The 113,464-nt window shown below is 60.0% G+C and carries 107 protein-coding genes, 1 tRNA gene and 2 other RNA genes (2 of these 110 cut by a window edge); 73 read left to right on the top strand and 37 right to left on the bottom strand.

All coding sequences use genetic code 11. From position 1 onward, the window contains the following. The 16 genes from DA915_RS10525 to DA915_RS10450 all read left to right on the top strand — a co-directional run. Positions 1–1,110: the 3' portion of an FAD-dependent oxidoreductase gene (locus DA915_RS10525; protein WP_107675784.1), read on the top strand. It extends 78 nt beyond the left edge of the window; only the last 1,110 of its 1,188 coding nucleotides appear in the window; the start codon falls outside the window, past its left edge; its stop codon occupies positions 1,108–1,110. Between the two features lie 59 nt (positions 1,111–1,169). Further along, entirely contained in the window at positions 1,170–2,360 is a 1,191-nt protein-coding gene (locus tag DA915_RS10520; RefSeq protein WP_107675783.1) for an FAD-dependent oxidoreductase, read from the top strand. Positions 2,361–2,416: 56 nt separating this feature from the next. Beyond that, positions 2,417–2,818: RNase P RNA component class A (rnpB, locus tag DA915_RS10515), an RNA gene on the top strand. A 401-nt stretch (positions 2,819–3,219) separates the two neighbouring features. Beyond that, positions 3,220–3,660: a division/cell wall cluster transcriptional repressor MraZ gene (gene mraZ / locus DA915_RS10510; RefSeq protein ID WP_107675782.1), complete on the top strand. Its 441-nt coding sequence runs from the start codon at positions 3,220–3,222 to the stop codon at positions 3,658–3,660. A gap of 14 nt (positions 3,661–3,674) precedes the next feature. Beyond that, on the top strand, positions 3,675–4,700 hold the full coding sequence (gene rsmH, locus DA915_RS10505) for a 16S rRNA (cytosine(1402)-N(4))-methyltransferase RsmH (RefSeq protein WP_107675781.1): 1,026 nt from the start codon (positions 3,675–3,677) through the stop codon (positions 4,698–4,700). Position 4,701: 1 nt separating this feature from the next. Beyond that, a complete protein-coding gene (locus DA915_RS10500) occupies positions 4,702–5,262 on the top strand; it encodes a hypothetical protein (RefSeq protein ID WP_004430738.1) in 561 nt (186 codons plus the stop codon). Next, complete coding sequence (locus DA915_RS10495; protein ID WP_107675780.1) at positions 5,262–7,004, top strand: penicillin-binding protein 2; 1,743 nt, start codon at positions 5,262–5,264, stop codon at positions 7,002–7,004. The genes DA915_RS10500 and DA915_RS10495 overlap by 1 nt, the downstream gene beginning before the upstream one ends. A 57-nt stretch (positions 7,005–7,061) precedes the next feature. Continuing rightward, positions 7,062–8,531: a UDP-N-acetylmuramoyl-L-alanyl-D-glutamate--2,6-diaminopimelate ligase gene (locus tag DA915_RS10490; RefSeq protein ID WP_107675779.1), complete on the top strand. Its 1,470-nt coding sequence runs from the start codon at positions 7,062–7,064 to the stop codon at positions 8,529–8,531. Beyond that, a complete protein-coding gene (locus DA915_RS10485) occupies positions 8,528–9,961 on the top strand; it encodes a UDP-N-acetylmuramoylalanyl-D-glutamyl-2,6-diaminopimelate--D-alanyl-D-alanine ligase (RefSeq protein WP_004430744.1) in 1,434 nt (477 codons plus the stop codon). Before DA915_RS10490 ends, DA915_RS10485 begins: the two co-directional genes overlap by 4 nt. A 23-nt stretch (positions 9,962–9,984) precedes the next feature. Continuing rightward, the gene (gene mraY / locus DA915_RS10480) at positions 9,985–11,085 is read left to right on the top strand and encodes a phospho-N-acetylmuramoyl-pentapeptide-transferase (protein WP_004430746.1); all 1,101 of its coding nucleotides are present in this window, start codon (positions 9,985–9,987) and stop codon (positions 11,083–11,085) included. Positions 11,086–11,088: 3 nt separating this feature from the next. Further along, positions 11,089–12,498, top strand: a complete 1,410-nt coding sequence (gene murD / locus DA915_RS10475) for a UDP-N-acetylmuramoyl-L-alanine--D-glutamate ligase (RefSeq protein ID WP_107675778.1) — start codon at positions 11,089–11,091, stop codon at positions 12,496–12,498. 5 nt (positions 12,499–12,503) lie between these two features. Continuing rightward, positions 12,504–13,658 (top strand): putative lipid II flippase FtsW, encoded by a 1,155-nt coding sequence (ftsW, locus tag DA915_RS10470; RefSeq protein ID WP_004430748.1) that lies wholly within the window; start codon positions 12,504–12,506, stop codon positions 13,656–13,658. Between the two features lie 6 nt (positions 13,659–13,664). Further along, positions 13,665–14,801, top strand: a complete 1,137-nt coding sequence (gene murG, locus DA915_RS10465; protein ID WP_107675777.1) for an undecaprenyldiphospho-muramoylpentapeptide beta-N-acetylglucosaminyltransferase — start codon at positions 13,665–13,667, stop codon at positions 14,799–14,801. Next, entirely contained in the window at positions 14,798–16,213 is a 1,416-nt protein-coding gene (gene murC, locus DA915_RS10460) for a UDP-N-acetylmuramate--L-alanine ligase (RefSeq protein WP_020810683.1), read from the top strand. Before murG ends, murC begins: the two co-directional genes overlap by 4 nt. Next, entirely contained in the window at positions 16,210–17,175 is a 966-nt protein-coding gene (murB, locus tag DA915_RS10455; RefSeq protein WP_004430753.1) for a UDP-N-acetylmuramate dehydrogenase, read from the top strand. Before murC ends, murB begins: the two co-directional genes overlap by 4 nt. 206 nt (positions 17,176–17,381) lie before the next feature. Then, on the top strand, positions 17,382–18,185 hold the full coding sequence (locus tag DA915_RS10450; RefSeq protein ID WP_031233978.1) for a GGDEF domain-containing protein: 804 nt from the start codon (positions 17,382–17,384) through the stop codon (positions 18,183–18,185). A gap of 89 nt (positions 18,186–18,274) precedes the next feature. Here DA915_RS10450 and DA915_RS10445 read toward each other — a convergent pair whose 3' ends face one another. Continuing rightward, on the bottom strand, positions 18,275–19,579 hold the full coding sequence (locus DA915_RS10445) for an MFS transporter (protein ID WP_107675776.1): 1,305 nt from the start codon (positions 19,577–19,579) through the stop codon (positions 18,275–18,277). Positions 19,580–20,123: 544 nt separating this feature from the next. Between DA915_RS10445 and DA915_RS10440 the strand changes: the two genes are divergently transcribed. From DA915_RS10440 to DA915_RS10400, 9 genes are all read left to right on the top strand, one after another. Beyond that, the gene (locus DA915_RS10440; protein WP_107675775.1) at positions 20,124–21,050 is read left to right on the top strand and encodes a D-alanine--D-alanine ligase; all 927 of its coding nucleotides are present in this window, start codon (positions 20,124–20,126) and stop codon (positions 21,048–21,050) included. After that, entirely contained in the window at positions 21,038–21,970 is a 933-nt protein-coding gene (locus tag DA915_RS10435; RefSeq protein ID WP_004430763.1) for a cell division protein FtsQ/DivIB, read from the top strand. The genes DA915_RS10440 and DA915_RS10435 overlap by 13 nt, the downstream gene beginning before the upstream one ends. Next, on the top strand, positions 21,967–23,298 hold the full coding sequence (ftsA, locus tag DA915_RS10430; protein WP_004442783.1) for a cell division protein FtsA: 1,332 nt from the start codon (positions 21,967–21,969) through the stop codon (positions 23,296–23,298). Before DA915_RS10435 ends, ftsA begins: the two co-directional genes overlap by 4 nt. A gap of 91 nt (positions 23,299–23,389) precedes the next feature. After that, positions 23,390–25,147: a cell division protein FtsZ gene (ftsZ, locus tag DA915_RS10425; protein WP_080866288.1), complete on the top strand. Its 1,758-nt coding sequence runs from the start codon at positions 23,390–23,392 to the stop codon at positions 25,145–25,147. 272 nt (positions 25,148–25,419) lie between these two features. Beyond that, on the top strand, positions 25,420–26,379 hold the full coding sequence (gene lpxC / locus DA915_RS10420; RefSeq protein ID WP_004430769.1) for a UDP-3-O-acyl-N-acetylglucosamine deacetylase: 960 nt from the start codon (positions 25,420–25,422) through the stop codon (positions 26,377–26,379). A gap of 233 nt (positions 26,380–26,612) precedes the next feature. Next, on the top strand, positions 26,613–27,479 hold the full coding sequence (locus DA915_RS10415) for an outer membrane protein assembly factor BamD (protein ID WP_020809661.1): 867 nt from the start codon (positions 26,613–26,615) through the stop codon (positions 27,477–27,479). 16 nt (positions 27,480–27,495) lie between these two features. Then, a complete protein-coding gene (recN, locus tag DA915_RS10410; protein WP_107675774.1) occupies positions 27,496–29,169 on the top strand; it encodes a DNA repair protein RecN in 1,674 nt (557 codons plus the stop codon). A gap of 116 nt (positions 29,170–29,285) precedes the next feature. Then, positions 29,286–31,460, top strand: coding sequence for an NAD-dependent DNA ligase LigA (ligA, locus tag DA915_RS10405; protein WP_107675773.1), 2,175 nt, complete (start codon positions 29,286–29,288; stop codon positions 31,458–31,460). A gap of 64 nt (positions 31,461–31,524) precedes the next feature. Beyond that, positions 31,525–32,418, top strand: coding sequence for an aminoglycoside phosphotransferase family protein (locus tag DA915_RS10400; RefSeq protein ID WP_107675772.1), 894 nt, complete (start codon positions 31,525–31,527; stop codon positions 32,416–32,418). Positions 32,419–32,424: 6 nt separating this feature from the next. Here DA915_RS10400 and DA915_RS10395 read toward each other — a convergent pair whose 3' ends face one another. Both DA915_RS10395 and DA915_RS10390 read right to left on the bottom strand, forming a co-directional pair. Continuing rightward, complete coding sequence (locus DA915_RS10395) at positions 32,425–32,958, bottom strand: GNAT family N-acetyltransferase (protein WP_107675771.1); 534 nt, start codon at positions 32,956–32,958, stop codon at positions 32,425–32,427. Positions 32,959–33,138: 180 nt separating this feature from the next. Next, positions 33,139–34,068, bottom strand: a complete 930-nt coding sequence (locus DA915_RS10390; protein WP_192886459.1) for a DMT family transporter — start codon at positions 34,066–34,068, stop codon at positions 33,139–33,141. Between the two features lie 197 nt (positions 34,069–34,265). Between DA915_RS10390 and gcvA the strand changes: the two genes are divergently transcribed. Genes gcvA through DA915_RS10375 form a run of 3 tightly spaced genes read left to right on the top strand, consistent with a single transcriptional unit; the run spans position 34,266 to position 36,358 of the window. After that, entirely contained in the window at positions 34,266–35,168 is a 903-nt protein-coding gene (gene gcvA, locus DA915_RS10385) for a transcriptional regulator GcvA (protein WP_107675770.1), read from the top strand. A 43-nt stretch (positions 35,169–35,211) separates the two neighbouring features. Then, positions 35,212–35,820, top strand: coding sequence for a 3'-5' exonuclease (locus DA915_RS10380; protein WP_004430786.1), 609 nt, complete (start codon positions 35,212–35,214; stop codon positions 35,818–35,820). A 46-nt stretch (positions 35,821–35,866) separates the two neighbouring features. Further along, complete coding sequence (locus DA915_RS10375) at positions 35,867–36,358, top strand: CreA family protein (protein ID WP_099086063.1); 492 nt, start codon at positions 35,867–35,869, stop codon at positions 36,356–36,358. 36 nt (positions 36,359–36,394) lie between these two features. On the opposite strand, the gene DA915_RS10370 is transcribed toward DA915_RS10375, so the two are convergent. Beyond that, the gene (locus tag DA915_RS10370; RefSeq protein WP_004430791.1) at positions 36,395–36,862 is read right to left on the bottom strand and encodes a chemotaxis protein CheW; all 468 of its coding nucleotides are present in this window, start codon (positions 36,860–36,862) and stop codon (positions 36,395–36,397) included. 87 nt (positions 36,863–36,949) lie between these two features. Here DA915_RS10370 and DA915_RS10365 point away from each other — a divergent pair, with 87 nt between their 5' ends. From DA915_RS10365 to DA915_RS10355, 3 genes are all read left to right on the top strand, one after another. Then, on the top strand, positions 36,950–37,246 hold the full coding sequence (locus DA915_RS10365; RefSeq protein WP_223568009.1) for a hypothetical protein: 297 nt from the start codon (positions 36,950–36,952) through the stop codon (positions 37,244–37,246). A 140-nt stretch (positions 37,247–37,386) separates the two neighbouring features. Next, positions 37,387–37,995 (top strand): cytochrome oxidase assembly protein Sco, encoded by a 609-nt coding sequence (gene sco / locus DA915_RS10360; RefSeq protein ID WP_004430794.1) that lies wholly within the window; start codon positions 37,387–37,389, stop codon positions 37,993–37,995. A gap of 80 nt (positions 37,996–38,075) precedes the next feature. Next, positions 38,076–38,954, top strand: coding sequence for a 50S ribosomal protein L11 methyltransferase (locus DA915_RS10355; protein ID WP_107675769.1), 879 nt, complete (start codon positions 38,076–38,078; stop codon positions 38,952–38,954). A 149-nt stretch (positions 38,955–39,103) separates the two neighbouring features. Here DA915_RS10355 and DA915_RS28875 read toward each other — a convergent pair whose 3' ends face one another. Next, the gene (locus DA915_RS28875; protein ID WP_003522343.1) at positions 39,104–39,277 is read right to left on the bottom strand and encodes a hypothetical protein; all 174 of its coding nucleotides are present in this window, start codon (positions 39,275–39,277) and stop codon (positions 39,104–39,106) included. A 293-nt stretch (positions 39,278–39,570) separates the two neighbouring features. Here DA915_RS28875 and DA915_RS10345 point away from each other — a divergent pair, with 293 nt between their 5' ends. Next, a complete protein-coding gene (locus tag DA915_RS10345) occupies positions 39,571–41,412 on the top strand; it encodes an aminopeptidase P family protein (protein WP_107675768.1) in 1,842 nt (613 codons plus the stop codon). Here DA915_RS10345 and DA915_RS10340 read toward each other — a convergent pair. Then, a complete protein-coding gene (locus DA915_RS10340; RefSeq protein ID WP_004430802.1) occupies positions 41,409–41,723 on the bottom strand; it encodes an AzlD family protein in 315 nt (104 codons plus the stop codon). The two genes, DA915_RS10345 and DA915_RS10340, sit on opposite strands and share 4 nt — an antisense overlap. Beyond that, positions 41,720–42,439, bottom strand: coding sequence for an AzlC family ABC transporter permease (locus DA915_RS10335; protein ID WP_060725086.1), 720 nt, complete (start codon positions 42,437–42,439; stop codon positions 41,720–41,722). The genes DA915_RS10340 and DA915_RS10335 overlap by 4 nt, the downstream gene beginning before the upstream one ends. Positions 42,440–42,618: 179 nt before the next feature. Between DA915_RS10335 and DA915_RS10330 the strand changes: the two genes are divergently transcribed. Next, entirely contained in the window at positions 42,619–42,855 is a 237-nt protein-coding gene (locus DA915_RS10330; protein ID WP_107675767.1) for a DUF2164 domain-containing protein, read from the top strand. 152 nt (positions 42,856–43,007) lie between these two features. Here the strand turns inward: DA915_RS10330 and pncA are convergent, their stop codons facing one another. Next, a complete protein-coding gene (pncA, locus tag DA915_RS10320; protein WP_107675766.1) occupies positions 43,008–43,634 on the bottom strand; it encodes a bifunctional nicotinamidase/pyrazinamidase in 627 nt (208 codons plus the stop codon). Positions 43,635–44,091: 457 nt separating this feature from the next. Here pncA and DA915_RS10315 point away from each other — a divergent pair, with 457 nt between their 5' ends. Beyond that, positions 44,092–45,363, top strand: coding sequence for a DUF2778 domain-containing protein (locus DA915_RS10315; protein ID WP_099086068.1), 1,272 nt, complete (start codon positions 44,092–44,094; stop codon positions 45,361–45,363). A 63-nt stretch (positions 45,364–45,426) separates the two neighbouring features. Here DA915_RS10315 and DA915_RS10310 read toward each other — a convergent pair whose 3' ends face one another. From DA915_RS10310 to DA915_RS10290, 5 genes are all read right to left on the bottom strand, one after another. Next, complete coding sequence (locus DA915_RS10310) at positions 45,427–45,852, bottom strand: DMT family transporter (RefSeq protein ID WP_060727403.1); 426 nt, start codon at positions 45,850–45,852, stop codon at positions 45,427–45,429. Then, complete coding sequence (locus tag DA915_RS10305; protein WP_020009321.1) at positions 45,849–46,331, bottom strand: DMT family transporter; 483 nt, start codon at positions 46,329–46,331, stop codon at positions 45,849–45,851. The genes DA915_RS10310 and DA915_RS10305 overlap by 4 nt, the downstream gene beginning before the upstream one ends. Positions 46,332–46,602: 271 nt before the next feature. After that, complete coding sequence (locus DA915_RS10300) at positions 46,603–47,415, bottom strand: glycosyltransferase family 25 protein (RefSeq protein ID WP_004430821.1); 813 nt, start codon at positions 47,413–47,415, stop codon at positions 46,603–46,605. A gap of 104 nt (positions 47,416–47,519) precedes the next feature. Continuing rightward, positions 47,520–49,994 carry an ATP-dependent helicase gene (locus DA915_RS10295; RefSeq protein WP_107675916.1) on the bottom strand — a complete coding sequence of 825 codons (2,475 nt, stop codon included), beginning with the start codon at positions 49,992–49,994 and terminating at the stop codon, positions 47,520–47,522. A 100-nt stretch (positions 49,995–50,094) separates the two neighbouring features. Further along, positions 50,095–50,505 carry a carboxymuconolactone decarboxylase family protein gene (locus tag DA915_RS10290; RefSeq protein WP_107675765.1) on the bottom strand — a complete coding sequence of 137 codons (411 nt, stop codon included), beginning with the start codon at positions 50,503–50,505 and terminating at the stop codon, positions 50,095–50,097. 224 nt (positions 50,506–50,729) lie between these two features. On the opposite strand from DA915_RS10290, the gene DA915_RS10285 reads away from it, so the two are divergent. The 4 genes from DA915_RS10285 (at position 50,730) to DA915_RS10270 (ending at position 60,373) form a co-directional block, all read left to right on the top strand. Continuing rightward, positions 50,730–51,878 carry an efflux RND transporter periplasmic adaptor subunit gene (locus DA915_RS10285; protein ID WP_003507520.1) on the top strand — a complete coding sequence of 383 codons (1,149 nt, stop codon included), beginning with the start codon at positions 50,730–50,732 and terminating at the stop codon, positions 51,876–51,878. Continuing rightward, the gene (locus DA915_RS10280; RefSeq protein ID WP_107675764.1) at positions 51,875–55,021 is read left to right on the top strand and encodes an efflux RND transporter permease subunit; all 3,147 of its coding nucleotides are present in this window, start codon (positions 51,875–51,877) and stop codon (positions 55,019–55,021) included. Before DA915_RS10285 ends, DA915_RS10280 begins: the two co-directional genes overlap by 4 nt. A gap of 134 nt (positions 55,022–55,155) precedes the next feature. Further along, entirely contained in the window at positions 55,156–56,568 is a 1,413-nt protein-coding gene (locus DA915_RS10275; RefSeq protein ID WP_107675763.1) for an FAD-binding oxidoreductase, read from the top strand. Between the two features lie 91 nt (positions 56,569–56,659). Next, positions 56,660–60,373 (top strand): AsmA-like C-terminal region-containing protein, encoded by a 3,714-nt coding sequence (locus tag DA915_RS10270; protein WP_107675762.1) that lies wholly within the window; start codon positions 56,660–56,662, stop codon positions 60,371–60,373. A gap of 358 nt (positions 60,374–60,731) precedes the next feature. On the opposite strand, the gene DA915_RS10265 is transcribed toward DA915_RS10270, so the two are convergent. From DA915_RS10265 to ssrA, 4 genes are all read right to left on the bottom strand, one after another. Next, positions 60,732–60,941, bottom strand: coding sequence for a ribbon-helix-helix domain-containing protein (locus tag DA915_RS10265; RefSeq protein WP_107675761.1), 210 nt, complete (start codon positions 60,939–60,941; stop codon positions 60,732–60,734). 112 nt (positions 60,942–61,053) lie between these two features. After that, positions 61,054–61,257, bottom strand: a complete 204-nt coding sequence (locus DA915_RS10260; protein WP_107675760.1) for a DUF4169 family protein — start codon at positions 61,255–61,257, stop codon at positions 61,054–61,056. A gap of 42 nt (positions 61,258–61,299) precedes the next feature. Continuing rightward, a complete protein-coding gene (locus tag DA915_RS10255) occupies positions 61,300–61,812 on the bottom strand; it encodes an SspB family protein (protein WP_020009331.1) in 513 nt (170 codons plus the stop codon). Positions 61,813–62,041: 229 nt separating this feature from the next. Then, positions 62,042–62,414, bottom strand: a transfer-messenger RNA (tmRNA) gene (gene ssrA, locus DA915_RS10250). Positions 62,415–62,556: 142 nt separating this feature from the next. On the opposite strand from ssrA, the gene DA915_RS10245 reads away from it, so the two are divergent. The 7 genes from DA915_RS10245 to DA915_RS10215 all read left to right on the top strand — a co-directional run bounded on the left by DA915_RS10245 (position 62,557) and on the right by DA915_RS10215 (position 69,039). Continuing rightward, positions 62,557–62,865, top strand: coding sequence for a DUF2853 family protein (locus DA915_RS10245; RefSeq protein WP_060727396.1), 309 nt, complete (start codon positions 62,557–62,559; stop codon positions 62,863–62,865). Positions 62,866–62,957: 92 nt separating this feature from the next. Beyond that, complete coding sequence (locus DA915_RS10240) at positions 62,958–63,752, top strand: thymidylate synthase (RefSeq protein ID WP_003507534.1); 795 nt, start codon at positions 62,958–62,960, stop codon at positions 63,750–63,752. Beyond that, on the top strand, positions 63,749–64,276 hold the full coding sequence (locus DA915_RS10235) for a dihydrofolate reductase (RefSeq protein WP_107675759.1): 528 nt from the start codon (positions 63,749–63,751) through the stop codon (positions 64,274–64,276). The genes DA915_RS10240 and DA915_RS10235 overlap by 4 nt, the downstream gene beginning before the upstream one ends. 143 nt (positions 64,277–64,419) lie before the next feature. Then, positions 64,420–65,538: an FtsH protease activity modulator HflK gene (gene hflK, locus DA915_RS10230; RefSeq protein ID WP_003507538.1), complete on the top strand. Its 1,119-nt coding sequence runs from the start codon at positions 64,420–64,422 to the stop codon at positions 65,536–65,538. Between the two features lies 1 nt (position 65,539). Beyond that, positions 65,540–66,463, top strand: a complete 924-nt coding sequence (gene hflC, locus DA915_RS10225) for a protease modulator HflC (RefSeq protein ID WP_060727395.1) — start codon at positions 65,540–65,542, stop codon at positions 66,461–66,463. Between the two features lie 192 nt (positions 66,464–66,655). After that, positions 66,656–68,200 (top strand): Do family serine endopeptidase, encoded by a 1,545-nt coding sequence (locus tag DA915_RS10220; RefSeq protein WP_003507542.1) that lies wholly within the window; start codon positions 66,656–66,658, stop codon positions 68,198–68,200. Between the two features lie 89 nt (positions 68,201–68,289). Beyond that, complete coding sequence (locus DA915_RS10215; protein WP_107675758.1) at positions 68,290–69,039, top strand: SDR family oxidoreductase; 750 nt, start codon at positions 68,290–68,292, stop codon at positions 69,037–69,039. A 25-nt stretch (positions 69,040–69,064) separates the two neighbouring features. On the opposite strand, the gene DA915_RS10210 is transcribed toward DA915_RS10215, so the two are convergent. Next, entirely contained in the window at positions 69,065–69,628 is a 564-nt protein-coding gene (locus DA915_RS10210) for a GNAT family N-acetyltransferase (RefSeq protein WP_003507545.1), read from the bottom strand. Continuing rightward, complete coding sequence (gene serB / locus DA915_RS10205) at positions 69,625–70,515, bottom strand: phosphoserine phosphatase SerB (protein ID WP_107675757.1); 891 nt, start codon at positions 70,513–70,515, stop codon at positions 69,625–69,627. The genes DA915_RS10210 and serB overlap by 4 nt, the downstream gene beginning before the upstream one ends. On the opposite strand from serB, the gene miaA reads away from it, so the two are divergent. Continuing rightward, positions 70,514–71,410, top strand: a complete 897-nt coding sequence (gene miaA / locus DA915_RS10200; RefSeq protein ID WP_107675756.1) for a tRNA (adenosine(37)-N6)-dimethylallyltransferase MiaA — start codon at positions 70,514–70,516, stop codon at positions 71,408–71,410. The two genes, serB and miaA, sit on opposite strands and share 2 nt — an antisense overlap. Before the next feature lie 6 nt (positions 71,411–71,416). On the opposite strand, the gene DA915_RS10195 is transcribed toward miaA, so the two are convergent. After that, the gene (locus DA915_RS10195; protein WP_107675755.1) at positions 71,417–73,426 is read right to left on the bottom strand and encodes an ATP-binding protein; all 2,010 of its coding nucleotides are present in this window, start codon (positions 73,424–73,426) and stop codon (positions 71,417–71,419) included. Between DA915_RS10195 and DA915_RS28655 the strand changes: the two genes are divergently transcribed. From DA915_RS28655 to DA915_RS10175, 5 genes are all read left to right on the top strand, one after another. Further along, positions 73,406–73,645, top strand: coding sequence for a hypothetical protein (locus DA915_RS28655; protein WP_153064533.1), 240 nt, complete (start codon positions 73,406–73,408; stop codon positions 73,643–73,645). The two genes, DA915_RS10195 and DA915_RS28655, sit on opposite strands and share 21 nt — an antisense overlap. Before the next feature lie 161 nt (positions 73,646–73,806). Next, positions 73,807–75,600 (top strand): acetolactate synthase 3 large subunit, encoded by a 1,794-nt coding sequence (locus tag DA915_RS10190; RefSeq protein WP_107675754.1) that lies wholly within the window; start codon positions 73,807–73,809, stop codon positions 75,598–75,600. A gap of 19 nt (positions 75,601–75,619) precedes the next feature. After that, the gene (gene ilvN / locus DA915_RS10185) at positions 75,620–76,192 is read left to right on the top strand and encodes an acetolactate synthase small subunit (protein WP_003507555.1); all 573 of its coding nucleotides are present in this window, start codon (positions 75,620–75,622) and stop codon (positions 76,190–76,192) included. A 132-nt stretch (positions 76,193–76,324) separates the two neighbouring features. Further along, complete coding sequence (locus tag DA915_RS10180) at positions 76,325–76,693, top strand: helix-turn-helix transcriptional regulator (RefSeq protein ID WP_026363425.1); 369 nt, start codon at positions 76,325–76,327, stop codon at positions 76,691–76,693. Further along, positions 76,686–77,216 (top strand): SRPBCC family protein, encoded by a 531-nt coding sequence (locus tag DA915_RS10175; RefSeq protein WP_003507564.1) that lies wholly within the window; start codon positions 76,686–76,688, stop codon positions 77,214–77,216. The genes DA915_RS10180 and DA915_RS10175 overlap by 8 nt, the downstream gene beginning before the upstream one ends. A gap of 151 nt (positions 77,217–77,367) precedes the next feature. On the opposite strand, the gene DA915_RS10170 is transcribed toward DA915_RS10175, so the two are convergent. Beyond that, positions 77,368–78,213, bottom strand: a complete 846-nt coding sequence (locus DA915_RS10170; protein ID WP_107675753.1) for an aldo/keto reductase — start codon at positions 78,211–78,213, stop codon at positions 77,368–77,370. Between the two features lie 164 nt (positions 78,214–78,377). Here DA915_RS10170 and DA915_RS10165 point away from each other — a divergent pair, with 164 nt between their 5' ends. Next, complete coding sequence (locus DA915_RS10165) at positions 78,378–78,971, top strand: LysE family translocator (protein ID WP_026363426.1); 594 nt, start codon at positions 78,378–78,380, stop codon at positions 78,969–78,971. A 6-nt stretch (positions 78,972–78,977) separates the two neighbouring features. Here the strand turns inward: DA915_RS10165 and DA915_RS10160 are convergent, their stop codons facing one another. Genes DA915_RS10160 through DA915_RS10150 form a run of 3 tightly spaced genes read right to left on the bottom strand, consistent with a single transcriptional unit; the run spans position 78,978 to position 80,684 of the window. After that, complete coding sequence (locus DA915_RS10160; protein WP_107675752.1) at positions 78,978–79,766, bottom strand: anti-sigma factor; 789 nt, start codon at positions 79,764–79,766, stop codon at positions 78,978–78,980. After that, positions 79,763–80,320: an RNA polymerase sigma factor gene (locus DA915_RS10155; protein WP_035213146.1), complete on the bottom strand. Its 558-nt coding sequence runs from the start codon at positions 80,318–80,320 to the stop codon at positions 79,763–79,765. The genes DA915_RS10160 and DA915_RS10155 overlap by 4 nt, the downstream gene beginning before the upstream one ends. Next, the gene (locus tag DA915_RS10150; protein WP_077998921.1) at positions 80,304–80,684 is read right to left on the bottom strand and encodes a hypothetical protein; all 381 of its coding nucleotides are present in this window, start codon (positions 80,682–80,684) and stop codon (positions 80,304–80,306) included. Before DA915_RS10150 ends, DA915_RS10155 begins: the two co-directional genes overlap by 17 nt. 132 nt (positions 80,685–80,816) lie before the next feature. Between DA915_RS10150 and DA915_RS10145 the strand changes: the two genes are divergently transcribed. The 3 genes from DA915_RS10145 to DA915_RS10135 all read left to right on the top strand — a co-directional run bounded on the left by DA915_RS10145 (position 80,817) and on the right by DA915_RS10135 (position 82,862). Next, positions 80,817–81,176: a helix-turn-helix transcriptional regulator gene (locus DA915_RS10145; protein WP_192886458.1), complete on the top strand. Its 360-nt coding sequence runs from the start codon at positions 80,817–80,819 to the stop codon at positions 81,174–81,176. After that, entirely contained in the window at positions 81,173–81,655 is a 483-nt protein-coding gene (locus DA915_RS10140; protein ID WP_107675750.1) for an SRPBCC family protein, read from the top strand. Before DA915_RS10145 ends, DA915_RS10140 begins: the two co-directional genes overlap by 4 nt. 79 nt (positions 81,656–81,734) lie before the next feature. Beyond that, positions 81,735–82,862: an ATP-dependent RecD-like DNA helicase gene (locus DA915_RS10135; RefSeq protein WP_003507572.1), complete on the top strand. Its 1,128-nt coding sequence runs from the start codon at positions 81,735–81,737 to the stop codon at positions 82,860–82,862. A 6-nt stretch (positions 82,863–82,868) separates the two neighbouring features. On the opposite strand, the gene DA915_RS10130 is transcribed toward DA915_RS10135, so the two are convergent. Continuing rightward, complete coding sequence (locus DA915_RS10130; protein ID WP_107675915.1) at positions 82,869–83,567, bottom strand: MerR family transcriptional regulator; 699 nt, start codon at positions 83,565–83,567, stop codon at positions 82,869–82,871. A gap of 236 nt (positions 83,568–83,803) precedes the next feature. On the opposite strand from DA915_RS10130, the gene DA915_RS10125 reads away from it, so the two are divergent. After that, entirely contained in the window at positions 83,804–84,559 is a 756-nt protein-coding gene (locus tag DA915_RS10125; RefSeq protein WP_107675914.1) for a pyridoxine 5'-phosphate synthase, read from the top strand. 71 nt (positions 84,560–84,630) lie between these two features. Next, complete coding sequence (locus DA915_RS10120; protein WP_107675749.1) at positions 84,631–85,896, top strand: NAD(P)/FAD-dependent oxidoreductase; 1,266 nt, start codon at positions 84,631–84,633, stop codon at positions 85,894–85,896. Between the two features lie 220 nt (positions 85,897–86,116). Here DA915_RS10120 and DA915_RS10115 read toward each other — a convergent pair whose 3' ends face one another. Then, entirely contained in the window at positions 86,117–87,163 is a 1,047-nt protein-coding gene (locus DA915_RS10115; protein WP_107675748.1) for an NAD(P)-dependent alcohol dehydrogenase, read from the bottom strand. A 189-nt stretch (positions 87,164–87,352) separates the two neighbouring features. On the opposite strand from DA915_RS10115, the gene DA915_RS10110 reads away from it, so the two are divergent. The 3 genes from DA915_RS10110 (at position 87,353) to ilvC (ending at position 90,374) form a co-directional block, all read left to right on the top strand. Further along, entirely contained in the window at positions 87,353–88,258 is a 906-nt protein-coding gene (locus DA915_RS10110; protein ID WP_107675747.1) for an AraC family transcriptional regulator, read from the top strand. Positions 88,259–88,651: 393 nt separating this feature from the next. Continuing rightward, entirely contained in the window at positions 88,652–89,305 is a 654-nt protein-coding gene (locus DA915_RS10105) for a TetR/AcrR family transcriptional regulator (RefSeq protein WP_003507581.1), read from the top strand. A gap of 49 nt (positions 89,306–89,354) precedes the next feature. After that, a complete protein-coding gene (gene ilvC, locus DA915_RS10100; protein ID WP_046798127.1) occupies positions 89,355–90,374 on the top strand; it encodes a ketol-acid reductoisomerase in 1,020 nt (339 codons plus the stop codon). A gap of 81 nt (positions 90,375–90,455) precedes the next feature. Here the strand turns inward: ilvC and DA915_RS10095 are convergent, their stop codons facing one another. Both DA915_RS10095 and DA915_RS10090 read right to left on the bottom strand, forming a co-directional pair. Further along, positions 90,456–91,487, bottom strand: coding sequence for an endonuclease/exonuclease/phosphatase family protein (locus tag DA915_RS10095; protein WP_107675746.1), 1,032 nt, complete (start codon positions 91,485–91,487; stop codon positions 90,456–90,458). Between the two features lie 107 nt (positions 91,488–91,594). Then, a complete protein-coding gene (locus DA915_RS10090; protein WP_107675745.1) occupies positions 91,595–92,047 on the bottom strand; it encodes an RbsD/FucU family protein in 453 nt (150 codons plus the stop codon). A 273-nt stretch (positions 92,048–92,320) separates the two neighbouring features. Between DA915_RS10090 and DA915_RS10085 the strand changes: the two genes are divergently transcribed. From DA915_RS10085 to DA915_RS10060, 5 genes are all read left to right on the top strand, one after another. Further along, entirely contained in the window at positions 92,321–93,565 is a 1,245-nt protein-coding gene (locus tag DA915_RS10085) for a PLP-dependent aminotransferase family protein (RefSeq protein WP_107675744.1), read from the top strand. A 328-nt stretch (positions 93,566–93,893) separates the two neighbouring features. Further along, positions 93,894–94,877, top strand: a complete 984-nt coding sequence (locus DA915_RS10075) for an ABC transporter substrate-binding protein (protein ID WP_060723369.1) — start codon at positions 93,894–93,896, stop codon at positions 94,875–94,877. A 9-nt stretch (positions 94,878–94,886) separates the two neighbouring features. Then, a complete protein-coding gene (locus DA915_RS10070) occupies positions 94,887–96,581 on the top strand; it encodes an iron ABC transporter permease (protein WP_107675743.1) in 1,695 nt (564 codons plus the stop codon). Further along, complete coding sequence (locus DA915_RS10065) at positions 96,569–97,594, top strand: ABC transporter ATP-binding protein (protein ID WP_107675742.1); 1,026 nt, start codon at positions 96,569–96,571, stop codon at positions 97,592–97,594. The genes DA915_RS10070 and DA915_RS10065 overlap by 13 nt, the downstream gene beginning before the upstream one ends. Before the next feature lie 267 nt (positions 97,595–97,861). Beyond that, complete coding sequence (locus DA915_RS10060) at positions 97,862–98,971, top strand: endonuclease/exonuclease/phosphatase family protein (RefSeq protein ID WP_107675741.1); 1,110 nt, start codon at positions 97,862–97,864, stop codon at positions 98,969–98,971. A gap of 31 nt (positions 98,972–99,002) precedes the next feature. Here the strand turns inward: DA915_RS10060 and DA915_RS10055 are convergent, their stop codons facing one another. Beyond that, on the bottom strand, positions 99,003–100,742 hold the full coding sequence (locus DA915_RS10055; RefSeq protein WP_003507597.1) for a GGDEF domain-containing protein: 1,740 nt from the start codon (positions 100,740–100,742) through the stop codon (positions 99,003–99,005). Positions 100,743–100,954: 212 nt separating this feature from the next. Between DA915_RS10055 and DA915_RS10050 the strand changes: the two genes are divergently transcribed. Beyond that, positions 100,955–101,030 (top strand) — tRNA-Thr (locus DA915_RS10050). Positions 101,031–101,049: 19 nt separating this feature from the next. Next, positions 101,050–101,295 (top strand): hypothetical protein, encoded by a 246-nt coding sequence (locus DA915_RS28870; RefSeq protein ID WP_192886457.1) that lies wholly within the window; start codon positions 101,050–101,052, stop codon positions 101,293–101,295. A 220-nt stretch (positions 101,296–101,515) separates the two neighbouring features. On the opposite strand, the gene DA915_RS28865 is transcribed toward DA915_RS28870, so the two are convergent. After that, positions 101,516–102,343: a hypothetical protein gene (locus DA915_RS28865; protein ID WP_192886456.1), complete on the bottom strand. Its 828-nt coding sequence runs from the start codon at positions 102,341–102,343 to the stop codon at positions 101,516–101,518. A 90-nt stretch (positions 102,344–102,433) separates the two neighbouring features. After that, positions 102,434–102,787, bottom strand: coding sequence for a nuclear transport factor 2 family protein (locus DA915_RS10035; RefSeq protein WP_003507612.1), 354 nt, complete (start codon positions 102,785–102,787; stop codon positions 102,434–102,436). Positions 102,788–103,182: 395 nt separating this feature from the next. Here DA915_RS10035 and DA915_RS10030 point away from each other — a divergent pair, with 395 nt between their 5' ends. Beyond that, positions 103,183–103,785, top strand: coding sequence for a J domain-containing protein (locus DA915_RS10030; protein WP_003507613.1), 603 nt, complete (start codon positions 103,183–103,185; stop codon positions 103,783–103,785). A 7-nt stretch (positions 103,786–103,792) separates the two neighbouring features. Here DA915_RS10030 and DA915_RS10025 read toward each other — a convergent pair whose 3' ends face one another. Further along, entirely contained in the window at positions 103,793–104,401 is a 609-nt protein-coding gene (locus DA915_RS10025) for a DUF922 domain-containing Zn-dependent protease (RefSeq protein WP_060726377.1), read from the bottom strand. A 158-nt stretch (positions 104,402–104,559) separates the two neighbouring features. Beyond that, positions 104,560–105,015 (bottom strand): PRC-barrel domain-containing protein, encoded by a 456-nt coding sequence (locus DA915_RS10020; protein ID WP_060723339.1) that lies wholly within the window; start codon positions 105,013–105,015, stop codon positions 104,560–104,562. A gap of 163 nt (positions 105,016–105,178) precedes the next feature. Between DA915_RS10020 and DA915_RS10015 the strand changes: the two genes are divergently transcribed. Continuing rightward, positions 105,179–105,604, top strand: coding sequence for a DUF1801 domain-containing protein (locus DA915_RS10015; protein ID WP_107675740.1), 426 nt, complete (start codon positions 105,179–105,181; stop codon positions 105,602–105,604). Positions 105,605–105,632: 28 nt separating this feature from the next. Here DA915_RS10015 and DA915_RS10010 read toward each other — a convergent pair whose 3' ends face one another. Both DA915_RS10010 and uvrB read right to left on the bottom strand, forming a co-directional pair. Beyond that, on the bottom strand, positions 105,633–106,601 hold the full coding sequence (locus DA915_RS10010; protein WP_107675739.1) for an alpha/beta hydrolase family protein: 969 nt from the start codon (positions 106,599–106,601) through the stop codon (positions 105,633–105,635). A 32-nt stretch (positions 106,602–106,633) separates the two neighbouring features. Next, positions 106,634–109,600 (bottom strand): excinuclease ABC subunit UvrB, encoded by a 2,967-nt coding sequence (uvrB, locus tag DA915_RS10005; RefSeq protein ID WP_107675913.1) that lies wholly within the window; start codon positions 109,598–109,600, stop codon positions 106,634–106,636. A gap of 266 nt (positions 109,601–109,866) precedes the next feature. On the opposite strand from uvrB, the gene DA915_RS10000 reads away from it, so the two are divergent. Both DA915_RS10000 and DA915_RS09995 read left to right on the top strand, forming a co-directional pair. Next, positions 109,867–110,220 carry a DMT family protein gene (locus DA915_RS10000; RefSeq protein ID WP_020009373.1) on the top strand — a complete coding sequence of 118 codons (354 nt, stop codon included), beginning with the start codon at positions 109,867–109,869 and terminating at the stop codon, positions 110,218–110,220. Positions 110,221–110,326: 106 nt separating this feature from the next. Beyond that, a complete protein-coding gene (locus tag DA915_RS09995; RefSeq protein ID WP_003507621.1) occupies positions 110,327–110,749 on the top strand; it encodes a GNAT family N-acetyltransferase in 423 nt (140 codons plus the stop codon). Positions 110,750–110,867: 118 nt separating this feature from the next. On the opposite strand, the gene DA915_RS09990 is transcribed toward DA915_RS09995, so the two are convergent. Further along, the gene (locus DA915_RS09990) at positions 110,868–111,251 is read right to left on the bottom strand and encodes a helix-turn-helix domain-containing protein (RefSeq protein ID WP_003507622.1); all 384 of its coding nucleotides are present in this window, start codon (positions 111,249–111,251) and stop codon (positions 110,868–110,870) included. A gap of 154 nt (positions 111,252–111,405) precedes the next feature. Between DA915_RS09990 and DA915_RS09985 the strand changes: the two genes are divergently transcribed. Next, complete coding sequence (locus tag DA915_RS09985; protein ID WP_107675738.1) at positions 111,406–112,017, top strand: NAD(P)-dependent oxidoreductase; 612 nt, start codon at positions 111,406–111,408, stop codon at positions 112,015–112,017. A gap of 12 nt (positions 112,018–112,029) precedes the next feature. Next, on the top strand, positions 112,030–112,506 hold the full coding sequence (locus DA915_RS09980; RefSeq protein ID WP_003507634.1) for a nuclear transport factor 2 family protein: 477 nt from the start codon (positions 112,030–112,032) through the stop codon (positions 112,504–112,506). Positions 112,507–112,574: 68 nt separating this feature from the next. Here DA915_RS09980 and DA915_RS09975 read toward each other — a convergent pair whose 3' ends face one another. Beyond that, positions 112,575–113,464, bottom strand: the 3' portion of a protein-coding gene (locus DA915_RS09975) for a PepSY domain-containing protein (protein WP_107675737.1). The gene runs 475 nt beyond the window's last position; only the last 890 of its 1,365 coding nucleotides appear in the window; its start codon lies beyond the right edge, outside the window; it ends in the stop codon at positions 112,575–112,577.

The following is a 113,464-nucleotide window of genomic DNA, read 5'->3' as shown; positions in this document are numbered from 1 at the left end:
GATGGCGTGGCGCTGATCGGACCGGGCGAACCCGCCGATCGCAAGACCCATCGAGGTGTGTTTTCAAGTCATTACGATGAGGCGCGCATCACCCGCGGGTTTGACGGCGATCCGGTCTGGGCGGAACTGGCGCAACGCTCCATCCGCCGTTATGCGGAGATCGAGGCCAAAAGCGGTATCCGCTTTTTCACTGAAGCAGGCTGCCTTTTCACCGGCAACGGTAAGGGTCTTGCGGGAGATTATGTCTCGCGCGCCCTTTCCTCGGCCGACCGTCTCGGTCTTGGTGTAGAGACACTCGGCAGCGATGTGCTCGTTGACCGGTTTCCGATGTTTTCCCTGCCGGCCGATCACAGCGGTTATTTCGAGGCGCAGAATGCCGGTCACGTCAATCCACGCGCCCTGGTGAAAGCGCAGTGCGCCGTTGCCGAGGTGCAGGGCGCGAAACTGCTGCGTGAGACGGCGGCGCATATTCGCGACACCTCCCATGGCGTGGAGGTTTCGACCCGCGAAGGGGCTGTCCATACCGCCGAAAAGGTCATTGTCGCGGCGGGCGGCTTTACCAACATGGCGGAACTTCTTCCATCGCCGGTCGATATGGCGGCAACGGGCCGTACCATCGTGTTTTTCGAGCTGGATGAGGCGAGGCAGGCCCTGTTCGGTGCGATGCCTTCCACCATCGTGCTCGCGGAAACCGAGGACGACATCGTCTATATCCTGCCGCCGGTGCGTTATCCCGATGGTAAGGTCTATCTGAAGATCGGCGGCGAAAGCGAGAAGGGCAGGCTTGAAACGCTCACCGAAGCGGTAGACTGGTTCCACTCGGACGGTACGCCGGGTGAGGTGGAATTTTTGAAAAAGCGGGCGCTATCCCTGATGCCGGAGCTTGCCGGCTGCCCCGTGACCTCCGGCTCCTGTGTCGCCTCCATCACCCGTAGCGGCTATCCCTATATCGGCTATACGCAATCCTCCAATATCGCGGTTCTGACCGGCGGCAATTTCGTCTCCGCCAAGTCTTCGGACGAGATCGGACGGCTGGGTGCTGTGCTGCTTCTGAACGGCCAGCTGACCGAGGATGAATTCGCCGCTGAAATGTCGCCGGTTTTCGTCTGACATTTACGGACGAAGCGGCTAAAAGGTTGCGACGGAAGTGAGCGGGTAAAGAGGGCGGCATGTCGGGACATTTCAAATATATTGTCGTGGGTCGCGGCATGATGGGTGCGGCCGCCGCCCGCCATCTGGCGGAAACGGCGGATGGCGTCGCGCTGATCGGTCCCGGTGAACCTGCCGACATCAAATCGCATCAGGGTGTCTTCGCCAGCCACTATGATGAAGCGCGGATTACCCGCACCATCGATGGTGACGCCGACTGGGCGCTGCTCGCCAATCGCTCGATCGCGCGTTATGCCGATATTGCCGCAAGAAGCGGCGTTGAATTTTATGCACCGGTCGGCTGCCTGATGGTGGGGCCCGAACGGGGCGGCGATAATCCTTTTGTCGACGATGTCCGCACGGCGGCGGCACGGCTTGGCGTGTCTACGGAACTGCTGTGCAGTCAAAGTCTCAAAAGCCGCTTTCCCTATTTCTCCTTCGAGCCGGGTTGCGAGGGAGTGTTCGAGAGGAACAACGCCGGATACGTCAATCCGCGTGCGCTGGTGAAGGCGCAGGCTGTTCTCGCTGAAAAGGCAGGTGTCACGCTTATCGATGATATCGTCGTCTCGACGCGGGAAGAGGATGGCCGGGCATCGGTTCAGACGGCTTCAGGCGCGGTTTATACCGCAGACCGGGTGCTGGTGGCGGCCGGCGGCTTCTCGATCACCAAAGATCTGCTGCCGCAGCCGGTGGCTCTTGATGTCTATGCACGCACCGTCGCTTTCTTCGAGATAGGCGAGGGTGACCTTGGGCAATATGCGGACATGCCGTCGCTGATCTATGAGCCGCGAGAGCCGACAAAACATATCTATCTGCTACCGCCGGTGCGCTATCCCGATGGCAAATTCTACCTGAAGATCGGCGGCGATCCCGATGACAAGAGGCTGGGCAGCGATCCGGAAATCCGGGAATGGTTCCGCTCCGGTGGACGCGAAAGCGTGCGGGATCATCTCTCTGACATCGTCGGAACGCTGGTGCCTTCCATTGATCTCTCGCGTGTCTCGATGTCCGCCTGCGTCGTCTCCAAAACGCGGAGCGGTTATCCGGCCATCGGTTTCACCGCCTCGTCGCGCATCGCGGTTCTGACCGGCGGCAACGGCACGGCGGCCAAGAGCTCCGATGAGATCGGTCGGCTTGGCGCTGTGCTGCTGCGGGACGGAGAAATCGCCGACGGGGCCTTCTCAACGGATTTCAAACCCGCATTTCTTTAGTCCTTGCCTGCGCTTTTCGGTGGCTTTCGCCCCGGAACATGGTTATGGAGCCCATGCCAGTTGGCCGGGCAGCCGCGCTTTACCAATGTCGAAAGACGGTAAGGTGAGGAAAGTCCGGGCTCCACGGAAATACGGTGCCGGATAACGTCCGGCGGGGGTGACCCCAGGGAAAGTGCCACAGAGAGCAAACCGCCATGCATCGCATGGTAAGGGTGAAAGGGTGGGGTAAGAGCCCACCGCGCTTCTGGTAACAGCGGCGGCAAGGTAAACCCCACCGGGAGCAAGACCGAATAGGGATGACACGGGATGGGCGAAAGCCCGTTCACAGCCGGTTTCCAGGCCCGTCATCCGGGTGGGTTGCGCGAGGCGGCATGCAAATGCCGTCCCAGATGAATGGCTGCCACGTTCCGGGTCAAACCGGGGCCATACAGAACCCGGCTTACAGGCCAACTGGCGAATTTTCCTTTCCGGCACTGAAGTGCAGGTCTCGTGTGGGATTTAGTTATCCCGTTGTTTCATAAAAGAGAAATTGTTGTTTTGCGGCGAATTTTCACGCAGCGAAAGCGCATCGTCGCGCGTCAAGTAAACCATTCGTTAAACTTAACGGCTTATGAATTTCCGATGCGAAGTCGGTATCGTGCCGGCTTCTCCCATTGACGCCCATAGTGTCCCATGATATCCCAAATGCACACCACATTGGGTCGTGTTTTTGACCCGCAATCGCTGAAACGAGTGAGGAGCCTACGAGGGGCTGCTGCAGGGCATGTCGCCCTGGCGCTTGGCGATGTGTCGTGCGTACCGGTGTCGGCTGCGGAGCGGATGGATCGCTTTGCGGCATGCGGTTTTGGCGAGTTGAGTAATGGACCGCTTTTTATCGAACGTGACGAACAGGATCGACGCCAAGGGGCGCGTCTCGGTTCCGTCTCCGTTTCGTTCGGTGCTGGCGAAGCGCGGCATTCAGGAGCTTTATTGTCTCCAGGATTTTGCGTTTCCGGCAATCAGTGTCGGCGGTCCGGATTTGCTGGAGCGCTACGAGCGGCAGATTGCGTCCATGGATGCTTTCTCGCGGCAAGCGAACGCAATGTCGCTGCTGGTTCACGGCGGCGGCGTTTTCATGAAGCTCGACCAGGAAGGTCGATTGATGGTGACGGATTTTGTGCGGGAATTCACCGGCATATCCACCGAGGTCACCTTCGTTGGGCGGGCGGATCATTTTCAGCTTTGGCAACCGGATGCGTTTTTGGCGGCGCAGGCGGAAGCAAGAGCGGGGCGCGGTTTTTCGGCTGCTCGCCCCGCCTAGGACGGGGACACGGGATGGCGGCGAATTCTGGCGGACGATCTTCTGATGCCGATGGCGGACCTCAGCGTCACATCCCTGTCCTGCTTCGCGAAGTCATTGCCGCGCTGGAGCCAGCGCCCGGCAAGATCATTCTCGATGGTACTTTCGGCGCCGGCGGTTATAGCCAGGCCATTCTCGATCAGGGCGCCAATGTCATCGCACTCGACCGCGATCCGACTGCGATCGCCGGCGGCCAGGCCATGGTTGCCGCCAATGGCGGCCGGCTCTCGCTTATTCAGTCTCAGTTTTCCGAGCTCGCGAAGCATGCGCCTGAAGGCGGGCTTGATGGCGTCGTTCTCGATATCGGCGTGTCTTCCATGCAGATCGATGAGGCCGAGCGCGGTTTTTCCTTCCAGAAAAACGGCCCCCTCGATATGCGCATGTCCGCTTCCGGCGTCTCGGCGGCCGATGTCGTCAATCGCGCCAAGGTCAGCGATCTGATCCGCATCTTCGGTTTTCTCGGTGAAGAGAAGCAGCCAGGCCGCATTGCCCGCGCCATTGAAAAGAAGAGGGCGGAAGAGCCGTTCCGAACCACCCGTGATCTGGCGGGCCTTATCGAGATCGTCACGCCGCGCAAGGCGAAGGACAAGATCCATCCCGCAACGCGCGTGTTTCAGGCGCTGCGCGTTTTCGTCAATGATGAGCTGGGCGAGCTGGCGCAGGCTTTGTTTGCCGCCGAGCAGGTTTTGAAGCCCGGCGGAAGGCTGGTCGTCGTCACGTTCCATTCGCTGGAAGACCGTATCGTCAAGAAATTCTTCTCCGACCGTTCGGGCAAGGCCGCCGGTTCCCGGCATCTGCCGATGGTGGGGGATAAGCCGGCCATTTTCGAGAACATCGGCAAGCCAATGATCGCCGCCAGCGACGAGGAGGCGGAACTTAATCCGCGGGCTCGCTCGGCCAAGCTTCGCGCTGGCCTGCGCACCACAGCCCCGGCGCGCGCTGCAGATTTCTCGATTTTCGAGCTTCCCGATCTCGCCAGCCTTGAAAAGATGGGAGGCTGATATGCTGCGCACTTTCGATGTCATCTTGATGGGGGTCATGGTCGCTGCGGCTGTCGTGACCTATTCGATCAAGCACAAGGCCGATCTGAAGCTTGAGGAAGTCCGCAAGCTGGAGGCCGAGATCAAGCTTGAAAAGGATACGATCGATCTTTTGAGGGCCGACTGGGCGCTCTTGACGCAGCCGAACCGTCTGCACCGGCTGGTGAATGCCTATCAAACGGAACTCGGTCTTTCACCGACGCTGCCGACGCAGCTGGCGCAGCCGCGCGAGTTGCCCATGCTGCGCTCGCAATTGCCGCAGCCGCCTGAGCCTGAAGGCATGAGCGTCGAGGATGTCATCGCCGCTGCCGTTAATGGCTCCAAGCCGGGGGCTACCCTCGGTGGCGCTTCGAAGCCCAAATCGCCGCCTGCGGGCCAGATCGCTGTCAACGGCGTTCCGGTGCCCACGCCACGTGCGCGCGTTTCACGTCCGGCACCGGCGCCTGTACCGGTCGCCTCCGCCGCCGCTGGTGATGAAACCGGCGATATGGATGAAACCATAACAGGATCGGTGAACCGCTGATGTCTTTTCTCTCCCGCGTCATGGTTTTGAAGAGCAAGGCTCACTTTTCCGCCAGCACCACCGGTGTCTATACCGACCATGCGGCGTTTGAGGGCGCCCGCAAGAGGCGGGCCGCCCAGGCGAAAAGCCGCGTTGGCCTTCTGATTTTCGGTTTTGTCGCCTTTTATGCCGTCGTGGGCGGCCGTCTCGTGCAATATGGCATGGCGGAACAGGAAACAGTGTCGAGCATCGCGCCCGCAGATCGGCTGATGGCGTCGCGCCCCGATCTTCTTGATCGCAACGGCGAGGTTCTGGCCACCGATATCCGCACCGTCTCGCTGTTTGCCGAACCACATCGCATCGTCGATATCGACGAGGCCATTGAGAAGCTGCGTACTGTCCTGCCGGATCTCGACCAGCGCGGCACCTATCAGAAGCTTTCTTCCAATTCGCGCTTTCAGTGGCTGCGCCGTCAGCTGACGCCGAAGCAGCAGAGCCAGATTCTTGCGCTCGGTATTCCCGGCGTCGGCTTCCGTCCGGAAAAGCGCCGCTTTTATCCCGGCGGGCCGACCGCTGCGCATGTCGTCGGCCACGTCAACATCGACAACCGTGGCGTTGCCGGCATGGAACGGTACGTCGACAGCCAGGGCCTTGCCGATCTGACGGCGCTCGGCATGACCAGCGACCAGCCGCTGGAACCGGTGAAGCTATCCATCGATCTGCGCGTGCAGTCCATTGTCCGTGAAGTCGTGACCTCGGCCATCACCAAGTTCCAGGCGATTGGCGCCGGCGCGGTGGTTCTGGATGTGCATACCGGCGAAGTGCTCGCCATGGCCTCCGTGCCGGATTACGACCCGAACAACCCGGCCGAAGGTGCCAAGGAAGGCTGGCTCAACCGCATGTCGAACGGCACGTTCGAAATGGGTTCCACCTTCAAGTCCTTCACGATTGCCATGGGTCTCGATTCGGGCCGCGTCCGTCTCGGCGATACTTTCGATGCGCGTTATCCGATCCGCATCGGCGGTTTCACCATCAAGGACTTCCACGGCAAGGGCCGAATGCTTTCGGTGCCGGAAATCTTCCAGTTTTCGTCCAACATCGGTACGGCCAAGATCGCCGACACCGTGGGAACGGAAGGCCACAAGGAATTCCTGACGCGGCTTGGCCTTTTGACCCGCATGCAGACCGAATTGCCTGAAGTGGCGCTGCCGTCGCAGCCTCGCGAATGGAAGAAGATCAACTCCATCACCATTTCCTTCGGCCACGGCGTTTCCACGACGCCGCTGCAGACGGCAGTCGCCGGTGCAGCACTTGTCAATGGCGGCAAACTGATCGAACCGACTTTCCTGCCGCGTACCCGCGAACAGGCCGATCAGGTGGCGAAGCAGGTTCTGAAGCCCGGCGCCAGCAAGGACATGCGTTTCCTCTTCGAGTGGAACGGCGTCAACGGTTCGGGCCGCAATGCGCGCGTCGACGGTTTCAACGTCGGGGGCAAGACCGGTACGGCCGACAAGGTCGTCAACGGACGTTACGTGCACGACAAGAACTTCAACGCCTTCCTCTCGGCCTTTCCGATGGATGACCCGCAATATGTCGTGCTGTCTTTCATCGATGAGCCGAAGACGGACAAGGGCAACGGCGCAGCGCTTGCCGGCACGTCTGCGGCGCCGATGGTGCGCGATATCATCACCCGCACGGCGGCGGTGCTGGGCGTGAAGCCGAAGTTCGGCAAGGATGGCTCGGCCTTGCTCGTGTCTTATTGATTGTTAGCTTATGATATTCCGGCGATTCGCGCCGGGGGGACAAGACGGACACAGTCGATGAATTTGCGAGATATATCCGGAAATGCGTTTCCGGAATTGAAAGAATTGCTCCTGTCTGAGATCGGGGCGATCGAAATCGGGGGGATCACCGCAGACAGCCGCAAGGCTGCGCCCGGCAGCCTGTTCGTGGCGGTTGCGGGCACCAGGGCGGATGGCGCGGCCTATGTGAAGGACGCGGTTGCCAAGGGTGCGGTTGCCGTCGTTTCCGGACATGCGCTGGATGCCGACGTGCCGGTGCTTTCCGTCACGGATCCACGCCTTTATCTCTCCCTTGCCGCTTCCCGTTTTTACGGAAAACAGCCGGAAACCATGGTCGCCGTCACCGGCACTGCGGGAAAGACGTCCGTCGCCTCCTTCGTGCGGCAGATCTGGGCTTTCGCCGGCCATGCCGCCGCACAGATCGGCACCACGGGTGTCATCGCTCCCGGCCGCGAGGATTATGGCGCGCTCACCACGCCCGATCCCGTGACGCTGCATGCGCTTCTGGCCGAACTTGCGGCCGAAGGCGTGACCCACGCGGCGATGGAGGCATCCAGCCATGGTCTCGACCAGCGCCGTCTCGATGGAGTGAAGCTGGCAGCCGCCGGTTTCACCAATCTTGGCCGCGACCACATGGATTATCATCCGACCGTCGAGGACTATATGGCCGCGAAGATGCGGCTCTTCGATACGCTGATGGAGAAGGGCTCTCCCGCAGTGATCTTTGCTGACGATCCGTGGTCGGACCAGGCAATAAGGGCGGCGCGCGAAGCGGGTCTCGATGTGCGCACCGTCGGCCGCAAGGGTGATTATCTGACACTGAAGCGCGTCGAGCACTTCCGTCACAAGCAGATGATCGAAGTGCATCATGACGGCGTGATCCATGAAGTCGACATCCCGCTGGCGGGTGATTTTCAGGTTGCGAATGCTCTCGTCGCTGCAGGTCTCGCCATGTCCACCGGCGTTGCCGCGACAACAGCGCTCAAGGCGCTTGAGAAGCTGATCGGTGCTGCCGGACGTCTGGAGCTTGTCGGCCAGACGGGGAACGGTGCGCTCGCCTATGTGGATTACGCCCACAAGCCGGATGCGCTGGAGAACGTGCTGACCTCGGTCCGGCCTTTCACCTCTGGCCGCATCGTCACCGTCTTCGGCTGCGGCGGCGACCGTGACAAGGGCAAACGCCCGATCATGGGCGAGGTTGCGACGCGGCTTTCCGACATCGTCATCGTCACCGACGACAATCCGCGCTCGGAAGACGCCGCGACGATCCGTTCGGAAGTCATGGCGGCGGCACCCGGCGCATTGGAAATCGGCGACAGGGCGGAGGCGATCCGGCATGCGGTGTCGATGCTGTCGCATGGCGATACGCTGATCGTCGCGGGCAAGGGGCATGAGGAGGGGCAGATCGTCGGTTCCGTGACGCTGCCGTTTTCCGATCATGAACAGGTGCGCGCTGCACTGGCAGGGCTGGAAGGATCGAAAATTTGAGCTGGTTATGGACAGTCGCCGACATGATCGCCATTACGGCAGGACGCCCCGTGGGCAACCTGTCGACCGGAATCACCGGCATTTCCATCGATAGCCGGACTGTCAAAGCCGGCGAGGCCTTTTTCGCCATCAAGGGCGACCGGGTTGACGGCCATGACTATGCGAGTTTTGCCGTCGCCAACGGGGCCAGTCTGCTCGTCGTGGCCGAAGGCAAACTGCCGGCTCTTGGCCGTCTGACGGTGCCGATGATCGTCGTGGAAGATGTTCTTACCGCACTCGGTAAACTCGCCATTGCGGCGCGTGAAAGAACGTCAGCGCGCATCATCGCGGTGACCGGCTCGGTCGGCAAGACGACGACCAAGGAAATGCTGCGGCAGGCCTTGGCCCCATCGGGCCGGGTGCATGCGGCGGTTGCCTCCTTCAACAACCATTGGGGCGTGCCGCTGACGCTGGCGCGCATGCCCGCCGATACGGAATTCGGCGTGTTCGAAATCGGCATGAACCATTCCGGCGAAATCCGGCCGCTGGTGAAGATGGTCCGCCCGCATGTGGCGATCATCACCACGATTGCGCCTGCCCATCTCGGCAATTTCAAGAATATCGAAGAGATCGCCGCAGCCAAGGCCGAGATTTTCGAAGGTTTGGAGGAGGGTGGTTCCGTCATCCTCAACCGCGATAATGCCCAGTTCGAGCAGCTTGAAGAGGCGGCGCAGGAACAGGGCATCGAACATATCCTCACCTTCGGGCAGCACGCCAAGGCGGATTTCCGCCTCGCGGATTTCGAGAGCACGGCGACGGGCTCGACGATCTGGGCGATACTGAACGGCGAAACCAGCGAGTTGCACATCAATATTCCCGGCCGGCACATCGCCGATAACGCCATGGCGGTCCTTGGCGCGGTTGCCGTAACGGGCGCCAATCTCGACCGCGCCTTTGAGGCGCTGGGATCGCTCGAGGCGGTGAAGGGGCGTGGCCAGCGCCACCATCTCTCCATCAATGGCGGCTCCTTCCTGCTGATTGATGAAAGCTACAATGCCAATCCGGCCTCCATGCGCGCCGCGATTGCCGTGCTGGCGGAAACGGAAACGCAGGGTCACGGCCGGCGCGTCGCCGTTCTCGGCGATATGCTGGAGATGGGTGAGTTTTCCGCGCAGCTGCATGAGGAACTGGCCGGGCCGTTGCTCGCGGCCGGTATCGAACATGTGTGGCTTGCGGGCGAGGCAATGGCGGCGCTGCGCGATGCGCTGCCTGATAGCGTGACCGTCATCTGGTTCCCGACGACGGCGGAACTCACCGATTTCGCCCTGCAATGGGTGCAACCGGGAGACGCGCTGATGGTAAAATCGTCACTTGGCCTCGGTTTCGGCAAGATTGTCGCCGCGCTGCTTGACAAGTATCCGGCATTCCCCGAGACGGAACGCCAAGTCTGAAATAGCCTTTTGAAAGGGCAATTATGCTGATCTGGCTCGTCGAACTGTCGGATAAAATTCAAGTCTTCAACCTCTTCCGGTACATCACCTTCCGGGCGGGGGCGGCGATGTTCACCTCTGCGTTGATCGTCTTCCTGTTTGGGCCGGCCATCATCAACTCGCTGCGCGTGCGTCAGGGCAAGGGCCAGCCGATCCGTGCCGATGGGCCGCAGACGCATTTCAAGAAGGCCGGCACGCCGACCATGGGCGGGCTGATGATCCTTGCCGGTATCCTCGGCGGTTCGCTGCTCTGGGGCGACCTCTCGAATGTCTATGTCGTTGCCGTTTTGATGGTGACGCTCGGTTTCGGGGCAATCGGCTTTTACGACGATTATCTCAAGGTCACGAAACAGAGCGACAAGGGCTTTTCCGGCAAGGCCCGTCTCGGCATCGAATTCCTGATTGCGGCGATTGCCGTGTTCTTCATGATGAAGATGGCGCTAGCTTCCGCACCGCATGGCGGCACGCTCGGCAGCTCCATCGCCTTTCCCTTCTTCAAGGAACTCGTGATCAATCTCGGTTATTTCTTCGTGCTCTTCGGTGCTTTCGTCATCGTCGGCGCGGGTAACGCGGTGAACCTGACGGATGGTCTCGATGGGCTTGCCATCGTGCCCGTCATGATCGCTGCCGCTACCTTCGGCGTGATCGCCTATCTCGCCGGCAACGCGGTTTTTGCCAATTACCTGCAGATCAATTTCGTGCCCGGCACGGGTGAGCTTGCCGTTATCGTCGGCGCGGTCATCGGCGCGGGCCTCGGCTTCCTGTGGTTCAACGCGCCGCCTGCCGCCATCTTCATGGGCGATACGGGTTCGCTGGCGCTCGGCGGCCTGATCGGCTCGATCGCTGTCGCCACCAAGCACGAGATCGTCATGGTCATCGTCGGTGGTCTCTTCGTGATGGAAACGCTGTCGGTCATCATCCAGGTCTTCTGGTTCAAGCGCACCGGCAGGCGCGTTTTCCTGATGGCGCCGATCCATCACCACTTCGAGAAAAAAGGCTGGACGGAAAGCCAGGTGGTGATCCGTTTCTGGATCATCTCCGTGGGCCTTGCGCTGCTCGGCCTCGCCACCCTGAAGCTGAGGTGAGCGATGATCCCGGTCACGTCGTTTAGGGGTAAGAAAGTCGCTCTCTTCGGGCTCGGCGGTTCGGGCCTCGTTACCGCCCGGGCGCTGGTTGCCGGCGGAGCCGATGTCGTTGCTTTCGACGACAATCCCGACAGCGTCGCGAAGGCTGAGGCCGAAGGCATCACCACGGCGGACCTGCACACGATTGACTGGGCCTCGTTTTCTTCCTTTGTGCTGGCGCCCGGCGTGCCGTTGACGCATCCGAAGCCGCACTGGTCGGTCGACCTTGCGAAGGCAGCGGGCGTCGAAATCATCGGTGATATCGAGCTTTTCATCCGTGAGCGCCGCGCCCATGCGCCGGATTGCCCTTTCATCGCCATCACCGGCACCAACGGCAAGTCGACGACGACGGCGCTGATCGCGCATATTCTCAAGGCTTCGGGCCGCGATACGCAGCTCGGCGGCAATATCGGCACGGCGGTGCTGAGCCTCGATCCGCCGAAGGCGCAGCGCTTTTACGTGGTCGAGTGCTCGTCCTACCAGATCGATCTGGCGCCGACGATCAATCCGACTGCCGGTATCCTGCTCAATCTGACGCCTGACCATCTCGACCGACATGGCACGATGCAGCATTATGCCGACGTCAAGGAACGGCTGGTGGCGGGCAGCGGCACGGCAATCGTTGGTGTTGATGACAGCCATTCGACGCTGATTGCCGACTGTATCGAACGCGCCGGTGTCAAGGTGGAACGCATTTCCAAGCGCAATGTCGTTTCCGAAGGTCTTTATGCCGAAGGCAGCCGCATCCTGCGGGCCCACGGCGGTAAGTCCTCGCTGCTGGTCGATCTCGACGGTATCCAGACGCTTCGCGGCAGCCATAATGCGCAGAATGCGGCGGCGGCAATTGCGGCCTGCCTCGCGGTCGGTGTTTCCGAGGATGAAGTTCGCGCTGGCCTGAAGTCTTTCCCCGGCCTCAAGCACCGCATGCAGCCGGTTGGCCGACGTGGCAATGTCACCTTCGTCAACGACAGCAAGGCGACCAATGCCGATGCTGCGGCACCGGCACTTTCGAGTTTCGACCGCATTTACTGGATCGCCGGCGGTCTGCCGAAAGCGGGCGGCATTACCAGTCTTTCGCCGCTGTTTCCGCGCATCGCCAAGGCCTATCTGATCGGCGAGGCGGCTGCGGAATTTGCGGCGACGCTCGGCGAAGCGGTGCCTTATGAAATATCCGGCACGCTGGACAAGGCGGTGCAGCATGCGGCGGCGGATGCGGAAAAAGATGCGACGGCCGGCAATATCGTGATGTTGTCCCCGGCTTGCGCAAGCTTCGATCAATATAAGAACTTTGAAATCAGAGGTGATTCGTTCGTCGCGCAGGTCGCGGCGCTCGATGGCATGACGATGCTGGTTGACTCTGGAAAAGGGGGCTGAAGGCCATGGTAAGCCGAGTTGATCGAGGTCCGGTCGCGGAATGGTTCTGGACCATCGACCGTTTCTTTCTGGCGGCGTTCATAGCGCTGATGGGCATTGGCCTGATGTTGTCCTTTGCGGCATCGCCTGCGGTTGCCGAGCGCATCGGCCTCAACAGCTTCTTCTTCGTGGAACGTCAGGCGATGTTCATGGTGCCGTCGCTGGCGATCATGGTCGGCCTGTCCTTCCTGTCGCCGCGCCAGGTGCGCCGCGTGGCGGTCATCATGCTGATCGCCTCGCTGCTGATGATGATCTTCGCGCTGTTCTTCGGCATTGAGGTCAAGGGTGCGCGGCGCTGGATTTCCATCGGCACCTTCTCGATCCAGCCGTCGGAATTCATGAAGCCGGCTTTCGTCATCGTCTGCGCATGGCTTTTTGCCGAGCGGGCGCGCCATCCGGAAATTCCGGGCAATCTCTTTGCCATCATCACTTTCGGTATCGTGGCCGCACTCCTGATCGCGCAGCCGGACTTCGGCCAGACCATTCTGACCTCCGTGGTCTGGGGCGGCATGTTCTTCATGGCCGGTGTACCATGGTTCTGGATCATCATGCTCGGCGGCCTTGGCGTCGGCGGCATTGTGACCGCCTATCTCATGTTGCCGCACGTCGCCGGTCGTATCGACCGGTTCTGGACGGGTGAGGGCGATACGTTCCAGGTCGATACCGCACGCGAAGCGATCATTCGTGGTGACTGGTTCGGTCGCGGACCGGGTGAAGGCATCGTCAAGCGCATCATTCCCGACAGCCATACCGACTTCATCTTCTCGGTGGCGGCGGAAGAATTCGGTATCGTTTTCTGCATGTTCCTCGTTGCGATCTTCGCCTTCATCGTGCTGCGCGGCCTGTCGCACGCCTTCAAGGAGAAGGACGATTTCTGCCGTTTTGCCGTCGCCGGTCTCGTGCTGCAGATCGGCATGCAGTCGATGATCAATATCGGCGTTAATCTCGAGCTGATGCCCGCCAAGGGCATGACGCTACCGCTGATTTCTTATGGTGGTTCGTCGATGATGGCGATCTGCGTGACCGCCGGCTTCCTTCTGGCGCTGACACGCCACAGACCCGAAAAGCGGGCGCAGGAGCGGAGTTTCTTCCGCGTCGGTTCCGGCGTTCCCGCGGAGTAAACGATCATGAGCAAGGGTATTGTTCTTCTTGCCGCCGGGGGAACCGGCGGCCATGTTTTTCCGGCGGAGGCGCTCGCGCATACGCTGAAGGCGCGCGGTTATCAGGTGCATCTCGTCACCGACAGCCGCGCCGAGCGTTATGCCGGCAAGTTCCCGGCGGATGAAATCCATGTGGTGCCGTCTGCCACCATCGGTTCGAAAAACCCGATTTCCGTGGCGCGTTCGCTCTGGAAGCTCTGGGTTGGCCTGCGTGCGGCGCGCCGGCTGGTGGCGAAACTTAAGCCGGTCGCGGTTGTCGGTTTCGGTGGTTATCCCACCGTGCCGCCGCTTCTGGCTTCCACCGGCCTTGGCGTGCCTTCCATCATTCACGAGCAGAATGCTGTGATGGGTCGCGCTAACAAGGCGCTGGCAGGCCGTGTGAAGGCGATCGCCGGCGGCTTCCTGCCGCCCGCCAATGGCCAATATTCCGACAAGACGGTGGCGACCGGCAATCCGGTGCGCCCGGCGGTGCTGGCGGCTTCTGAAATTCCCTATACCCCGTCGCAGACGGGTGAAACTTTTCAGCTTGTCGTGTTCGGCGGCAGCCAGGGCGCGCAGTTCTTTTCGAGCGCGGTGCCTGCGGCTATCTGCCTGCTGAAAGACGAGCAGCGCAAGCGCATCGTCGTCACCCAGCAGGCGCGTCCTGAAGACAAGGACAGTGTCATCGCCTCCTACCAGAAGCTTGGCGTAAAGGCTGACGTTTCGCCCTTCTTCGGCGACATGGCGTCGCGCATCGGCGAGGCCGATCTGGTGATCAGCCGCTCGGGCGCTTCGACGGTATCGGAGCTGTCGGTGATCGGCCGCCCGTCGATCCTCGTGCCTTATCCGCATGCGCTGGATCACGATCAGGCCGCCAATGCGGCAGCACTTTCGGCGGCGGGCGGGGCTAGCGTCATCAAGCAGGCGGAATTGTCGCCGCAGAAGCTCTCCGGCCTCCTGTCCTCGGCGCTTTCGGAACCGGATCGTCTTTCGGCAACGGCAGCGGCGGCCAAGGCAACGGGTAAACCGCATGCGGCGGATGTGCTGGCCGATCTGGTGGAGGCCATTGCCTCCGGCCAGTCCGTACAGGAATTCAAGAAGAAGAATGAAGGAGTTGAGGCATGAAGATGCCGAAAGCCATAGGCCTTGTCCATTTCATCGGCATAGGCGGGATCGGCATGAGCGGCATTGCCGAAGTGCTTCACAATCTCGGCCACCGCGTTCAGGGGTCGGATCAGGCCGACAGCGCCAATGTGCAGCGCTTGCGCGACAAGGGCATCGAAGTATTCGTCGGCCATACGGCGGACAATCTCGGTGATGCCGAGGTCGTGGTCGTTTCCACCGCCATCAAGAAGAACAATCCGGAGCTCATCGCCGCGCGGGAAAAACACCTGCCGATCGTTCGCCGTGCCGAAATGCTGGCAGAGCTGATGCGTTTCCGTAACGCCATCGCCATTGGCGGCACCCACGGCAAGACGACGACGACCTCGATGGTCGCGACCCTGCTGGAAGCCGGCAATCTCGACCCGACCGTCATCAATGGCGGCATCATCAATGCCTATGGCACCAATGCCCGTATGGGCGAGGGCGAGTGGATGGTGGTGGAGGCCGACGAATCCGACGGCACCTTCCTGAAGCTGCCGGCCGACGTGGCCGTCATTACCAATATCGATCCGGAGCATCTGGACCATTACGGCAATTTTGATGCTGTGCGCGCGGCGTTCCGCCAGTTCGTCGAGAACGTGCCGTTCTACGGCTTCGGCGTCATGTGCCTTGACCACCCGGAAGTGCAGGCGCTGGTCGGCCGCATCGAGGATCGCAAGGTCATCACATACGGTGAAAACCCGCAGGCCGACGTGCGTTTTTCGAATGTGCGCATCGATGGCACACGCTCGGTTTTCGACGTGGAAATTCGCCGTCGTCGTACCGGCAAGATATTCTCCTTCAAGGACCTCGTCCTGCCGATGCCCGGCCGACACAATGTTTCGAACGCGACGGCCGCGATTGCCGTCGCCAATCGTCTCGGTATTTCGGAAGCTGACATCAAGAAGGGTCTCGCCTCCTTCGCAGGCGTCAAGCGGCGTTTCACGCTGACGGGCGAAGCCAATGGCGTACAGGTCTTCGACGACTACGGCCATCACCCGGTCGAGATCAAGGCTGTGCTGGCGGCGGCGCGGGAGGCCTGCAAGGGCCGTATCATCGCGGTGCATCAGCCGCACCGCTACAGCCGCCTTTCCAGCCTGTTTGACGATTTCGCGCATTGTTTCAACGATGCGGATACGATTCTTCTTGCCCCGGTTTATGCTGCGGGCGAAGATCCGATCGAAGGCGCAAGTTCGGAAGCGCTGGTTTCGGCCATCAAGGCCGCCGGCCATCGTGACGCCCGTTTTCTTGAGAAACGGGAAGATCTCGCCTCAGTGGTTGCAGGCATTGCGAATCCGGGTGATTTCGTGGTTCTCTTGGGGGCTGGAAATATCACGCAATGGGCAGCAGCGCTGCCTTCGGAATTGAAGAGCATATCAGGAAAGTCTGAATGAGACAGGTCGATGGGGTTAAATTGCTGGGGAGGCTCGGCGACGGGGTAAACGAACTGAGGGGACGTCTGACACCGGATGCGCCCATGGACCGCGTGACGTGGTTCAGAGCCGGCGGTCTGGCGGAAGTCATGTTCCAGCCGCACGATACCGATGATCTGATTGCCTTCCTGAAAATTCTGCCGGAAGACGTGCCGCTGACGGTGGTCGGCGTCGGCTCCAACCTTCTGGTGCGCGATGGCGGCATCCCGGGCGTTGTCGTCCGTCTGTCGGCCAAGGGTTTCGGCCAGGTGGAGCTTGCCGGCGAAAACCGCATCAAGGCCGGTGCGATCTGCCCGGACAAGCATATTGCGGCCATGGCCATGGATAACGGCATTGGCGGCTTCCATTTCTATTACGGCATTCCCGGCTCCATCGGCGGTGCGCTGCGTATGAATGCGGGCGCAAACGGCGGTGAGACGCGCGAGCGCGTGGTGGAAGTCTATGCGGTTGACCGTCAGGGTAAGCAACATGTGCTTTCCAATGCCGATATGGGCTACAGCTACCGCCATTCCGGCGCCGACAAGGGCCTGATCTTCACCGGCGCATTGTTCGAGGGTTATCCGGAAGACAAGGCGAAAATCCGCGCCGATATGGACGCCGTGCGTCACCATCGCGAAACAGTTCAGCCGATCCGTGAGCAGACCGGTGGTTCGACCTTCAAGAATCCCGAAGGTCATTCCGCATGGGAACTCATCGATGAGGCGGGCGGCCGCGGTCTGGTCATCGGCGGCGCGCAGATGTCATCACTGCATTGCAATTTCATGATCAATACCGGCCATGCGACCGGCTACGATCTGGAATATCTGGGTGAGACCATCCGCAAGCGCGTGTTCGAGAAGTCGGGCATCCGGCTGGAGTGGGAAATCAAGCGGCTAGGGCTTTTCATGCCGGGCCGTGAGGTGGAGCCTTTTCTGGGAAGCTGAGTTTTTGGCTTCCGATTTTCTTACAGGGGCTTCTCCGTCATATGACCGTTGGCGTTGGCCGTAACGGTCGGTCAATAGTTGTATCTTATAGTTTTTTGACATAAGCGACGAGCGGCATGTTATCTCAGATAGCATGCCGCTCGTCGATCAAAGGGTGTTTGACAAGAATTTTCAGTGATTTGATTTAGGTACTATTGGAGACGGTCTTGGATCTCTGGAGAAAACTGATCGAAATGATGAGTTTTTCGATTGCGACGCCAGAGGGCCGCAGGCGGCTTGAACCTTTGGAATTTTCGTTTCGGGTTGCCTGTGTCACAACGATCATGGCTCTGCTGATATGTTCCGGCGGTCTGGTTCTCCTGGCGCAGTTCGGGCTGGTGACGGACCTTGTCAACGGTCTTATACTCGGCGTTACCTTGTGTTCCGTCATCGCATTCACGATGACGTGGCTGGTCTGCTGGCTCAATGCCAGGGAAGTGAAGATTCTTGCGCAATCGCACGAGCGTTTTTTGCATCTGAGCCATACCGATGCATTGACTGGGCTCAGCAATCGGCTCGGGCTTTATGCCGGATGCATGAATCTCGGTCAGCATTATTGCGTCGCGTTCCTCGATATCGATCATTTCAAGTCGGTGAACGACAGGTTCAGTCATCTGGCCGGTGACGCGGTGATTTCCAGCGTCGCACAGCGGATACGTGCTTCCTTTGACGCCTCTGCCAAAGTCGCCAGAATAGGCGGCGAGGAATTCGTCGTCGTGCGCGAGACAGGGTCGTCATCGTTTCTGGATGTTTGCGAAAGGCTGCGGGCGAGCATCGAGGCGGTGCCGGTCGACTATCAGGATATGCGGATCGGTGTCACCATATCGATCGGAGTGGCTTTCCGGAAGGACGCCGAAGTCTTTGAAAAAGTCCTGCATAATGCCGATCTTGCGCTTTATCAGGCAAAGGGCGCGGGGCGTAATCGTATCTGCGTGGCGGGCCAGCGGGATATCCGTCAGTCCGTCGCCTAGAGCGTTTCCAGTAAAAGATGCTGAATAGCAAAAGGCCCGTGAAACGCCAGGTTTCTCGGGCCTTCCCATATTCGGAACCCTTGGGTGGCTCAGACTTCATCCTTGCGGGAAAGCAGAATGCAGGCCAGCGTGATGATGGCGGATACGCAGAGGTAGTAGCCGACATAACCCATGCCGTAATTCACCTGCAGCCATGTGGCGATGTAAGGCGCCAGCGATGCGCCGAAGATGCCGGCCATGTTGAAGGTGATCGACGAGCCCGTGTAGCGCACCCGGGTCGGGAAGGGGGCGGCGAGCGCCGTTCCGATCAGGCCGTAGGTCATGCCCATCAGCATCATGGCCAGGGCCGCGAAGACGAAGATGGAGCCTTCGTTACCGGTCATCAGGCCGGGCAGCAGGAAGGAGAACAGGCCGATCAGCACCGTCGTAATGATCAGAATTTCACGACGGCCGAATTTTTCGGCGAGCTTGCCGGCGATCGGGATGAAGATGCCGAAAACGATGGAGCCGAGAATCTGCACTTCCAGCGCGTCAAGGAACGGGATTTTCAGGACCTTGACGTTATAGGACAGCAGATAGGCGGTACCGATGTAGAAGAGCACAAAGGTGGCCAGCGCCACGAAGGTGCCGAGCACGAGGCTGCGCTTGTGGTTGCGGAACAGTTCCGCGACCGGAACGGCCACACGTTCTTCCTTTTCGATCGCTTTCTGGAAGTCGGGTGTCTCGGTGATCGACAGGCGAACCCACATGCCGACCGCGATCAGAATGATCGAAGCGACGAAGGGAATGCGCCAGCCCCAGCTGAGCAGCGCTTCCTGCGACATGAAGTGCAGCAGGATCCAGAACACGCCGGAGGAGAGGAACAGGCCGACAGGGGCGCCGAGCTGCGGGAACATGCCGTACCAGCTGCGCTTGCCGGGAGGCGCGTTTTCCGTGGCGAGCAGGACGGCGCCGCCCCATTCGCCGCCAAGGCCAAAGCCCTGGCCAAAGCGGCACAGCGCCAGCAACAGCGGTGCAAGGACGCCGGCGGTCTCATAGGAGGGCAAGAGGCCGATCACGACGGTCGATACACCCATGGTCAGCAGCGCGGCGACAAGTGTCGTCTTGCGGCCGACGCGGTCACCATAGTGACCGAAGACCACAGCACCCAGCGGACGGGCAAAAAAGGCGATGGAGAAGGTGGCGAAGGACGCCAGAAGCGCCGTCATCGGGTCATTGTTCGGAAAGAACAAGGCGGGGAACACGAGCACTGCGGCCGTGGCGTAAACGTAAAAATCGAAAAACTCGATGGTCGTGCCGACCAGGCTGGCAGTGAGAACTCGTGCAGGCGAATTTGTCTTTACAACGTTCGAATTGTCAGCGGTCGGCGATACCGGAGATATCGCGTCGGTCATGGTATTGGTTCCATTTTGGATGATTGCAATGTCATGCCTTGGGAGGCGATGTCTGCGTTAACGCAATTTTTGTTCCTATGGAATGCTAAAAAAGAAATAATGCAAATAATGTGATTGATGAATGCGACAGGCTCGGCTGCGTGCTGCCGGATGCGCTTCGGCGATTGAGAGACTGATTCAGGCTGCGGTTTTAAAACGCTGAAACGCCAGATAATTTTCCCTGGGGAATAATCCCGTCCGTTAACGTTTCGATCTTGCCTTTATCGCGGAGCAGCAGGTGCGCTCGTACGATTTTATTTCCGATCATTGAAAACCTGCATGTTGCAATCCATGCAACTCTCTGATTCCAAGGAGGGAATCCGGATCGGTGCTGATTCTTTAACGGAACTTGGCACGTTGGGCGCGGTGGTTAACGAAAGTAAACGATTCATTAACCTTAATGGCGTTTAACTGATCTCAAGGGTCATGTGCCAGAATCACCGTTCTTCAAATTCGGTCGGTTCGGGGCGTGGTTCGTAACGGAGAGTTGGTGTCAGAGGTATCGATGGGCGGCAAGCACGTAGCTGTTCTTTTGGGTGGGTTTTCGTCGGAGCGGCCAGTCAGCCTGTCGTCGGGCAATGCCTGCGCGCTCGCGCTTGAGGGCGAGGGCTACAAGGTTACCCGGGTCGATGTGGGGCGCGATGTCGCGGCCGTACTCGATGAGCTGCGCCCGGATGTCGCCTTTAATGCGCTGCACGGTCCTTTCGGTGAAGACGGCACCATTCAGGGTATTCTCGAATATCTGGCCATTCCCTATACACATTCGGGCGTGCTGGCTTCCGCACTTGCCATGGACAAGGCGCAGGCGAAGAAAGTCGCTGCGGCTGCCGGGGTGCCGGTTGCTGCCGAGCGCGTCATGAACCGCTTCGATTTCACCAGCGAACATCCGCTTGCTCCACCCTATGTGGTGAAGCCGGTGCGTGAAGGTTCGAGCTTCGGCGTTGTCATCGTCAAGGAAGACCAGTCGCATCCGCCGCAAATCCTCACTTCGTCGGAATGGCGTTATGGTGATCAGGTGATGGTCGAACGCTACATCCATGGCCGCGAATTGACCTGCGGCGTGCTCGACGGCGACGCGCTTGGCGTCACCGAAGTGGTGCCGCTCGGTCACAATTTCTATGATTTTGACGCTAAATACGCTGCTGGTGGCTCGAAACATGTCATTCCGGCAGAAATTTCACCGAAAATTTACCAAAAAATTCAAACACTGGCGGTTATGGCGCATCGGGCGATCGGGTGCCGTGGCGTAAGCCGTTCAGACTTTCGTTACGACGACCGCTTCTCAGAAGATGGCGAAGTTATCTGGCTTGAAGTGAATACGCAGCCGGGCATGACGCCGACCTCCCTGGTGCCGGAAATGGCGGCCCATGCTGGCCGCTCCTTTGGTAACCTTGTCAGCTGGATGGTGGAGGACGCTTCGTGTTTGCGGTGACCGGCAAAAAGTCGACGGCAAAAAAGCGCGAGCAATTCGCAGCGACGGCAAATGCCGACGACCGCATGGTGCTGCCGCGCCCGCTGCGTCGTGTCGTGCGCTTCTGCGTCAGCCTTGCGACCGGACGCATCCACATTCCCGCCCATACCGGCACGATTTCGGCCGTCGCCTTCTACGCGGTGACTGGCCTTTATGGCATGTCGCTCGGCGGCCACACGAATATCGTTACGCAGGCGACGACCTCTGCTGCGGGTTTCGCCGTTGAGGACGTGAAGGTCTCCGGCAATCTGCAGACCTCCGAAATCGATGTCTTCCAGCTTCTCGGCCTTGATGGCAGCACCTCGCTGATTGCACTCGACATCGATGCGGCGCGCCGCAAGCTCGTGCAGCTTCCGTGGGTGGAAGACGTGGATATCCGTAAGGTCTACCCGAAGACGATCGAGGTTCGCCTGAAAGAACGCCAGGCCTTCGGCATCTGGCAGCATGGCTCGGAACTGTCGCTGATCGAAAAGAGCGGCAGCGTCATCGCGCCGCTGCGTGACAATAAATTCGCTTCCCTGCCGCTGTTCGTTGGACGCGACGCGGAAACGGGCGCTGCCGGTTTCGTCGAGCAGCTGGCCGACTGGCCGGAAATCCGCAACCGCGTTCGCGCCTATGTACGCATTGCCGGCCGCCGCTGGGATCTGCACCTCGACAACGGCATCGTCGTCAAGCTGCCGGAAGAAAACCTGCCGCAGGCGCTGCAATTGCTGGCGCGGCTTGATCTCGAAGAAAAGGTCCTGTCGCGAGATGTCGCCGCAGTCGATCTCAGACTGGCGGATCGCACCACGATCCAGCTGACCGAAGGTGCGACGGAGCGCCGTCAGGCTGCTGTCGACGCGCGCACCAAGGCTCTCAAGAAAGCGGAGAAGAACACATGAGCTTTTTCGGTTCTTCCCATTTCGGCCTGCCTCGTCTGAAGCCGCTTTCTTCCAAGCGCAGCCACATCGTTTCGGTGCTGGACATCGGTTCGACCAAGGTCGTGTGCATGATCGGCCGGCTGACGCCGCGTCAAGAGAGTGAAATCCTGCCTGGCCGCACCCACAAGGTGGAAATCATCGGCATTGGCCACCAGCGTTCGCGTGGTGTGAAATCCGGCGTGATTGCTGATCTTGACGCGCTGGAAGGTGTCATCCGCCTTTCGGTCGATGCGGCCGAGCGCATGGCGGGACTTACCGTCGACAGCCTGATCGTCAATGTTTCGGCAGGACGGTTGGCTAGCGATATCTATACCGCGAGCATCGATCTCGGCGGCCAGGAAGTGGAAGCAAGCGACCTGCGCAAGGTTCTGGTGGCGGCAAGCCAGCAGTCCATGCGTCAGGACCGGGCGATCCTGCATTCTCTGCCGACGGGCTATTCGCTGGATGGCGAGCGCGGCATTCGTGATCCGCTGTCGATGTATGGCGATCTTCTTGGCGTTGACATGCATGTCGTGACTGTCGAACGCACGGCGCTGAAGAACCTCGAGCTTTGCGTCAACCGCGCGCATCTTTCCGTCGAAGGTATGGTGGCGACGCCCTATGCCAGCGGTCTTGCCGCTCTGGTGGACGATGAAGTCGAGCTTGGCTGCGCGGCCATCGACATGGGTGGCGGCACCACGACGATCTCGGTTTTCGCCGAAGGCCGTCTCATTCACACCGACGCGATCGGCCTTGGCGGCCATCACGTTACGACAGATCTTGCACGAGGCCTCTCGACACGAATCGAAGATGCGGAGAGACTGAAGGTGGTGCATGGTTCGGCTTTGCTGAATGGCGCGGATGAGCGCGACATGATTTCGATCCCGCCGATTGGCGAAGATGATCGCGATCAACCATCGCAAGTTTCAAGAGCACTTGTAACCCGCATCGTGCGGGCGCGTATCGAAGAGACGCTGGAATTGATCCGTGATCGTATCCAGAAGTCCGGCTTCAGTCCCATCGTCGGCAAGCGCGTTGTCCTGACCGGCGGCGCAAGCCAGCTGACGGGGCTGCCGGAAACGGCACGGCGCATTCTCGCCCGCAACGTTCGCATCGGCCGCCCCATGGGCGTTGCCGGTCTTCCGGTGGCGGCGAAGGGACCGGCATTTTCAACCGCCTGCGGACTGATGATCTACCCGCAGGTGGCGGACATCGAAATTCATGCGGCGCAAGGCGGAATGTTCTCGCCGTTTGGTAACGGTAGCGGCCGGATAGCCCGGGTGGGGCAATGGCTGAAAGAGAGTTTTTGAGTGGCCTCGTGGCGCAAGCCGGAGGTTTCAGAGTTGAGTTTCAAGAATCGGCCAGCGGGGCGATGCGGCCAGAGAAAGAAGGAATGTTAAAATGACGATACAGCTGCAGAAGCCTGATATCACAGAGCTGAAGCCACGCATCACCGTCTTCGGTGTCGGTGGCGGTGGTGGTAACGCTGTCAACAACATGATCACGGCCGGCCTCCAGGGCGTCGACTTCGTCGTCGCCAACACGGATGCGCAGGCGCTGACCATGACGAAGGCAGACAGGGTCATTCAGCTCGGCGTCAACGTCACCGAAGGCCTCGGCGCCGGCTCCCAGCCGGAAGTCGGCCGCGCGGCTGCTGAAGAGTGCATCGACGAGATCATCGATCACCTGAACGGTACCCACATGTGCTTCGTCACCGCCGGCATGGGCGGCGGCACCGGCACGGGTGCTGCCCCGGTCGTCGCACAGGCTGCGCGCAACAAGGGCATCCTGACGGTCGGCGTCGTCACCAAGCCTTTCCACTTCGAAGGCGGCCGCCGCATGCGTCTTGCCGAACAGGGCATCGAGGAACTGCAGAAGTCCGTCGATACGCTGATCGTCATTCCGAACCAGAACCTTTTCCGTATTGCCAATGACAAGACGACCTTTGCGGACGCCTTCGCCATGGCCGACCAGGTTCTTTACTCCGGCGTTGCCTGCATTACCGATCTGATGGTGAAGGAAGGTCTTATCAACCTCGACTTCGCCGACGTCCGTTCGGTCATGCGCGAAATGGGCCGCGCAATGATGGGCACCGGCGAAGCTTCCGGTCCGGGCCGCGCAATGCAGGCTGCGGAAGCGGCGATCGCCAACCCGCTGCTCGACGAAACCTCGATGAAGGGCGCGCAGGGCCTCCTGATCTCCATCACCGGTGGTCGCGACCTCACCCTCTTCGAAGTCGACGAAGCGGCGACCCGTATCCGCGAAGAAGTCGATCCGGATGCCAACATCATCCTCGGCGCAACCTTCGACGAAGCGCTTGAAGGCCTCATCCGCGTCTCCGTCGTCGCAACCGGCATCGACCGCGTTGCTGGCGTTGGCGAACAGAACATTGCCGATATGCGCGCCGCAGCTGCTGTTGCCAAGCCGCTTATCCGTCCTTCCGCGGCCGTTGCTCCCGCTCCGGCCGCAGTACAGCCTGCAGCAGTCTCGCAGGCACAGAAGGCCGTAGACCCGATCGCCCAGACCATCCGTTCGGCGGAAGCCGAAATGGAACGTGAACTCGGTTTCGCCGCACACCAGCAGCCCGCCCAGGATTTCCGTCCGCAGAGCAAGCTGTTCGCATCTTCCCCGGCTGAAGCACCGGCTGCCCTCCGTCCGGCCCAGCCGGTTCAGCAGGCCGCTCCGGCACCGGTTGCGCAAGCGCCGGTCTATCACGCTCCGGAACAGGTTGCCGCTCAGGCTCCGCGGATGCAGCAGCCGCAGGCTCCTGTCTACCAGGAACCCGCGCCGGTTGCCCGTCAGCCTGAGCCGGTTCGCATGCCGAAGGTCGAAGACTTCCCGCCGGTCGTGAAGGCCGAGCTGGACCACCGCACCCATGCCGCTCCTGCCGCACAGGAAGAGCGTGGCCCGATGGGTCTTCTGAAGCGCATCACCAACTCGCTTGGCCGCCGTGAAGAGGAAGAAGTTCCTTCCGACATGATGGATGCGCCGAGCATGGCACCGCAGCAGCGCCGCGCCCCGCTTTCGCCGGAAGCAAGCCTCTACGCACCGCGTCGTGGCCAGCTTGACGACCACGGCCGTGCAACGCCTGCCTCGTCCAGCCATCACGACGATGACCAGCTGGAAATCCCGGCCTTCCTGCGCCGCCAGTCCAACTAAAGGCGATTCCATAAGCCTCTTGAAACGCCCGGATCACACGATCCGGGCGTTTTGTTTATTTTACGTTATTAACACTAAATTAATTCGCGTTTTCAATGACTTGCGCATGTAACAATCCGAAACGAACAGTGATTTGTCGTGGCACCTACATGTGCGTATGTATGAGGCTGGGTGAAGGAACACATTGACTTTTCCGGTCGTTAAAAACCGGCTTGAAAAACTTGAACGGCGCTGGCTGAAGCAGCGCGGTTTGCAAAACAAGGCATAGACGCATGACTATCGGACTGCTCGGATTTCAGACAACTATCGCACATGCTGTTCAGCTTAAAGGCATTGGCGTGCATTCCGGCAATCCGGTCTCGATGACCTTCCAGCCTGCAGAAGCCGGAACGGGCGTCGTCTTCCACCGCCTTCACGATAATGGCAGCGTTACAGAGCTTAAGGCGGTTTCGGCCAATGTCGGCAATACCGATCTGTGCACCGTGCTCGGCCGTTCGCTCTCCCAGTCGGTAGCGACGATCGAGCACGTCATGGCTGCCATCTACGCCATGGGCCTCGACAACCTCGTCGTTGAGGTTGACGGTCCGGAAGCGCCGATCATGGATGGCAGCTCCGCACCTTTCATCGAGGCGATCGAATCTGTTGGCATCAAGAACCTGGGCGTGAAGCGCCGTTACATCCGCGTCACCAAGCCGGTGCGTATCGATTCGGGCGCCTCCTGGGCGGAGTTCCGTCCCTATGACGGCACGCGTTTTGAAGTCGACATCGATTTCGACACGCCGCTGATCGGCAAGCAGTCCTGGAAGGGCGACCTCACGGCGGATACGTTCAAGAACGAACTGTCGCGCGCCCGCACCTTCGGCTTCATGCGTGACGTGGAGCGCCTGTGGGCTGCCGGTTACGCACTCGGCTCCTCGCTTGAGAACTCGGTTGTCATCTCCGACGACAATAGCGTCATCAACATGGAAGGCCTGCGTTACGCCAAGGATGAATTCGTCCGTCACAAGACGCTGGACGCCGTGGGCGACCTGGCGCTTGCCGGCGCGCAGTTCATCGGTTGCTACCGGTCCTATCGCGGCGGCCATAAGGTCAATGCGAATGCGCTGAAGGCCCTGCTGAGCGACCGCACCGCTTACGAGATCGTCGAGGCTCCGGCTGCCCGCAACCAGATGGTGCGCGCCCGCGAATTTGTTGCGGTCAACATGCCGGAATTTGCACCCTGGTCAGCTTGAGTTCTTTCGCAGGCTATCAATTGACAGAAAAGGCCGCTCCCTTTGGGGCGGCTTTTTCGTGATGAGAACAAGAAGTTGCGTTATATCGTGTGATATTCATGCGATTGCACGGGTCGATGCCATAAAAATGCGTTAATGCGTCATCATTGCGTTGCCCTGCGGATGCTTTTATGGCTAGAACGCCAGTGCAAAGCCGATGCTTATGTATTTGCGCGGGAAGTGGGAACTGTCGAATGAAGCATGTAGGGTCTGGTGCAATGAAGGGTACGATGCGGGGGATCGCCGTTTCGTTGATGTTGGTCGGCGCAAGTGTCGTCGTCACGGCCTGCCAGTCCGATCCGGATATCGACATTACCAAGCTCGGCTTCGAATCCGATCCGCCTGATGTTCTGTACAAGCAGGGGCTTGCCAACATGAACGCCGGCAACATGACGGAAGCCTCACGCAAGTTCGAGGCTATCGACAAGCAATATCCCTTTACCGAATGGGGCCAGAAGGCGCTTGTCATGCAGACCTTCATTGCCACGCGCACCAACAAGAACGATGTGGCCATCACGAACGGCAGCCGCTTCCTGCGGCAATATCCCCGTTCCAAGGACGCGGCCTACGTTCAGTACATGATCGGTCTTGCCTATTCGAAGCAGATTTCCGACGTGACGCAGGATCAGCGCGCAGCACAGCGCACCGTCGAGGCGATGAACAAGGTCGTCAATGACTATCCCGATTCGGAATATGTCGCCGACGCGCAGGCCAAGATCCGTTTCGCCCGTGACCAGCTCGCCGGTCGCGAAATGCAGGTCGGTCGTTATTACCTTGAGCGCAAGGAATACCTCGCCGCCGTTTCGCGTTTCCGCATCGTCGTCGAGCAGTACCAGAACACCAACCAGATCGAGGAAGCGCTGGCGCGTCTGACTGAGGCCTATTACGCTATGGGCCTGGTGGATGAAGCACAGACAGCGGCCGCCGTTCTCGGCAACAACTATCCTGATAGCCAATGGTATTCGGATTCCTACAAGCTGCTGAAGGGCAGCGGGCTGGAGCCGCGGGAAAACAAGGGGTCCTGGATTTCGCGCGCCGGCAAGAAGCTTATCGGCGCCTGAGACCGGGGCATAGGCCATGCTGGTCCAGCTCTCGATTCGCGATATCGTTCTGATCGAAAGGCTTGACCTCGGTTTCGAGGCAGGCCTTTCCGTGTTGACGGGCGAGACGGGTGCGGGCAAATCCATTCTTCTCGATAGCCTATCGCTGGCGCTTGGTGGCCGTGGCGATGGCGGCCTTGTGCGCCATGGTGAAGAGAAGGGGCAGGTTACCGCCACTTTCGAGGTCCCGAACAATCACCCGACACGGCTTCTCCTGCGCGAAAACGGTCTCGATGACGACGGCGACCTGATTTTCCGCCGGGTACAATCCTCCGACGGGCGCACCAAGGCCTATATCAACGATCAGGCCATCAGCGTGCAGATGATGCGCCAACTCGGTCAATTCCTGGTCGAAATCCACGGCCAGCATGATGATCGCGCGCTTGTCGACACCGATGCACACCGGACGCTGCTGGATGCCTTTGCCGGGCTGAGCGATGAGGCTCGCGCTGTTCAGGGCCTCTACCGCACCTGGAAAGATGCTGACCGGGCCCTGAAGACGCACCGCGCCAAGGTGGAGGCGGCGGCGCGCGAGGCGGATTACCTGCGCTCTTCCGTTGAAGAACTGGAAACGCTCTCGCCGCGTGACGGTGAGGAGGATGAACTAGCCGAGCGCCGGGCGGTGATGCAGAAATCCGAACGCATTGCCGGCGATATCGCTGAGGCCAGCGAGTTTCTGAACGGCAATGCCTCGCCCGTGCCTGTCATTGCATCCATGATGCGCCGGCTCGAGCGCAAGAGCCACGAGGCTCCCGGACTGCTTGAAGACACCGTGCAATTGCTGGATGCCGCGCTGGACAGCCTTTCCAATGCGCAGATGGAAGTGGAAGCGGCATTGCGCCGCACCGAATTCGATCCGCGTGAGCTGGAGCGGGTGGAAGAGCGGCTTTTTGCGCTGCGCGCCGCGGGCCGCAAATATAATGTCGCCGTGCCTGACCTTCCGGCTCTCGCCGAAAAAATGGTGGCCGATCTCGCCGATCTCGATGCCGGTGAAGAAAAACTCGGCAAGCTCGAGGCCAATCTCGGCGTCGTAAAGGCCGATTTTGACCGTGCCGCCCAATCGCTTTCCGACAAACGCCGCAATGCGGCGGAAGCGCTTTCCAACGCTGTCATGGCCGAGCTTCCGGCGCTGAAGCTCGAGCGGGCGCGGTTTACCGTCGAGGTGACCTCCGATCCCGAGCAGGCGACGGCTGACGGTATCGATACGGTGGAGTTTCACGTCCAGACCAATCCGGGCACGCGCCCCGGTCCGATCATGAAGGTGGCCTCGGGCGGCGAACTGTCCCGTTTCCTGCTGGCGTTGAAAGTGGCGCTCGCCGATCGCGGATCGGCGCCGACGCTGGTGTTCGACGAAATCGATACGGGTGTTGGCGGCGCTGTGGCGGATGCCATCGGCCAGCGGCTGCGCCGCCTGTCGAAAACCGTGCAGGTCCTGTCCGTCACCCATGCGCCGCAGGTGGCCGCACGGGCTGCCACTCATCTCCTCATTTCCAAAGGCCCATCCGGCGACGGCAGCGAGCGCATCGCTACGCGCGTGGCCACCATGGAGCCGAAACACCGCACCGAAGAGATCGCCCGCATGCTCGCCGGCGCATCGGTAACGGACGAGGCGAGGGCTGCGGCCGCTCGTCTGCTTGCCGCCAAGGACTGATCGTTCGCGACAATGCCGTTGGAGCGCCTTTCGGCGTTGTGAGTCCAGCGGCAAAACTGTTTTTAATGTTTGTTATTTCGGCTAAAAGCGTTCGGTAATTCCGAAAAGAGGCCGTCATGTCGAAAGACCAGAAATCCGTCGAAAACCTCACCGAGCTTGAAGCCTCTTCCGAGCTCGCATTTCTGGCGGCCGAGCTTGCTCGCCATGACGCCCTTTATCACGGCAAGGACGCGCCGGAGATTTCGGACGCCGATTATGATGCGCTGAAGCGGCGCAACGATGCCATCGAGACGGCTTTTCCAGCGCTGGTGCGGGCCGATAGCCCATCGAAGAAAGTCGGCTTCGCGCCGCTTCCGACCTTTGCGCCAATCGTGCATGCGCGGCCGATGCTGTCGCTCGACAATACGTTTTCGGAAGAGGATTTGCGGGATTTCGTGAGTTCCGTCTATCGCTTCCTCGGGCATCTGCCTGATGATTCCATCGCCTTTACCGCCGAGCCGAAGATCGACGGGCTTTCCATGTCGATCCGCTACGAGAACCGCAGGCTGAAGACCGCGGCGACGCGTGGTGACGGCACGACGGGCGAAAACGTCACCGCCAATATCAGGACCATCAAGGAAATCCCGAACGAGCTGCCTTCGGACGCGCCCGATGTGGTGGAGGTTCGTGGTGAGGTCTATATGGCCAAGAGCGACTTCATGGCGCTCAACGCCCAGATGGAGGCCGAAGGCAAGCAGACCTATGTGAACCCGCGCAACACGGCATCCGGTTCGCTGCGCCAGCTCGACGCCAATGTGACAGCGAAACGCAAACTCAGGTTCTTTGCCTATGCCCTGGGTGAGGTTTCGAATGGCGGCCAGCCGACGCGGATTGCCGATACGCAATACGGCATCGTCGAGAAGTTCAGGGAATGGGGCTTCCCGGTCAATCCGCTGATGAAGCGATTCACCTCCGCCCAGCAATTGCTTGAACATTATAATGAAATCGGCGTTGCGCGGCCTGATCTCGATTATGATATCGACGGTGTGGTCTATAAGGTCGACCGGCTCGACCTTCAGGAAAGACTCGGCTTCCGCTCGCGCAGCCCGCGCTGGGCGACCGCGCACAAGTTTCCGGCCGAACAGGCCTTCACCACGGTTGAGAACATTGAAATTCAGGTGGGACGTACCGGCGCCTTGACGCCGGTCGCGCGTCTCACCCCGATCACCGTCGGCGGTGTCGTTGTCACCAATGCGACGCTGCATAATGCCGATTATATCGAAGGTATCGGCAATGGCGGCGAGCGCATCCGCCCGGAGGATCACGATATCCGCATTGGCGATACGGTCATTGTGCAGCGCGCCGGTGATGTCATTCCGCAGGTTCTGGATGTGCTGTTGGAGAAGCGCCCCGCCGAGGCGGCGAAATATGCCTTCCCGGAGAAATGTCCGGTCTGCGGCAGCCATGCGGTGCGGGAGCGCAATGAAAAGACCGGCAAGCTCGACTCGGTCACACGTTGCACCGGCGGTTTTGTGTGCCGGGCGCAGGCGGTGGAGCACCTGAAACATTTCGTCTCGCGCAATGCCTTCGATATCGAAGGGCTCGGCACCAAGCAGATAGACTTCTTCTTCGAAAGCGACGATCCGGCGCTCTCGATCAAGACCGCGCCTGATATTTTCACGCTGAAGGCGCGGCAGGAAGGCTCTCACCTCACCAAGCTCGAGAATATCGACGGCTTCGGCAAGGTCAGCGTCAGGAAGCTGTTCGATGCCATCGACGCCCGCCGCGAGATCGATCTGCACCGGCTGATCTTCGCGCTCGGTATTCGTCATGTGGGCGAGACCACGGCGAAGCTTCTGGCGCGATCCTATGGCACTTACGAACATTTCGAAGAGAGCATGAAGGCGGCGGCCGATCTGGCGAGCGATGCCTGGGCCGAACTCAACAGCATCGACGGCATTGGCGAGGTGGTGGCCCGCGCCATCATCGAGTTCTACAAGGAACCGCGCAATCTCGATGTCATCGACCGTCTGATACGGGAGCTTCGCCCGAAGGAGGCCGAAAAGCCCTCTACCGAAGGCAGCCCGGTGGCAGGCAAGACGGTTGTGTTTACCGGTTCGCTGGAAAAGTTCACCCGCGATGAGGCTAAGGCCCGGGCCGAAAGCCTCGGCGCCAAGGTTGCGGGTTCCGTCTCGAAAAAGACCGATATTCTGGTCGCAGGACCGGGAGCCGGTTCCAAGCTTGCCAAAGCGGCGGAACTGGGTGTTCAGACCATGGATGAAGACGAGTGGCTGGCGCTGATCGGCGGCTGATGCGCCGTCATGGCAATGTTGTCCTCTGCCGCTAAAGCTTTGCGCCTGAGACGGAGAGCACAGCATGGATGACCGCATCGTCGTCACCACACAGCAGGTCCGGGCGCTGGTCGCCAACCAGTTTCCGCAATGGGCCGATCTCGAGGTCCGGCCGGTGGAACTGAGCGGCTGGGACAATCGCAGCTTTCGCCTTGGTGGCGACATGCTGATCCGCATGCCAAGTGCCGCCCGGTATGTTGCGCAGGTGGAAAAGGAGCACCGGTGGCTGCCGGCGCTTACACCGCTCCTGCCTTTTCCGATCCCTGCACCATTGGCGCTGGGGCAGCCGGGAGAAGGCTATCCGTTCTGCTGGTCCGTCTATCGCTGGCTTGAGGGCGAACCTCTCGCACGGCATCTGGAGCGCGTCGATCTTTCGACTGTCGCTATTGATATTGCCGCGTTTTTGAAAACATTGCACGGCGTGGATGCTTCGGATGGCCCACGCGCGGGCGCGCATAACTTTCATCGCGGCGGGTCCCTCTCGGTCTATGACGGGGAGGCGCGGGCCTCGGCAGCACGCCTTGCCGATGAGGTGGATCATGCGCTGGCCATGGAGATCTGGCAGCTGGCGCTTTCCAGCCGCTGGCAGGGGCAGGGTGTCTGGGTGCATGGCGACATTGCCGAGGGCAATCTGCTGGTGCAGAACGGCCGCCTTTCAGCCGTCATCGATTTCGGCAGTTCCGGCGTTGGCGATCCATCTTCCGATCTCATTCTCGCCTGGAATGTGCTCAATACCGAGAGCCGCGCCGTTTTTCGTCAGGCGCTGGAGCTTGATGATGCCACATGGCAGCGCGGGCGCGGCTGGGCGCTGTGGAAGGCGTTGATCGTGCTGGATGCCGAGCGCGGGCGGAACGAAAGAATGGCCGAATGGTCGCGACGGACCATTCGGGAAGTGTTTGCGGACCACCTTCTACACTGAAAGCGCCTATCGAAGTCGTGCCATCACATGGGCATCGACGTATTTTCCATCACGATAGGCATCGTTGCGCAGGGTGCCCTCGCGCTCGAAACCGAATTTCTCGTAGAGCCGGATTGCCGGGAGATTGTCGGTGAAGACGTTGAGCTCGATGCGGCGGATATCGTGCCAGTTATCCGCTGTGTCGATCAGCGCCCCAAGAAGGTGCGACCCCACCCCTTTTCCCGCGAGATCGTCGTGAACGCTGATCGCCAGGTCGGCGATATGGGCCTGTCGTCCCGCCCTGCGAAACAGCCCGCCATTGGCGACGATCTTTCCGCGCCATTCGCCTATGATCGAAATATCGTTCGGACCGCGGTTCTCCATTGCCTTCCTGGTCTTTTCCACAGATTGGAAGGGTTGCCGCAGCGTGCCGTGACGGACGCCCGGCAGGTTGAACAGTTCGGTCAGGGCTTCGGCATCATCCAGGCGCGGTGCGCGCAGGAGGATGTCGCGTAACTGGAACTGATTATCTTCATTATCGGCAAATTTCACGTTCTGCATGCCTGTCTCCTTGGGGCGTATGGGAGCAGGCTTGCGAACCCTGCTCTAATGGCAGGGTGGAAATGGATCGCTTAAAGCGACGACATACCTTTCCCTGCCGGGTGGCCGGTGATGGTATGGCGACGGGTGGTGTTCTGTTTCGCGATCATGCGCGCAGAATGCTTTTGCCGTGTAGCTCTGTCAAGCCGGTGCGTTGCGTAGCAGGCTTCTGAGTTTTGCCGGCAACCTGCCGTCGATCGCTGCAAGACCGGCGGCGATCATTGCCATGCCGGCGAAATGCTTCATTTCCAGTTGTTCCCCGAGAAGCAGCGAACCGAGCAGGATGGCGCTGACCGGGATGAGGAAAGTGACGAGGGCAAGATTGGTGGCGCCGGCGCTGGCAAGAATACGGAAGAAGATGAGGTAAGCGAGCGCTGTCGACAGGAGGGCGATGCCGATCAGCGCGCCCCAGGTGCCGAGGCTAGGCATGGCGAGTGTCCAAGGCTTATCGATGAGAAGGGCGGCCGGGATCAGCATCAGTGTTGAAGAGGAAATCTGGCCGGTGGCGGTCATCAGCGGCGGCACGCCCATGGCCTTGAAGCGGCGGCCGAAAATGCCGGCAAAGGCATAGGAGACGGCGGCGCCAAGAATGGCGATCTGGCCCCAGAGACCTGATGAGCCGGTAAAGGCGGCCGGGCCGATCATGGTCGCCACGCCGGCAAAGCCGATCAGAACGCCAGTGAGCTTGTTGCCGGTCATCTTCTCGTCGGCGGTCAGAAAGTGCGCGACGATGACGGTGAAGAGGGGCGTCGTGGCATTGAGGATCGAGGCAAGCCCGCTGGCAATATGGGTCTGACCCCAGACGATCAGGCAGAAGGGAATGATGTTATTCAGCAGGCCCATGCCGAAAAACGCACGCCACACTGCCCCTTCGCGCGGCAGGCGAAGGCCCATGATGCGGCAGACGATCAGAAGCGCTGTGGCGGCAAGGGTGACCCGCAGCGTAACGATGGTGACCGGCGGCAATTCCTTGACCGCGACACCGATGAAAAAGAACGATCCGCCCCACAGGAGCGAAAGCGCGACAAGCATCGCCCATTCACCGGCATCCATCTGTTTCTGTATCGCCATCATCATCTCCCAAAGCATGAGCATCGACATGATCGCAGACGGGATCGCCGCCATCCACCCGATATCGGTTGAGTTTAGCTCAAATCGGAGACGGGTCGCTTTCACTGCATTTCAGGTCTTGTTGCGTCTATTTACTCCCTGTTTTATGGTGTTTTCAAACGATTGTTTCTCGTGCGATAGTTGAGGTGAGCTAAATCATGGCAGCCGAACTTCCTTCTCTGAAAGGACTGCAGGCCTTCGAGGCCGCAGCGCGGTATCGCAGCGTCACGCTTGCCTCCAATGAGCTGAATGTCACGCCCGGCGCGGTTAGCCTGCAAATCCGGGAGCTGGAGGCGCGGCTTGGTGTGCAGCTTTTTTCCCGCAAACCGCGCAGCATCCAGCTGACGCGTGAAGGGGAACGTTATTACGGCGCGCTTCGCACTGCCTTCCGGATGATGCGCGAGGCGACGGCGGAACTGACGGCGCGATCTGAGATCACCGTTCTGACGCTTAGCTGCACCCCGACTTTCGCCGTGCAATGGCTAATGCCGCGATTGCCGGCCTTCCAGCAGCGACACCCGCATGTGGATGCCCGCATCAGCGTGACGAACCGATTGGTGGATTTTTCAAGGGACGACGTCGATCTGGCGGTGCGGCATGGTTTTGGCCGGTATGAAGGGCTTGAGAGTATCCGCTTCATTGATGACAGCACGCTGCCGGTCTGCTCGCCGCAGCTTCTTGAAAAATATGGGCCGCTTCAGGAGGCGGGTGATCTGAAGTCCGTTCCGCTGCTACACGATGAAAACCGCAATGAATGGCGGCGCTGGCTGGAAGCGGCGGGCGCGCGCGATGTCGACGCCTCCGGCGGTACCGTCTTCATCGACAGCAACGGCGCGCTTGATGCGGCCAAGGCCGGGCACGGCATTGCGCTGACCCGGCGTTCGCTCGTTTCCCGCGAGCTTGCGGAAGGCGCATTGATCGCCCCCTTCGGCAAGGACATGGCCAGCACGCTTGCCTATTTCCTCGTTTATCCCAGGCGTATGCTCGATAATCCCGATCTGGTGACGCTCATCGACTGGATGCTTTCGGAAGCGCGTTCAGCCGAGGCCGGTTCTCTTTGAGGTCAATCCGGTTTATGCCGGAATGAAACAACGGGAATCACTCTTGAAAACCATCGCCATCGATTTCGAGACCGCCAATGAGGAGCGGGGCAGCGCCTGCTCCGTCGGGCTTGCGTGGATAGAGGGCGGCGAGATCGTTCGCGTCGAGGAGCGTCTCATCCGGCCGAAGGACATGCGGTTTTCGCCCTTCAACATCGCCGTCCACGGGATTCGGCCTGCCGATGTCGAGGACGCGCCGGAATTCCCTGAGGTGATGGAGGAGTTCATCGACGACTTCCACGGTGCGACGATGATCGCCCATAATGCCGCCTTCGATTTCAGTGTCATGCGGGCGTCGTTCGACAAGTACCGGCAGTCCTATCCCGATCTTTCTTATCTGTGCAGCGTAAAGATCGCCCGGCACGTCTGGCCGCAGCTGGAATCGCACAAGCTGAATGTCATTGCCCATCACCTCCAGCTGCGTTTCGTGCACCATAATGCCGCCGAAGATGCCGTTGTCTGCGCGGCAGCGTCGATTGCGGCGGCCAAGGCGCTGCGCGTCACCCATGTTCGCGACCTGCCGGAAAAGATCGGCATGGTCGCAGGCCGTCTCACCTCCACCGGTTACCAGCCCTGCAGCATGAAAAAACGCGCCGTCTCCCGGGTTGCGTAACCGTTCCGCGCACTTATGTTTGAAGCAGCGTAACGGAGAAGATGCGATGACGACGAAAACTCTGTCGGGTTTGTTTGCGGGCTTTCTGGCATTGCTTCCGGTCACTGCCGCGCATTCGCAGGTCGTGGGTGAGGTTGGCGTCGACTGGATCGGCAACGACATCGTCATCGAGGCGATTGCCGATCCGAAGATCAAGGGCGTGACCTGCCATGTGACCTATTTCGAGCGCGGCGTCATCGACCGGCTGAAGAACGGCAATTGGTTTGAAGACCCATCAAACAATGCCATTTCCTGCAGCCAGACGGGGCCGGTGGAGATCGGCGATATCGATCTCTCGAAGGGCGGGGAAGAGGTGTTCCGGCAGGGCATGTCGCTGGTCTGGAAGAAGCTGGTCGTCAGCCGCGTCTACGACAAGGCCAATGACACGCTTATCTATCTGGTGCATGCACGGGAGCTGACTGACGGTTCGGCCAAGATGGCGATTTCCACGGTGCCGCTCTATAACCAGCAGGTCACATGGGAAAAGGGCAAGCCGTAAGGCTCGCCCCCCGCAATTGCGTTATAGATGCCTGGATCAGGCTGCTTCGCGCGCCAGCTCGTCGGCAATGACCGTGTCGAGGTTGAGGAAGCAGACCATGCTCTTTTCCAGCGCGACGATGCCGCGGCAGAAGCTGCGCTGCTCTTCCGGAATGATATCGGGTGCGGGCTGCAGGTCTTCGGAGCGGATGGTCATCATGTCGGAGACCTGCTCCACCAGAAGGCCAACCAGCTTGCCGCCGATATCGGTGACGATGATGGCGGAGCGTTCGGAGGGCTCGGTCATTTTCATGCCAAGGCGGCCGGCCATGTCGATGACGGGAATGACGGCGCCGCGCAGGTTGATGAGGCCGAGAACATAGGGCGGGGTGTGCGGCATCGGGGTAACCGGCGCCCAGCCGCGGATTTCGCGGATCGCCATGATGTCGATGCAGAATTCCTGATCGCTCAGATGGAAGGAAACGATTTCGAGATATGCGCCGGATTGCTTGATGGCGTTGGACATGACGGCAGGTTTCCTCTGATGGCTCTCTAACAGGCCCGCGCAGGATTGAGCTTTATGCGGTAGCCGGAGAATGGACCGGGAGACATCATGTCGAGGCTTAAAAACCGCTATGGTCATAATGCACAGCAAGATTTTAAACTTTCCCTAACAATTGCCCCGCGCCTGCCGGCAAAACCCAGTATTTTGGCGGTTTTCGCGCTCACGCAAACAGGCTATGATAGGCATATGAACGCGCTCGTTTCCCATCCGCTGAAGTTTATTCTGGCAAGTCTTGCGGCTGTGGCCTCGCTTGCCATCGTGCTTCTTGCCTTTGACGGCTGGGTGCGGCACGGCACGGATATTTTCCTGTCTACGGTGCAGAGCGGCATCGCCTGGTGCCTCTAAAGTTTTTCCGGCTGCGGATTTGTGACAAATCAGCGCGGTCGGCTCAAATACGCCCAGTTGATTTGCCGTCGCCACCGCCTTTCGTTATCTGTCTGCCAGAGCCTGCGATATGCCGCCGGCTTTCGGGGTAGGATTGGAAAATGAGAAATATTCGCATCGTATTGTGGGCCGTCGTGCTCGTTCTCGCCGGTGTCGTCAGCTGGTTGACGATCGAAATGACGAAAACCCGGGAGCAGATGGTGGAGACGGCCTATGGCGTGCCGTTCGAACTGACGGCGCAAACCGGCCAGCCGATTACCGAAAAAGCCTTTCAGGGCAAGCCGACAGCGCTGTTCTTCGGTTTCACCCATTGCCCGGAGGTCTGCCCTACAACCCTGTTCGAGCTGAACGGCTGGATGGAGAAGGTGGACCCGGCCGGCGACAAGCTGCAGGCCTATTTCGTCTCCGTCGATCCCGAGCGCGATACGCCTGAGATCATGCAGCAATATGTTTCCAACGTCTCGAAGCGGATCACGGGCATCACCGGTCCGGCCGACAAGATTGCCGAGACGCTGAAGGGCTACCGCATCTATGCCAAGAAGGTGCCGGTGGACGAGAAGGATCCGAATGGCGATTACACTATGGATCACACGGCGTCCGTCATCCTGCTCGATGCCAATGGCCGCTTTGCGGGGACGATTGCCTATGGTGAAAATCCCGATGTCGCCGAGCAGAAACTTCAGAATCTTCTGAAGGGTACGAAGGTTTAATTACGCGCGGCTTATTGGACTGACTGCGGTTTTGTGGCAAAGGCAGACACAGAACTATTAGCCAGAGAAAGCAGCCCGCCGTGAGCGAAATCCGACTTTACGTCACCACGACCGAAATCCAGGCGGGTGAAATCCTCGATCTCATGTCGGACTATTTCGGCGAGGAGGATGTCGCGATTGCCACCACCGAGGTGGATGAAAAGCGCGATATCTGGGAAGCCTCGGTTTATCTGATGGCTGAACAGGAAGAAGAGTTCCGCGAGCGTGTCAGCGCGCTGCTTGCTCCTGCCTTTCCCGATCTCGTCATCGAGAAGGAGACCGTTCCTGACGTTGACTGGATCGCCAAGTCGCTCGAGGGGCTGAAGCCGGTCAGGGCAGGGCGCTTCATCGTGTATGGCGCCCATGATCGCGATAAGGTGCAGGCGAACGATCTGGCAATCGAAATCGAGGCGGGGCAGGCTTTCGGCACGGGCCATCATGGCACGACGGCAGGTTGCCTTGAGATGATCGAGGAAGTTCTGCGGGCGAGGACGGTGCGCAATGCGCTGGATCTCGGCACCGGCAGCGGCGTTCTGGCGATTGCTGTACGCAAGATGCGTCCTATTCCCGTGCTTGCGACAGACATCGATCCCATCGCCGTGAAGGTGGCGAAGGAGAATGTGCGGCTGAACGGTATCGTCTCCGGGCTGGCGCTGGAGACCGCGCCGGGTTTCCACTCGGACGCTTTCCGCAAGCATGGCCCGTTCGATCTCATCATTGCCAATATTCTGGCGCGGCCGCTCATCAAGATGGCGCCGCAGCTCGTCACGCATCTGGCGCCCGGGGGCACCGTCATCCTGTCGGGCATTCTGGCGTCACAGCGTTGGAAGGTGCTTTCCGCCTATAATGGCGCGCGGCTTTCCCATGTCCGCACGATCTGGCGTAATGGCTGGGTGACGCTGCACCTGCGCAAGGACTGAAGCTTCCCCAGCATCCCTTTCGGGGTAAAAGAAAAGGCGGCGCTTTCGCGCCGCCTGGAAACCCGCGAGCAGATGGGAGGAGTTTGCTCAAGCGGGTCGACGTATTCCTGTTCGGCGCGGCGGAGGGAGGATCTCCGCACCGGACATTATCAGAATACGTAGCTGGACTTTGCCTTGCGACGCAGATCGGCGCGGTTCATGCCGAGCGCTTCGAGCGACTTGTCGTCGAGGTTCAGAAGGGCGGCGTTGACATGACGGCTGACCTGACGCTCGCGTGCTTCAACGACGCGATCGAAGGCGGTACGGAGGAAAGATTTTGCCATTGCTTCAAATCCTTGTTTGCCAGAAGAGTGTCTCTCTCGCTGTGTTGCCCTGAAGATAAGCGATGTGTTTTCGTTTGGTTAGAGGAGATATCTCAGGGTAGATATGCGTATTTTGCATGTCATATCGCCTTGAGTATTACTTATTTCGCAAAATATGCACAATTTATCGCCGCAATCCGCTCTGTCATATATGGCTTGAAACCGGCTTTGTCCGCATGGCATTGTCGTGCCGCGCCAACGATTTGATGGCGCGATCATACAGTTTTTCTCATGACAGTTCCCGAAAGACGCTCATGTTCCAGACCTTCGAAAACAAATCCGCGCCGCAATTCGGCAAGGCCCGTGTCGAGGCGCTGCGCGCCAGTTTCGACGCCCTCGGCATCGACGGTTTTCTGGTGCCGCGCGCCGATGAATATCAGGGAGAATATGTGCCTGAGTGCGCCGAGCGCCTCTCATGGCTGACCGGCTTTACCGGTTCCGCCGGCATTGCGCTGGTGACGCGCGCGGAGGCGGTGGTTTTTGTCGATGGCCGTTACACAACGCAACTCAAGTCGCAGGTCGATCAATCGATCTTCAGCGGCGGCGATCTGGTTGGCGCGCCGCCCTCCGTCTGGCTTGCCGAACATGCCCCACAGGGTTTCCGGCTCGGCATCGATCCGTGGCTGCACACCGGCGCGGAGTTGAAGCGGCTGGAAAAGGTGCTTGCCGGCAAAGGCGGTTCGGTCGTTCTCCTGGAAAAGAACCCGCTTGATGCCCTGTGGCAGGACCGTCCATCCGAGCCGCTGGAGCCCGTCGTTATCCAGCCCGAGGCCTTTACCGGCAAGCTGGCGAAGGAAAAGATCGCCTCGCTGGCGGAAACGGTCTCGGCAAAGGGCGCAGATGCCCTGCTGGTTACCGATCCGTCGTCCATTGCCTGGATTTTCAACGTTCGCGGCAACGACGTGCCGCATACGCCGCATCCGCTCGCGCGCGCCATCATCTATGCGGATGGCAGGGCGGATATTTTTCTCGACAAGCGCAAGACCGGCATTGAGGTCGAGGCTTATCTGGCGCAGCTCGCGACACAATTGCCGCCGTCGAAAATCGCCGACCGCCTGCACGCCATTGCTAGCGCCAAGGGCCGGGTTATGGTCGATGCCGATCTGACGCCGGTGGCGCTGACCGGCGCGATTGCCGCGGCGGGCGGCACCCTGATCGAGGAGGCTGATCCTGTCCGCTTGCCGCGCGCGCGCAAGAACAGGGCGGAACTGGCCGGCTCGGCAGCCGCTCATGTGCAGGATGGGGCGGCCATGGTCGAATATCTCTGCTGGCTGGACCGCCAGCAGCCCGGCAGCGTCACCGAAATTGCCGCCGTCAGGGCGCTCGAGGCCGCTCGGGTCAAGGTGGGGCAGGGGCTGCAAAACCCGCTCAAGGACGTATCTTTCGACACGATTTCAGGTGCCGGCGAACATGCCGCCATCATCCATTACCGCGTCACGACGGATACGGACCGCACACTTGCGGATGGGGAGATGTTCCTCGTCGATTCCGGTGCGCAATATGTCAACGGCACCACTGACATCACCCGCACGGTTGCGATCGGCGCCGTTCCGGAAGAGCAGAAGCGTTTCTTCACATTGGTGCTGAAGGGCATGATCGGCATCAGCATCGCACGGTTTCCCAAGGGAACGCGTGGTTGCGATCTCGACCCGCTGGCGCGCATCGCGCTCTGGAAGGCGGGAGCGGATTACGCCCATGGCACCGGCCACGGCGTCGGCTCCTATCTTTCGGTGCATGAGGGGCCGCAGCGTATCTCAAGGCTTTCGACGCAGGAACTGCTGTCCGGCATGATCCTGTCGAACGAGCCGGGCTATTACCGGCCCGGCGCTTTTGGCATCCGCATCGAGAACCTCATCTATGTGCGCGAGGCGGAAGAGGTCTCCGGCGGCGACCAGCCGATGTTCTCCTTCGAGACGCTGACATGGTGCCCCATCGACCGCAGGCTGGTGGTCACCGCTCTCCTGACCGACGAAGAACTCGACTGGTTGAACACTTATCACGCCGGGGTTCTGGAGAAGCTTTCTCCCTTGATCACCGACGAGGAGGTTAAGACGTGGCTCGTTGCCGCCACGAGGCCATTGGAGCGGGTCGCTTAAAGCAGCCCGAAATGCCTGATGGCGATGACGATGGCCCAGCCGACGGCCAGCATCGTCAGGCCGGGAAACCGCAGGCAGACCAGCAGGGCGGCCACCATGCCGATCTTGACCTCGTATCCGCCTTCAAAAAAGGCGGGTGCGACGAGCGTGGTCAAAACCGCCACGGGAACGGCGTTCAGCCCCGCCTCCATGCGTGGCGGGATGGATTTCATCCGCGTCATCAGAACATAGCCGCCGATGCGGGTGAGGTAGGTGGCGATGGCGGCGAGCGCGATCAGGATCAGCGTATCGGCGTGCAGCATGTCGCTCATGGCGTTTCCACCCCGTTTTCAGAATTCGATGCGCCGTTCGGTTTCGGCGGATAAAGGACCGCAACGAGAATTCCGGCGACCGCGCCGAGGCTCACATGCCACGGGGAGCCGACGATGTGATAGGCAACCGTTGCGCCAACCGCGCTTGCCAGCATGACAGGGTAGAAATTCTCCCGCTGACGGAAGCTCAGCACCATGCCCATGAAATAGATCGGCAGCAGCACATCGAGGCCAATGGCTTTCGGATCGCCGACCATATTGCCGAGCGATGCGCCGAGAATGGTCATGGCCAGCCACAGCACATAAACGGGCGCGGCAAAGCCCATGTACCAGGAAAAGCCGACCGTGCCGGTATTTTCGTATTTCCTGACCGATTCGGCGAATTGCGGATCCACCAGCACGAAGAAACCAGCAGCCTTCTGCAGGAATGACCAGTTCGAGATCATCCGGGCAATGGCGGCCGAATAGAGGATATGGCGAAAATTGACGGCGAAGACGGAAAGAACGATCAGCCAGGGGGCAACCTTCTGGCCGAACAGTTCGATACCAACGAGCTGGCTTGCACCCGCATAGACGGTGCCGCTCATGATCGTGGCTTCGGTGACGCTCAGCCCGTTATCGACTGCGACGGCGCCGAACAGCGCACCGAAGGGGGCGGCGGAGAGGGCGATCGGGAAACCGCTCTTCAATCCCTCGCGAAAATCTGCATTGAACATGTCTGGAAACTCCTTGCCGCCGCTCTATCGCCGTCCCGTCCGGCTGGCAAACGAATTGCATGAATGGATCGATTGATTAACTTGAAGCTTCCGTTACGGTATCGCCCCATATGGCCGGTGCCGGGCCGGCTTCACCGCCGTCTTCTCGTGCACCTCAACAGTCAGACGATGGAAGATCGATGCTGGAAAAGCAGGAAAAGGCCGCGCTGGCCGGACGTATCAGGGATTATCTTGCCCGTGAGACCGAAACCGAGATCGGCCATCTGCAGGCGGAGATCTTCGTCGATTTTCTGGCAGAGGAGCTGGGGCATGTTTTTTATAATGAGGGACTCAGGGATGCGCATGCCGCGATCCTGAGACGCCTTGAGGATGCAGCAGGCGATATCGACGTTCTGGAGAAACCGAAGCCGCGGTAACGGCACTCTCCTTCCTCATCCCTGTGCTCGTCACAGGGATCCAGCCAGCCCAAGTCCTTGGGCTGGAAAGACTCTCTCGCCGCGCAGACGCGCGTCGGCTGGATTCCTGTGACGGGCACAGGAATGAGGGAGAGTGGTAAGCCCAGTGTTCTTCAGTCCCGCAGAATGTCGCGGCTTTTGAGAACGATTGCGCCCTTTTCCCGCATGGTGGTAATCGCGGCCTTGATGCCCTGCGGATCGATGCCGCGGCTGGCATCCTCGATGAAACGCACCTTCACATCAGGCAGCATGTCGAGGGCGTCGAGCACTGAAAAACTGACGCAGTAATCGGTGGCGAGGCCGCAGACGTCAAGTTGCGTGATACCCTGGCGGTTCAGATAGTCGGCCAGTCCCGTCGTCGCGCCCTGATCATTGTCGCGAAAGGCGGAATAGCTGTCGACGGCGGGGTTTTCGCCCTTCTGCTGGATGTAATCGAAGGTTTCCGTCTTGAGATCAGGGTGGAATTCCGCATCCGGTGTACCCTGCACGCAATGGTCCGGCCACATCATCTGCGGTTTGCCGGAGAGTTCGCCCATGTCGAAGGGTTTCTTGCCGGGATGTTGCGAGGCGAAGCTGCCATGATTTTCCGGGTGCCAGTCCTGCGAGGCGACGATGAGATCGTAGCCGCCGTTGTCGATCAGGGCATTGGCGATGGGCACGATCCGGTCGCCATCGGCAACGGCAAGATTGCCGCCCGGGCAAAACCCGTTCTGGATATCGATGAGCAGCAGCGCCTTCATGATGTGCCTCCCTTTTGAGGGCAGGATGCCAAGCCGGCTTTGGCGGATCAAGCCCCTTTCGATTTCTCAGGTAAGCATGGGTGTTTCCGGCAGGGACTTGCCCTGTCGCAGTCCTGCCGCATTTGCAGCAAATTTCCGGCCAAGTCGGAATTTACCTGACAATTGCGGCGACGGAAATTTTTAGGCCGATGACGCTCCTTTAAGGGGTATTTCCCGGGACGAGGCAGTGCGGATGCACGCAGTACCCGCGCAAGTCATTGTTTTGCCTTCGCCTTACAATGCGCAGACCTTAACGAAATATTTTTGCAGGGACTCGTAAACACTTTGGTTACCATAATTCGTCATGCTTCGAACCAGTCAATTCCGAAACCGGCGTGGTGTCTGCCCGCTCTTCGGATGTCCCAAAATCCCTCCGGCGTCGGCCGGGTATGCGTGAACGGTTCGAGTAACGAGTATCATGGCGTTTTCTGCTGCGGCCTATAATGGTGCCGGCTTTGCCGGTTCGTCTTCCGCCAAGCGAGGCAAATCCTCTTCGCTCGGACGGATGTCCGCGCTTCTCGGCGGCGGCGTTTTTGCCAGCCTTTTCGCAGTCGCAGCCTTTGCCTCGCTGCATAGCATGGCCGCTGCCTCGCATGGTGTCGGACAGTTTGAAAAGACCCTGGTGACGAGGCTCGATTCGGCTGAAACGGCGATTGTCCGCACGGCCGCGCGAGATATTCACATCCGCAAGTTTTCCCGTTTGAGCGACCATAGCCACGGCCAGCAGAAGGCTGTTCGCCTTGCCGGCATCATGCCCGAGATTGGTGCGAAGGAATTCGGCGAGCGCTTCGGCGCGGCAGCGAACGCGAAAGGGCAGGCGACCGTTAAGGAACTTGCCGCGCTCAAGCCTTCGGCAATCGTCGATTCGGCGCTTGGACGCACCTCCGAGGTCGCCTATCAGAGCGCCGTTCCGCAGCATCCGGCATTTGAAGTGGCGCTGGCGCGGCCGCAGATCGAGGAAGAAGCAAGCAGCCTGCTGCCCGATGATGTGCCGCTGCCGAGTTTCCGTCCTGAAGTCGCGACGGCTCAGGCGGTCGAGCCGTCACCTCGTCCTGCCACACCGTCCAGGGCCGAGGTTGCTTCGGCGCCTGCTTTTGATGCGCCGGTTCCCCTGCGCGCTCCTGCGCCGCCCAAGCAGAGCACCGGCGCCATGCTCGCCTTTGCAAAGCCTGATAATCCGATACGCGAGCCGAGCAAGATGGATGCGGTTCCGTGGCCGGATCGCGGCAACGGAACGGCGATCTATGATATTTCCTCCGGTGTCGTGCATATGCCGAACGGCGAGAAGCTGGAAGCGCATTCCGGCATCGGCAAGATGCGCGACAACCCCGATTACGTGCATGTGAGAATGCGCGGTTCGACGCCGCCCTCCAGCTATCGTCTGACGATGCGCGAGGCGCGGTTCCACGGAGTCGAAGCCATTCGTCTGACGCCGGAAAGCGGCGTCAACCCGCACGGCCGCGACGGTCTTCTGGCGCACACCTATATGCTGGCAAAACGCGGTGAATCGAACGGCTGCGTTGTGTTCCGCGACTATTCGCGCTTCCTTGCGGCCTTCAAGCGCGGTGAAGTCAAGCGCATGGTGGTGGTGCCGAAACTGAACGGTAACCGGCCGACACTTGCCAGCAGCGGCGGTAAAAGCGGCGGCAAGACCCTGATCGGCATGTTCTCGCGCGGCAGCGACTCCTGAGCTTTCTTAAGTTCTACGCATTTTCCGGACGTAAAAACGCTGCGCATTTCTACTGAAAATACTTTAGCGACTGCGCCGCTGTGTCAGCACCATGCCGGCCAGGATCAGCAGAATCCCAAGTGCGCTTGCCCAGATTTTCGGCGGATGATCGCTGAAAAGATCAAGAACCACGCCTGAAACCATCTGGCCGCTGATGACCAGAAGGGCGGTATTGACCGCACCGATGCGCGGTATGAGCCAGCTTCCTGAAGCGATGAAGACGACGCCGATCGGGCCGCCGATAAAGGCGAGCCATGGCGCATCGGCCGCGCCCGGCGGAATGAGGCCGCCGACGATAAGGCCGATGACGGTCAGCACACCAAAACCGACGATATGGTTCCAGAAGGAGGCGATGAGCGGCGAGTTCGACAGGCTGAGGCGGCCATTGATCTGGCGGCTCAGCGCCACGAAGACGCCGCCGGTAAAGGCCATGGCGATCCAGAGTATCATGCCGTTCTCCCCACAAGGATGATAAGCGCGCTGCCGCACAGGATCAGCGCCACCGCTGCCATGTCCCGCAGGTCCGGCTTCCTTCTGGGCAGGCCGAAGAGGCCGAAAAGATCAGCCAGGAGGCTGAAGATCACCTGTCCGCCAAGCCCGAGCGCAATGGTGCCGGAAAGCGCCAGCGGCGAATTGACGGCGGTGGAGGTGAGGATGACGATGGCGGCACCCACCACCCCGCCGCAATAGGCCCAGAGCGGCGCTTTCGGTTTTGCCGGTGCTGCTGGATCTTTCTTCGGGCGCATGATGGCGAGATAAATCAGGGCGGCCACCGTGCCGGTTCCATGCGCTGTCCAGGAGGAAAACAGCGCATTGCCGTAATGGGCAAGCTGACCGTTGAAATGCACCATCAATGTCAAAAGGCAACCGCTGGCGAAGGCGGCGGCAAGATGCAGCGGGTTGAGGCGTGGATGCGTCGTGTCTGTCATGGCGGGCCGGAAAGCTGAAGAGGAACCCGAGCTTTAGCCGATATGTGCCTGAAGCGGAATCGAATTGCGCCGCTTTGCTGCTTCACGCGACATTATCCTGTGCGTTGCGGAACAAGCCACCCTGCCGCGCATTATTGCAGCATGAAGAAAACGACGCGCAAACCATTGAACCGGATGACGATTTTCGTCGTTTCGATTTTCCTTCTCGCAGCCGTGGTCGCGGCCGTCTATCTTGTCGGATTCACGCCCGGCGAAGTGTAAGACAGATAATTCAATGACTGGCTGGAGCGGTCTTGCCCTTGCCGCCTCCCATAGCCACCTTCGCCTTCGCCATGACGAAGCGGATGCCGCGCAGCAGGAAACGACTGGTTTCCAGAAAGGCGCGATAGGGCAGTACGGTGAAATAACGCCAGCGCGGGAGGCGGTAGATGCGCAGATTGTTCTGGATCTGGCTTTCTCCGTCCGCATCTTGCGTGGCGCAAAGCGGGTAGATGAACGCCGCCTTGAGGCCCGCGAGATATTCCAGATCGAATGCGATGTCATAGGCGAGCCGCATGGGGATCAGTTTCGATATCCATTTTCCGGCGCGGCGGTTGACGAGATAGGCTCCCGACCCTTTTTCCCGCGTGATCGCAATGGCGAGCGAACGACCATTGGAAAGCGGGCGGAACGGAAATTTCCGGCCATTGCTGACCGTTGTCAGCCTCAGCAGATCCCAGTCGCCGCCGTTCAGCACCGCCTCATCGATGGCGTTGAGAAAATCATCATCGAAGACCACGTCATCCTCAAGGATGAGTGCTATATCGGCATCGCCCGCCATGAATTTTTGGGCGCAGGCGACATGGCTGAGGTAGCAGCCAATCTCCGGCGGCGAGGTGCGGCGGCCATGCATGAGCATGTACGAAATCTCGCTGAATTCCGGGATCGGGTAATTCAGTTCCCTGCCATTGACGCCGGGGACGCGCTCCGCCTTCAGCCCCATGGCGTCAAGGCGTGCGTTCATATCCGCGAGGCGTTTGGTGGCGCTGTCCATGTTGATCAGGAAAACCGCAAGCTTGCGCTGGCTTTTCGGTAATATATGCAAAGCAGTCCTCACCCGGTTTTCACATCCCCATTGCAACTCCTTTATTGCAACGGCATGACGTGGGCTACGGAAAAAGCGGTCTGCGGGCACTCATAGTTGTCGAATCAAACCTTTTCCACAAATCCATCCAGCACGCGCTTCTGTCCGGCGCGATCGAAGTCGATCGTCAGCTTGTTGCCTTCGATGGCGGAAATATTGCCGTTGCCGAATTTGAGGTGGAAAACGCGGTCGCCGACAAAGAATTTCGACGGCTTGTCCGCGACGGATTTCGCCACCAGCTCGCCCTCTATCGTACGGGTGCGCGGGCCGCTTTCGCCGTAACCGATGCGTTCCACCGCATGGCCGGAGCGGGTGCCCCAATTGTCGCGGGTGGCGTCGCTGCGGTTCTGCTGCGCGCGCTTCCAGCCGGGGGTGGAATAGTTGTTGGTGAAGGGGTCGGCCTTGTCGAAGCGCGACTGGCCGTAGCCGCCGCGTCCGCCATAACCGCCGTAATTGCTGTCGGATGCCGCGACATCCACATGGGCCGACGGCAGTTCATCAAGGAACCGCGAGGGCAGGGTGGATTGCCACAGCCCGTGAATGCGCCGGTTCGAGACGAACCAGATATGGCAGAGCTTCTTGGCGCGTGTGATGCCGACATAGGCGAGGCGGCGTTCTTCCTCCAGACCGGAGCGACCGCCTTCGTCCAGAGCCCGCTGGTGCGGGAACAGGCCTTCCTCCCAGCCGGGCAGGAAGACGGTGTCGAATTCCAGGCCCTTGGCGGAATGCAGCGTCATGATGGAGACGGCATCGAGATTTTCGTTCTGCTCGGCATCCATGACGAGCGCCACATGCTCGAGGAAGCCGCGCATGCTCTCGAAGGCTTCCATCGAGCGGATGAGTTCCTTTAGGTTTTCCAGCCGTCCGGGCGCTTCGGCCGTCTTGTCGGCCTGCCACATGGCGGTATAGCCGCTTTCGTCGAGGATCTGTTCGGCAAGCGTGGTGTGTTCGGTGTTTTCCAGCAGGCCCTGCCAGCGGCGGAAATCCTGCACCACATCGAACAGCGCCTTACGGGCCTTCGGTTTCAGCTCGTCGGTCTCGATGATATCGGCGGCTGCCGCCAGCATCGGAATATCACGGGCGCGGGCATAGTCGTGCAGGTTGCGGATGGTCGTATCGCCGAGGCCGCGCTTCGGCGTATTGACGATCCGCTCGAAGGCGAGATCGTCGGCCGGTTGGCAGACGAGGCGGAAATAGGCCATGGCGTCGCGGATTTCGAGGCGCTCATAAAAGCGTGGGCCGCCGATGACGCGGTAATTGAGGCCGAGCGTCACGAAACGGTCTTCGAATTCGCGCATCTGGAAGGAGGCGCGAACGAGGATCGCCATGTCGTTCAGCTTGTGGTTCTTGCGCTGAAGCTGTTCGATTTCCTCGCCGACCGCGCGGGCTTCCTCCTCGGAATCCCAGGCGGCATGCACCACGACCTTTTCATCGTCAGGGCTGCTGCGTTCGGTGAACAGCGTCTTGCCGAGACGGCCCTCATTATGGGCGATCAGATGCCCGGCTGCGCCGAGAATATGCTCGGTGGAGCGGTAGTTGCGTTCAAGCTTGATGACCTTGGCACCGGGAAAATCCTTGTCGAAGCGGAGGATATTGTCCACTTCCGCGCCGCGCCAGCCATAGATCGACTGGTCATCGTCACCCACGCAGCAGACGTTCTGCGGCTCGTCCTTGGCGCGCTGCGCGAGAAGCCGCAACCACATATATTGCGCCGTATTGGTGTCCTGATATTCGTCCACCAGAATGTAACGGAACTTCTGGTGATACTCCTTCAGAATATCCGTGTGGCGGCGGAAGATGCTGATCGGGTGCATCAGAAGATCGCCGAAGTCGCAGGCGTTCAGTGTTTTCAGGCGGTTCTGATAGGCGGTGTAAAGTTCGCGACCCTTGCCATTGGCGAAAGCGCGGCTGTCGCCCTCCGGAATATCCGGCGGCGTCAGCCCCTTGTTCTTCCAGCCGTCGATCATGCCGGCGAACTGCTTTGCCGGCCAGCGCTTGTCATCGAGACCTTCGGCCTGAATGAGCTGCTTGATCAGCCGCACCACGTCGTCCGTATCGAGAATGGTGAAATCCGATTTCAGGCCGACGAGTTCGGCATGGCGGCGCAGAAGCTTGACGCCGATGGAATGGAAGGTGCCAAGCCAGGGCATGCCCTCGACAGCGCCGCCGACCAGAACGCCGATACGTTCCTTCATCTCGCGGGCCGCCTTGTTGGTGAAGGTCACGGCAAGGATCTGGCTGGGATAGGCACGGCCGGTTGCGAGAATATGGGCGATGCGGGTCGTCAGAACGCGGGTCTTGCCGGTGCCGGCGCCCGCGAGGACAAGAACGGGTCCGTCAAGCGTTTCCACGGCATCGCGCTGTTCCGGGTTGAGGCCGGAAAGATAATCGGGCGCGGCACGCGTCTGATCGCGCGCAGCCATCGCGCGGGCGGCAATGCCGAGCCCGCCGGCGCTTTCCGCGCCTGCATTATTCGTCGCTCTGCGCGGCGTCACGGGTTCTTCATCGAAGAACGGCATATCGTCGAAACTGTTGCTCATGCGGCCCAATGTAGTGATTCGGGATATAAAGGCCAGAACCGCGTTCTGCTTTTATTCCGGTATCATCGGTCAAAACGCCTATTCCAAGGCATTTTTTGCTTCATGCCTGACTGTCGGCATCAAAAGCGGCATCCACCGGGACTTGCAGCGCCACCGCAAGCTGGTTGGTCTTGGCGGCAAGCGCGATGACCCGCAGGAGATCGGCGTGCTGCTCGCCGGTCATGCCCTTGGCTTTGGCGGCGGCCGTGTGGGAATGGGCGCAATAGGAGCAGCCATTGGTGACGGACACCGCGATGTAAAGCATTTCCTTGACCACGGGGTCGAGCGCCGAAGGTGTCGCCATCACCGCCTTGACCTCGGCCCATGTCTTTTCCAGAAGATCAGGATCGAAGGCGAGGTAGAGCCACATATTATTGATGAAGTCCGACTTGCGGGTGGTGCGGATGTCGTCAAATACCGCCTTGACGCGCGGATCGGCTTCGGGATTTTGTACTTTCGTTACGGTGCTCATGGCTTCCTCCGGCTCTTTTCCTGGGGGCAGATTACCGCGCTGAAGAATATTTGCGATAAAAATGGCCTTCGTCGTGTGCTCGACGAGAATCCATCACAAATTACAATTACGTAAGAAACGGATTTGTGCGTTGCCTCGTTTTAAACGAGGGGGAATACTGCTGATGTCCCGAAGCCTGCGCTTCAGGGGCTGCTTTATGCTGCGATGATCAACCGGAGAACTATATGCGGGTCTGGAAACAGGTGGGTGTCAGTCTGGCCGTGGTGGGGGCAGGGCTCTGTCTCTGGGGCTTTTATTCGCCCGAAGCCCGCAATGTGCTCGCCAGCATGGGGCTCGGCAAAACGCCGGCAGGCGCGATAGAGGTCGCAACGGCCGGTTCGCCCACAGGCCAGAATGGTGGTTCGCGGCGCAACGGCAACGCCACCCTGGTGGTGACGGCTCCCGTGAAAAAGGGCACGGTCAATGACCGGCTGAACGCCATCGGCAACGGCCAGGCGATCCAGTCGGTCGTCGTCATGCCGCAGACATCGGGCACGCTTTCAGAAATCCGCACGGCCGCCGGCGCACGCGTCGTGAAGGGGCAGGTGCTTGCGCGGCTCGATGACGAAGAGCAGGTGATCGAACGCGACAAGGCGCAGGTCGCGCTGCGCAGCGCGATTGAAAAATCCAGTTCCTACAAGAACCTGAAATCCGTTTCCCGCCTCGATGTGATGGATGCGCAGATTGCCGAAGAATCCGCCAAGCTGGCGCTCAGCACCGCCGAACTCAATCTCAGGCGCCGCGACATCGTCGCGCCGATTGAGGGCGTGGCCGGTATCGTCGCCGCCAATATTGGCGACAACGTCACGACGCAGTCAACCATCGTCAGCATCGACGACCGGTCGGAAATCCTCGTCAATTTCTGGGCGCCCGAGCGGTTTGCAACCGTGATCAAGGTCGGAATGCCGGTGGAGGCGACCTCCATTTCGCGTCCCGGCGAAACCTTCAAGGGTGAAATCGAAGCTGTCGACAACCGTGTCGATGAAGCAAGCCGCACGATCCGCATCCGGGCGAAGTTTGGTAACGAGAAGGACGAGCTGAGGGCCGGCATGTCCTTCGGCGTCACCATGCGTTTTGCCGGGGAGACCTATGCTTCGGTCGATCCTCTGGCCGTGCAGTGGGATGCGGAAGGCTCCTATGTCTGGCGCGTCACCGACAACAAATCGAACAAGGTGCGGGTGCAGATCGTGCAGCGCAACCCTGATGCGGTTCTCGTCAAGGCGGAACTGGCGGAAGGCGAGCCAGTCGTGATCGAGGGCCTTCAGCGCGTGCGTGAAGGCGGTGCTGTCCGCGTCGGCGAACAGCCGAAACCGGAAGAGGTCGCCAGCCAATGACGCAGTCGCCTTCCGGTCAGGATTCCAAGCTCGCTTTTACCGCATTGTTCGTGCGCCGGCCTATTCTGGCGGCGGTCCTCAACACGCTGCTGGTCGTGGCTGGTCTCGCCGCTCTGGTTGGCGTCGAGGTGCGCGAATTGCCCGACGTCGACCGGCCGTCGATCAGCGTCAGGACCACCTATGAAGGTGCTGCGCCTGAGACGATCGACCAGGAAGTGACGCAGACCATCGAAGGTGCGGTGGCGCGTGTCAGCGGCATCAAATCCATCGCTTCCAACTCGCAATTCGGCACCAGCCGCGTGACGATGGAATTTGGCGACAATGTCGACATGGCCGTTGCGGCCAACGATGTGCGTGACGCCATTGGCCGCGTCACCAATCAGCTGCCCGACGATGCCGACGAGCCGCAGATCATCAAGGCGGATTCCGACAGCCAGCCGATCATGCGCCTTGCCGTCACCTCGTCGACGCTCAGCATGGAAGATCTGACCAAGCTGGTGGATGACGAGATCATCGACCGTCTGGCTGCTGTCGACGGCGTTGCCGATGTCGAGCTTTATGGCGATCAGGAAAAGGTTTTTCGCGTCGATCTCAATCAGGCAGCACTCGCCAGCCGTGGTCTGACCGTGACCGATGTTTCCAACGCGCTGGCCAGCGCGGCACTCGACGTGCCGGCGGGATCGCTGAAAAGCACGACGCAGGACATCGTCGTGCGTGCCACGGCGAGCCTGACGAAGCCGGAGGACTTTTCCAACCTTCTCATCAAGAACAATATCCGCCTTCGCGACGTGGCAACCGTCATGCTCGGTGCGGATGACGAATCCACCTCGCTGCGCTCCAATGGCGTGCAGGGTGTCGGTCTCGGTGTCATCCGTCAGGCGCAGTCCAACACGCTCAATATTTCCACCGGCGTGAAGGCCGCCGTCGATGCCATGTCGGCCAATCTGCCAGAAGGCACACGCATCGTCGTCACCAGCGATGACGCGGTCTTCATCGAAGGCGCGCTGCACGAGGTCGAGCTGGCGCTCGGTCTTTCGGCGATCATCGTCATCGTCGTGCTTTATCTCTTCCTGCGCGACTGGCGGGCCACCCTCATTCCGGCGATCACCATGCCGGTGGCGCTGATCGGCACCATTGTCGCCATCTACATGGTCGGCTTCTCGGTGAATATTCTGACGCTGCTCGCCATCGTTCTGGCGACCGGCCTGGTGGTCGATGACGCCATCGTGGTGCTGGAAAACATCGTGCGCCGCCGGGCGGAAGGCATGGGGCCGCGGGCCGCTGCCGTTCTCGGCACGCAGGAAGTCTTCTTCGCGGTCATCGCAACGACGGCAACGCTAGCCGCCGTCTTCATTCCGCTCTCCTTCCTGCCGGGCCAGCTTGGCGGCCTGTTCCGCGAATTCGGTTTCGTGCTGGCCTTCGCCGTGGGCTTGTCCTCCATCGTGGCGCTGACGCTCTGCCCGATGCTGGCTTCCCGCATGTTGAAGGAGGGGTTGAAGGAACAGACGGGACCGCTCGCCTGGTTTGGCAATGTCTTTGCCTCCACCTACAAGTCGACGCTTTCCGCCTGCCTGAACAATCCGCTGATCGTCATTATCGTGGCGCTGATCTTTTCAGGCCTGTCGTGGATTGCCTTCGGCATGATCCAGAACGAGCTGACGCCGCGCGAGGACCGTGCCTCGATCATGATGCGGGTCACCGCGCCGCAGGGCGTCAGCCTTGAATATACCCGCGACCAGCTGCAGCGCATCGAGGAAAATCTGCAGCCGCTGCGCGACAGCGGGGAAATCCGCAATATCTATTCCATCACGGGCATGAACGGTTCGTCCAATACCGGTTTCATGGTGCTGACGCTCGCCCCTTGGGCCGATCGCGAGCGCACCCAGAATCAGATCGCCGCTGACGTCACTTCCGCCGCCAACAAGGTGCCGGCGCTGCGCGGCAGTGCAATGCAGCCGAACAGCCTGCGTATTCGTGGCGCCGGTAACGGTTTGCAGATGGCGATGGTTGGCAGCAACTATGCGGCGCTGACGGCGGCGACGCAGAAACTGCTGCTTTCCATGGAGGAAAGCGGCCTGTTCGATACGCCGCGTTTCGACAATGAGCCCAATCAGGCGCAGCTTTCCGTTTCCATCGACCGCGAGCGCGCTTCCGATCTCGGCATCGATATCACCGGGCTGTCACGCGCCATGCAGTCGCTGCTGGAAGGACGCTCGGTCGTTGACGTTTTCGTGGATGGCGATGCAATCCCGGTGCGGCTCCTGTCCTCCACCCGGCCGATCAATGATCCGACCGATCTTGAAAATGTCTTCCTGAAAACGGGCGACGGCAAGATCGTGCCGATGTCGGTCATCGCTTCGCTGAAGGAAAATGCGGTTGCGCCGCAGCTCAACCGCGAGCAGCAGCTGCCCTCCGTCGGCTTCACGGCCAATCTGAAGGACGGGGTTTCGCTCGGTCAGGCGCTGGAGAAGATGAATGAGCTTTCGCAATCCATCCTGCCGCCCGGAGCCCGCCTGCTGCCGCTCGGTGAGGCGGCGACGCTTGAGGAGAACTCCAGCGGCATGTTGCTGACCTTCGGTTTCGCCATCGCCATCATCTTCCTCGTGCTGGCCGCGCAGTTCGAAAGCGTGTTGAGTTCGGTTATCATCATGACGACGGTGCCGCTCGGCCTTGCCTGCGCCGTCATCGCGCTGCTGGTCACCGGATCGAGCCTCAACGTCTATAGTCAGATCGGTCTTGTGCTGCTTGTTGGCGTGATGGCCAAGAACGGCATCCTGATCGTGGAATTCGCCAATCATCTGCGCGATCAGGGCGCGACCGTACGGGAAGCCATTGAAAAGGCCACCAGCATCCGCCTGCGTCCTGTCATGATGACGATGATCGCCACCATTCTCGGCGGCGTGCCACTGGTGCTGGCGCAGGGAGCGGGCGCGGAAGCGCGCATCGCGCTCGGCTGGGTCATTGTCGGCGGTCTCGGTTTCGCGACGCTGGTGACGCTTTATATCACGCCGGTCTCCTATCTGCTCATCGCCCGCTTTGCCAAGCCGCAGGCGGATGAGGAAATCCGCCTCCATCGCGAGCTTGAACTTGCCGCCCGCCGCAAGGCGCTGGAGGAGGACAAGCCGTTGCTCGCAGCGGAATAGGACGGGGTTTTCGCCAAACCACATTCGGCGCAATCGCGATGCTGGACAAAGCGTTAACCTTATCCCATACCACCTGACGGAATTTCGTAACGGATCGAATCCGTTACGGGCAGATGTTGCGGTGGAGATGGATGATGGCGCTGAAAGACGTTGTTGCGGGTGAGCGGAATGAAGAGGGCATTGCGTCTGTGCTCGCGGTGCTGAAGCAGCAGTTGGGCGATAAGATCCAGACGGGCCAGGCGTTTCGCGAGCAGCATGGGCACACCACCACCTATCTGACCCTGCAGGCGCCTGACGGAGTCGTTTTTGCCGAAAGCGCCGATGATGTGAAGGCCGTGGTGAAGGCTTGTGCCCAATACAAGGTTCCGGTCATTCCCTTCGGAACTGGGTCTTCGCTGGAAGGGCAGGTCAATGCGCCCAACGGCGGAATCTGCATCGATTTCAGCCGGATGAATCGCATCATTGAGGTGAATGCCGAAGATCTTGACGTGACGGTGGAGCCGGGCGTGACGCGTGAGGACCTCAACGTCTACCTGCGCGATACCGGCCTGTTCTTCCCGATCGATCCGGGCGCCAATGCCTCGATCGGCGGCATGGCCTCGACGCGGGCCTCAGGCACCAATGCCGTTCGTTATGGCACGATGAAAGACAATGTGCTTGCCGTTACGGCTGTTGTCGCCAATGGCGAGGAAATCCGCACCGCTCGCCGCGCCCGCAAGTCCTCCGCCGGTTACGACCTGACGCGGCTTTTCGTTGGGGCCGAGGGGACGCTCGGCGTCATCACGTCCGTGACGCTACGGCTTCAGGGCATTCCGGAAAAGATCGCCGGCGGTGTCTGCATCTTCGACACGATCAAGGCGGCCTGCGATGCCGTCATCATGACGATCCAGATGGGCGTTCCGGTTGCCCGCATCGAATTGCTTGACGAGGTGCAGGTGCGGGCTTGCAACGCCTATTCCGGCCTGAACTACGCGGAGAAGCCGACGCTTTTCGTGGAGTTCCATGGCACCGAGGAGACGGCGGCTCTGCAATCGCAGCAGTTTGCCGAGATCGCGGCGGAATGCGGCGGCGTCGACTTCCGCTGGACGAGCGATGCCGCCGAGCGCAACAAGCTCTGGAAAGCGCGTCATGACGCCTATTGGGCGTCGCGGGCGCTCGCACCGCATCTCGATGGGCTGTCCACCGATGTCTGCGTGCCGATTTCGCGCCTCGCTGACTGCGTGGTGGAAACGCAGCGGGATATTGAGGAGAACGGTTTTCTCGCGCCGATCGTCGGTCATGCGGGCGACGGGAACTTCCACGTCCTTATTCTGTTTGATGGCAAGGATGCCGAAAGCGTCGCGAAAACCGAAGCCTTTGTCGCCCGTCTCAACCGCCGCGCCATTGCTATGGACGGCACCTGCACCGGCGAACACGGCATCGGCCAGGGCAAGATGAGTTTTCTTGCCGAAGAGGCCGGCAATGCACTGGATGTGATGCGCGCCATCAAAACGTCGCTCGATCCGGATAATATCTTCAATCCGGGCAAGTTGTTCCGGCTTGTCTGATCATCCTCACAATTGATTGGTACAAAAGGCTGCTTGCCGTTAAGGCAGAAAAGAATAGGTTTGCAGCGTTCGCGAAGGGAGATGCAGGTCAGTGCTCGGGCGTATTCTGGTTTTTCTGGGCGGACTGCTGGCCGTGGTGCTGTTCTCGGCGCTGCTTATTCCCTATTTCGTCGACTGGACGGATTTCCGCCGCGATTTTGAAGACCAGGCGAGCCGTATTCTCGGCAAGAAGGTGGTTGTGCATGGCCGCGTTGAGGCCCGCATCCTGCCTTTCCCCTCGGTAACGCTGCATGATGTGCGCGCCGGAACGGATGCGGATGGATCGCCGCTCATTCAGGTCGCGCGTTTTTCCATGGATGCCGAGCTTGCGCCTTTCCTTTCGGGCGAGGCCCGCATCTTCGACATGCGCATCGAGGAGCCCAAGGCGAAGATCAGGCTGCTGAAAGATGGCACGCTGGACTGGATGCGCGGCAGCCGGGCGGAAATTCCCGCCCGCACCGTGGTTCTGGAAAGCGTGCAGATCGAAGGCGGGCAGATCGAATTCATCGACGAGCAATCCGGCCGCAATCGCGTGGTGACCGGTCTCAACGCCGACATGTCCGCCAATTCGCTGGCCGGGCCGTGGAAGGCCGAAGGGCGCGCCGCCATTGACGGGCATCCGGGGTCGTTCTCGCTCTCCAGCAGCGAGCCGGATTATGCCGCCGGCCGCATGGGCCTCAGGGTCCGCGTGGTGCCTGACGAACATCCGGTCGAGGTCGATCTCGATGGTGCGATTGCTGCAACGGCGGGAAAGCCCGCTTATAGCGGTTCTTTCTCCTTCAGTTTCCGTGAGGATGAAAAGCAGAAGCAGCAGGCGGGCCAATCGCTGTTTTCTTCGCCGCGCACCCGCGGCAGTTTTGAACTGACCAATGAAAGCGTGCGTATCCCGAGTTACCGCATGGAACTCGGCGGCAGCGAAAATCCCTATGTCGTGACGGGCGAGGCGACGCTCGATACCGGCGCCAAGCCGGAATTCCTGCTGACGGCCGATGGCCAGCAGATAGATGTCGCCCGCTTCGCGCCGCCTGTCGTGCAAACGGGCAAGACCTCACGCCAGCCCACCGCCTCGGTTCGGCAGCGCATTGAAGCCTTTGCGGCCATGGTGGCCCGCATCCCGGTTCCGCCGGTGCCGGGCAAGGCGAGCATCAGCCTTCCCGCACTCGTTTCCGACGATACGACCATCCGCGACATCCGGCTGGATGTGCGCCCGGAAGGCAGCGGCTGGCAGGTGGTGAATGCCGTGGCGACGCTGCCGGGCAGGACCCAGCTTGAAGCCAAGGGATCGCTGACGCTGCTTGGCGGCCCCGCTTTCAACGGCAATCTGCTGCTCGCCTCCAACCAGCCTTCGGGGCTGGCGAACTGGCTTTCCGGTTCCGTCGATCCGGCGATCCGCCAGCTCAATGCCGCCGGTTTTTCCGCCGATGTTTCACTGACGACGCTCAATCAGCGTTTCGACAATCTGGAGCTTGCGATCGGCGATGCCTCGCTGAAGGGCGAGCTGGAGCGGCGTTCCGACGGCAAGACTTCCAATCTCTCCATCGATCTCTCGGGCAACGAAATCGATCTCGATGCGCTGAGGGCGCTCGGCAGTCTGGCGCTTGGCGATCAGGTCGGCAGTTCCGTCCTCGACCACCGCATTACCGCAAAATTCAAGGCCGACCGGTTCAACATGGCCGGTGTGACCGCCAATCACGTCGAAACCGCCTTCACCATGGCCGGCGGGGTTCTCTCGCTTGAAAACATGACGGCCGGTGATATTGCTGGCGCGGAGGTGAAGGCCAGAGGGCAATTGCAGGGTTCGCTGCTGAAATATGCCGGCAAGGGCACGGTGAACCTGCATGCCGCGGATGTGCAGCCGTTCTTCACCATGCTGCAGCAGAAATTGCCAAACCATCCATTCCTCAGCCGTCTGGCGGCGAGTGCGCCATGGTACGCCAATTCCGACCTTGCCATGGATGTTTCGGTCAATAGCGAAAATGGCGGGGCCAACGTCGCCGTCTCCGGCACCGTCAATGGTAGCCGGCTCTCGGCCGTTGCCAAGATGCCGGATTTCCTGTCGATCACCGATGATACGGCCATGTCGCTGGAAGCCGTCCTGAAGAACCAGTCGACCGCAATCCTGTTCGGGCAGGCGGGGCTTGATCCGCTGCCCTTTGATGCGGATGGCGAAGGACTTCTCTCGGTCAAGCTCAACGGCACCCTCGGCTCGCCCGCCCAGACGGAACTGCGCTTCTCGACGGAACGGACGCATTTTTCGATGAACGGTTCCTTTGCTGTCTCGGCCGCCAATTTCGGCGAAGGCAGCGCCGATGTGGCGCTTGAAAGCGCTGATATCGAGCCATACCTCATCATGAACGCTGTCGGCCTGCCGCAGCTTGGCGGCGGCATGGCGCTGAAGGCCAATGCGAAAGTGGCGGTGGACGGGCAAAAGATCGCACTCTCCTCGATCGGCGGGCAGGCGGGCGGAAATCCTTTCTCGGGCAATCTGACATTCCAGCGTGCCGCGCCCCATCCTGTAGACGGTGATCTCTCCGTCAGAACCGTCGATCTCGCCTGGCTGGGGGATGCGATCTATGGGCCGGTGATTGATCCGGAAACCGGAGCGCTCAATGCCAAGCCTCTGGCCATGCCAGCCTTCCCGCAGCTCAAGGCTTCGCTCGCCTTGAAAGCGGAAAGCTTCGAGGCCGGTCCCTTTGGTACCGTCACCGGTGTTTCGGCAAGGGTCACGCATGATGCGGGCAGTCTGTCGCTCGATGATGTTGCCGGCACCTTCATGGGCGGTAAGCTGACGGGGCGGCTTGCCATGTCGACTGGCGAAGGTGCGGGCATTTTCCGCACCAAGATCGCGGTGACCGATGCCAATCCGGAGCCGATCCTTTGGGCCAATGCCAACGGGCCGGTTGCGACAGGCCGGGTGGCCGTTGACCTGACGGCCGAATCGACGGGCAAAAGTGTCGGTGAAATGCTGAAATCAGCGGGTGGATCGGGTGAAATTAGGGCCAGCGGGCTTGTGCTGAAGGGGCTTAATCCCGGCGCCTTCCCGCCGATCCTGCAGGCGGCTGATGGTTTGCAGCAGCCGATCGACGCGCCCAAGGTGCGGCCGCTGGTGGACCAGAGCCTGTGGCAGGGTGAAATCGGGCTTGGCGATGTGGCCTTGCCGTTCTCGCTGAATGGCGGCGCGCTTCATTTCCAGAATCTGCGTGCGGGGATCGATCCCGTAACGCTGACGGCCGACGCGACGGTTGATCTTGCGGCTTCGACCGTGAATGGCGACCTCGATCTTCTGTTCAATCCCGGTACCGAAACGGTCGTAGGGGCCGAGCCATCGGTGCGTCTCAACTATAACGGTCCGCTTGCCGCGCCGGCTTTGACGACCGATGTTTCAGCGCTCAGCAATTACCTGTCGCTCAGGGCTTTCGAAAAGGAACGCCGCCGGGTGGAGGCCATGCAGGCGAGTGTTCTTGAAAAGCAGCGCCTGCGCCGCGAAGTTGCGCTTTATCGCTCTCAGGCGGCCGAGCGGCAGGCCGAGAAGGAGCGGGCGGAGGCGGAAGCCAAGGCCAAGGCTGACGAAGAGGCGCGTCTGAAGGCGGCAGCCGAAGAACGTCTGCGCCAGGAAAAGGAACAGCAGGAGCGGTTGCAACAACAGCAGCAGGAACAGGGGCAACAGCCGGTACCCGAGCGGCAATCCGCGCCGGTTCTGGTGGTGCCTCCGACGGAAAACGCCATCCGGCAATTGGCGCCGGAAAACGCTCCTGCCACGCCGTAAGCTTGCGGGCAGGGGAAGGCTGATCGGCCTTCATATTGCGAAAGTGCGGAAACCTGTCCCGGAACGTTGCATCATCCTCGAGCATGCGCCGAGAATCTCACGGCAAGCTCGTTCTCTAACGGGGGAAACCCCGGAAGGCCTCGTGGTGGATGGGAAAGGCCTGGGAACAGTATTTAAAAGCAAGGCTACGCAATACGGGAAATGCCTTGCAGCGCAGACTAGGCCGCTAATGTTTAATGAATGCTTTCACGGCGTTACGAGTTTTCGGCAGTAATTTTTGTAGTCTAGGACGACAAATCCGGATAGAGGCATCGCAGGTCGTGATCGATTGCGCGTCTTTACCGCACGTCACAAAATCTCAGCGGTTTTTCAGCCAGTTCAGCACGTAAACCCGCAGCGACGAGGACAGATTGCTGTCGGCGGAGCGGTTGTCATCTATTTCGGCAAGCAGGGCCGCGAAACTGATCTTGCGTCTGTCCGCAATGATTTTCAGCTCGTCCCAGAAGGCGTCCTCGAGTGAAATGCTGGTGCGGTGACCGTGCAACGTCGCGGAGTGCTTGCGGATCATCAGATCGGTCTCCGGTGGATCCGGTTGGAGGTCTGAATCATATCTCCCCGGCAAGTCCCTGTTTTGCGATTCTTTTCCGATAGTCCCGAAATTCGCGCGGTCTGTCGGCTTGTCAGTCTTTGCCGACCGCGTCATCGGGTTTTTCGAGCCGCCCCTGATCGAGCGCCTTTTCGGCTTTTTCGTTCAGGGCTGATGTGAGATTTTTTTCCGCCTTGGCGCGGCCGAAGGACAGGCGGTTCTGCTCCGCCTGCTTTTCTTTTTCGCTACGGGCTTTCTGTTTCCGAAACTGACGTAGATTGACGATATCGGCCGCCATGGGGATATGTCTCCTCGGGTTTCGTACGCTCGGGGTAAGCCGTTATTGCTTCTTGCGGAAGGCATCCAGCGAAACGACCGAGCCTTCCTTCTTTTCCTCGCCGGCCTTGGGCGTTTCGGAAGCGGCAGCCGGCTTCGGCTCATGGGAAACGGGATAAGCGGTGATTTCGGCTTCTTCCATCTCTTCTTCTTCGGCCAGAGGCACGTCGAATTCGAGTTCGAAATTGACGGAAGGATCGTAGAAACCTCTGATGGCATTATAGGGAATGACCAGCTTTTCCGGCGTATCGGAGAAGGAGAGGCCGATTTCAAAGCCGGTTTCGGTTACTTTGAGGTCCCAGAACTGGTGCTGGATGACGATGGTCATCTGTTCGGCATATTTCGCCTTGAGGTGCTGGGAAATCCGCACGCCCGGCGCGCCGGTCAGGAATGTGATGAAGAAATGGTGGTCGCCGGGCAGGCGGCTGGTTGCGGCCACTTCACCCAAAACCTTACGAATAACGCCGCGAAGGGCATCCTGTGCGAGAATGTCGTAACGGATATGATCCTGCCCCATGCGGTCCTGTCTTTCCCTTATTCGAACGTCTTTTCATGTGCGGCGCGGCTCGCGCGCCAAGGACGCTGTAACACTTTGAATCTTCGCGTAATCCTTGAGCCGGGATCATTTCCGATCCTGACGCTCACGCGTTGCCCAAGTATACGCAATGTCCTGAACGGCAGCAACGGAAAAGCCGACGCCGTTCGCAAGTCAGCTATCATATAATCAATTCAGGCAAAATGGAGAAGGTGGAGGTTTCTGTTGCCAGGTACCTCCGAACCCCGCCTCACGGGGCTAACCGTGAGGACTTAGAGCGGAATTCCCGCACCGCCATTAGGCAGCGAGAGCGTATTCCTTAGCGTTGTTGTCATTTGCAACTACACTTGTGACCCGATAACGGCGGTATCATGCCGAGCAAAAGTTCGATCTTTACGCCCTTGTCGATCCTATTTCGCCCCCATCAAAAGCCGGCCTTCATCTTGAAAAGCCCGCCGGTTTTTGGTGGAGGCGCCGGGTACCGCCCCCGGGTCCAATAGGTTTATTACACCGACCGTTTATCGCCATAGCCGGGTTGCCCCGGCAAGGTTCATATAGGCGTTTCACCCGCCCGAGAAAAGGGGGGTGATGACAATTCCATGAAAAGGTTTCGTGATTGCGGCCCGCACTTTAGACAATTCTTGACGACGAGGGATTGCTGTCCCATTCTCCCTGCAACCGGTCACCAGAAGCAACACCGGGCCGGGGACACACGAAGGAGTGGACATGACTGACTATCTCGCAGATGTGAAGAAATACGACGCAGCAGCCGACGAAGCCGTTGTCGGCAAGATCGTCAAGCATCTCGGCATTGCCCTGCGCAACCGGGATTCCTCGCTGGTGTCCGCTTCCGATCCGGAAGAGCTTGCGCGCGTGAAGGCGAGCTGGTGCGGCAAGAAGCTCGGCGTTACCGACGGTGCGGCCGATCAGGCGATCGATGCCGTCGCCAAGGCCATGGCCGCCGACCGCTCCAAGTCGCGCGTGACTTTCTATTACCTGGTCGCCAAGGAACTGGGTAAGCTTCAGTCGCTTTGATTTGATCCGGGGATAAGCCCGCATTAGGTGATTGGTTCTGCCGCCCTGTGCTATTATATTCCCTCGATATCAGGGAATCGGCGGCAGAACGCATGAAACAATATCTCGATCTTCTCCGGCATGTGATGGAAACCGGCTCCGACCGTGGAGACCGCACCGGCACGGGCACGCGCTCGGTTTTCGGTTACCAGATGCGTTTCGACCTTGCGCAAGGTTTTCCGGTTCTCACCACCAAGAAGCTGCATCTGCGCTCGATCATCCATGAACTCCTGTGGTTCCTGAAGGGCGATACCAATATTGCCTATCTCAAGGAAAATGGCGTTTCCATCTGGGATGAATGGGCTGACGAGAATGGCGATCTCGGCCCCGTCTATGGCGCACAGTGGCGCTCCTGGCCGGCGCCTGACGGTCGCCATATCGACCAGATCGCGCTTTTGATTGAGGCCCTTAAAACCAATCCCAATTCCCGCCGCCACATCGTTTCGGCCTGGAACCCCGCGCTGGTGGACGAGATGGCGCTGCCGCCCTGCCATTGCCTGTTCCAGTTCTACGTTTCGGATGGAAAGCTTTCCTGCCAGCTTTACCAGCGCTCGGCGGATATTTTCCTCGGCGTGCCTTTCAATATCGCCTCCTATGCGCTCCTGACGCTGATGGTGGCGCAGGTGACGGGGCTGAAGCCCGGCGATTTCGTCCATACGCTCGGCGATGCGCATATCTATGCCAACCATTTCGAACAGGCGCAGCTGCAGATGACGCGCACACCCAAGGCCTTGCCGACGATGCGCCTCAACCCTGATGTGAAGGACCTTTTCGGCTTTAAGTTCGAAGACTTTACGCTTGAGAACTACGAGGCCGATTCAAGCATCAAGGCGCCGATCGCGGTATGAGTGAGCCGCGCGTCACCATCATCGTCGCGGTGTCCGAAAACGGCGTCATCGGCCGCGACCTCGACATGCCGTGGAAGCTTTCCACTGACCTCAAGCGCTTCAAGGCGATGACGATGGGCAAGCCGCTCATCATGGGCCGCAAGACATTTTTATCCGTCGGCGAGCGCCCCCTGCCGGGCCGTCCGCATATCATCGTCAGCCGCAATGCCGACTACCGGCCTGAAGGTGTGGATGTCGTCTCGTCGCTGGACGAGGCCATGAAGCTTGCAAAAACCAAGGCTGCGGAACTGGGTGTGGATGAGGTTTTCGTGGCCGGCGGCGGCGAGATTTACCGTCAGGCCATGCCCTTTGCCGATCAACTTTCCGTCACCCATGTGGCGGTAAAGCTGGATGGAGACACTTTTTTTCCGGAAATCGATCCCGGCGTTTTTGAGAAAACCGAGGAAACCCCCGCTCCCGCAGGGGAAAAGGACAATTATCCGGTTCTGTTCACCACTTATGTGCGAAGAGCCGCGTCAAAGTGAACTATTTACCCTGATTGGGTATTTAGTTACCACCTCTGCGTTGAAACGGACGCTTCTCCTTCTTATAACGGGTCGATATTCCCGCCGCACGCGAGCAATCGCTTTCGAACGGAACCGGGAGAGGCTTTTATAAAGAGGTATTGATGCCCTGGAGCAATCAGAATGGCGGCGGCGGCCCTTGGGGCGGCGGCGGTGGAGGAAACAACCAGGGCGGCGGTGGCGGCCCATGGGGGCAGGGGCCTAACCGGCCTCGCGGCGGTGGCGGCGGCAATGGCGGCCCTCCTGATCTGGAAGAGATCATCCGGCGCAGCCAGGACCGTTTCAGGAATGTCCTGCCGGGCGGCTTCAACGGCGGCGCGGTTGCGATCGTTGTTCTCGTCGTTCTGGTTTTCCTCGGCATCCAGTCCATCTACACCGTCCAGCCGGACGAGCGCGGCGTGGAGCTGCGTTTCGGGCGTCCGAAGGATGAAATTTCGATGCCGGGCCTGCATTTCCATCTGTGGCCGATCGAGACGGTGGAAATTGTCAAGGTGACCGAGCAGCAGCAGAATATCGGTTCGCGCGCTTCGTCGTCTTCAGCGAGCGGCGTGATGCTGACCGGCGACCAGAACATCGTCAACGTGCAGTTCTCGGTGCTCTATACGGTCTCCGATCCGAAATCCTACCTCTTCAACGTCGACAGCCCGGCTGAAACCCTGCAGCAGGTTTCCGAAAGCGCCATGCGCGAAGTCGTCGGCCGTCGTCCGGCACAGGACATCTTCCGCGATAACCGTCAGGCGATCGCAGCGGATGTGCGCACCATCATCCAGTCCACCATGGACGGTTATGGCGCCGGCATCTCCATCAATGCGGTGGCTATTGAAGACGCGGCACCGCCGCGCGAAGTGGCCGACGCCTTCGATGAAGTGCAGCGCGCCGAACAGGACGAAGACCGCTTCGTTCAGGAAGCCAACCAATACGCCAACCAGAAGCTCGGTGCCGCCCGCGGTCAGGCCGCGCAGATCCTCGAAGAAGCGAACGCCTATAAGTCGCGTGTCGTCAACGAAGCACAGGGTGAAGCGCAGCGTTTCATCTCCATCTACGACCAGTATCGCACCGCGCCTGATGTAACCCGTCAGCGCATGTTCCTGGAAACGATGGAACAGGTCCTGAAGGGCTCCAACAAGGTCATCATCGACGAAAAACAGGGTGTGGTGCCTTATCTGCCTCTGAACGAGATCATGCGCGGCAATCCGGGCGCGGCACAGCAGGGAGGCAACTAATATGGGCAACCGTCTTACGGCCATTCTCGTCGGCCTCGCCGTCGTGCTTTTCCTCGGTTATTCGTCGATCTTCGTCGTCAACGAGCGCCAGCAGGCCATCGTCGTTCGCTTCGGTGAAATCCAGGATGTCAAAACCGCGCCGGGCCTCTATTTCAAGCTGCCCTTCGCCTTCATGGACGCCGACCGCGTACAATATGTCGAAAACCGCGCGCTGCGCTTTGATCACGACAATATTCGTGTTCAGGTCTCCGGCGGCAAGTTCTACGAGGTTGATGCCTTCGTGGTCTATCGCATCACGGATGCACGCCGCTTCCGGCAGACGGTCTCGGGTGACCAGATGTCGGCGGAATCGCGCCTGCGTACCCGTCTCGACGCATCGCTGCGCCGGGTCTACGGTCTGCGTGGCTTCGAATCCGCGCTCTCGGATGCACGTGCATCGATGATGCAGGAAGTGCGTGACGATCTGCGTCCCGATGCGGAATCGCTCGGCATCAGCATCGTTGACGTGCGCATTCGCCGTACCGACCTGACGCAGGAAGTCTCGCAGCAGACCTTCGAGCGCATGAAGTCGGAACGTCTGGCCGAGGCCGAACTGATCCGCGCCCGTGGTAACGAAGAAGCGCAGCGTCGCCGCGCTATCGCCGACCGTCAGGTCGTGGAATTCGAATCCGACGCGCGTCGTCAGTCCGAAGTGCTGCGCGGTGAAGGCGATGCGGAGCGTAACAAGGTGTTCGGTGAAGCTTTCCAGCGCGACCCGAGCTTCTTCGAGTTCTATCGCTCGATGGCCGCCTATTCCAGCTCACTGAGCGGAACAGGCACGACGCTGGTTCTGTCTCCGGACTCGACCTTCTTCCGTTATTTCAACAACATCGACGGTGTGCCTTCCGCGGCGCCTGCCGCACCTGCGCCGGCACCGGCGAACTGATAACGGATAAAATGATTTTGGAGGGCCGGTTTTTACCGGCCCTTTCTTTTTGGTCCGTTTTCGTGCCAAAGCTGTGACTACGGGCAAGGCGTCCCCCGCCTGTTCACGAAAAGGTATTTTTACACTTCATCATTCCGCCTTATGCTTTGCCGATATATGCAGGGCAGGACTATTTGAAACGCGAGGACGCTTATGGCCGTGACCCTTCTTTCGCCTTTTCGCAGCAGCATCGCCGCAATCGCGGGCATCGCGCTTGTGGCGGGTAGCCTTACGGCACCGGTTGCGGCATTGGCGCAGAGCCATGGGCCGGAATCGGTGGCTGATCTTGCTGAGCCGCTTCTCGACGCGGTGGTGAATATTTCCACCTCGCAGAACGTCAAGACCGACGGCAAGGGCCCGGTTCCGCCGAAACTGCCGGAGGGTTCGCCCTTCCAGGAATTCTTCAAGGATTATTTCGACAGCCAGAAGCCGGAAGGCGGTGAAAAGGTCAATTCGCTGGGGTCCGGTTTCGTGATCGACCCGGCCGGTTACGTCGTCACCAACAACCACGTCATCGAGGGTGCCGACGCCATCGAGGTGATTTTCCCTAACGGTTCGAAGCTCAAGGCGACGCTGGTTGGCACCGATACGAAAACCGATCTTTCCGTCTTGAAGGTGGAGCCGAAAACGCCGTTGAAGGCCGTCAAGTTCGGTGATTCGCGCAGCATGCGCATCGGCGACTGGGTGATGGCCATCGGCAATCCCTTCGGGCTTGGCGGATCGCTGACGGTCGGTGTTATTTCCGCGCGCGGGCGTAATATCAATGCCGGCCCCTATGACAATTTCATCCAGACGGATGCGGCCATCAACAAGGGCAATTCCGGCGGTCCGCTCTTCAACATGAAGGGCGAGGTGATCGGCATCAATACGGCGATCATTTCGCCGAGCGGCGGTTCGATCGGTATCGGATTCGCCGTGCCGACGGAGCTTGCCCAGAATATCGTCCAGCAGCTCATCGAATTCGGTGAGACGCGCCGCGGCTGGCTCGGTGTTCGTGTCCAGCCCGTCACCGACGATGTGGCGGCAAGCCTCGGCATGGATAGCGCCAAGGGTGCGCTTATCTCCGGCGTCGCCAAGGGCGGACCGGTGGAAAATGGCCCGATCCAGGCCGGCGATGTCGTGCTGAAATTCGACGGCAAGGATATTCACGAGATGCGCGACCTTTTGCGGATCGTGGCGGAAAGCCCTGTCGGCAAGGACGTCGATGTGGTGATCCTGCGTGATGGCAAGGAGGAGACCGTCAAGGTCAAGCTCGGCCAGTTGCAGGATGCGACGGATGAGAAGGCCTCGGCCGAGGACCAACAGAGCGAAGACGGCGATGGCGGTGTGGTCGCACCGGAAGACGATGGCGGCACCGACGATCAGGCGCAGGACCAGACGCCGGAAGTGCGTGAAGCACCGCAGAGCGTGCTCGGCATGAATCTCGTGGTGCTGAGCAACGAGCTGCGCACCGAAAAGGGCATTGCCGAAAGCGTGGAAGGCGTGCTTGTCGCCAGCGTCGATCCGGGGTCACCCGCCGAACAGAAGGGCATGAAGGCCGGCGATATCATCGTCGAGGTCGGGCAGGACTTCATGGAGGTTCCGGGCGATGTGCTGGTGCGCGTCAACGGCCTGAAATCCGAAGGCCGCAAGAATGCGCATATGATGGTGGCGGATGCCCAGGGCAATCTGCGCGTCGTGGCGCTGCCGCTGGAATAAACGCTTTTCGTCCGATCCGTCAGGAATCGGGTGGTTGTCATTCCGGCCGCTCTCTAATCCTTGGGCTCCATCAAACGGAGGCCAAGGATATGAAATTGCTTGAAAACAAGGTTGCCATCATCACCGGTGCGTCATCCGGCATCGGCCGGGCGACGGCGATGCTGTTTGCCGCTCACGGCGCGGCGGTCGTTCTCAATGCACGCGGCGAAAAGGCGCTGCAGGAGGTTGCCGCCGACATTCGTGAGACCGGCGGCCGCGTCCACGCGGTTGCGGGTGATGCCGGTCTTGCCGAAACCCATTCCCGACTGGCAGAGGCGGCCGTGAGCGTGTTCGGTAGCCTCGATATCGCCGTCAATAATGCCGGTGCGGTGGGGGCCATGAAGCCGCTGGCGGAGATTTCGCCTGCGGAATGGGATGATGTACTCAACGTCAATCTTACCTCCGCCTTTCTGGGTGCGCGTTACCAGATACCCTTGATGTTGACGCGTGGCGGCGGCTCCATCGTCTTCACCTCAAGCTTCGTCGGCACCAGCGTCGGCATACCCGGCATGGCGGCTTATGGGGCGGCGAAGGCGGCGTTGATGGGGCTGGTGAAAGGCATTACCGCCGATTATGCCATCAGCGGCATTCGCGCCAATGCGCTGCTGCCCGGCGGGGTCGATACACCGGCCGCGGGCGATGCGGCGCAGAAGGAATGGGCCGCTGGCCTGCATGCAATGAAACGTATCGCTGAGCCGCAGGAAATCGCGCAGGCAGCGCTTTTCCTCGCGAGCCCCATGGCGAGCTTCGTCGCCGGAGCGGCGTTGTTTGCCGATGGCGGCAATGCGGCCGTGAAGTGATGTTCGGGACTGGCGGGCAGGTGTCTTATCGCGCCCGCCACTCCTCCAGCGTCAGCGCATAGGTCACATGCGGGCGCAGATGCGGATGCGTCTCTTCCGGCACGCGCGGATGGTCGAAATCGCGTGAAGGATCACGCTTGAGGCCGATACGCTCCATCACCCGCGTTGAACGCTGGTTGTTGTGCACGGCAAAGGAGACGATTTCCGGCGTCTCCTTTTCATCGAAGGCCATGACGAGCAGCGATTGCGCCGCTTCCGTGACATAGCCGTGGCCCCAGAAGCGGGTGGCGAGCCGCCAGCCGATTTCCATGGTTCCGAGCGGGAAGGGCGGGTCGAGATTCATGACGGGGGAAATGCCGCAGAAGCCCATGACTTCGCCGGTCTCGCGCAATTCCATGGCGTAGAAGCCGTAACCGCTGCCGCGGATCATGCCGTTGATGGTTTCCAGCACGGCGTCCGCTTCCGCATGGCTGCGGCGGAAGGGAAAAAACTCCATGACCTTTTCGTCGGCGTTGATTTCGCGGAACAGGTCACGGTCGCTCTCCTTCCACTCGCGCAGAATGAGTCTCTGTGTCTCTCGGATGATCATGGAGTGACAAAATCCGTCTTGCGGTAGCCCTGGATGTATAGAAGCGCGGTCAGATCACCATGGTCGATGCGCATCTGCGCCTCGGCTGCCACGGCCGGCTTGGCATGCAGGGCCACGCCCGCGCCGGCCAGATGCAGCATGCCGAGATCGTTGGCGCCATCGCCGACTGCCATTGCCTCTTCCGGCGAAATGCCGAGTTTGGCGGCAATATCGTTCAGCGCATCCACCTTTGCCTGTTTGCCGAGGATGGGTTCGGCAACGGTGCCATCAAGTTCGCCATTGGCTTCGCCCAGCAGATTGGCGCGGTTCTCATCGAAACCGAGCATCGCGGAGACGCGGCCGGTGAAGACGGTGAAGCCGCCGGACACGAGGGCGGTGTAATAGCCCTTCGCCTTCATGGTGGCGATCAGTTCCTTGCCGCCCGGGGTCAGCGTGATGCGCTTTTCGATGACGTCATCGATGACAGAGACCGGCAGGCCCTTCAGCAGCGCCACACGCTCACGCAATGCGGGTTCGAAAGCGATCTCGCCATTCATGGCGCGGGCGGTGATGGCTGAGACCTTGTCCTTCAGCCCGACTTCGGCCGCCAGTTCGTCGATGCATTCCTGACCGATCATGGTCGAATCCATGTCGGCGATCAGAAGCTTCTTGCGGCGCTGATCCTGCTCCTGGATGACGATATCGATCGGTTTTCCGGCAAGCGCGGATGCAATCGCGCTGCGTGCCTGTTCGGTTGCGGTGCCGGAGGGCAGGGCGATATCGCAGGCAATGCCATCGGCCAGCCAGTAGAGGCCCAATGCGTTGACGGCCTTCGCGGCCGCTTCGCCGAGGGCCGGTGTCAGAACAGGATTTGACGGATTGGCGATAAGCGTGGCAACGAGAGCCATGATGAAAAACCTTGATGAGAATTTTGATGCGATCCTGATAACCGGCCCGACGGCAAGCGGCAAGTCCGCGCTTGCGCTTCGTTTGGCGCGGGAGCGGGACGGCGTCGTCATCAATGCCGACAGCATGCAGGTTTATGACACGCTACGGGTGTTGACCGCCCGGCCATCCGAAGACGAGATGGAGGGCGTTCCGCATCTGCTCTACGGCCATGTGCCGGCGAGCAGTCTCTATTCAACGGGTGAATGGCTGCGGGACATCTCTGCCCTACTTTCGGATTTACGGGCGCAGGGGCGTTTCCCCGTCATCGTCGGCGGCACGGGGCTTTATTTCAAGGCATTGACGGGCGGCCTCTCCGACATGCCCAACATTCCAGGAGACATCCGCGAGAGATTGCGCGCCCGGCTGGTCGAGGAGGGAGCGGCGGTCCTTCATGCGGAACTCGCCGGCCGTGATCCGGCCATGGCGGACACGCTCCAGCCGGGGGACGGGCAGCGTATCGTCCGGGCGCTTGAAGTGCTTGAGGCGACGGGGAAATCGATCCGGGATTTCCAGCAGGCCCGGGGCCCTATGATTATCGACCCCGACCGGGCGCAGAAATTCGTCGTCCTGCCGGAAAGGCCGGTGCTGCATGATCGCATCAATCGTCGTTTTGAGGCGATGATGGAGAGCGGCGCGGTGGAGGAGGTACAGGCGCTTCTCGCGCTCAATCTTCCGCCTGATGCAACGGCAATGAAGGCGATCGGCGTTGCCCAGATCGCCGATATGCTGGCCGGGCGCATGGGCGAGGCGGAGGTTATCGAAAAATCGGCGGCCGCGACCCGCCAATATGCCAAACGGCAGATGACCTGGTTCCGCAATCAGATGGGAGACGACTGGACACGCATCCAGCCGTGAAGGGGCTCAGTCTTTCCGGTAGAGGCTGCCGAGCGGCTTCTTCAGGAGGCTCTCGCGGAGCGAAGGGCGTGTATCGCCGGGCGGCGGGCCATTTTGCGCCTGCATCTGGAAACTGGCCTTGCGCAATTCGTTGACGGCGCCAGAGGCGGTATCGGGTGCCGCCGGATTTGGTGATGCAGGGAGCGTGCGGCCAGGCAGCATGTCCGGGCGATAGGGTTCATATCCCTCCGTTGCAGCTGTGCCCAGTTCCTGCTTCCAGTTGTCGACCTCATCCGTTGCCCGGCTTGGCGCTGCCGGTTCCGGCAGATCGGAAAAGGCCGCTTCAACGCTTTGCTGGAAGCCGGTGATAACGGGTTTTGGCGTGGCGCGCATGCGGGTGACGATGCTGTTCAGATCAACCGTATCAGGGGTTTCGTGGTTCACATGGCTGGTGATGCCGCTCGCCTTCGGCAATTTGGCCGTGACGACGCGGTCAAAACGCATGCGCATCGGTACATTGACGGCCTCGCCAAAAGCGATGGCCTCACCATTGCCGATGGACGACAGAAAACTGGTGGTCGAGGTCGATGCATTCGGTACCGCTGAAAGGATGATCTTCTGGTCGATCTCGTTCGAAAGCCGCATGGCGAAAACGGTCGAGCATTGCGACAGGATGGTCTGGTCCAGTTCGCTCGGCCGTTGGCTGATGACGCCGAGCGAAATGCCGTATTTGCGGCCTTCCTTGGCGATCTGGGCGATGGATTGGCGGGTGGGGAAAAAGCCGCGCTCGGGGTCGGCAGGCACATAACGGTGCGCTTCCTCGCAGACGACAAGCATATGCAGCGATCCGCGCGCCAGCACCGCCAGTTCGAAGGACATGCGGCAGAGGACCGAAACCACCGAGTTCACCACTTCGGAGGGGATACCTGACAGCTGGAATACCGAAATCGGCTTTCCTTCCCCGGGAATACGGAAAATATGCGCCACCGTTTCCAGAATGGTGTCGCTGATCGTATTGCTGGAGAACATGAAGTTGTAGCGCGTATCGTTGATGGCCGAGAGGATGCGGCCTTTCAGCGTGCGCAATGCGGGTTTTTCGCCGCGTCCTTCCAGCCGTCCGATACGCTCGTCGATGAGGGCGAGAAGATCGGCCATGCGGTAGGGTACCGGCGTATCGGGTGTGATCGCGCTTTTGTCGGAGGTGCGGCGGACGGCGGAACCTTCGGTGCCGCGAAACGCCTTCTTCGCTTCGGGAATGATGTCGCGGAGGACATCCATTTCTTCCGGCACCGGCTTGCGACCGCGGAAGATGACCTCGGCAAATTCTTCAAGCCGCATCAGCCAGAAGGGCAGGTCCAGCGTATCCGTATCGATGACGACGGAATGATCGGGAAAAGCGGCCGCGAATTCATTGTGTGGATCGAGAATGAGGACACGCAGTTTCGGGTCGGTCTCGATCGCCTTGTTCAGAAGCAGCGAAACGGCGGTGGTCTTGCCCACGCCCGTCGAACCGACGACGGCGAAATGTTTGGCAAGCATCTGCGGAATGCTGATGGCGGCGCCGATCGTATCGTCCTGCGTCAGCCTGCCGATCACGCAGGCGTCACGCTTGCCGCTGTCGTAGATCTTCGAGAGGTCGCTGGTGCGGATGCGGTGCGCCACCGCGCCGAGATAGGGGTAACGCGAGATGCCGGTGGAAAAGCGTTCGCTGCCGTCCTCGGTGCGGTAAACTTCGCCCACGAGTTCAACGTCGATCAGCAGCCTGTTCGGTCTGTCCGCTGCCCAATAGTCCTCGCCCGTGCGCATGGCGAAGACGAGGGCCGCGACACGGCTCGTGCCCATTTCGATCGAGATCAGGCGTCCGACAGACCAGAGCTGCGACACATCGGTGGTGCCCGGTTCGGTTTCGGCGGCAATGGTGGCGTGTGCGCCGTTACAGGCGATGACGCGGCCGAGCATGCGGTTCGCCGGCTGCTGGCCGGACCGCCGTTCGTTTTCGTCCATGCGGGACGCGTTATGAAACGTGTCGTTATTCACATTTTTTCCCGGTACATGCGATATCGCGGTGGTTCGGGCAGTATCTGCGCTCTCGATATTAAAATATTATGCTTAACAACAGGTGTATCGACTGCGTTCGAAAATTTCGCGGAAGCCTACTTGCGGGTAATAAAAGAAGGCGGCGGCGATTTTTTCCTGCAATATGCGTTGACGGCTGGGGCTTTTGTGGCTAACACTCCGGCCCATGAAAAATCTTAACGTACTTATCGTGGTGGGACGGCGCATGGGCAGGATGGTGTAACCATCCGGCGAAAGCACCCATGCGCTGAACGAGGCTCCTCTAGGGGCCTTTTTTTATGTCTTCAAACAGGCCCTCGGGCTCCTCGATATCCAAAGCCAAAGCGGGATGGAAACAGGCAATGACGGATAAGGACAATACGGAAAACAGCAATCGCATGACAGGTGCGGAGATCGTTCTGCAGGCGCTGAAGGATAACGGCGTCGAGCACATCTTCGGTTACCCCGGCGGTGCCGTGCTTCCGATCTATGACGAGATTTTCCAGCAGGAAGACATCCAGCACATTCTCGTGCGCCACGAGCAGGGCGCCGGCCACGCGGCCGAAGGTTATGCCCGCTCCACCGGCAAGGTCGGTGTCATGCTCGTCACGTCAGGCCCCGGCGCGACGAATGCGGTCACCCCGCTGCAGGATGCGCTGATGGATTCCATCCCGCTCGTCTGCCTTTCCGGCCAGGTTCCGACATCGCTGATCGGTTCCGATGCGTTTCAGGAATGCGACACCGTCGGCATCACGCGCCCCTGCACCAAGCACAACTGGCTGGTGAAGGACGTCAACGAACTGGCGGGCATCATCCATGAAGCCTTTCGCATCGCGCAGACGGGTCGTCCCGGACCTGTTGTTGTCGATATTCCGAAGGACATTCAGTTCGCCACCGGCACCTACACGCCGCCTTCCGCTGCCATTCAGCATGAGAGCTACAAGCCGAAGGTCCAGGGCGATCTCAACGCCATTCATGCGGCCATCGAGTTGATGTCGAAGGCGAAGAAGCCGGTTTTCTACACCGGCGGCGGCGTCATCAATTCCGGCCCGGAGGCGACCCGTCTGCTGCGTGAACTGGTAGAGCTGACCGGTTTCCCGATCACCTCGACCCTGATGGGTCTCGGCGCCTATCCGGCATCGGGCAAGAACTGGCTCGGCATGCTGGGCATGCACGGTTCCTACGAAGCCAACATGACGATGCATGATTGTGATGTCATGGTCTGCGTCGGCGCGCGTTTCGACGACCGAATTACCGGCCGCATCAACGCGTTTTCGCCGAATTCCAAGAAGATCCACATCGACATCGATCCGTCCTCGATCAACAAGACGGTTCGCGTCGACGTGCCTGTTATCGGCGATGTCGGCCATGTTCTCGAAGATATGGTCCGCCTGTGGCGCGCCTTGCCGAAGAAACCGGAAAAGGCGCAGACCGCCGACTGGTGGGCGCAGATCGAGCGCTGGCGTGCCCGCAACTCCTTCGCCTACAAGAACTCCAACGATGTCATCATGCCGCAATATGCGTTGCAGCGGCTTTATGAGGCTTCGAAGGGGCGTGACACCTACATCACGACAGAAGTCGGGCAGCATCAGATGTGGGCGGCGCAGTTCTTCGGCTTCGAGGAGCCGAACCACTGGATGACGTCAGGTGGTCTCGGCACCATGGGTTACGGCCTGCCGGCAGCCATCGGCGTTCAGGTTGCACACCCGGAAGCGCTCGTCATCGATATCGCCGGTGACGCCTCGATCCAGATGTGCATTCAGGAAATGTCCTGCGCCATCCAGTACGGTCTGCCGGTGAAGATCTTCATCCTCAACAACCAGTACATGGGCATGGTGCGCCAATGGCAGCAGCTGCTGCATGGCAACCGCCTGTCCAACTCCTATACCGAAGCGATGCCTGACTTCGTCAAGCTCGCGGAAGCCTATGGAGCGATCGGCATGTATTGCGACGATCCTAGGGAATTGGACGAGAAGATCGCCGAGATGATCGCGGTCAACAAGCCGGTTATCTTCGATTGCCGCGTTGCCAATCTTGCCAATTGCTTCCCGATGATCCCGTCTGGTAAGGCTCATAACGAGATGCTGTTGCCGGATGAGGCGACGGATGAAGCTGTTGCCAACGCCATTGACGCCAAGGGCCGTCAGCTAGTCTGAGCCGGGAGAGGAAAAGGACATGAACGCACACCTACAGCCCACCGGCTCCGCCTATTTCATCCAGAAGGAAACGGCTGCCGTCGAAAATCATACGCTGTCGGTTCTCGTCAGCAACGAGCCGGGTGTTCTCGCCCGGGTCATCGGCCTGTTTTCCGGCCGTGGCTACAACATCGAAAGCCTGACGGTTTCCGAGACCGAACATGAGGCGCATCTGTCGCGCATCACCATCGTCACGCGCGGTACCCCCATCGTGCTGGAGCAGATCAAGGCGCAGCTGGAACGTATCGTGCCCGTGCACCGGGTCCTCGATCTCACTGTTCGTGCCCGCGAACTGGGGCAGGAGCGGCCTATCGAGCGCGAAGTGGCGCTCATCAAGGTCGCCGGCACCGGTGAAGTGCGCGCCGAAGCCCTGCGCCTTGCGGATGCGTTTCAGGCCAAGGTGGTGGATGCGACTGTCGAGCATTTCATCTTCGAAATCACCGGCAAGTCATCGAAGATCGACCAGTTCGTGGCCATCATCAAGCCGCTCGGCCTGATCGAAATTTGCCGCACCGGTATTGCGGCGATGAATCGTGGTTCGCAGGGAATGTAATCTCCGTATTTGGGGCAGATGCTGAAATATAAGCCCGCGGTTCGCCGCGGGTTTTTTTATGGCGTTGTTCCGCTCGATCCAACATTCAACCGTATGGTTGACTTTCTGGATCGGTAGTCTATATTCAACAACATGGTTGAATTATCCGCTTCACATCTCGACACCGTCTTTCATGCCCTTGGCGACGCCACGCGACGCACGATGCTGCGCGATCTGTCCCGTGGCGAGCGCACGGTAAGCCAGCTGGCCCAACCGTTCGACATATCGCTCGCTGCGGCTTCAAAGCACATCAAGGCTCTGGAAAATGCCGGGCTTATCCGCCGCGAGGTGAGGGGGCGCACCCATGTCTGCCGCCTTTCGCCGGAACGGTTGGCGGAAGCGCATGAATGGCTGGATTTCTACCGGCAGTTCTGGGGCAGTCGCCTCGATATTCTTGAGCAGATGCTCAGGGAGGATGATCAGGGAAAAATCCCTGCAGATGGAGGAAATGACAATGGCTGATATTGCAATGCCTGACGCCTATGGCCGTCTCGTCGAGCCGACGACCCTGAAGATCGAACGGCTGCTGCCGGGACCGATCGACCGGGTCTGGGCCTATCTGACACAAAGCGAACTTCGCCGCCGCTGGCTGGCTTCCGGCGAAATGCGGCTTGCGCCTGATGCACCGTTCGAGCTGGTGTGGCGCAACGATGAGCTTTCCGATCCGCCCGGCAGGCGCCCGGAAGGCTTTTCCGAAGAAGACCGTATGGCTTCCCGCATCATTACCGTGGTCCCACCGCACCGTCTCGTCTTTAGTTGGGGCGAAGGTGGCGAGGTCTCGATCGAACTTCAGGCTCTTGGCAAGGATGTGCTGCTGACGCTGGTTCATCGCCGGCTGGCCGACAGGAGGACGAGGCTTGACGTCAGCGCTGGCTGGCATGTGCATCTCGACATTCTCGCCGCCCGTCTTCAGGAGAAGGAGCCGGGGCCGTTCTGGGATACATGGCTGGGACTGAAAGAAGAATATGAGCGGCGTATACCGTAACGGAGCGGTGCTTTTTGGACACAACGGCGCGGCTTTCCGCGCCGTTTTTTCAAGTGCCGCCTGCCGTGGCGGTGGCACAATTGCTTTGCTCACATTCCGATTCAACTGCCTGATCGACAGATTCCGGACAGTCTCTTAACGTACTGTTATATCAAAGCATTTCCAGCGAGGTTCTGCGCGTCGGTGGCGGGAAGGCGGCATCGAGCTCCGCCCAGTCTTCATCGGTTATTTCAAGATCCGTCGCACCGCGGTTTTCCTCGACCCGCGCGATGCTGGCGGATTTCGGAATGGCGATGACGCCGTCCCTTTCCAGAAGAAAGGCGAGTGCCAGCTGGGCCGGGGTTGCCTGATAGGCCTTGGCGATGCGGATGAGTTCATGGTTCTTCAAAATGCGGCCCTGTTCGATGGGGGAATAGGCCATCAGTGGCACGCCATGCTCCTGGCACCACGGCAGCAGCGAAAACTCCGGCCCGCGTCGGGACAGGTTGTATAGCACCTGATTGGCGGCGCAGTTCTTGCCGTCAGGAACCGCGAAAAGCTCCTCCATGTCGTCGCTGTCGAAATTGGAGACGCCCCAGTCGCCGATCTTGCCGTCGTGCTTCAGCCTTTCGAAAGCCGCCACGGTTTCTGCAAGCGGGTGCTCGCCACGCCAGTGCAGCAGATAGAGGTCGATGTGGTCGGTGCCGAGCCTTGCGAGACTGCGCTCGCAGGCCTCCGCCGTCCCTCTGGCGCTGGCGTTCCAGGGATAGACCTTGCTGACCAGAAACACCTCGTCGCGACGGCCGGCGATTGCCGCGCCGACCACTTCCTCCGATCTGCCGTCCGCATACATTTCCGCCGTGTCGACCAGCGTCATGCCGAGATCGATCGCCTTGCGGATACTTTCGACCTCCTGCGGCGCGGATGATCGCGTCTCCCCCATGTTCCAGGTGCCGAGGCCAAGGGCCGGAACCTCTTTTCCTGATGGCAGGGTGACGGAAGGAATGTCGTCATACATGGGTTCGCTCCAGCGATTGGTGATTGGACAATAGCCCTTTGTTCCGACTTCTCAAACCCGGCATGGAAAGTATTGATCCATCAAAAAAATTGACCGCGCCCATCGATCCGGCGGGGTGGCTTGATGATGGTCCGACGGATAGGGTTTCTGCTCAAGGAGAAATCATGACTGCCGAAACCTTTGTCGCGCTGGTGCTGTTTGCCTTCACCACCTCCATCACACCAGGCCCGAACAATATGATGCTGTTTGCGTCAGGCGTGAATTTCGGATTCCGCCGCACCATCCCGCATATGCTGGGCATCGGCGCAGGGTTCCTGTCGCTGCTGATCGGGGTCGGCTTCGGTCTCGGCGCGTTGCTGCATTCGGTGCCCGTGCTTTACACCGGCCTGAAATTCGCAGGTGGTCTCTATCTCGTCTGGATCGCATGGAAGATCGGTACTTCCCGCAGCCTCAGCGAAGGTTCGGCCGCATCGGCGCCGATGAGTTTCATTGCTGCCGCCGCCTTTCAGTGGGTCAATCCCAAGGCCTGGGTAATGGCGGTGACGGCGATGGCGACCTATACGGATGAGCGGCAATATTTCTTCACCGTCCTTGTCGTCGGCGTGGCCTTCGCCGCGGTCAATCTTCCCAGCGTTTCGACCTGGGCCGGCTTCGGCTCCGCCTTGCGCGACTGGCTCGCTGTGCCGGTCCGGCTCAAATGGTTCAATATCACCATGGCCGTGCTTCTCGTCATCAGCCTCTGGCCGATGTTGAAATAACAGCCCTTACGTCGGAAACTGCCGGTAACATTCCTCGGCGATCGCCTGCACCTCGTCGCGCGTCAGTTCGGCGGACACGGCGTAACCCAGTTCGTTGTCGATCCAGTAGAAGGTCTCGATACCGTCGGCGCTGGCCATGCGGAAGCTGGTGGTGCGGTTTTCCTCGTTGTGGCCGATCAGCACCGTCACCCTGCGGCCGGTCTTGTCCTGATACATCAGCATCGCGCCCGGCTTGCCGCTGACGGGGATAAGACGCCCGCCGACGAGGTCATATCCGATCCTCGAGAGATCGGGGATGGTGAAGGGGTAGCCGAGCCGTTTGCCGAGCCATGTCGCGAGATGCTGCTGCTCTCCGGCGCCGACTTCAACGGGATGGCGCACCTCGCTCGCATAGATGAGATAGGCGGATTTCGCCTGTGCCGGAATATCCGTCGTCAGCGACGCCAGGGTCACGTCCTGCGGCGTGGAAAAAGACGGCGGCAGAAGCCTGCCGGCCGCAGCACCCGCCACGAAGATCAAAAGGGCGGCCGCTGTTTGCAGGAGAACCGGTTTTACCCGCCATGCGCGCTCCCCCTTTTGCGGGCTGAGCATCGATGCGTCATGCGGATGTGCGGCGGCATAGGAGGCGAAGGCATTGCGCAGAATATCGGCCTGTTTTCTCCATTCCTCCACGCGGGCCTGCTCTTCCGGCCTTTCCGCCAGCCAGGCCTCGACAGCCGCGCGGTCGTCGTCGGAAAGAAGTCCGTCGACATAGGCGTGCAGGTCGTCTTCGGTTATGGCGTCGGGCCGTTTCATCGTGGTCTCCGCAGGGGTATGATATTATCCGCCGCCAGGTGCTGGCGAAGGGTTTCGCGGGCGCGGGACAGTCTGGACATGACGGTGCCGAGCGGGATCGATAGTGTCTCGGCCGCCTCCTGATAGCTGTAGCCCTCCACCGTCACCAGCATCAGCACCGCGCGCATGTCGGGCGAAAGAAGGGCGAGCGCGCCGTGCAGGCGGTCATTCTCCAGCGTGTCGGAGAGCGTCTCCGCGCCGGCGATGGTCTCATGGCCGTCGAGGCTTTCGGACGGGTGACGTTTCTCGGCGCGGTGGCGGTTACGATAAAGATTCGTCATTATCGTGTAAGCCCATGTTTTTAAACCTGTTCCGCGCCATTGCCTTTGATTGGCCAGCGCCTTTTCCACGCAGTCCTGCAAGAGGTCCTCGCCATCGGCGTCAGAACGGGAAAGGCTGCGGGAATAACGGCGCAGCATGGGTATCAGCGCCAGCATCTCCGTTTCGAAGCTGCCGGCTGCGGGGGAATGGTTCCCCCGCTTTTCGCCATTCATGCCATCAGGGTTTTGCGGCATCCCATACACCGTTCACACCATCACCGGTGGCATCGCCCTTCTTGGTATCCTTGACCCAGTAATAAAGCGGCATGCCATCCTTTGCCCACTGCATCTTGCCATCCTTGCGCTTCACGAGGGAATAGGCGCCCTCGGCCTTGTCGCTGGCGGCTGCGAAAAACGGCGGCCAGTTTACCGCGCATTTGTCATAACAATTGGATACGCCCTTCTTGTCGTTCTTGAAAGTGTAGAGCGTCATGCCTTTTTCGCCCGCCAGCACGTCGCCTTTGGCGGTCTTGACCGTTTCGACCGCAGGGGCGGCATAGGCCGTTCCGGCAAAAGCCAGAACGAGGGCGGGAACGATAAAGCGGATCTTCATGGACATATCCTCCTTGGTTCGGGCGGCCTCTGCCGCCAGCACATCAAGAGACACCGCAACCTGACGGATTATTCCCTGTCTCGACGCATTTTTAAACTTATCCATTGAGCTAAGTGTTTTGATGTGATAGTTAGCCTTATGGAAAACTATTCAGATGCACTCAACGATATCTTCCAGTCTCTTGCCGATCCGACCCGCAGGGCGGTGATCCTGAGGCTGGGCGGCGGGGAGGCGAGCATCGGAACGCTGGCCGAACCCTTCGACATGGCCCTGCCATCCTTCATGAAACATATCCGCCAGCTGGAAGAGGCGGGGCTGATCGTGACGCGCAAGCAGGGGCGTGTCCGGTTCTGCTCCCTGGAGAAGCAGCGGTTTTCCATGCTCGATGGCTGGCTTTCGCAACAGCGCGCCATCTGGGAAGGCCGCACCGACCGGCTCGAACAGCTTGTCATGGCACAACAGGACAGGATGTCCAGCAAAGGGGAGAATGACCGATGACCGACACTTTCAATCCCGATCTCGACCTGAAGATTTCACGCATCATAAGGGCGTCGCGTCGGCTCGTCTGGAATGCCTGGACGGACAGGCCCAGTCTTGAACAATGGTGGGTGCCGCATCCCGGCCAATGCCGTGTCGATAAAATGGAGCTTCATCCCGGCGGTGCCTTCGAAACGCGGTATAGCGAGGATGGCGCGGCCTTCGGTCCGCATGTCAAAGGATGTTTTTTGGCGGTGGATCATGAGGAGCGTCTGGTTTTCACCGATGCGCTGACCGCGGGTTTTCGCCCCTCCGCCCAGCCGTTCCTCACGGCCGTGATGACGTTTCGCGATCATCCCGACGGTATGGAATATGTGGCTTACGCCATGCACAACAATCTTGAGGATCGCAACAGGCACGCGGAGATGGGGTTCTTCGATGGCTGGAATACGGTTGCGGAGCAATTGGCGGCACTCGTTGAGAAGCAGGCGGCCCATTGAGGCCGTCATTCTCGTCAGGCGATTCATCTTTCGTTCTTTTTCTGTTGCGCACCACGCTCGAATCCTGCGATGAGGGCGCATGTTATTTTCACCGCAACAGGACGAAGCGCTCAAGGCTGTTTCCCGCTGGCTGAAGGAAGGCCGCACACCGGTTTTCCGGCTGTTCGGTTATGCCGGAACGGGCAAGACGACGCTTGCCAAACATTTCGCGGAAAATGTCGATGGCGAGGTGCTGTTTGCGGCCTTCACCGGCAAGGCGGCGCAGGTGCTGCGTTCGCGTGGTGCAACCAATGCCCGCACCATCCATTCGCTGATCTACCGCCCGCGCGGTGAAGAAACTGTCGAAGACGAGGAAACCGGCAAGACTTCGATTGCGCCGATGTTCTCCATCAACCGCCAGAGCCCGCTCGCCAAGGCGGCGCTCATCATCATTGATGAATGTTCGATGGTGGACGAGCAGCTCGGCAAGGACCTGATGAGCTTCGGCACGCCGATCCTCGTGCTCGGCGATCCCGGGCAGCTGCCGCCGGTTTCGGGCGGCGGCTTCTTTACCGAGCAGGAGCCGGATTATCTGCTGTCGGAGATTCATCGGCAGGCCAAGGACAATCCGATCATCCATCTTGCCATGGATGTGCGGGAAGGCCGGGAAATCATGCGCGGCGATTATGGTTCCGCGCAGGTGATTTCCAAGTCGGAGGTGACGCAGTCGCTGGTGCTCGATGCCGATCAGGTACTCGTCGGCACCAACCGTACCCGCCGCCGCTACAATCAGCGGCTTCGCGAGCTGAAGGGTTTTACCGCCGATTACCCGCAATCCGGTGACAAGCTGGTCTGCCTCCGGAACGATCCCGCCAAGGGCCTGCTGAACGGCTCGCTCTGGCAGGTGATGAGCTCATCGCGCGAGACGGTGAAGCCCGGCATCAACCTGATGATCCGGCCCGAAGACGACGATATGGATCGCGGCGCCGCCAAGATCAAATTGCTGAAGGCGGCCTTCGAGGATGTGGAGACGGAAATTCCGTGGTCCACGCGCAAGCGGTATGACGAGTTCGATTTCGGCTATGCGCTGACCGTGCACAAGGCGCAGGGTTCGCAGTGGAACAACGTGGTTCTCTTCGACGAGAGCTATGCCTTCCGGGACTCGCGCGAGAGGTGGCTCTACACCGCCATCACCCGTGCGGCAGAGACCCTGACAATCGTTCGCTGATCGTGATCAGGCGCGGATGACGCCGAGAAGAACCGCCTTGGCGACCGCCTGAAAACGGTTGCTGGCGTTGAACTTGCCGATGATCTTTGCCTCGAGAACATTGAGATCGGTGCCAGAAAGACCAAGGGCGCGGGCGAGGCGCACCGGTGCATAACCCTCCGCCATCAGTTCCAGACATTTTCGCTCGGTGTCGGTAAGGGCTATGTCCTTTGCCGGCGCCCGTTCCGCGCCATCCATGCCGTCTGCTTCCGCGTCGGCGACCAGCAACTCCTCGATCTGCTGGGCCTGGCGCTGAAGGGTGGAAAGCTCGGCCGTCAATTCCCGCTTCCGCTGCCGCAGCGCGGCGTGGAATATGTCGTCCGCCTCGCCCTGCGAGAGCGAACGGACGAATTTTTCCATGATCTCGGTAATGGCGGCGACGGAAATACCCACTTCGCGGCAGACGTTGATGACCGCCATGCGCTGGACGTTGCGGTGGGTATAGACCCGCATCTGGCCGATGCGCCTGGAGGTCAGCAGCGCCTTTTCCTCGTAGAAATGCAGCGTCCGGTGAGTCACCCCGAAGATATTGGCCATGTCGGCGATGGGGACGGGTTCCGCGGGCAGGGAGGAGGGCAGGCTTACATCCGGTAGAAAGCTGCTGATCCTTAGATTGGGTTTGTCCTCGTCGCCGTGACTGTCGAACGGCATCCGGCCATCCTGCATTGTCTCCCCCTTCGCGCTTTTTGACAGTGTGCCTGCCTTTTTAAAGGTGTCCGTTGCTTGTTCCCCCAAGACGGACATATTTTCCGATCAAGACCTCATGCCAAACGCTACATCAGAACCGTAACGTGTATTGCCTATTTTCGTTCCCGCAATAATAAAAAATTTGCCGGCCTCCTTGCGATTGGCCTCAACCTGCGTGAAACAGGATGTCAATTCCGAACCGGAGCCCCGATGTCATGCCCGCAAAACTTTCTGTCAATCTGAACGCAATTGCCATGTTACGCAACCGTCGCGATCTTCCGTGGCCGGATGTCGCGCATTTCGGGCATATTGCATTGGAGGCGGGGGCAAGCGGGCTGACTGTACACCCGCGGCCGGACCAGCGCCATATCCGCTTTTCCGATCTGCCGGTTCTGCGTGCGCTGATCGACGACCGTTTCCCCGGCGCGGAATTCAACATCGAAGGTTATCCGACCGAGGATTTCCTTGTCCTTTGCGAGAAGACGCAGCCGGAACAGGTGACGCTGGTGCCTGATGACCCGTCGCAGGCGACGTCCGACCACGGCTGGGATTTCCGCAAGCATGGTGTTTTCCTGAAGGAAGTGGTGGGACGCCTGAAGGCTGGCGGCATGCGCGTCTCGCTTTTTGCCGATGGCGATGGCGAGCGCGAGCCGGTGGAGCTGGCGGCCGAAACGGGGGCGGCGCGTATCGAACTCTACACCGGCCCCTATGGCGGCTGCTTTGACGATCCGCAAAAGGGCGACGCGCTTCTTGAAAAGCTCGGACAGACGGCGGACCATGCTGCGGCGCTCGGGCTTGCCGTCAATGCCGGCCATGACCTGATTGTCGAGAACCTGCCAAAGCTGATGAAACGTATCCCTTATCTGGCCGAGGTTTCCATCGGTCACGGGCTGACGGCGGATGCGCTGGAATATGGCATGGCTGAAACAGTCCGGCGTTTTTGCCGTGCCTGCGGTCAGGCTATTTCATAACCAAAGTCAATTTTTTTGCCTATAGTTGGCTGGCGCATGCTCCGTGCGCGAGCTTTTGAAGGCAGAGACATATGCAAGAACATCATGTTGTCGTCGTGGGTGGAGGCTTCGGCGGTTTGCAACTGGTACACGGGCTGGAGGGGGCCCCTGTCCGTATTACATTGATAGATCGTCGTAATCATCACCTGTTCCAGCCATTGCTTTATCAGGTTGCGACGACGGCTCTCGCGACATCCGAAATCGCCTGGCCTATCCGCCATCTCTACCGCGACCGCAAGGAGGTGACGACCCTGCTTGCGGAGGTGAATGGCATAGATCGGGCCGCGCGGACCGTGCATTTGAGTTCTGGTCAGGTGATCGGCTTCGATACGCTGGTGCTGGCCACCGGCGCGCGCCACGCCTATTTTGGCCGTGACGAGTGGGAGCGGTCCGCCCCCGGCCTCAAGACGCTTGAAGATGCAACGACAATTCGCCGCCGCCTGCTGCTGGCCTTCGAACGGGCCGAACTGGCGACCAGTGAAGAGGAACGGCAGGCGCTGCTGACCTTCGTCATCATCGGAGCGGGCCCGACGGGCGTGGAAATGGCAGGCATGATCGCCGAGCTGGCCCACAAGGCGCTGCCGCCGGAATTCCGCAATGTGGATACCCGAAAGACCCGGGTGCTGCTCGTAGAGGCCGGCCCTCGCGTCCTGCCGGTCTTCACGGAAGACCTGTCAGCCTATGCCAAAGAGGCGCTCGAAAAGCTCGGCGTCGAGGTTCTGCTCGGAACACCCGTGACGGCCTGCAGCGACGACGGTGTGACGGTGGGCGAGACCTATTATCCCTGCCGCACCGTGGTCTGGGCCGCCGGGGTGCAGGCATCACCCGCCGCGAAGTGGCTCAATGCCGCCGCCGACAGGGCAGGACGCGCCATTGTTGGGCCTCATCTCAATCTGGAAGATGATGCTGACATCTTCGTCATCGGTGATACGGCCGCCGTCAATCAGGAGAACGGTAAGCCGGTGCCGGGCATTGCGCCTGCGGCAAAACAACAGGGCGCCTATGTGGCGAAGGTCATCAAGGCGCGGCTTGACGGCAAGCCATTGCCTGCACCCTTCCGCTACAGCCATCAGGGCAATCTGGCGACCATCGGCAAACGCGCGGCGGTGATCGATTTCGGTCGGTTCAAGCTCAAGGGCGTGCTCGCGTGGTGGATCTGGGGGCTTGCCCACATCTACTTCCTGATCGGAACGCGGTCGCGGCTGGCGGTGGCGTGGAGCTGGCTGTGGATCTATTTGAGCGGCCAGCACAGCGCGCGGTTGATTACCCAGAAAGAGACGCTGAAGGATGAGGCGTGAGGCAGAGGGGGGAAAGGGCGGGGAGCCGTGCTTCCCGCCCTCGTGCTTCTGTAGGCGCGCCAAACCTCTCCTCCGTCATGCCGGACTAGATCCGGCATCCATCCACGGCGCGTCTGCGCCGTGGGAGAGTCTTTTGCGATCAAAGATTTGATCGCGCTGGACCCCGAATCTAGTCCGGGGTGACGGAGTACGGATGTAGCGTGTTTGCCTAGTCCAACGCTCAAGCGTCGAGCGACGCCATGTCGATGACGAAGCGGTAACGTACATCGCTCTTCAGCACGCGCTCATAGGCTTCATTGACGTCCTTGATATCGATCTTTTCGATTTCCGATACGATGTCGTGCTTGCCGCAGAAATCCAGCATTTCCTGGGTTTCCTTGATCGAGCCGATCATCGAGCCGGCCAGCGAACGGCGGCCGGGGATGACCGAGAAGGCGTGGACCGGGATCGCATGTTCCGGCACGCCGAGCAAAACCATGGTGCCGTTGACCTTCAGCAGGTTGAGATAGGCATTCCAGTCAATTTCGGCCGAAACGGTGCAGAGGATCAGGTCGAAGGTGCCAGCGAGCTTTTCGAAGGTCGAGGCATCGCTGGTGGCGTAATATTCCTTCGCACCAAGCTTGAGGCCGTCTTCCTTCTTGGACAGCGACTGCGACAGGACGGTGATATCCGCACCCATGGCCGAACCGATCTTCACGCCCATATGGCCAAGACCGCCCATGCCTACAATTGCGACCTTCTTGCCGGGGCCGGCATTCCAGTTCCGAAGCGGCGAGTAAAGCGTGATGCCGGCGCAGAGCAGGGGAGCGGAGGCGTCAAGCGGCAGGTTGTCGGGAATGGCGAGAACGTAGTCTTCCCGCACGACGATATGGTCGGAATAACCGCCCTGCGTGGCTGTCTTGCCGTCGCGTTCGACGGAATTATAGGTTTGTACGAGACCCGGCATGTACTGCTCATTGTCGAGATCGCGGGTGGCGCAGCCGACGCAGGAATCGACGAAGCAGCCGACGCCGACATGGTCGCCGACCTTGAACTTCGTGACCTTGGAGCCGACGGCTTTCACAACGCCGGCAATCTCATGGCCGGGAACGATGGGGTAGACGGCGTTCTTCCATTCGTTGCGGACGGTGTGGATGTCCGAGTGGCAGATGCCGGCATATTTGATGTCGATGACGACGTCGTCATCATTCGGCTCGCGGCGTTCGAAGGTGAACGGGGTAAGCGGCTTCGACGCGTCGGTCGCAGCGTAACCTCTAGCAATAGCCATCTGAATATCCTTTCGGGGGTTGGGGACGACGGAATATGCGATGGAAGCGGGACGCGGCGTTAGAGCGATCCTCCGAGCTTTTTGCACGATCCTGCAAAAATATGGTGATGCGCCCTTTGCTTGGGCCAAGAGGCTTTCTAGATAAAAGGCATCAGACACATCTCTTCCTTCAGTTAAGGGATTTCCCCTATGTCCTTGCCGTTCAATGTCTATCAGGAGATCGCCTCCATTGCCGCGCGGCATGCCGCCCAGGATGGCGAGGTGCAGACGGCAATCGACTCTCTCGGCATCAGCCGGCGCACGACGCCGAGCGCCCCATGCCATGGCAGCTATCGCCCCTGTCTCGCCATGGTGATCCAGGGTTCGAAAAGCGTTCAACTGGGAACGGACACCATCAACTACGGCGCGGGGGATTATCTCCTGACCTCGCTTGATCTGCCGGTAGCCTGGCGGGTGGTGGAAGCGAGCAGGGAGGTGCCGCATTTCTGCATCGCGCTTGCCATCGACAGTGACAAGCTGCTCGATCTCATGCGGCGTGTGCCCATCGATCCGCCTGCCGAGCCGGCAAATGCGCAGCGCGGCATTGTGGTCAATACCGCCACGCCGGAACTTCTCGATGCGGCCATCCGATTGCTACGCCTGCTCGATCGTCCGGCGGACATTGCGGCCATGGCGCCGCTGATCGAGCAGGAAATCCTCTACCGCATCTTGACCGGACCGGCCGGCGGGCAGCTTATGAACATCATCGCAGCCGGAAGCCACGGGAACCGCATCGCCCGCGCCATCGCCTGGCTGCGGGAGAATTTCGCACGACAGCTTCGCATCGAGGATCTTGCGGAGCATATCGGCATGAGCGTGTCCTCCTTCCATCAGCATTTCAAGACGATCACGGCCATGACGCCGGTCCAGTACCAGAAGCAGCTGCGGTTGCATGAGGCGCGCCGGCTGATGCTGCTGGAGCGGCTGGATGCGGGCACCGCCGGCCACCGCGTCGGTTATCAGAGCCCTTCGCAGTTCAGCCGCGAATATAGCCGCTTCTACGGGCTGTCGCCGTCGCGTGATGTCGATGCCTCGCGTGAAATTGTGGCGGGGTAGAAGGGACTGTCCATTCATAGCGGGTCGATGGCGCGTCGGACTTACCCCCCTCTGCCCTGCCGGGCATCTCCCCCACAAGGAGGGAGATCGGCAAGCGGCTTTGGCGTCGCTTCATTCTCTACCATTGCGATGGGCGAAGCTTAGCCGCATATCGATCTCCCCACCTGTGGGGGAGATGCCCGGCAGGGCAGAGGGGGGTAAGTCCCACGCGCCATCGGACACGCTACGAACGCATAACCCCCTGGAGCCCCCGCTCCCATTCACACTGCGCAACAGCGCGTCAATTTTCGTCCTCCTCTCAAGAATCCGCTTGACCGGACAGCTGCCTCCGCTTAAATGGCGCTCGAACCGTACCGTACGGTACATTAATCGAGCCCCTGGAGTGGAAAAGACTTGGCTTCCGACCCGATCACAGCGCAGGAATTTTCGCCGCGCCAGAACGCCGTTCTGGATCAGGCATTGCGTCTATTGGTCGAGGGCGGCGAGAAAGCGCTTACCACATCCGGTCTGGCGCGTGCGGCCAACTGTTCCAAGGAAAGCCTCTACAAGTGGTTCGGTGATCGTGACGGCCTGCTGGCAGCAATGATCACCTTTCAGCAGAGCAAGGTCCGCACCTTCGAAAAGGCGGGCGACCGCGTGTCTGCGCCGCAGCTTGCCGATCACCTCGAGGTTTTCGCGCATGATCTGCTTGATGTGCTGGCGGGCGACGTGTCGCTGGCGCTCAACCGTCTGGCGATAGGGCAGGCGAGCCGTGACGGTTCGAAGCTCGGCGATCTGCTCCTGGAACGCGGCCGTCGCCAGATCGACCGCCGCGCCCGCGGGCTGATCGAGGCGGGTCGCCGTTCGGGTTACCTGCGTTTCGATGATGCCGAGGAGGCATATCGCAGTTTTTACGGTCTCATCGTTTCGGATCTGCATGTGCGCATGCTGCTGGGCGAGGCGCCGGACAAGGATTTTTCCGCCCGGGCGAAGAAGGCGGTCGTCGCCTTTCTGACCCTCTACGGCACGGAAAAGGTACATTCGGAACTCAGCGGCAAACCCGCCTGAGATTCCGGTTCAGACAACTGAGAGACAAGCATTAGGGAAGGACCATAAAATGCGCGTTTATTATGATCGTGATGCCGATCTCAATCTCATCAAGTCCAAGAATGTCGTCATCGTCGGTTACGGCTCCCAGGGCCGCGCCCATGCGCTGAACCTCAAGGATTCCGGCGCCAAGAACGTCGTCATCGCTCTGAAGGCCGGTTCGCCGACCGTCAAGAAGGCCGAAGCCGACGGCTTCAAGGTCATGACCGTTGCCGAAGCCGCCAAGTGGGGCGACCTCCTGATGATGGCAACGCCGGACGAACTCCAGGCTGACATCTACAAGGCCGACATCGCCGGCAACATCCGTGACGGCGCAGCCATCGCTTTCGCACACGGCCTTAACGTTCACTTCGGCCTCATCGAGCCGAAGGCATCGCTCGACGTCGTCATGATCGCACCGAAGGGCCCCGGCCACACGGTTCGCGGCGAATACCAGAAGGGCGGCGGCGTTCCCTGCCTCGTTGCCGTTCACCAGAACGCTTCCGGCAATGCGCTTGAACTCGCTCTCTCCTACGCCTGCGGCGTTGGCGGCGGCCGTTCGGGCATCATCGAAACCAACTTCAAGGAAGAGTGCGAAACCGACCTCTTCGGCGAACAGGTCGTTCTGTGTGGCGGTCTCGTCGAGCTCATCCGCGCCGGTTTCGAAACGCTGGTCGAAGCCGGTTACGCACCTGAGATGGCCTATTTCGAGTGCCTGCACGAAGTGAAGCTGATCGTTGACCTGATCTATGAAGGCGGCATCGCCAACATGAACTACTCGATCTCCAACACGGCCGAGTGGGGCGAATACGTCACCGGTCCGCGCATCATCACCGCCGACACCAAGGCTGAAATGAAGCGCGTTCTGCACGACATCCAGACTGGCAAGTTCACCTCCGAGTGGATGCAGGAATGGAAGGCCGGCGGCGCCCGCTTCAAGGGTATCCGTCGCAACAACGACGCCCACCAGATCGAAGAAGTCGGCGCAAAGCTGCGCGGCATGATGCCCTGGATCGGCAAGAACAAGCTGGTCGACAAGGCTGTCAACTAAGCTTCATTGCTGGTGGAAGATTGGAAGGCCGGGGCGAAAGCTCCGGCCTTTTCTGTATTGTCCGGCTGAGAGGGCTCCCGGTCACACGATCGCGTCGTCTTCCTCGATAACCACCGAAACCGGGAAGTGATCGGAAAATCCGCCGAGATTGACGTTTTTGACCGCATCGCCTTTCGAAAGACCGAAGCGGATCGGTCCCTCGTTCTTGCTATGGCTGACCATGGCGGCAATCGCTTCGATTTTCGCGGTTTCCTCGTGCACCTTGAAGCCGCTGCTGCCGCTCAGAAGTGATCGGGAGACGAGGATCTGATCGAAGATATTGGCATCTCCGTTAAAATAGAGCGTGCCGTAGATCGTTCTTGCCGTGCCGACGGAATCCACCACCGGCTGGCGCAGATAATTCCAGGTGAGATTGTAGAACATGGCCGATTGCGAGCTTTCGACATCGTCGCGCTCGCGGGTGGAATTGGCGTGATAGCGCAGCGATGCATCGGAAGGGTCGTCGTTGAAATCGCCGAAAGCGATGACGGCGATGTCGTTGCCTTTCTCTTCCCTGATCCGCTGGTGCCAGTAACCCAGCGTTTCACCGGCGGTCATGCGAAAACCGGCGCTTTCCACCGCGCCACCCGAGCGCGACGGCCAGTGATTGGAGAGCGCGATAAGCTGGCGGCCGCCCCTGGTGATGAAGGTGCATTGGGTAATGTCGCGCGTGCCGGTGCGGCGCATCACGAAATGGCTGAAAATCTCGTTTTCGTTGATCAGCAGCTTTTTGCTGTCGTAGATGAAGGCGGTGTCGATGCCGCGCTGGTCCTTGCTGGAATCGGCGTGCACGACGCGATAGGCGCGCGTGGGCATGAGGTCGTTCAGATGTTCCGCCAGCGTCTCCAGCACGAAACGGTTCTCGACTTCGCACACACCGAGCAGATCCGGTCCCGCACCGCCGATCTGACTTATGATCAGACCGAGCTGCCTGACCTTGGTCCTGAACAGGTCCTCTGTCCAGCCTTTCAGATCGTTCTTCAGCCGCTCGGCAATCCACGGCTCGCGCGCCGGATAGCCCTCCGGCGCAAACAGGTTTTCGACATTCCAGAACGCCAGGACATATTGGGTCATGATCCGCACACCTCCGGTTGGTTTTTCAAGCCTAGTGGAAGTTTTTGCCACAACAACTTGAAATTGTCATGAAGGCCGGCGGCTGGCGAATTTTCCGGTTCCCGGCCTTATTCGGCCGGCGGAATGACACCCTTCGTCAGCAGGAAGCAGCCATAGAACCGGGTTTCGCCTGTTGTGATGACGCAATAGGCCTGTTTGGCTTTTTCGTAGAAGGCGAAGCGTTCGATGCCGTACATGGGGGCGGATTTTCCTTCCGCCGCGTCGATTTCCTTCTGCACCTCGGCCTGCACCGGCTCCAGCTTATCGGGCGCGCCCATCACTTCCATGCGGCCGACCGAGGGCTGCAGCGGCGTGTCGAGCGGCAGGACGGACAGGATGGCTTTCATGGCGCGGGCTGCAGAGACATTGTCGATATGCAGCACCTTGCCGACAGTCGTCTGGCGGGCAACCGAATCGGAAGGGAAGTTGGTGTCGGAGATCACCAGCGTATCGCCGTGACCCATGGCGCGCAGCGCGTGCAGAACGTCGGCGTTCAGCGCCGGGTCGATATTTTTCAGCATGTCGTCAAACTCCCATGATGCTTTCGCCGCGTTGCGGCGCGCGCGCAATCCAGCCGGAAAACCATGTCGCGTCAATCGCAAAGGTGTGATTGTGAAGCTTTGCGCAAGGGTGTATTTGGCTTTGTCCGCAAAATCGGGCCTCAAGAGGGGCCGGTTGCGGACAATGTGCAGGGAGGCAGAAATAATTCGAAAAACTGATAAGTCAGTATTGCTGACGTATCGACATTTCTGTAAAGATGCACGCATAAAAACGACACAAGAGGAAACGTACCCATGCTTGATTGGGAACAAATTTTCGCCACGCGCTCTTCGCGCATGAAAGCGTCTGAAATTCGCGAGCTGCTGAAGCTGCTCGAGCAGCCCGATATCATCTCCTTTGCCGGCGGCATTCCGGATCCGGCTCTTTTCCCCGCAGAGGAATTCCAGCAGGCTTACGCGGAAATTTTTTCCGGCGCGCAGGTCAATGCAGCGCTGCAATACTCTGTGAGTGAAGGCTACAAGCCGCTGCGCGAGTGGCTGGCGGGCGAGATGGCCGAGATCGGCATCGAATGCACTGCCGATAACGTCTTCATCGTTTCCGGTTCGCAGCAGGGTCTCGATTATCTCGGCAAGCTGTTCCTGTCGCCGAAGGATACGGCGCTGGTGACCTGGCCGACCTATCTCGGCGCCCTTTCCGCCTTCAACGCCTATGAGCCGAATTACGACCAGCTGAACCCCGGCGGCAACCGCACGCCCGAGGCATACCGCGAAACCGCGGCCAAGCTCGGCGGCGCGGTGAAGTTCGCTTATCTTTCGGCCGATTTCTCCAATCCGACCGGGGAAACCGTCGATCTGGCCGGCCGCGAAAAGGTTCTGGCGCTGGCCGACGAGCTTGACATCGCCGTCATCGAAGACGCCGCTTACCAGTCGCTGCGTTACGATGGTGAAGCGGTTCCGCCGATCATGGCGCTGGATATCGCCCGCTCGGGCGGCATCGAGAATACCCGCACCATCTATTGCGGCAGTTTCTCCAAGACGCTTGCACCCGGCCTTCGCGTCGGCTACATCGTCGCGTCTGCGCCTGTTATCCGCAAGCTGGTGCTGATGAAGCAGGCCGCCGACCTGCATTCCTCGACAATCAACCAGATCGCCATCGAACGGGTCGCCTCGCGCGGCTTCGACAAACAGGTTGCCAAGATCAAGGCTGCTTACAGCGCCCGCCGTGATGCGATGCTGGCCGCGCTTGACAGGTACATGCCGAAGGGCACGCGCTGGACCAAGCCCGAGGGTGGCATGTTCATCTGGGTTACCTTGCCGGAAGGCATGGATGGCGCCGCACTTCTGGCGAAGTCCATCGCCACGGAAAAGGTCGCCTTCGTTCCTGGCCGCGCTTTCTTTGCGGATGGTTCCGGCACGAATACGCTGCGTATCAGCTTCTCCTGCGCCAACGAGGCGATGATCGAGGAAGGCATGAAGCGGCTTGGGCGGTTGATCGCGACCGCGCAGGCAACTACGGGCGAGGTGGTTCCGGCGATTTGAGTGACTTTCCGGCAGTTACAGAGGTTGCGGCTTCCCCCCCCTCTGCCCTGCCGGGCATCTCCCCCTCAAGGGGGGAGATCGGCAAGACGCTCTCGTGCCACTTCATTCTAAAGCGTTGAGATAGGCGAAACCTTGCCGCAAATCGATCTCCCCCCTTGAGGGGGAGATGCCCGGCAGGACAGAGGGGGGGTAAGCCGCAAGCGCCAAGGAGCATTGTTACTCTCAATCCCGACGAACCCTAGGGATTACACCTCTAAAATCCTGCCTGTCACATACATGTTATGCAATCATGTTTTAGCGGTCCCACCGAACAACAGGGACTGGATCCATGAAAACGCTGCTCTCCGCTTTCACCGCCATCGTATCGCTCGGCTTCATCGCCACAGCCGCCAATGCCGCCGATCTGGTGCTTTATACCAGCCAGCCGAACGAGGACGCGCAGGCGACCGTTGATGGTTTCAAGGCCGCCAATCCGGGTCTCGAAGTTGAATGGGTGCGTGACGGGACGCCGAAGATCATGGCCAAGCTGATGGCCGAGATCAATGCCGGCAATCCGGTTGCCGACGTACTGCTGATCGCCGACACGGTAACGCTGGAGCGCATGAAGCAGGCCGGCCAGCTTCTGGCTCACAAGTCCCCGGAAGCCAAGAATATCGATGCCTCGCTCTATGATGCGGATGGCTTCTATTATTCCACCAAGCTCATCACGACAGGCATCATGTATAATACCGCTGCCGCGATGAAGCCGACCAGCTGGAAGGATCTGGCGAAGGCGGAAGCCAAGGGTCTCGTGACGATGCCGAGCCCGCTGACCTCGGGTGCCGCGCTGATCCATGCGCAGACGATCGCCGCCGTTAAGGACCTCGGCTGGGATTATTACAAGCAGCTGAAGGCCAATGAAGCCATTGCCGGCGGCGGCAACGGCGCGGTCCTGAAGTCCGTCGCATCGGGCGAGAAGGCCTATGGCGTGGTTGTCGATTACATGCCGATCCGCGAAAAGGCCAAGGGCGCGCCGGTCGAGTTCGTCTTCCCGGAAGAGGGCGTTTCTGCTGTCACCGAGCCGGTCGCGATCATCAAGGGCACCAAGCACGAGGAAGCGGCGAAGAAGTTCGTTGACTACGTGCTTTCCGAAAAGGGCCAGCAGGGCTTCGTCAAGCTCGGTTACATTCCCGCGCGCGCCGACGCCGGCATGCCGGAAGGTTTCCCGGCCCGCGACAAGCTCAAGGTTCTGCCGCTCAACGCCGCCGATGCGTTGAAGAACTCCGAACAGGACCTGAAGACCTTCTCCGATATCTTCGGCTCCAAGGGCTGATAAAGCGGAATGACCCGTTCCAATGCCTATGGAAGCAGCCAGCCGCGCTGGCTGTTTCCTTTTGTGGTCAGCGTTGTTTTTGCGCTCAGCGCCCTGCCGCTCGGGCGGCTCGCCTATACCGGCGTCATTTCGTCACTCAATGGTGACATATGGCGACTTCTGGCCGATCCGGCCCTGTGGGATGCGGCGCTGAACACGCTTTCCACCTCGTTTTTCGGCATGCTGATTTCGCTTGGCATCGGCGGCGCCTTTGCGCTTTCGCTGACGCTCTGCGACATACGCGGCAAGTCGATCTTGAGCTTTCTGTTCATGCTGCCGATGATGATTCCGCCGCAGGTGACGGCGCTGTCGTGGATCGGCATGACCGGCCCGTCAAGCACGCTTTTGAAGGCCATCGGCCTTGCGCCGGCGATGGGATCGCCGCAGCCGCTTTATTCCACTGCCGGCATCGCGCTGTTGCTCGGCGTGCAGCATGCGCCGCTCGTCTATCTGTCGCTGCGCGCGGGTCTGCTGGCCTTGCCACAGGATGGTATCGAGGCCGCCAAGCTCTCGGGTGCTTCACCGCGCCGTGTGTTGTTCGATATCATCCTGCCGCTTTCGACACCGGGATTGATCGCCGGGGCGGCAATTTCATTCGTGTCCAATGTCGGCAATTTCGGCATTCCGGCGATCCTCGGCATTCCCGCCTCGATCTTTACCCTGCCGACGCTGATCTATAGCCGTTTCGCCAGTTTCGGCACCAGCACCTTCGGCGATATCGCCATTCTCTCCACCATGATCGCCATCATCTCCGTGGCCGGGCTTGCGCTTCAGGAACGGGCGATGAAGGGCAGGGACTATCGCATCATCGGCCTTTCCGGCAAGGCGGCGACTTTTGGGCTGGCGCGGTGGCGGGTGCCGGCGGAGCTTGCCCTGTGGCTCGTGTTGTTCTTCATGCTGGTCGCGCCGCTTGCGGCACTGGTGGCAAGTTCGCTCGCGCCCGCCTATGGCGTGCCGCTCAGCCTCAAGACCGCGACACTGCATGCCTATGAGGAACTGCTTTACCGGCAGAGCGTGACCCGCACGGCCTTCCGTAATTCGCTGTTTCTGGCGACGGCCACATCACTTTGCCTGCTGGCGGTGACGGTGCTGACGGCTTACTTCCTCGTGCGTGGCAAGAGCCGCTTCATGTTCCTGCTCTCGGCGCTGGTGGATATTCCCTATGCGCTTCCGGGCGTGGTTATTTCCGTTTCCTTCGTGCTGCTTTTCGCGGCCCCGATCCCGCTCCTCGGCGTGACGCTCTACGGCACGATCTGGATCATCCTGCTCGCCTATTTCTCCTCCTTCTTTGCGGTCAGCCTGAAACCGATGGTCAGCGCCTTCCTGCAATTCGATCCATCGCTGGAAGAGGCGGCGCGGCTGTCCGGCGCGGGTTTCTGGCGGCGGCTCAAGGATATAATCCTGCCGCTGGTCGGGCCGGCGGCAGGCGCTTCCGTCATTCTCGTTTTTCTGATCGCCTGCAATGAACTGACGGTCTCGGCGCTGCTGTGGTCGGCTGGCACACAGACGCTCGGCGTCCTCATCTACAACCTCGATGACAGCGGCAGCTTCGATCTCGCCTCGGCGCTTTCGGTGCTCGTTGTCATCATGGTGATTTTTCTCATGCTGCTGCTCGAAATTCTGGGGCGCTATCTGCCGAAAGGAGTCGTCCCGTGGCGAAACTGATTCTCAACCGCCTGTCGAAAAGTTTTGGTGCGGGATCGAAGCCAGCCGTTGACGATGTGTCGCTGACGGTGCGTGATGGCGGTTTCCTGGCGCTGCTCGGACCTTCCGGTTGCGGCAAGACGACGGTGCTGCGCATGATCGCCGGGTTCGAACAGCCGACTGATGGTTCCATCCTGCTCGGCGAGCGGGTGCTGGCCGATGCCGGCAGCATGGTGCCGCCGGAGCGGCGCAACATGGCGATGGTGTTCCAGTCCTATGCGCTGTGGCCGCATATGTCGGTCGCCGACAATGCCGGTTATCCCTTGAAGGTGCGCGGTATTTCGGGAGAGAAATATCGCGAGAAGGTGCGACAGGCGCTGGCCGCCGTTCGCCTCGAAAGCTTTGCTGATCGCCGTCCCGCCGAATTGTCCGGCGGGCAGCGGCAGCGTGTGGCGCTCGCCCGCTGCCTCGTCACCGAGCCCGATGTGGTGCTGCTTGACGAACCGCTCGCCAATCTCGACCGCCATCTGCGGCAGGAGATGGAGGAGACCTTCCGCGAGTTTCACGCACGCTCCGGCGCGACGATGATCTATGTTACCCATGACCAGGCCGAAGCCATGGCGCTCGCAACTGATGTCGCGGTCATGTCGCATGGCAAGCTGCTGCAGGTCGCGCCGCCGGCGGAGCTTTATGCGCGGCCGGAGGGCAGGCTTGTCGGTTCTCTGGTGGGGCAGGGGGCGATCCTGACGATACCCTTGCGGGAAGGCGCTTCGCGGGATCTCGACTGGCCGGCGCTTCGTGCGACGATGGAGAGCGGAGCAGCGTCGCAGATGGATATTCTGGTGCGGCCGCAGGATGTGGTGCGGGATGCTGAGGGGATTACCTGCACCGTCACCTCGGTTCTTTACGAGGGCGAGCGTTATGCCCTGCGTCTCGATCTGCCGGACGGGCAGGCGATCAGGGCCTATTCACGGGAAGCGGTTGCGATCGGTGATCGGTTGCCGGTCGCCATTCGTGCAGCGTGGCGGCTTTAGCCTGAAAATGACGTCTCCTCATCCCTGTGCTTGTTACAGGGATCCAGCCAGCCCAAGTCTTTGGGCTGAAAGGAATCTCCCCGCCGCGCGGACGCACGTCGGCCGGATTCCTCTGACAAGCACAGGAATGAGGATGGAAGATGTACTGGCGTATGGAGTCCTGACGGCACCTCTGTGGGCCAATCTGGTCAAACGCGATGTGTTTTAGGCTACTGGCGATGCGGTGCGACACCGGCTAAGCTTTCCCCGCAGCAATAGGATTGATTCATGTCGCTTCGACTTGCCACCTTCAATATCGAAAATCTCCTCACCCGTTTCGATTTCACCGGCTTTCGCAACCAGACGCGGCGCGACAGGGCGATCCAGCTTTTCGATATCAGGGATGAGGCAACCTATCAGGCGCTGGAAAGCGCGCGGATGGTCTCGTCTACCGACGATACGCGGCAGCTTTCGGCGCTCGCCATCGCGGATGCGGATGCCGACATTCTCTGCCTGCAGGAAGTCGACAACATGGCTGCGCTGCAGGCCTTCGAATATGGCTATCTCTACCGCATGGTCGGTAATGGCTACCTGCAGAAATATCTGGTCGAGGGTAATGACAGCCGCGGCATCGATGTCGCCGTCGTCATGCGCGAGGAAACGCGAGACGGCGACAAGATCGAGGTGGTCGACATGAAGAGCCATGCGGCGCTGACCTATCGCAATCTCGATCTTTTCAATCCTGCGCTGGCCGCGACCAACCAGATCGACGACAAGATTTTCAAACGGGATTGTCTGGAAATCGATTTGAGGATCGGCGGCAAACCGCTGACGCTCTACGTCACGCATTTCAAATCCATGACCAATTCCCGCGATCCGGTCGATGCGCGGCTTGCCACCATGCCGATCCGCGAGGCGGAGGCCATGGCCGTTCGCCGCATCATTGAAAACCGCTGGGGTGTCGGCAATAGCCGCAACAAGAACTTCGCGATCTGCGGTGATATGAACGACTATCAGGAGCGTATTGCGATTTCCGGCGACCGGCGCAGCGGCTACAGCTTTGCGCCGATCGAGGAGGAGCGCAGCGCGCTTGATGTTTTTACGGCCGATGATTTCGTGGTCAATCCGATGATGCGCCGTGACGTCATGGACCGCTGGACGCTTTATCATTCCCGCGGTCCTCAGGAGCAGCATCTGTGCCAGCTCGACTATATCTGGCTTTCGCCGCGTCTGGCGGAGACGAACGCCACGCATGTGCCCGAAATCATTCGCAATGGACAGCCTTTCCGGACGGTATTCCCGCCGGGGCAGGAGGTCGAACGTTATCCGCGCACCGGTTGGGATCGTCCGAAGGCTTCCGATCATTGCCCCGTGGTCATGACGCTGGATCTGATCTAGGCGAGGCGAAACCTGCCGCCGGCAATGTCGCTCAGCCGTTCGCGACCTTGGGAAAATAGGTTGCCCAGACCCGGTTGCGGCCCGCGCGCTTGGCCTCGTAAAGCCGGTCGTCGGCAATGGCGATCAACTCGTCCCAGCTGTTGATCGCACGTGCTTCCTGCCAGACCACGCCGAAACTTGCCGTCAGGGACAGGCCGCTCTGCTCATCGATGATCTGGGCCTCGATCAGGCGGCGAAGGCGGTCGGCGGTGGCCGTCGCCGTGGCGTGGCTGACATCCTGCAGCACAACGACGAATTCCTCACCGCCATATCGGGCAAGAATGTCGTCCTTGCGCAATGCGCCCTTCAAAAGGCTCGCCGTTTTCTGCAGCGCGAGGTCGCCCATGGCGTGGCCGTATCGGTCGTTGATCGACTTGAAGTGGTCGATATCGACAATCATCACGCCCAGCGCCGGACATTGCTCGTTGCCGCTGAGGATGGTGCGAACGGCCTTTTCCAGTGCGCGGCGATTGAAGACGCCCGTCAGGGCGTCGGTTTCGGAGAGCTTGCGCAGCTGCTCGGCCAGCGCTCGCTGCTGGTCCTCCATTTCTCCTTTCTGGCGAAGCTGTTCGCGCAGGAAATCAAGTTCCTGGAACATCTTCTTCACTTCCGGAGCGACGCCATCCTTATAGTGTGCCTCGGAAAGATCGCCTGCCGCTATCGCGGCGATCTGCGTCCGGACGGACTGCATGGGCTGGAACAGCGCTGTCTTGTAGACCGATGTGAGGCGAAGCAGGACCAGAACCGCAATGAAGGCGATTAACAGAGACGCTGCGCCATAGATGAGCGCTTCCTGCTTCTTCTTTTCGATTCTCGCCCGGGTTTCGGCAAGAATGAGGTCACGCAGCTTGTCCGACGACCGCATGCCCTGAATGTAGCTTTCGGAAAACTCACGCACGCTTGGGCGCGCAGACGGCACGACGATGGCAATCGTATTCTGCGCATAGCGAAGCGCCTGACCGAAATAATAGGCCTCAAACTCACGAAATGCGGTGTCCAGACGCGGGGTCGAGAGATAGGCGGCGGTATAGTTCCACAATGATGACTTCACCAGCATCAGGCTTTGCATCTCGGTGTCGAACTTTGCGCGATAGCTTAACCTGTCCTGCCGGTTTGCCTGCATGCTCATGATGACATAGGAACCGAGGCGGCCGATCCTGTCGCGCATCACGCCGGCCGTGCCGGTCATGGCGATGTCGATCGCCACATCAGGCGTCTTTGTTATGATGGCGCGTGCCGCCCTGCCGCGAAGCAGGTTGACACTGTCCGCCGCCTTGAACATCGACTGAATGGCGTTGGCCATGGCGCTGTAGCTGCGTGCTTCAGGCGAAAGGGCAGCAACGTCGTCCACCGCCTCTCGCGAATCCGCCAGCTTCTGGCGGGTTTCGGCAAGCGATTTCGCCAAGCCGGGTTGCGCTTTGATTTCCTCGGCGAAGGAGGTCTCGACCTGGGATAACTTGTCGTCCGTCGCCTTGCGCGCCGCGGCGAGGGCTTCGACCAGGCTTGCGTCCACGGCAGACGACGCCATCAGATTGTTGGCAGGACCGCGCTCTGCCGAAACCAGCCAGGCGGACTGGAGCGCGGTTTCAAAGCGGCCAAGCTGCTGCGCATTCGTCCGGTAACGCAGATAGTTGGAGACGCTGGGCAGCGCGGCAAGGGTAGCCAGCAGGATGGAGCTTACGGCAATGATGATCGTGCCTGTCAGCTGGATTTTCTGTATGCTCGCGCGCATCTGATGCGTTATTCTCGCTGGAATGGTTATGGTTCATGGCCATTCTATCTCCGCCGCGTAAATACTTCGCTTATTTTATGGGCCTTCTGCTTTAATAGTGATCATGCGGACAAGCGGGCCGTCGCGGTGTGGAAAAGCAACCGACTGACGGCCTGCCGACAGTTTTTGCTTTACACCAAGTCAGAATCTGATAGTTGGCAAGGCACTGGCTTGCCCTTGTAGCTCAGTTGGTAGAGCACCTGATTTGTAATCAGGGGGTCACGAGTTCGAACCTTGTCGGGGGCACCAGTTTTCTCATTGTTTATCAATGTTTTATCTTGTCGTTCAAAATCATCCATTTGGCTGCGCGGCGCATTTTACATTCCGTCGCCAGCGCGTTTCCCTGCGCCATGATGACGTGAAGCCGCTCGGCGTCCAGTTCTATCCGAATGAATTCACCAAGACGCCACAAGCAAGAAAGACAAGAATTTCGAGCGGGGCGCGGGCACGGTTTTCGCCAGGGAAAGCAAGTTTTTCGATTGGCGGGCGCGGCGGATACGACAGCCGCAGATGAAGCGGACCGGCGGGGCTGCGTCAAAAAGACCGCGCATATGAAGTTGTTGCAGCAGCAGTTTTGAGGTAGCGCTCCTCACGACAGATAGTGTCAAGTAACAGCCTGGAAATATGCAAATGATGGATTGGGATTGGGTAGACTGGTTCCCTATAGTCGTCTTTCCGCTCAAGATTCTCGTGTTAGGCACGGGCATGTTCTTCGCCATTAAGTGGCACCACGATCAAGCGAAGAACGAAAAGAAAAACGGCGGATCGTAAGCGCCCGCCGAATATGTCCTTGGCGCCTCGGATTGTCGGCCGATCCAGTGATGCGGCAACAATTCGCCCAACAGGGCGACGGGATTGCCGCTTAGTCTGGGGCGCGAGACAGGCCCCTTTATTGCCCGGTCTTTCAGGATGATTGTAAAGCCTGCGGGTTTAAGCATATTGTTCAGCGATAAGTTGAGCAACAGCGGGCGCTTCCAATGGATGCATACGGTCATTTGCGGATATTGGTAAGCCTCATCCTCGGCCTTGCAATCACCAGAGTGTTGTCTGGTCTTTCCAGAAGGTTGCAGGAGCCGCAAAAAACCGATCGCATGCACGCGCAGATCGTCTGGTCGATTGTCCTGCTTCTTGGAGCGGTCCACTTCTGGTGGTGGGAGTTTGCCCTGCGGCTCATCCATAACTGGAATTTCTGGATCTACATCTTCGTTCTGGTTTACACGTCGCTCTTCTTTTTGATGTCGACGCTGCTCTATCCCGATCATATTCAGGAGTTGTCCGAGCGGGAAAGTTTTTTCGTGCGCAGGCGACATGCGTTTTTTGCCTTGTTTGCCGCCTCGTTCGTCTTCGATCTGATGGACACCTACATCAAGGGGAAGGAACACTTTGAACAGCTCGGGCCATGGTATCTGGCAAGGATAGTCGGCGGCCTGCTGATTGCTGTTGTGGCAATGAGAACCGATAGCAGCCGCAAAATCATGTGGCTCGGTGTTGTCTGGCTCTTCGTTAACGCGCTCTGGATAACGGCGATCTACAGCGATCTGTTTTAGTTCTTCCAGCGGCAAAGCAACCAGAATCGCAATTATGGCCCGTCGCTGAGAGTAGAACGCGAGCGGGCAGAAGCGCACAAAGCGGGGTGGCGGTTTTAAAGATCCCTATGGCTTTACGTGATAAAGCTTGTGCACGATCGACCAGTTGCCGTCGCGTTCCAGCAGGGACAAATATTCATAAAAATCCATGCCGTCGAAACGGGTCGTCAGCTTCACCGAGGCGCTGTCGCCCTCCTTGTCGATACCCATGATTTCGAAAGCGGGATCATGATCGGGGAGGCCACGTTCGCTTTTGCGCATGTGGTCAACAAAGTCCTCCAGGGATAACCATTCGATTTCGCCTTCGAAGGTTCCGACGATGCTGGCGCGCGGGTCGAAAACGTCACGCATCAGGCTTTCATCCGCATAGGCCATGGCATGGATGTAGTCCGTGACGGTCTGGGTAATGGTTTGCGGCATCGGATCGTCCTCCCTCAAGATCCAAAAGCCAAGCTTACACCCGTTGGCGAGGTTCCACCATAACCTCCTGAAAACGCGCCGGTAACGCTTTTCTTCAGGATGGTTTTGGGCCAGCTGCGGCAAATGCGGTGCTGCAGGGGCGGCATATTTTGCCGCCGCTTTCCACAATTTTGTCCTGCCCGTCATTATAGTCGCCTTGGGTCCGACAAATTTCGGCCTCAAGGGCTTTCCGCCGGTCGTCCTGCCGCCTGCGGCAAGGCTTTTGTGTGGGCTTTGCCGGTTTAACCGCCGGGGCGGGGTGCCGTGCCGGGCGGATTTGGCCTATGATCCACCCGCAGGCCTTACGAGGGTGGCATCAGGTGTGCGGGTAACAGTTTGCGTTTGAAGGTGTTTTTGTGATTGATCCCTATGTTTTGCTTGGCGTGGAGCGCGATGCCGACGAGGCGGCGATCAAATCGGCTTACCGCAAGGTGGCCAAGGCCGCCCATCCCGACAGCGGTGGCGATGCCGAGCAGTTCGCGCGCCTGCAAACCGCCTATGAGCTTCTGAAGGATCCGGTGCGCCGCAAGGTGTTCGACGATACCGGCTATGATCCGCAGCTTGCCGACGCCAAGGACCTGAAGGGCCTGCTGATGCTGGAAACGCTGGTCAATGAGTTCATTCTGGACGAACGCGAGCCCGGCAGTTTCGACCCCGTGGCCGCCATGCGCCGCAAGCTGACCGATGATATTCTGAAAAGCCGTTTCCATATTCTCGAACTGGAACGGCACCGCACCCGGGTTCGCAAACATATGGACCGTCTTGGCCGCAAGCCGGAAACCGATGTGCTGAGTTCCATGCTGCGCGCCCGCAGCCAGTCCATCGCTGAAGCGATCCGCAACGCCGAAGCTCAGATCGAGGCGATCGAACAGGCCTATACGATGCTCGAGGGCTATTCCTACGAGCTGGAAAGCGTGATGCTGGCCGAGCCCTTGCTGAAAGGCGAGGCGGCGGAGTAAGCGCCCGTCACGGACCGTTGACGAGGGCGAGAATGAGCTGGTGCACCCGTCCGCCCGGGGAAAGCTCGTCGCGGTCGAAATCGCGGCCGCGCTGGCGCTGTTCGTTGGAAAGCTCGCCCAGCCGCTGCTGCAGCACGACGCGCACCTTCTGGCATTTGGGATCGTTTTCCGCCCTCAGGCCGGTGCTGAAGGCTTCGATCTTTTTCACCATGTCGAGGATGTGTTCGCCATGGACGCGCTCATGGGTTTCCACGCCGGAAATGAAGGTCTTCCAGCTGGCGGCGACGGCGGGCGGCAGATTGGCTGGCGCTTTTGGCCAGGTATAGATGATGGTGAGATTGGGCCTTGCTGTGGCGAGAATACAGGCGCCATCCGGCTGCGGGCGGTAATCCCGCCGCCATGTCAGCTTGAAGGTGGTGTGGGCAATGGCCTGCACGCCGGCAGTGGGGCCGCGCTCGCCGATCGACTGGTAAAGCGCACCACCCGAATTACCGCTGATGGCATAGGTCTTTATCTGCTCGGCGGGTTTCCAGCCGGCGGACTGCGCTGACAACGGAAGGGCGCTCAACAACAGGGCGGCGCTGACGGAAAGGGAAAAAAGACTATGGGCGGGCACGCATCGATCCTTGGTGGTTTGCGCGCCGAAGATAGGCGAGGGGCATGCGGTCAGGCAAGGGGATGTGGGCGAGGATCGCCGGCTCCTGCGCGGAATAATCCACACGAAAACCCCCGCGCCTCGGCGCGGGGGAGACAAGTGTACGACTGCAGGGGTAATCAGTCGTCCAGCTTGTCGTAATCGAGCTTGGGCGCGTTCTGCAGTGCGTCCTTCGTGGTGTCGACATAGGCCTTCCAGGTGCCGTTGTCGTTGTGTACAGCGACGGAAGCGGGGTCGAGAACCACATAGCTCTTGTCGATGCCGAGGAAGCCGCCGACGCTGGCGACAAGGCCGATCACCGACTTGCCGTCGCCGATGACGACATCTTCGATTTCGCCGATGTTTTCGTTCTGGGCGTTATAGATGTCCATGCCGTCAAGCTGGGAGGCGGTGAGATCGGTCTTCTGGACATTGACGAACTTCAGCGGGCCGCTGGCCTTGGTGCCCATGGTGATGCCCGGGCCGGACAAAGTGGCATCCGCACCGGCAGCAGGAGCCGTGGTTGCCGTCTGGGCAAAAGCCACGGAAGAGGAGAGCGCTGCTGCGGCAGCGAGAGCGATGACATTGATTTTCATGATGTTTCTTCCCTTTGTATGCTGAACGTTGCGTTCGGGGAAGAAACGGTGAAGGGCGAATTTGGTTCCGCATGGGAGCGCAGGAAATTTTGGTCTATGCTGAAAACCGGAGCAGATGTGCAGCAGGCCGGCAGCGGCGGGGTGGCGAAATCGGGAGGGTATCATGGCAAAAATTATGACGGAGAAAGCTGCGGAAGAGGCTGCGGCGTCCGAGGTCATCGACCGGAAAATTGCAGAGCTGGACGACTGGCGCGGCGACACGCTTGCGCATATCCGTGCGGTGATCAGGACGGCCGATCCCGAGGTTATCGAAGAGGTGAAATGGCGCGGCGTGCCGGTCTGGTCGCATGCCGGTATTCTCTGCACGGGTGAAACCTACAAAAGCGCGGTGAAGATGACATTTGCCAAGGGCGCGTCGCTGGAGGACCCGGCGGGGTTGTTCAATTCAAGTCTGGAGGGAAACACGCGGCGCGCGATCGATTTTCACGAGGGGGATATCGTGGATGACCAGGCGCTAGCGGCGCTGATACAGGCTGCGGTGGCGTTGAATGTGGCAGCGACGAGCGGGAAGAAACGAGCCGGAAAGTGATGAAACCGGTGGTGGGGAGGGCGATGCCTCAGTCCCGGGCTACGTCCGCGGCCTTGTCCCACTCCCCATCGATGAACTTCAGCGCGTCGATGATCGAGACCTTCCACACCGACCAGACGTGATCGCCATCGGTCACGCGCAATTCAGATTTGCGCTTGTCGGCCTGTAGCGTCTCATGCAGGGCGATGGCGCCGCGCCAGAGGAAGAAGCCGTCATCGTCGCCGACGGTCAGATAGGTGGCGGGCAGATCCTGGCTTTCAGCGACATGCTGCGCCACGAGGGTGAAGGCGTTCTTTTCGTTGAAGAGCCTCGCATCGAAAGGCGTGCCGAAGGCGCCGGAGAAATGGTCGCCGGTTGAGGGCAGCACGATGCCGCTTGTAACGGTGGCGCGGTCAACCCGGTGAAAGAAAGCGCTGTCCTGAATGAGCTTGAGTTCGGCAGGTGTCTTGTCGAGATCGGCTGCAGGGACATTCTGCCAGATGGCGCCCGACAGGCTGGCGACGGCGCCATAGAGGTCCTCGTGGCCATAGGCGAGATGCAGGGCGCCGAAGCCGCCCATGGAGAGGCCGGCAATGGCGCGGCCTTCCCGATCTTTCCGCACCGGCAGCGTTTTTTCGATCTGGTGGTGCAGATCGCCGGTCAGGGCGGTTTCGTAATCGCCGGGACCGCCCACGGCGGCGGAATCCACGTACCAGCTGTTCTTGACACCGGGCATGACGACGAGCAGCGGGCGGATGGCGCCTGCCTCGATGAGTGTGTCTAGCGTCTTTTCGATATTGCCGAGATCGCGCCAGCTATTCTGGTCACCATCATGGCCGTGCAGGAGGTAGAGCACCGGCCAGCCGTTTTCCGGTGGAGCGCCATCCGGGCGGTAGATATTGACGGGAAGCGGCGCGTTGAGGGCCGCGCTACGGAAGGTGGCATCCTCGATCTGGCCGGCAAGAGCCGGTGTCCAGAGCAAGACGAGGGACAAAGCGGCAAGGTGTTCTCGACGCATGCGATGTCCTCTTGCGGCCTTTGTTCGATCCATCACCGTCCCGGTCGGCCCGTCTTGCCCTTCGTCCGGCTTTTGCGCTTCTGCTCGCCGGCGTCTTCATAGGACCCCGCGCCGATCTTGCCACGCACCAGCGGTCGCGGATCATCGGTAGCACGCTCCGGCTGGCCTTCCATGAGCGGTGAGAAGCGTTTGCCGGATTCGGTCTCGGGCTTGTCTGGTACTGCGCTGCGCACGGGCTTTTCGGTCCTGCCCACGGTCATCTCGTCCAGCGTGTTCCTGCGGAACAGCGGTTTTCCCGCATCTGAGCCGGGGCCCATTTCATCCAGTGAGGGTTTGGTGAAAAGGGATTTGCCGCTTTCGTTCGGCGCGGCGCCCGCCTCCGTCCTGCCGGATGTCTCCCCCTCAGGTGGGGAGATCGACAAGTGGCTGCGCCTGTTGTTCTTTCCACCGCCTTCGATGGCGCGGGCCTCTTCCTTCGCCATGGGGTCGTCCATGGTGGCGAGTTCGGCGGCCTTGAGACGTTTGATTTCGTCGCGCAGGCGGGCGGCCTTTTCGAAGTCCAGATCGGCTGCGGCGTCGCGCATGGATTTTTCCAGCGCGTTGAGATGGGACTGCAGATTGTTGCCGACCAGATGGCCGCCATCGGCGAAGCCCTTGCCGGAAGCGCCTGATATATCGGCCCTTACGTGATCCCGCTCATAAACTGAATCAAGAATATCCGAGATCTTCGCCTTGACTGATTCCGGCGTGATGCCGTGTTCGGCGTTATAGGCCACCTGCTTCTCGCGGCGGCGGGAGGTTTCCTCCATCGCCCGCTTCATCGAGCCGGTGATGTTGTCGGCATAAAGAATGACCTTGCCATCGACGTTACGGGCGGCGCGGCCGATGGTCTGGATCAGCGAGGTTTCGGAGCGCAGGAAGCCTTCCTTGTCGGCATCGAGGATCGCCACGAAACCGCATTCGGGAATATCGAGACCTTCGCGCAAAAGGTTGATGCCAACAAGCACGTCGAAAGCACCGAGGCGCAGATCGCGGATGATCTCGATGCGCTCCAGCGTGTCGATATCCGAGTGCATATAACGCACGCGAACGCCCTGTTCGTGCAGATATTCGGTCAGGTCCTCGGCCATGCGCTTCGTCAGCACGGTGCAGAGTGTGCGATAGCCTTTGGCGGCTGTCTCGCGGATTTCACCGAGAACATCGTCCACCTGGCTACGGGCGGAACGAACCTCCACCGGCGGATCGATAAGGCCGGTCGGGCGGATGACCTGTTCGGCAAAGACGCCGCCGGCCTGTTCCATCTCCCATGAGCCGGGGGTAGCCGAAACCGCGACCGTCAGAGGCCGCATGGCATCCCATTCCTCGAAGCGCAGCGGACGGTTGTCCATGCAGGAGGGCAGGCGGAAGCCGTATTCGGCCAGCGTCGCCTTGCGCCTGAAGTCGCCGCGATACATGCCGCCGATCTGGCTGACGGAGACGTGGCTTTCGTCGATGAACAGCAGTGCGTTATCAGGGATATATTCGAACAGCGTCGGCGGCGGCTCGCCGGGATTGCGGCCGGTGAGATAACGCGAATAGTTCTCGATGCCGGCGCAGGAGCCGGTCGCTTCCAGCATCTCGATATCGTAGCGGGTGCGCTGCTCCAGTCGCTGGGCTTCCAGCAGGCGCCCGGCCTTCTCCAGTTCGGCGAGGCGGACCTTCAGCTCTTCCTTGATCGACTTGATCGCGCCGTTCAGCGTCGGGCGCGGGGTGACATAGTGCGAATTGGCGTAGATCTTGACGGATTGCAGGTCGCCGGTTTTCTGGCCGGTCAGCGGATCGAATTCGGTGATGGAATCGATCTCGTCGCCGAACATCGAGATGCGCCAGGCGGCATCCTCAAGGTGGGCAGGGAAGATTTCGATGGTGTCACCGCGCACGCGGAACGAGCCGCGCTGGAAATCCATGTCGCGGCGCTTGTATTGCTGGGCCACGAGGTCAGCCAGAAGCTGGCGCTGGTCCAGCCGGTCGCCCACCTGCATCTGGAAGGTCATGGCGGTGTAGGTCTCGACCGAACCGATACCGTAGATGCAGGAGACCGAGGCGACGATGATGCAGTCGTCGCGCTCCAGCAGTGAGCGAGTGGCGGAGTGGCGCATCCGGTCGATCTGCTCGTTGATCGAGGATTCTTTCTCGATGAAGGTGTCGGAGCGCGGCACATAGGCTTCCGGCTGGTAATAGTCGTAATAGGAGACGAAATATTCCACCGCATTGTCGGGGAAGAAGTTCTTGAACTCCGAATAGAGCTGCGCGGCCAGCGTCTTGTTGGGGGCGAGGATGACAGCCGGGCGCTGTGTCGCCTCGATCACCTTGGCCATGGTGAAGGTCTTGCCGGAGCCGGTGACGCCGAGCAGGACCTGGCTGCGCTCGCCGGAATTGATGCCTTCCACGAGGTCGGCGATGGCCGTCGGCTGGTCGCCGGCGGGCTGATACTCCGAGTTCATGCGGATGGTAACGCCGCCTTCGGATTTCGGCGGCCGGGCCGGCCGGTGCGGCGTCCACAACTTGCCGTCCTTGAACAGCGGATTGCCGCTTTCGATCAGCTTCGACAGCGCGTCCACCGTTGCGGTGACGGCGCCCGGCGCGAGGTTGGCGGCATCCTCCAGCGATACGTCCATACCGGCGACCGGATTGAGGCCGGCGGCGGCGCGGGTTTTCGGATCGCTCGATGCGCCGATGGAAACACCGCGCGCGGTCTTGGAGGCCGTGGTGTTCTTGGCCGTCTTCGAGGCGGCCTTCTCCGCGTCCTTGCGTGCTTCGATCTCGATCTTCTTGCGGTGCTTGCCCGCCTTTGAGGCGATTTCGCGCTGGGTTTCCACGGAGGATGCCTCCGCTTCCGCCTCGAGCTGCTTCACCCAATCGGAGACGCTGCCGCTGAGCGGCGCACCTTCGAATGACGATTGCGGAGCTTCCTCGAAGCCCGAGGGCGAGGAGGTGGAGTTTTTCGGTGATCTGGCCATGGGCGAAATATGGAGGGAGTCACGCACAAAGTGAAGGGGATACAGCGAAAAAATGAGTACAAAAAGGAAACGAAGCGTGCGGAACAAAATTCGGCCGGATGCGTTGCGTAGCGGCTGAAAACAGCTTTGCTAAAATCTGCAGAAAATCGATTCCGGTTTTCGGGCGGATGCGCTAGAGCAAATCCATACGGGCAGAATGACGTTTACCTTCAGACTGCTTTTTATACTGCATTTCATGACATCCCTCCCTTTTTCCAGGACCCATCATGCCGTTCTCAATCAGCCCTGCCCACATCTGGCCTGTCCTGATGCTTATCGCCTCCAATATTTTCATGACCTTCGCCTGGTACGGCCATCTCAAGCACAAGGGCAGCGCGCTCTTCCTGGCTATTGTCGCCAGCTGGGGTATCGCGTTCTTCGAATATGTGCTGGCCGTTCCCGCCAACCGCATAGGCTCGGAGGTCTATTCCACCGCGCAGCTCAAGACCATTCAGGAAGTCATCACGCTCGCGGTCTTCGCGCTGTTTTCGATCTTCTGGCTGAAGGAAAGCATCACCATCAATCACGTGATCGGTTTTGCGCTGATCGCCTTCGGCGCTTCCTTCATTTTCCGCTCCTGAAGACAAACGAAAGAGACTGGCGCTTTGCCGGCGGAACCAGTCGCAACGGATATGAGGTGATGTATCGATGAAAATACGCCCTGCAAGAGTTGACGACGCGACGGGAATGGCGGCGGTCCAGAACGAGATATTCTCGGCCGGCCTCCGAAAAGCGCCGACGGATATTACGGCGGTGCTGGAGAATTATATCCAGCACACCGATCGTATCGAGTGCTCGGTCGCCGAGGATGAGGACGGGCGCATTATGGGGTTCCAGTCGCTGCGTTATGCGCGGGCGGACAATCCCTATGGCGTGGCGGAAGGCTGGGGCATCATCGGCACCCATGTCAGCCCGCAGGCGGCGCGAAGAGGAGTAGGATCCGCCCTCTTCGCGGCAACGCGAAGGGCGGCAGAGGCGCGGGGCCTCAAGAATATCGATGCCAGCATCGGCGCGGACAACATGCTCGGGCAGGGTTATTACGACGCCATGGGCTTCACGACCTATCGCCAGCCGGAAGGGCTGGTCTGCAAGGTCTACCGGCTGGGCTAGGGCACGTCCGGTTTAAACGGAAGCGTCGGACGTGCTCCATCTCTTTGTTTATCGCATTATCCGGACGTAAAACCGCTACGCACTTTTACTGGGAAATGCTCTGGATGCCTGCTTCCTGTCAGCTGCGATTGTCGTTTTCGGAATATTGCAGCCGCGCCTTGCAGATACGGACGTGGTTCTCATCGGCCCATTGCACCAGCAATTGCATCGGCACCAGAAACGAACGGCCGAGATTGGTCAGTTCGTATTCCACGCGCGGCGGTACCTGCGCATAAAGCGTGCGGCGAATGAAACCGTCTTCCTCAAGCCGCTTCAACGTACGCGACAACATCTGCTTGGAAATATCGTCGATCTTGCGGTTCAATTCGTTGAAACGCAGCACGCCGCCCTGAAGCGCTTCCAGAACCAGCAGGCTCCATTGATCGCCGATACGATCCAGCACGTCGCGTATGGGGCAGGGCTGGTCGAAGACGAAGATTTCTTTGGTTTGCATATCCGGCATTTGCCTCGCCCTTTCCATTTTCTTACCCCTTCAGGTCATCGCCGTGTGACCTGATCAGCGGCGGCTGACTTCTTGCGGCCGGGGTTGCGATATCATAGCTTTCATTAGCGGTCTATTATTTAGACCAATAACGATACCGACAAAGGAAGAAGTCATGGCTAACATCGCGCTCATCGGGGCCTCCGGCAATGCCGGATCCCGTATTCTGAAGGAACTTTCCGACCGGGGCCACAAGGTGACGGCGATCGCCCGCAGCCCTGAAAAGATCGCCAGCCTGCCGAACGTGGTGGCAAAACAGGGCGATGTTTTCGATCAGGCAGGGCTTTCGGAACTGCTTAAAGGTCACGATGCCGTGATCAGCGCGGTGCACTTCACTGCCAGCGATCCCCTGACTCTGATCGAGGCCGTGCGTGCCTCCGGCGTTCCCCGTTACCTCGTGGTGGGTGGTGCCGGCAGCCTTGAAATAGCACCGGGCCAGCGTGTGGTCGACCTGCCGGATTTCCCGGCCGCCTACAAGGCCGAAGCGACCAAGGGCGCGGAGTTTCTGGACCGCCTGAGAGGGGAAAAGCAGCTCGACTGGACCTTCCTGTCGCCATCGGCCGAATTTGTGCCGGGGGAAAGAACCGGCAAATTCCGTATCGGCAAAGATGAGCTTCTCAGCAATGCCGAAGGCAGCCGCATTTCCTTTGAGGACTACGCCATTGCGATTGTCGATGAAATCGAGAAGCCGCAGCATTCCCGCCAGCGTTTCACCGTCGGTTATTGAGAGGTATCACCCATGAATTTCGTGACACGTCGTCTTGCCATCGCCGCTCTCGCTCTTGCGCCTGCATTGATGGCCGCTCCGGTCCTGGCCGAAACCGCCAAGCGGGATCTCGCCCAGGAAGAGGCCAACCGCAAGCTGGTGATCGAGTTTTACGATACCGTTTTCAATAAGCATGAAGTGGAGAAGGGGGCTGCCGTCATTGTCGACAGCTATAAGCAGCACAACCCCATGGTGCCGGATGGCAAGAAGCCGTTCGTGGATTATTTCACCGGTCACTTCAAGGAAAACCCGCAGTCGAAGGCGCGCATCGTGCGCAGCGCCACGGATGGCGATCTCGTCTATCTGCATATTCATTCGACCGAAAAAGACGGCGATCGCGGTACGGCCATCGTCGATATCTTCCGCGTCACCGACGGCAAGATCACCGAGCACTGGGATGTGATCCAGCCCGTTCCGGAAACGGCGGCGAACAATAATACGATGTTCTGAGGGCAGTCTCTCGACGCCTCACCGATGACAAGGGAACAGCCGGGATTTTCGCCCGGCTGTTTCCATTTTCAGATTGTGCGCGGTTTCTGACGGGACTGTATGATCAGGTCCAGCACGAGCATGACCAGCAGGCTCGCGCCCACCAGCGGGAAAATGACGCCGCCGATGGCGAGCATGACGAGCAGGCCGCGAAGCACGCGTTTTTCCTGAGGCAGGGGCGGCACTCCGAGCGACCCTTTCGGACGGCGTTTCCACCACATGACGCCGGCGGACACGGCAAGCAGCAGAATGCCGATACAGGCCGCCAGAAGCACGATCTGGTTGGCGAGGCCATATTGCTGTCCCAGATGCACGTTGATGCCCCATTCCAGCGCCTTGCCGAGCGGGCCGTAATCGGCGTAGCTCATGTCGATCAGCGGCTCTCCGCTATATTGATCGAGGTGCACAACGCGCTGTTGACCGAGATCATCGGGATAGACCGAACCGCTATAGACGCCGGTCGGTTTTCCCGGCAGGGCGACGGCATAACCGGCGGCAAGGCCGAGTGCATCGAAACGTGCGATCGCCTCGTCGATTCCGATCGGCTGGCCTTCGGAGGCGGCGGTGGATTCCGGTATTTTTGCCTGCTCCAGCGACCAGCTTGTCTTCGCCACATGATCGAGATGGTCTCCGGACATCGGCACATCGGTGCGGATGCCCGCCGGGTACCCGAAGTTGCTGCCATTCGCCCATTCATTGACCTTCGCGCCCCATACGCCCGACCAGGGCATGCCGGTGACCGCAAGAAAGACGATGAAAAAGCCGACGAAAATGCCGGTGACGGCATGGGTATCGCGCCAGAAGACCCGTTTTTTCGGCGTGCCGCGCACGGTGACGACTCCACCCGTCTGCTTTCGCGGCCACCAGAGATAGATGCCGGTGGCGACAAGAAGGATGGACCAGCCGGCCGCGATCTCGA

This window comes from Agrobacterium sp. LAD9 (assembly GCF_003031125.1).
Taxonomy (GTDB): Bacteria; Pseudomonadota; Alphaproteobacteria; order Rhizobiales; family Rhizobiaceae; genus Agrobacterium; species Agrobacterium radiobacter.
This window is presented reverse-complemented; position numbering and strand designations above follow the sequence as displayed.

Excerpts from the sequence above, each read along its gene's own strand:
- DA915_RS10520 (WP_107675783.1), top strand. The coding sequence starts at position 1,170 with ATGTCGGGACATTTCAAATATATTGTCGTGGGTCGCGGCATGATGGGT.
- mraZ (WP_107675782.1), top strand. The coding sequence starts at position 3,220 with ATGGACCGCTTTTTATCGAACGTGACGAACAGGATCGACGCCAAGGGG.
- rsmH (WP_107675781.1), top strand. The coding sequence starts at position 3,675 with ATGGCGGCGAATTCTGGCGGACGATCTTCTGATGCCGATGGCGGACCT.
- DA915_RS10500 (WP_004430738.1), top strand. The coding sequence starts at position 4,702 with ATGCTGCGCACTTTCGATGTCATCTTGATGGGGGTCATGGTCGCTGCG.
- DA915_RS10495 (WP_107675780.1), top strand. The coding sequence starts at position 5,262 with ATGTCTTTTCTCTCCCGCGTCATGGTTTTGAAGAGCAAGGCTCACTTT.
- DA915_RS10490 (WP_107675779.1), top strand. The coding sequence starts at position 7,062 with ATGAATTTGCGAGATATATCCGGAAATGCGTTTCCGGAATTGAAAGAA.
- mraY (WP_004430746.1), top strand. The coding sequence starts at position 9,985 with ATGCTGATCTGGCTCGTCGAACTGTCGGATAAAATTCAAGTCTTCAAC.
- murD (WP_107675778.1), top strand. The coding sequence starts at position 11,089 with ATGATCCCGGTCACGTCGTTTAGGGGTAAGAAAGTCGCTCTCTTCGGG.
- ftsW (WP_004430748.1), top strand. The coding sequence starts at position 12,504 with ATGGTAAGCCGAGTTGATCGAGGTCCGGTCGCGGAATGGTTCTGGACC.
- murG (WP_107675777.1), top strand. The coding sequence starts at position 13,665 with ATGAGCAAGGGTATTGTTCTTCTTGCCGCCGGGGGAACCGGCGGCCAT.
- murC (WP_020810683.1), top strand. The coding sequence starts at position 14,798 with ATGAAGATGCCGAAAGCCATAGGCCTTGTCCATTTCATCGGCATAGGC.
- murB (WP_004430753.1), top strand. The coding sequence starts at position 16,210 with ATGAGACAGGTCGATGGGGTTAAATTGCTGGGGAGGCTCGGCGACGGG.
- DA915_RS10445 (WP_107675776.1), bottom strand. The coding sequence starts at position 19,579 with ATGACCGACGCGATATCTCCGGTATCGCCGACCGCTGACAATTCGAAC.
- DA915_RS10440 (WP_107675775.1), top strand. The coding sequence starts at position 20,124 with ATGGGCGGCAAGCACGTAGCTGTTCTTTTGGGTGGGTTTTCGTCGGAG.
- ftsA (WP_004442783.1), top strand. The coding sequence starts at position 21,967 with ATGAGCTTTTTCGGTTCTTCCCATTTCGGCCTGCCTCGTCTGAAGCCG.
- ftsZ (WP_080866288.1), top strand. The coding sequence starts at position 23,390 with ATGACGATACAGCTGCAGAAGCCTGATATCACAGAGCTGAAGCCACGC.
- lpxC (WP_004430769.1), top strand. The coding sequence starts at position 25,420 with ATGACTATCGGACTGCTCGGATTTCAGACAACTATCGCACATGCTGTT.
- DA915_RS10415 (WP_020809661.1), top strand. The coding sequence starts at position 26,613 with ATGAAGCATGTAGGGTCTGGTGCAATGAAGGGTACGATGCGGGGGATC.
- recN (WP_107675774.1), top strand. The coding sequence starts at position 27,496 with ATGCTGGTCCAGCTCTCGATTCGCGATATCGTTCTGATCGAAAGGCTT.
- ligA (WP_107675773.1), top strand. The coding sequence starts at position 29,286 with ATGTCGAAAGACCAGAAATCCGTCGAAAACCTCACCGAGCTTGAAGCC.
- DA915_RS10400 (WP_107675772.1), top strand. The coding sequence starts at position 31,525 with ATGGATGACCGCATCGTCGTCACCACACAGCAGGTCCGGGCGCTGGTC.
- DA915_RS10395 (WP_107675771.1), bottom strand. The coding sequence starts at position 32,958 with ATGCAGAACGTGAAATTTGCCGATAATGAAGATAATCAGTTCCAGTTA.
- DA915_RS10390 (WP_192886459.1), bottom strand. The coding sequence starts at position 34,068 with ATGGCGATACAGAAACAGATGGATGCCGGTGAATGGGCGATGCTTGTC.
- gcvA (WP_107675770.1), top strand. The coding sequence starts at position 34,266 with ATGGCAGCCGAACTTCCTTCTCTGAAAGGACTGCAGGCCTTCGAGGCC.
- DA915_RS10375 (WP_099086063.1), top strand. The coding sequence starts at position 35,867 with ATGACGACGAAAACTCTGTCGGGTTTGTTTGCGGGCTTTCTGGCATTG.
- DA915_RS10370 (WP_004430791.1), bottom strand. The coding sequence starts at position 36,862 with ATGTCCAACGCCATCAAGCAATCCGGCGCATATCTCGAAATCGTTTCC.
- DA915_RS10365 (WP_223568009.1), top strand. The coding sequence starts at position 36,950 with ATGTCGAGGCTTAAAAACCGCTATGGTCATAATGCACAGCAAGATTTT.
- sco (WP_004430794.1), top strand. The coding sequence starts at position 37,387 with ATGAGAAATATTCGCATCGTATTGTGGGCCGTCGTGCTCGTTCTCGCC.
- DA915_RS28875 (WP_003522343.1), bottom strand. The coding sequence starts at position 39,277 with ATGGCAAAATCTTTCCTCCGTACCGCCTTCGATCGCGTCGTTGAAGCA.
- DA915_RS10345 (WP_107675768.1), top strand. The coding sequence starts at position 39,571 with ATGTTCCAGACCTTCGAAAACAAATCCGCGCCGCAATTCGGCAAGGCC.
- DA915_RS10340 (WP_004430802.1), bottom strand. The coding sequence starts at position 41,723 with ATGAGCGACATGCTGCACGCCGATACGCTGATCCTGATCGCGCTCGCC.
- DA915_RS10335 (WP_060725086.1), bottom strand. The coding sequence starts at position 42,439 with ATGTTCAATGCAGATTTTCGCGAGGGATTGAAGAGCGGTTTCCCGATC.
- DA915_RS10330 (WP_107675767.1), top strand. The coding sequence starts at position 42,619 with ATGCTGGAAAAGCAGGAAAAGGCCGCGCTGGCCGGACGTATCAGGGAT.
- pncA (WP_107675766.1), bottom strand. The coding sequence starts at position 43,634 with ATGAAGGCGCTGCTGCTCATCGATATCCAGAACGGGTTTTGCCCGGGC.
- DA915_RS10315 (WP_099086068.1), top strand. The coding sequence starts at position 44,092 with ATGGCGTTTTCTGCTGCGGCCTATAATGGTGCCGGCTTTGCCGGTTCG.
- DA915_RS10310 (WP_060727403.1), bottom strand. The coding sequence starts at position 45,852 with ATGATACTCTGGATCGCCATGGCCTTTACCGGCGGCGTCTTCGTGGCG.
- DA915_RS10305 (WP_020009321.1), bottom strand. The coding sequence starts at position 46,331 with ATGACAGACACGACGCATCCACGCCTCAACCCGCTGCATCTTGCCGCC.
- DA915_RS10295 (WP_107675916.1), bottom strand. The coding sequence starts at position 49,994 with ATGAGCAACAGTTTCGACGATATGCCGTTCTTCGATGAAGAACCCGTG.
- DA915_RS10290 (WP_107675765.1), bottom strand. The coding sequence starts at position 50,505 with ATGAGCACCGTAACGAAAGTACAAAATCCCGAAGCCGATCCGCGCGTC.
- DA915_RS10285 (WP_003507520.1), top strand. The coding sequence starts at position 50,730 with ATGCGGGTCTGGAAACAGGTGGGTGTCAGTCTGGCCGTGGTGGGGGCA.
- DA915_RS10280 (WP_107675764.1), top strand. The coding sequence starts at position 51,875 with ATGACGCAGTCGCCTTCCGGTCAGGATTCCAAGCTCGCTTTTACCGCA.
- DA915_RS10275 (WP_107675763.1), top strand. The coding sequence starts at position 55,156 with ATGGCGCTGAAAGACGTTGTTGCGGGTGAGCGGAATGAAGAGGGCATT.
- DA915_RS10265 (WP_107675761.1), bottom strand. The coding sequence starts at position 60,941 with ATGATCCGCAAGCACTCCGCGACGTTGCACGGTCACCGCACCAGCATT.
- DA915_RS10260 (WP_107675760.1), bottom strand. The coding sequence starts at position 61,257 with ATGGCGGCCGATATCGTCAATCTACGTCAGTTTCGGAAACAGAAAGCC.
- DA915_RS10255 (WP_020009331.1), bottom strand. The coding sequence starts at position 61,812 with ATGGGGCAGGATCATATCCGTTACGACATTCTCGCACAGGATGCCCTT.
- DA915_RS10245 (WP_060727396.1), top strand. The coding sequence starts at position 62,557 with ATGACTGACTATCTCGCAGATGTGAAGAAATACGACGCAGCAGCCGAC.
- DA915_RS10240 (WP_003507534.1), top strand. The coding sequence starts at position 62,958 with ATGAAACAATATCTCGATCTTCTCCGGCATGTGATGGAAACCGGCTCC.
- DA915_RS10235 (WP_107675759.1), top strand. The coding sequence starts at position 63,749 with ATGAGTGAGCCGCGCGTCACCATCATCGTCGCGGTGTCCGAAAACGGC.
- hflK (WP_003507538.1), top strand. The coding sequence starts at position 64,420 with ATGCCCTGGAGCAATCAGAATGGCGGCGGCGGCCCTTGGGGCGGCGGC.
- hflC (WP_060727395.1), top strand. The coding sequence starts at position 65,540 with ATGGGCAACCGTCTTACGGCCATTCTCGTCGGCCTCGCCGTCGTGCTT.
- DA915_RS10220 (WP_003507542.1), top strand. The coding sequence starts at position 66,656 with ATGGCCGTGACCCTTCTTTCGCCTTTTCGCAGCAGCATCGCCGCAATC.
- DA915_RS10215 (WP_107675758.1), top strand. The coding sequence starts at position 68,290 with ATGAAATTGCTTGAAAACAAGGTTGCCATCATCACCGGTGCGTCATCC.
- DA915_RS10210 (WP_003507545.1), bottom strand. The coding sequence starts at position 69,628 with ATGATCATCCGAGAGACACAGAGACTCATTCTGCGCGAGTGGAAGGAG.
- miaA (WP_107675756.1), top strand. The coding sequence starts at position 70,514 with ATGATGAAAAACCTTGATGAGAATTTTGATGCGATCCTGATAACCGGC.
- serB (WP_107675757.1), bottom strand. The coding sequence starts at position 70,515 with ATGGCTCTCGTTGCCACGCTTATCGCCAATCCGTCAAATCCTGTTCTG.
- DA915_RS28655 (WP_153064533.1), top strand. The coding sequence starts at position 73,406 with ATGAAACGTGTCGTTATTCACATTTTTTCCCGGTACATGCGATATCGC.
- DA915_RS10190 (WP_107675754.1), top strand. The coding sequence starts at position 73,807 with ATGACGGATAAGGACAATACGGAAAACAGCAATCGCATGACAGGTGCG.
- ilvN (WP_003507555.1), top strand. The coding sequence starts at position 75,620 with ATGAACGCACACCTACAGCCCACCGGCTCCGCCTATTTCATCCAGAAG.
- DA915_RS10180 (WP_026363425.1), top strand. The coding sequence starts at position 76,325 with ATGGTTGAATTATCCGCTTCACATCTCGACACCGTCTTTCATGCCCTT.
- DA915_RS10175 (WP_003507564.1), top strand. The coding sequence starts at position 76,686 with ATGGCTGATATTGCAATGCCTGACGCCTATGGCCGTCTCGTCGAGCCG.
- DA915_RS10170 (WP_107675753.1), bottom strand. The coding sequence starts at position 78,213 with ATGTATGACGACATTCCTTCCGTCACCCTGCCATCAGGAAAAGAGGTT.
- DA915_RS10165 (WP_026363426.1), top strand. The coding sequence starts at position 78,378 with ATGACTGCCGAAACCTTTGTCGCGCTGGTGCTGTTTGCCTTCACCACC.
- DA915_RS10160 (WP_107675752.1), bottom strand. The coding sequence starts at position 79,766 with ATGAAACGGCCCGACGCCATAACCGAAGACGACCTGCACGCCTATGTC.
- DA915_RS10155 (WP_035213146.1), bottom strand. The coding sequence starts at position 80,320 with ATGCCGCAAAACCCTGATGGCATGAATGGCGAAAAGCGGGGGAACCAT.
- DA915_RS10150 (WP_077998921.1), bottom strand. The coding sequence starts at position 80,684 with ATGTCCATGAAGATCCGCTTTATCGTTCCCGCCCTCGTTCTGGCTTTT.
- DA915_RS10145 (WP_192886458.1), top strand. The coding sequence starts at position 80,817 with ATGGAAAACTATTCAGATGCACTCAACGATATCTTCCAGTCTCTTGCC.
- DA915_RS10140 (WP_107675750.1), top strand. The coding sequence starts at position 81,173 with ATGACCGACACTTTCAATCCCGATCTCGACCTGAAGATTTCACGCATC.
- DA915_RS10135 (WP_003507572.1), top strand. The coding sequence starts at position 81,735 with ATGTTATTTTCACCGCAACAGGACGAAGCGCTCAAGGCTGTTTCCCGC.
- DA915_RS10130 (WP_107675915.1), bottom strand. The coding sequence starts at position 83,567 with ATGCAGGATGGCCGGATGCCGTTCGACAGTCACGGCGACGAGGACAAA.
- DA915_RS10125 (WP_107675914.1), top strand. The coding sequence starts at position 83,804 with ATGCCCGCAAAACTTTCTGTCAATCTGAACGCAATTGCCATGTTACGC.
- DA915_RS10120 (WP_107675749.1), top strand. The coding sequence starts at position 84,631 with ATGCAAGAACATCATGTTGTCGTCGTGGGTGGAGGCTTCGGCGGTTTG.
- DA915_RS10115 (WP_107675748.1), bottom strand. The coding sequence starts at position 87,163 with ATGGCTATTGCTAGAGGTTACGCTGCGACCGACGCGTCGAAGCCGCTT.
- DA915_RS10110 (WP_107675747.1), top strand. The coding sequence starts at position 87,353 with ATGTCCTTGCCGTTCAATGTCTATCAGGAGATCGCCTCCATTGCCGCG.
- ilvC (WP_046798127.1), top strand. The coding sequence starts at position 89,355 with ATGCGCGTTTATTATGATCGTGATGCCGATCTCAATCTCATCAAGTCC.
- DA915_RS10095 (WP_107675746.1), bottom strand. The coding sequence starts at position 91,487 with ATGACCCAATATGTCCTGGCGTTCTGGAATGTCGAAAACCTGTTTGCG.
- DA915_RS10090 (WP_107675745.1), bottom strand. The coding sequence starts at position 92,047 with ATGCTGAAAAATATCGACCCGGCGCTGAACGCCGACGTTCTGCACGCG.
- DA915_RS10085 (WP_107675744.1), top strand. The coding sequence starts at position 92,321 with ATGCTTGATTGGGAACAAATTTTCGCCACGCGCTCTTCGCGCATGAAA.
- DA915_RS10075 (WP_060723369.1), top strand. The coding sequence starts at position 93,894 with ATGAAAACGCTGCTCTCCGCTTTCACCGCCATCGTATCGCTCGGCTTC.
- DA915_RS10070 (WP_107675743.1), top strand. The coding sequence starts at position 94,887 with ATGACCCGTTCCAATGCCTATGGAAGCAGCCAGCCGCGCTGGCTGTTT.
- DA915_RS10060 (WP_107675741.1), top strand. The coding sequence starts at position 97,862 with ATGTCGCTTCGACTTGCCACCTTCAATATCGAAAATCTCCTCACCCGT.
- DA915_RS10055 (WP_003507597.1), bottom strand. The coding sequence starts at position 100,742 with ATGCGCGCGAGCATACAGAAAATCCAGCTGACAGGCACGATCATCATT.
- DA915_RS28870 (WP_192886457.1), top strand. The coding sequence starts at position 101,050 with ATGTTTTATCTTGTCGTTCAAAATCATCCATTTGGCTGCGCGGCGCAT.
- DA915_RS10035 (WP_003507612.1), bottom strand. The coding sequence starts at position 102,787 with ATGCCGCAAACCATTACCCAGACCGTCACGGACTACATCCATGCCATG.
- DA915_RS10020 (WP_060723339.1), bottom strand. The coding sequence starts at position 105,015 with ATGAAAATCAATGTCATCGCTCTCGCTGCCGCAGCAGCGCTCTCCTCT.
- DA915_RS10015 (WP_107675740.1), top strand. The coding sequence starts at position 105,179 with ATGGCAAAAATTATGACGGAGAAAGCTGCGGAAGAGGCTGCGGCGTCC.
- DA915_RS10010 (WP_107675739.1), bottom strand. The coding sequence starts at position 106,601 with ATGCGTCGAGAACACCTTGCCGCTTTGTCCCTCGTCTTGCTCTGGACA.
- uvrB (WP_107675913.1), bottom strand. The coding sequence starts at position 109,600 with ATGGCCAGATCACCGAAAAACTCCACCTCCTCGCCCTCGGGCTTCGAG.
- DA915_RS10000 (WP_020009373.1), top strand. The coding sequence starts at position 109,867 with ATGCCGTTCTCAATCAGCCCTGCCCACATCTGGCCTGTCCTGATGCTT.
- DA915_RS09995 (WP_003507621.1), top strand. The coding sequence starts at position 110,327 with ATGGCGGCGGTCCAGAACGAGATATTCTCGGCCGGCCTCCGAAAAGCG.
- DA915_RS09990 (WP_003507622.1), bottom strand. The coding sequence starts at position 111,251 with ATGCCGGATATGCAAACCAAAGAAATCTTCGTCTTCGACCAGCCCTGC.
- DA915_RS09985 (WP_107675738.1), top strand. The coding sequence starts at position 111,406 with ATGGCTAACATCGCGCTCATCGGGGCCTCCGGCAATGCCGGATCCCGT.
- DA915_RS09980 (WP_003507634.1), top strand. The coding sequence starts at position 112,030 with ATGAATTTCGTGACACGTCGTCTTGCCATCGCCGCTCTCGCTCTTGCG.